Here is a 113292-nt window from a genome sequence, read left to right on the forward strand (position 1 = left end):
AGTTGAATGACTGATACATATAGTTGTTCAGAGTCGACATTTCTCCGAATTTCCCACCTAACAATTCTTGTACCGCACTTGCTGCATTTGCATCCCCATATTCAACCTGTGGTAAATCAATAGCTAAACGATTAACGCGTTGGAACAATAAAGCACCCCCTAATTGTCATAGTAAGCTTATGACAAATTGAGGATGCGTAGACCAGAATCATATTATTTTTTTAGAAATGGCATAATCGATACAATTTTGTCAATACGAATATAAAACGGTGTTTGACAAACATCGAGCACAATATAATCAGGACAGATAGCCGCTAAAACTCCTTGTTGAACGCGATTTCCATCTTGTTGTACAGCCACCATTTGCCCTAAATAGTTTTGAATTGCTTCCAACCAATAAGCATTTGGAAAAGTACTCATTTGAACCAAAAAATCACTCCTTTGTATGCATACTGTACAATATGCTTTCAAGGAGTGATGCGTTCATTGATTATTTAGCTTTCGATTCTATCGTAATTGTGATTGGTCCGTCATTAATAAGTGAGACATCCATCATAGCTCCGAAAACCCCTGTTTCAACATGTAAACCATGTGCTTTTAATTGTTCATTAAAAGCATTCCATAAAGGTTCAGCCTGCTCTGGTCTAGCTGCTTCTACAAAGCTCGGTCGCTTCCCTTTACGTGTATCAGCATATAAAGTAAATTGTGAAACGGATAAGATGTCGCCCCCCATTTCCAGTATAGAGCGATTCATCTTTCCTTCATCATCTTCCCAAATTCGCAAATCCGCAATCTTCTTTGCCACATAAGCGACATCCTCTTCTGTATCGCTATGTGTAATGCCAACTAACAGCACATAGCCTTTATCAATGGCACCAGTTTTTTTTCCGTCAACTGTTACTGAAGCCTGTTTTGAACGTTGTAATATTACTCGCATAACATAACCTCTATCTATTAATTAATTACACGTTGTACCGAATAAATATCCGGTAGCTGCTTAATTTTCTCAACTACTCTATGAAGTCCTGAAATATTTGAAATTGCAATTGTTAAATGAATCGTTGCAATCTTTTCACGATCAGCTCTACCTGTAACTGCTAAAATATTCGTTTTTGCTTCACTTACTGCGTGCATCACATCATTTAAAATACCAGGACGATCAAAAGCGGAAATCTCGATATCTACTGGATAATCTTTACGTATTTGTGTGCCGTCATTTTCCCACTCCACTTCAATAAGACGCTCTAAATTTCCATCTTCCTGAATGTTTGGACAGTCGGCTCGGTGTACCGATACACCTCTACCTTTTGTTATAAACCCGACAATATCATCACCTGGAACCGGCGTACAGCAGCGTGAGAGGCGAATCAGTAAATTGTCAATGCCTTTAACAATAACACCTGATTCAGTACGTTTTTTAGGTGTAGGATTGTTCATGCTTTTAACGATTTTTTCAAGCGCCTCTTCCTGTTCACGCTCTTTTCGCATCTTTTCAGCTAAACGATTGACGATTTGCTGTGCCGTAATGCCACCGACACCAACAGCTGCATATAAATCCTCTTCATGTGTATAGTTGAATTTATCAATAACGCGTTTAATATTTTCAGGTGTCAGTACTTCCTTCATATCAAACTCTTGTGCTTTTATTTCTTTATCTACAAGCTCTTTACCTTTAATAACACTTTCTTCACGAACATGCTTTTTGAAGAACTGTTTAATTTTATTTTTCGCTTGTGAACTTTGTGCAATTTTAATCCAGTCACGGCTTGGCCCAAATGATTGTTTTGATGTTAAAACTTCAACAATATCCCCTGTTTTTAATGGGGTATCAAGCGGTACCATTTTGCCGTTTACTTTTGCACCGATTGTTTTATTTCCAACTTCTGAATGCACACGATACGCAAAATCGATTGGGACAGATCCCGCTGGAAGTTCGATAACATCCCCCAATGGCGAGAATACGTAAACCATGTCTGAAAATAAATCAAATTTTAATGATTCCATAAATTCCGCTGCATTTGAAGATTCATTCTGGAATTCCAAGATTTCACGGAACCATGTTAACTTTTGGTCAATATTTTCCGTACTACGCTCGACTGTTTTGCCTTCTTTGTATGCCCAATGTGCCGCGATACCGAATTCAGCAATTTTATGCATTTCTTTCGTACGAATCTGCACTTCCAGCGGGTCACCATATGGACCAATAACCGTTGTATGCAAAGATTGATATAAGTTTTGCTTTGGCATCGCAATATAATCTTTAAAACGGCCAGGCATCGGCTTCCATAATGTATGGATAATTCCAATAACTGCATAACAGTCTTTAATACTATCGACCAAAATTCTTACAGCCAACAAATCGTAAATTTCATTGAATTGCTTTTTTTGAAGAACCATTTTCCGATAGATGCTATATAAATGTTTGGGACGACCATAAACATCCGCCTCAATTTCAACTTCCTGAAGCTGAGAATTGATCTCGTCCATTACATTATCTAAATAGGCTTCGCGCTCATCACGCTTTTTCTTCATTAAACTAACAATTCGATAATATTGCTGTGGATTTAAATAGCGTAATGCCGTATCCTCCAGTTCCCACTTCACTTTCGAAATTCCTAAACGGTGCGCTAACGGGGCAAAAATCTCCAGTGTTTCCTGTGAAATGCGACGCTGTTTTTCAGCCGGCAAATGTTTCAATGTCCGCATATTGTGTAAACGGTCTGCCAGTTTGATTAAAATGACACGTATGTCCTGAGCCATAGCGACGAACATTTTACGATGGTTTTCTGCCTGTTGCTCTTCTTTTGACATATATTTAATTTTTCCAAGCTTCGTTACACCATCTACAAGCTTGGCAACTTCTTCACTAAATTCATTCACTAAATCTTCACGTGTTACGTCCGTATCTTCTACGACATCATGTAAAAATCCAGCGGAAACTGTTTCAGGATCCATTTGCAGTTCTGCCAAAATACCTGCTACTTGTACTGGGTGAATAATATATGGTTCTCCAGAGCTCCGGAACTGCTCCTTATGTGCTTCTTTCGCTACCTCATATGCTTTTACAACAAAGGCAACATGTTCTTCATTCATATAAGATTTGACGAGCTCGAAAACATCTTCGGGCGCCAATATTTGTTCTTTCGCCATCAATTAGTCCACCTGTTCTTTTAATTTTCGCAATAAGTATAACTTCAATTGTATAAAAGATAGCTACTAAATGTAAAGACACGCGTTCATTTAGTTTATAGAAAGTCGAAATTTGTAGAATTATTGTGACAGTGGCTAGTAATAATTTCAAAAAAAAACTATCTCACATAAACATGCGAGATAGTTGGATGATAAATTAATATTGAATTAAAGTTTTAATCGGAACAGTGCCGATTTTGTTACGTCCTTTTAATTCTGTAAGCTCTATAATGAATGCAGCGCCTACTACCTCGCCGCCTAACTGCTCAATTAAGCGTACTGTTGCTTCCACTGTACCGCCTGTTGCAAGTAAATCATCACAGATTAAAACTTTTTGACCTGGCTTTACAGCATCATTATGCATTGTTAAAGTATCTGTTCCGTATTCTAAACCATAATCTGCAGAAATTACTTCACGTGGTAATTTCCCTGGTTTACGTACTGGTGCAAAACCGATTTCTAGTGCATATGCAACCGGACAACCGATAATAAATCCGCGCGCTTCTGGACCTACAATAATTTCTGCGCCAACTTCTTTTGCATATTTAACAATTTCATCTGTCGCATATTTATATGCAGGACCATTATCCATGATTGTTGTAATATCTTTAAAGCTGATGCCTTCTTTCGGCCAATTTTCAACTGTTGTTACGTATTGTTTTAAATCCATTCTTCCTATGTCCTCCTCAAGAACTCAATCGTTCATTAAACCATTGTTTAAGCTCGCTGTATGTAGCATATACCAGCTTCTGCTCAAGCTCGATCTGTTGTGTACGCATTTTATATGACGGGGCTTCTGACAATGCTTGTTTTGGTACATTTTCATTTACTGTCGTCAGACCATTCTCTATTGTAACAAATCCTAGCTCAAAAAACACTGTTGTCATAAATTTAATTACTTCCATATTTAGGCCAATATGTTGCGACAATTTCTCAATATGTTCATTTAAGTTAAATGCAGGACGTTTTTTTAAAAAACCATAGTACCATTTGAAATGATCCCGTGTTGGCATTCCGTTCATATAAGCCGATTGATCCGTATGGAAATGTGCATAAATACGCTCAATCTGTACTTTGTGCAACAATTTTTCCAACAGCGAAAAATTCCCAGGTAAATCAAGCAAAACAATATTTTTACGAAGCGTTAAAGGATTTACCTCGTCTGTTAAGTGTATAATCTCTTTTGGAATCGCTTGTTCAAAATGATCCTTTGTCTGTTTAGTAAATGCAATAAAATCGGTTTTTTCAATATTAACTTTTGCTACCCAATTGCTTGTTTGACTTTTTCCGCGGTAATCATATAGTTGCCACTCATCTATACGTACATCCTGAACCATAAATTGCGGCTTTTTATTTCCTTGCCATTCATTAATTTGTAAATCCCCTACTAGAGATAAAGCGATGCCATAAGAAATTTCTTCATGTAAATAGCCTTTATTAAAACCAATTGCATCTAATGAATGGTAAGCATCCTCCAATTCCATCTTCAAATGGTTTTCAGCTGAACCAATTTTTCTAAGTGACTTTGCCTTCACATTTTGAATAGCAAAAATCGGTTTCGGAAATTCCGTTCCAAAAGGCGCTAATTGACGGATTTCCTGAATTGCATCAACTGTAATTTCACTTAAATCAATCGGAACATCAATTTGCAGTCTTTGTACAAGTTGTTCCTCCGATAAACACGCTTTTGCCTGCTCATTTAACCTTGTACGCAAAGCTTCGACATGTTCAATTGGTAATGTCATGCCTGCTGCCATCGGATGTCCCCCGAAATGAGGCAAAATATCACGATTTTTTGCCAGTTCATTGTATAAATGGAATCCTTCGATACTGCGGGCTGAACCTTTTGCAATTCCTTTTTCATGATTATTGGAAAGAACAATTGTCGGACGATAATATTTTTCCACTAATCGGGAGGCTACGATTCCAACAACCCCCGGGTTCCAGCCTTCCCCAGCAACTACTAAAACTAGCGATTGTTTTAAGTCATCATTATTCTCAATCATTGAAATAGCTTCATTGGCAATTTCCTCAACTATTTTTTTCCGTTCGGTGTTTTTGTCATTTAACTGCTTTGCAAGGTCATTGGCTTGGAGCTGATCTTCACTCATTAAAAAATGTACACCCGGCTCGGCACTTCCTAACCGACCGATCGCATTTAACCTCGGGCCAAAATAGAACCCAACTGTTTCTTCATTAATCTCTCTTTGATTGGCACCTGAGGCATCGCAAATCGCTTTCACCCATGGGTTTGCGGACTGTTGCAATGCTTGTAGACCTCGCTGTACCAAATAGCGGTTTTCTCCAACAAGAGGAACTAAATCGGCAATCGTCCCAATTGCGACATATTCAAATAAATGGTCGGGTAACTCGCCATATAAAGCATGCGCTAACTTAAAAGCCACTCCCACTCCTGCAAGCTCTCCAAACGGATAATGTCCTTGTGGTATACGTGGATGAATAATGACATTTGCGTCCGGCAATACATCTCCCGGCTCATGGTGGTCCGTAATGATAACGTCCATCCCTAGCTCCCGTGCCAACTTAACTTGTTCGATACCACTAATACCATTATCGACAGTAATAATTAAATTTACGCCATCTTCATGTGCTTTTCGGAAAAGTTCTTCATTTGGACCATATCCATGGATAAAACGATCAGGAATAACAAAGCTCACGTCTGCTCCTATATCAAGTAGAGCATTTAATAAAACGGTTGTACTTGTAATTCCGTCCGCGTCATAATCACCATATACTAAAATCTTTTCCCCATTCTCTAATGCTTCTTCAATGCGGGTAATAGCCTCTTCCATCCCCGCCATTAAATAAGGATCATGGTACTGACTTTCATCAATTTTTAGTAAGGAGGCGGCTTGCTCTGGATTTTCACAGCCTCTTGCAATTAAAATTTTTGCTGCGATTGATGAAATATTTAATTGTGCACTTAGTTGTTTTATAAGTTGTTCATCTTGTACTTCTATTTCCCAAACTTTTTGCGACTGTATCATGTAAATTTCACTTCCTCATGCAGTACATTATACCGAAAAATATGATTGTTTCCTAAAGGTAATTTAGGAAAACACCTTTCTACTATAGGATTTAGTAGAAATAAATTCAAGATTATTTGCTTATACGCTCTAAATCCGGCAAATTAAAAAATGCTCTCTAAAAAGTCGATTACTTTTTTAGATAGCATTTTTAGGAAACACCCCGTTATTTAGTCCCATCTTTGTTTGTCTCATAATCATCTGGAATTTCCTCCACTGCTAATCTGTGTGCTTCGTTCTTACGCAGCTCGGCCTTTAATCGTAAAATCTCGGAATCTTTTTCATTTAGCAATACCCGTGTATTTTCCAATTCCCTTTTTACTATTTTTGTTTCACGTTTACTGTTCAACATACGAAATGTTGAGAAGCAAAAACTAATAATGAATCCGATTAACACTGAGCCTAAAATGACCAAAATTAAAGGCCAGCTTGCTTCTCCAAAAACATAGTTTACTGGGACACTCTCTACATTTACAGTTGCAAAAACAGCGACAATAATAGCAAAGATTAGACCAATAACAAATGTCCATTGTATTTTCATGAAATGCCCCCTTCGAATGTTTATTCATTATTGGTTATTCCTTTTTTCTTTTTTACCTAAACAAAAAGCATGCAATTTGTTTACCAACAAAATGCATGCTTTTATCACTATTATACTTGAGGCTCGTCTGAACCCCATTGTTTTTTCTCTTTTTTCACTACAGATGTACCTTTTTTGTCCATTTCGCGGCATTTCAGTGAATACCACACTTGTGCAGCGATACAGATTGAAGAATAGATACCTGTAACTAAACCGATTAATAACGCAATCGAGAAGTTTTGAATTGATGGTGCACCTAGGAAAATAAGTGCCACTACAACAACAATAACTGTTAATACAGTATTGACAGAACGTCCCATCGTTTGACGAAGAGACTTGTTGACAATCAGTGCCAGCTCTTCTTTTGACGTAATTTTTTCGTGACGGTCAATATTCTCACGAATACGGTCAAATGTTACTATCGTATCGTTTATTGAATAACCAACAATTGTTAATACAGCTGCGATAAATGTAATATCTACTTCCAAACGTAGCATACTGAAAATCACAACAATAAAGAATACATCATGCAGTAATGAAACTATGGCACCAAGACCCATACGCCATTCAAAGCGAATCGCTACATAAATGATAATTCCTAATGCAGCCAATGCTAATGCATACATGGCATTTTTTGCCAGTTCTTTTCCGACTGTAGCTGATACCGTACTTAAGCTCGGCTCAAGTCCGTACTTCTCAATTATTTGCGCTTTAAAATCAAGTACTTCTTGTTGAGAGAAGTCATCTTTATAACGCATTACGGCAATTTTCTGGTCATCTCCTGAAATTACTACATCTTTGTTTTCATAGCCTATTTCATCTAAATAATCTACAACTTCTTCCTGCGTTAACACTGTATCAGAACGAACTTCAACACGTGTACCACTTGAGAAGTCAATCCCTAAATTCAGCTTAAATACACCAAGTACAACTATACCGACAACTAAAATAAGTGTCGAAATAGCATAAAACTTTTTACGATTTCCAACGAAATCAAGTCTATCGAATTTCGTTGTTAAATCCAATGAAGTAATCTCTTCATCAAGTGAATGTTGTTTTGATCTGCTAATTCCAAACCATGCTGGGTTATTAAAGTAACCGCTATTTACAAGCAGTCCCTGCAATATACGAGAACCCCATACAGCTGTAATAAAGGATAATAAAATTGAAATAATTAACGTTGTTGCAAAACCTTTAACTGAACTTGTACCGTAGTAGAATAATACAACTGCAGCAAGTAAAGTTGTCAATTGTGCATCGATAATCGCTGATAAAGATTGTTTAGAACCAATTTTGAATGCATCTTTTACAGAATGACCTACTCGTAATTCTTCTCGAATACGCTCTGCTGTTAAAATGTTTGCATCTACAGCCATACCGATACCTAATACAATCGCGGCAATGCCCGGTAATGTTAATACGGCATTAATACCATTAAAGACGATTAACACTAAATATGTGAATACCGATAATGTAATAATTGAGATAAAACCTGGTAAACGGTAGTATAGCAGCATGAACAGGAAGATTAACAGTACGCCGACAACCCCTGCAAACACTGTATCATTTAAAGCATCTTCACCGAACTGTGCCCCAACCGATGTCGAATAAATTTCCGTTAACTTAACAGGTAAAGAACCAGCATTTAATATAGACGCAAAGTTTTTCGTTTCGTCTACAGTGAATTTACCTGAAATCATAACATCTGTTGTATTTAAAACTTGAGAAACAGTTGCTGCAGAAACGAATTTTTGTTCATTAGATGGCTTTTTACTTTCTTCGGCGTAAGAGTCTACACCTTCTTCAAAGTCCAACCAAACAACTAATAAGTTATTCGGCGCCATGCCCATGACTTGTTGCGTCACTTCCGCAAATTTTGCCGCGTCTTTCAATGTTAAAGTTACGATTGGCTGGTTCTGTTGGTCAAATGACGGTTTAGCGCCACCTTCCTTTAAATCTGTACCATCCAATAAAATATTGTCGTTTACATCACGGAATGTTAAATTCGCTGTACTAGACAGTAATTCACGTGCAGATGCCTGATCTGCTAGACCTGCAAGCTGTACACGAATTCGGTCTTCTCCTTCAATTTGAATGCTTGGCTCACTAACCCCAAATTCATTAATACGATTGTTTAATGCTGATGTTGTATCTGCCAATACACTTTGTGTAATCTTTTGTCCATCCACAAGAGATTCCACTTTATACAGTACTTCAAATCCACCTTGAAGGTCCAAACCAAGCTTTACGTCGTTTAAAACCTTCTCTACCGTTGTGCCCATTCCTGTAAATAGCAATGCTACGACAAGAATAAACGTAATGATACGGTTTGCTAATTTCATTAAAAAATCCTCCTCAATATCACAAGAAAAGCACTGTGATGTAAAACGTAAAAATAACTACAAAAATCTATGTATCTATATCACAAATTTTTTATTGCTTTTTAAAAATAACATCGATACTTTAAAAAGCGCAACACTCTCATTATGAAACAGCTTGTGGAAACTGTCAAATTATTACTAGATAATTTACTTTATTATTCTCTATGTTTTACCCCTATTCCTTAAGCGGATGGAATAATCCATGAATCTCTTCTTCCGAGAGCTTTAACTTTAATTCATTACGTTTAAAATCGCTCATTTGCACATAGTTTAGTACTTCTGAAGCAGTAGTGCCAAAAATGCCAGACGTTAACTCATGTAATCGTAAGTTCTGCACATCTTGTTTGCGCCAAACTTTGTCGACACAATATTTCCATAAATCCTGTTCTGTTAGAGCATCATATCCATAGTAATGGAATTCCTCAATTTTGTTCGTTAATATAAGTTGAACTTTTTCATAAAGACTGGAAAATGGAATTTGCATTTCGATCACTCCTATACTTAGGTTTTAACTGCGATTAGTATTGCATACTTTATTGTATCTGAATGAAATTAAAATGAGAAGGGAGAATATTGAAGTTATTTGGGCTCATTTTTAAAAGGAACATTATTTTTAATGTTTGTCATATTCATATCTAAATGTCTTGGGTTTATTTACAGAATGCAGTTTATGCGTATTGCGGGAGAAGAGGCAGTAGGGCTATATATGACTGCTTATCCAACGTTTATTTTTTTCATTTCTCTTATTCAATTAGGTATTCCCATTGCAATTTCTAAGCTAATTGCGGAATACTTCGCAAAACGAAAAGTTGAACATGTCTCGACGATTATGAAAACAGCTATTAAAATTTCTGCTATTTCCATTATTTTATTTAGTCCGTTCGTTTATTTTATTATCCCGTATATTGCGAAAGTGCTTTTACATAATGAAAATTTGATTTTCACACTTTATATTAGCCTTTTCACAATTCCAATCGTTGTATTTTCAAGCTTAATAAAAGCATATTTGCAAGGTTTAGCTAAAATTGCGCCGACTGCATGGGCACAGCTACTTGAACAGCTCGTACGTATCGGTCTTATTGTTGTGTTGCTGCCATACTTTATTTATGAATCACCTGCAGTAACTGCAGCTGCAGCTATGGGTATAACAGCAATAGGTGAGATTTTTTCTTTAATATTTTTGGCATACTTCTATAAAAGGTCCAGCAAAACATTTAAAAAAGGCAACAGTAGCGGATCGTTCGCAAAACCAATTTTTAATATTGCACTTCCATCAGCAGGCAGTAAATTATTCGGAACATTTACATGGTTTTTAGAGCCAATTATTTTCCTGAAAGCTCTAACTGTTTCGGGCTTAGCTGCAGGTGCTGCTACAACACTTTATGGGATTATTTCGGGCGTTCATATACCGTTGCTTCTTTTCCCTGCATTTATTCCAGCAGCACTGGCTATTGTCCTTATCCCTGCAGTAAGTAGTGCGATGGCCAGCAGCAATTACACTTTGGTGAATAAACGAGTGACCCATTCATTACGGCTATCTTCATTAATTGGCTGTTTAGCGGCATCAGTATTCTTTTTGCATGGGGACGAACTCACGATGTTACTTTTTCATTTAGAAGAAAACCGCGGATATATGAAAATATTAGCGCCAATTTTTTACTTTTACTATATCCAAAGTCCACTCCATTCAATTTTACAAGCAATTGATGAAGCTCAGGCTGCCATGATGAATTCTATCTATGGTGGTATTGGAAAACTTTTCATTCTTTTTTTCCTGGCATCACAGCCATCCATTCAGGAAAAAGGGGCAATTATCGCCATTGGTTTTGGTGTATTAATCACATCATTCCTGCATATTGCATCCATTAAGCAACAGAAGAAAATCAATGTTGGCTTTAGATTCTTTTTCCTGCCATACTGCATTTTCATCATTACTTGCATTGTTCTGCCATTGTTCACGAAAGGTATACCGATAATTGCAAGTTGTTTCGTTACTATTGGCTTCGTAATATTGTTACTATTCATCACAAAACAAATCCGAATTAATGATTTCCAGTACATCCGATCAATTTTTTCTCGCTCGTAATTGGACAAACCACTTTTCATTTTCATACGTACAGTAAAAAATATCCCTTATATTAGGATAACCATTGACTAATAATTCATTTACTAGCCAATCTTCATCTTTTCCTAATATTTTTAAATGTCGTTTATCAACATAACCATCAAGTATTAATGGCAAAATAAATTTACCTTGCTCTTTTTTATAAACTGATAATTTACCGGACTGTTCCAAAAATGCAAAGGACACTTCTTGTACAGAGCAGACTCCCTGCTCGCGAAGCTGCTGGAGTAGATCATCCAAGTTATAACGCTGTTTTTTCATTTCCGACTCGCAAATCCAGCCATCTCTAATGACCATGGTAGGATCACCTTCTATAAAGTCACGTAATCGTTTATTTTTTAATATAGACCAAGAGTTTAAATACTGAATTAAAAACAATAAAATAATCGGCAATATGGCTTTTGAAAACTCTCTATGTATGTCATCTAGTGCAAGTGCAGCAACTTCAGCCATCAATACAAAAATCGCCAAATCAACAATGCTTAGCTCACCAACTTCACGTTTGCCCATAAGTCGAAATACTACAAGTAAAATAATATACAAAAGAACTGTACGTATAATAATAATCATATAATCATTCAATTCGCTCACCTCTTTCTTACATTTTAGCTTGTACAAAAATGTAGGAAAGATACAAAAAGCTTGCGGGAATTTAATATTTCCGCAAGCTTTTTCATTCGTTTAAACTGATTCTACACGACCAATTGCTTGGCGCTCAAATTTCATACGTGTATTCCCGTCAACTAACAAGTAAACAACTGTATCTTCAATTGCATCAACTTCTCCGTGTAAACCACCTACAGTGACAACTCTATCACCACGTTTTAAGCTATTTTGCATTGCCGTTGTTGCCTTTTGACGTTTTTGTGCTGGACGAATTAAAATGAACCACATCGCAACGAACATTACGATAATTGGTAAAAATTGTACTAAACCTTCCATTCTCATATACCCCCTTTCTATTTCTCACTTTCATAGTATAGTACAGAACCGCTAGTTTTTGCGTAAAAAAACTCAAATCTTTTATAAAAAAACTCATTTACATGAATGGATTTTATATTAATTTAGAAGTTTTTAGCATTTGGTTTATTATAGCCATATTTTTCGAAGAATTCCTCTTTAAAATCACCTAGTCGATCTTCACGAATCGCTTGGCGTACATCTTCCATTAATTTAATTAAGAAGCGTAAATTATGGTACGACGTTAAACGTAAGCCAAATGTTTCTTCCGTACGTAATAAATGGCGTACATATGCACGCGTATAGTTTTTACACGTGTAGCAATCGCAATTTTCATCAATTGGTGTAAAGTCTTTTGCATATTTTGCATTTTTGATGACCATACGCCCTTCAGAAGTCATAAGTGTACCGTTACGTGCAATACGTGTTGGCAGTACACAGTCAAACATATCGATTCCGCGCATTGCCCCATCAATTAGAGAGTCTGGTGAACCAACCCCCATTAAATAGCGTGGTTTGTTAGCCGGCATCATCGGTGCAGTAAAGTCTAATACTTTATTCATAATATCTTTTGGCTCACCAACAGATAAACCACCGATTGCATAACCTGGGAAATCAAGCTCTACTAATGCTTCAGCAGATTTACGGCGCAGCTCTTCATATTCCCCACCTTGAATAATACCAAATAGCCCTTGCTCGTCTGGACGTGCATGTGCTTCTTTACAGCGCTTAGCCCAACGTGTTGTACGATCAACTGATGCTTCCATATACTCGTATGTCGCCGGGAAAGGTGGGCACTCGTCAAATGCCATCATAATATCTGAACCTAGGTCATTTTGGATTTCCATTGCCTTTTCCGGAGATAAAAACAGCTTGTCTCCATTTAAGTGGTTACGGAAATATACGCCTTCTTCTTCAATTTTACGGAACTTTGATAAAGAGAATACTTGGAAGCCACCTGAATCTGTTAAAATAGGACGGTCCCAGTTCATGAATTTGTGTAAGCCACCCGCTTCTTTTACAATATCATTTCCTGGACGAAGCCATAAATGGTACGTATTAGATAGAATGATTCCTGCATTCATTTCTTTTAATTCTTCAGGACTCATCGCTTTCACGGTAGCTTGTGTACCAACAGGCATAAATGTTGGTGTTTCAAAAGAACCATGTGGTGTATGCACAATCCCTAAACGGGCACCCGTTTGGGCACAAGTTTTAATTAATTCGTATCGAATTGGTAATTGTTTTGTTGTTTCTGTCATATTTAAAAATCCTCTCGTTTCTAAAGTAAGAACACTACTTCGAATGAAAACACCTACCACTGTTGTAGTAGGTGCACACAAATAATAATTGTATCGATATGTTACCTGAATTGCAAATTACTTCACTGGACGAATGAACATTGCATCCCCAAAGCTAAAGAATCGGTACTTTTCTTCAACTGCTTTTTCGTAGGCATTCATAATTGTTTCTTTCGTAGCAAGTGCACTGACTAGCATGACTAATGTTGACTTCGGTAAATGGAAATTAGTAATAAGTCCGTCAATTGCTTTATATTCATAGCCTGGATAAATGAAAATATTTGTCCACCCTTGTGATGCGACAATTTTCCCTTCATTTTTTGATGCAACTGTTTCGAGGGTACGAGTAGAAGTAGTCCCTACCGAAATGACTTTCCCTCCTGCTTGTTTCACACGCTCAATTGCAGTAGCAGCTTGTTCCGATACACTATAAAATTCTGAATGCATATCATGGTCTTCAATAGAATCGACACTTACAGGACGGAATGTACCTAGTCCCACATGTAATGTAATGAACACGATTTCTACGCCTTTTACTTTAATTGCTTCAAGTAAAGGCTCGGTAAAATGTAATCCGGCTGTCGGTGCTGCTGCAGATCCACGCTCTTTTGCAAAAACCGTCTGATAACGGTCCTGGTCATCTAATTTTTCACGAATATATGGTGGTAAAGGCATTTCACCTAGTTTATCCAGGATTTCATAAAAAATTCCATCATACGTAAATTTAAATGTACGTCCGCCATGTTCCAATTCACCTGTACATGTGGCAGTCAACAGTCCATCGCCAAATGTAACCGTCGTCCCGACCTTTACACGCTTTGCAGGTTTAACTAGCGTTTCCCATTCATCTTCATTTGTTTGCTTTAATAGTAATAGCTCTATATTGGCCCCTGTGTCTGCTTTAGTCCCCATTAACCGAGCTGGTAGCACTCGTGTATCATTCAATACGAGGCAATCCCCTGCCTGTAATTCATTTAAAATATGAGCAAATGTATGATGCTCTACTTCCAAAGAGTTTGGGTTAACGACCATTAAGCGACTTGCTGTACGGTCCAATAATGGTGTTTGGGCAATTAATTCTTCTGGTAAATGAAAATCAAAATCTTCTACTTTCACGTTCATTACTTCCTTCTATTCTTTTTGTGCCGGTGGATAACCGAAATGGTCGTAGCATAAATTTGTCGCTATCCGACCACGTGGTGTACGTTGAATAAAGCCAATTTGCAATAAAAACGGCTCATACACATCCTCAATTGTAATTCTTTCTTCTCCGATGGATGCTGCTAGCGCATCTAACCCTACTGGACCACCACCGAAACGTTCAATCATAGACTGCATCAGTTTATGATCGATATGGTCAAGCCCTCTTGGATCAACTTGTAGCAGCTCTAATGCTTGCTTCGCCAAATTGTGCGAAACAACGCCATCCGCTAATACTTGTGCATAATCGCGAACTCTTTTTAATAAACGATTTGCTATACGCGGGGTTCCACGGGCACGTCTTGCAATTTCATAGGCTGCTTGTTCATTTAATGCAACCCCAAACAATTCGCCCGATCGAATGACAATTTCCGCTAGCGACTGTTCATCATAATATTCCAGTCTCGCCAAAACACCAAAACGATCACGAAGCGGTGCAGATAGAGCTCCTGCCCGTGTCGTCGCACCTACAAGTGTAAATGGTGGCAACTCTAATCGAATTGAACGTGCTTCAGGACCTTTTCCGACAACAATATCCAAACAGAAATCCTCCATTGCAGAATAAAGTACTTCCTCAATCGCACGTGGCAAACGATGAATTTCATCAATAAAAAGCACGTCTCCAGCTTCCAAAGAACTTAAAATTGCTGCTAAATCCCCTGGTCGCTCAATCGCCGGGCCACTTGTCATCTTTACGTTTACATTCATTTCATTTGCGATGACGACGGCTAATGTTGTCTTCCCTAAACCTGGTGGACCATAAAGGAGAACATGGTCAAGACTTTCCTGACGTAGCTTAGCGGCTTCGATAAATATTTTAAGGTTTTCCTTCACTTTATCTTGACCTATGTATTGCACTAAACGCTGCGGTCTTAAAGAAAGCTCAAATTGCTCTTCAGCATCTGTTGCTTCACCTGAAAGTACACGGTCTGACATGTTTTCTCACTCCTTTTTATTTCAATTTCAACAATAACTTTAACGCCTGCTTAATATAGGCATCTGTCGTCATTAAATTCTCATCTTCGCTTAACTGTGGTTTAATCTTATCCAATTCCTTTTCGGAATAACCTAATGCCATAAGAGCAAGCATTGCCTCTTGTAGCTCGTGTTCATTTGGATTTACACCAAATAACGGCAGCTCATTTTCTGCGCTCGGTAATTCGACTGAATCAAGCAGCATATCGAGCTTTCCCTTTAAATCCAAAATCATTTGGCGTGCTGTTTTTTTACCTACTCCCGGGAAGCGGATTAAAAATGCTTCGTCCTCCATTTCAATTGCCTGTATAACTGAAGTGGGGTTCCCACTTGCTAAAATCGCAAGTGCACCTTTCGGACCGATGCCTGATACTTGAATCAGTTTTTTAAATAATTCACGCTGCTCCAAACTATTGAAGCCATATAGATTTTGAGCGTCTTCCCGTACCTGCAGGGACACAAATATTTGCTGTTCGCTTGCAGAAGTACGGAATGCATATGGATTGGGTGTAAAGATCATCCAGCCAATGCCCTGCTGTTCTAATACTATATATTCTGGTGTAACTCGGGTTACTTGTCCTTTTAAATAATCATACATCGTTCATCCCTCACATTTCTTGCTTTATTATAGCACACGAAAGAGGTAAGTTACCGAACGTATGTTGCTTCCATTCGAGATAAACATCGTTTGCACACATTAGCATGAATTAATGCCGATACGATTTTAAGTTTCGTTAAATTTTACATTTTAAAAACGTAAAGAAAAGACTGTCCTCTAAGACAGCCTTAAGTTTATCATATTATTTAACATGTATCACCGAATTATATACTCTCAATTAGTTTTGCAAAATTTCAATTTGTTCTGCTAAAGTATCTTTATGTTTAAGCCATTCATACACAATAGATTGAATGAATGGATAGCAGGCAATTTTTTGTCGGTCGCTTAACTTCAGATAAAATAAACATTCCCTCAAAATTTCATTAGGGTAATTTAAATAATGAAGCTTCGGCTGAACAATCTGTAAATAAGGATGATCATTCATTGCCTGCTGTAGTTCATATTTAGTTTGAGGCATTACCCGATGAAGCCATAAAATAATTTCATCTGATGCTTCTCCTAAAGAAGCTAAATCAAAATCAATAAGCTTTACTTCTTCACCACGTAACATCACATTATGATGAACGACATCCCCATGTAGAATTGTTTTATTTTCAGACGGTACAGTCCTTTGCGCCATTAAATTTAACGCATAGGAAGCATGCTTAACTAAATCATCATAATTATTTTTTAATAACCGTCTTAGTTCTCTTTCATTCGTAATAAAGCGTTCGAAGCGCCTCATCCACTTCTCCGGCAATCGGTACAATGAAAGCATGCCTGTTTCGTCCCAATTAATTTGTTCTTTTGTTTCATGTAACTTTTGGAGCGCATGAATAGCAAAATGTTGGTGTTCAAAACGCTTATAATCCACACTTTTCCCATCAAACCACCGCTGTTTTATTATATGTGGCTCTTCATTTTCTTCAATGGAAATATGATATGGGAATTGTATTTTTTCAAGCTCATGATGAATCATTTTCACTTTTTGTGCAATAAATCCATCTTCATAATACTTCATAAAATAAGACCCTTTTTGTGTATCCCACTTCCAGCAATTTTCTTTTATGACTATTGACATGACTTCGGCGGTTGTGGCATCGGTTGCATTTGAGGCATCATACTTGCTGGATAAGGCATCATTTGTGGGTGACAGCAAGGGTTTTGTTGATGCATCATATAATCAATTTCGTTATAGTAATGGTTTACTAATTGCTCCTTATCCGGGCAATGTTTTCTTTTTACTGAAGACTCTTCTTGATAAACTGGCTGCATCTGCATATGCATTGGATGTTCCATATGCATATATGGTTGCATTTGCGGATGCATATACATTGTTGATTCCATTGGCATGCGATGACACGATGGGCACACCGGCATTTGATGCATTGGCATTTCCATTGGCATTCGATGACATGACGGGCATACCGGCATTTGATGCATTGGCATTTGATGCATCGGCATTTCCATTGGCATTCGATGACACGATGGACACACTGGCATTTGAGGCATTGGCATTGGCATCGGATGTATAAACTGTGGTTGTTGTTCGATAAAGATTGGTTGCTGTGGTTGTGGCTGTGGTTGCGGCTGTGGCTGCGGCTGTGGCTGTGGCATTACCGGTGGCATATAGACGGGTTGCGGTTGTTGTGGTATAAAATTATTTTCAAAAGTTGGTTGTACATGAACATTTGTTTGCCAATTCGGCATTGGCATTGGCATTGGCTGAGGAGTAGGCTGCAAGTAAATGTCCCCTTGCCAAAGTGGCTTTTGTGGTTGGGGCATTGGTGCTGGTGTTGGCATTGGTGCCGGTGCCGGCATTTGAACAGGTTGCTCTTTCACAGGCTTAGGTTGCTCCTTCACAGGTTTTGGTTGTTCCTTTACAACTTGTTTCACTTCTTTTTTATGCACTGAATCCGGTAAATATATTTCCATCCCTGGAACAATATAATCAGGGTTAGCTAAATGTGCATTTAATCTCTTTAAATCTTCAAAGCCAATCGCATATTGCTTCGCGATTTTCCACAAAGTATCTCCTTTTTGAACAATATGAACGCGCACATCTTTCCTCCTTTTCTCGTAATAGCATATGCATAAATTGTGCTATTGCCACAATGTTCACAGTAAGTACACTATAATTATGATAAGATATAATGTAACTGGTATGCTAATTGAGGTGGAATTGATGAAAAAATTATTAGGCGAAGAACGCCGTCTCGAATTGCTTGCATTATTAAAGAATGCAGCACAACCGCTAACAGGCACGGATTTAGCAAAGCATACAAATGTTTCGAGACAAGTCATTGTAAATGATATGAATTTATTAAAAGCACGTAATGAACCTATTGTCGCTACAAGCCAAGGTTATATTTATATGCATAATGTTCAACAAATGCGTATACAACGCAAAATTGTCTGCATGCATAATGCTGAGGAAGCGAAAGAAGAGCTATTCATTTTGGTCGATTGTGGGGTTATGGTCGAAAGCGTTATTGTCGAGCATCCGGTATATGGCGAAATTACAGCTTCTATTATGGTATCTAACCGCTTAGAAGTTGAGCATTTTGTAAAACGCGTCCACGAAACTAATGCCCTTTATCTTTCTACATTAACGGACGGTACACACTTACACGTCATTAGCTCGACTTCTGAAGAAAGCTTGAATCTGGCCGAAGAGAAATTACGTCAGCGCGGGTTTTTGATTGAAAACTAAGATAAAACAGCTTATTCAAAAGACACCCTGTCACATGAATAAGCTGTTTTTCTTATGAATAGTTCTGCTGCACGCCACTCCCGATGAATGTCTTCCGGCGATACACGCTAAGTGCAATCCCGATGACAAATGAGTTTAGTAGGAGAGATGTAAAACCGTAACTTACAAACGGAAGCGATAATCCGATAATTGGCAACCAGCCAAGAATCATAGCCACAGAATATCCAAACTGCATGCAATAAAATGATACTGCTCCAATTACAAGCAATTTGCCATATGAACGGGCTAATTGTTTTGCTTTCCAAAGTATACGAATTGCGATGGCGAATAATACCGTTATGACAGCAATTCCTGCAATATAACCAAATTCCTGGATAAGCTGTACTAAAGCAAAATCTGTATGCCCTTCCGGAATATATCGAATCGTCTCTGCCCCAAACCACCCAGCTTCATTTAATGCATTTTTTATTGCCAGATAAACATAGCCTTCCTGTGTAGCATAGCTTTCTGGATTGCTGGATTAAGTACGCGGGAAATTCTAATATATTTATAAATCTTCTAATATAATTTTATTTTTTCTAATAAAATCCCGATTTTCTAATAAAGTGTCCCTTTGTGCTAAAATGCAATGACTTTTATCTAATATCTCCGTTGGATTTGCTAATATCCAACTGTCATCTTCTAATATCCCTCAGCATTGTTCTAATAAAATGACGCGCATGCATTATACCTTTAAATTAAGCATAAAAAAAGTGCCCTCCTATTCATCCGAGTGCACTTTTTCATTTTATAAAAATCTTTTTCGTTGCTCTGCTGATGGCAACATGCATTCCTGTTTTTTCCCGAACCATTTGTAGCGGTTTTTTGCAACGAACCGATAGACAATATCCCGCAGTGGTTTTGGCACTACAATGAAAATATAGCACAGCTTCCAGAGACCAGTTAGATTTCGTGCAATTTTAAGCGCTGCTGTTGATTCAGTATAGTGATTATCCCCTTCAATCAATACAATGCTGTCCGTTTTTTCGGAGACACCGAACTTTTTCAACATTTCCATCCCGCTATCACTTTGAAGCGAGGTAAACTTAAACAATGCTTTCGGATCACGCTTTATAATAAATTGAACACTCGCATCACAGAAGTTGCATTCTCCATCAAATAGTATAAGACGTCTCAAGATTTCCACCTCATTCTGGTGTTACATAAGTAAAGTATGTACCGAGCGACTTCACTGTGCAGCCAAGAGCGATAAGCTCCTCCACAGCACCTTTCATCATCGGCTCCTCTTCATCAGCTAGTATATCAATAATAAAGAAATAATTCCCGAGCCCTGTTTTTAGTGGTCGTGATTCTATTTTACTCAAATTTATTTTACGCCATGCAAATACAGATAATACTTGATGAAGCGCACCGGACACATCTGTCGGTAATGTAAGCATAAATGTTGTTTTCGGCTGTGATTGCAACGGTACTAAGCCATGCTTTATATTTTGCTTCGATAATACAAAAAAGCGCGTATGATTAAAATGGAAATCATGAATATTATGTTCTGCAATATGTAGGTTATATTTTTCAGCTGCTGAAAGGTTGGCAACGGCTGCAATACAGCGATCTTCTGTTTGCGAAACAAGCTCGGCGGCGGCTGCAGTTGAAGCATATGGTGTTTGCTTCACACTACCATGCGTATAAAATAAAAATTTATGACATTGTGCCAATGCATGTGGATGTGAATATATTTCTTCAAGCACATCTAAATTTTCAGCGAACTTTTTATTTACCAATAAATGCTGTTGAATTTTTGACATTACTTCAGCTGTTACAAATAGCTCTGCTTCATGATATAAATAGTCAATTGTTAACGGGACTGAACCTTCCAATGCATTTTCGACAGGGACAACCGCTAGCTCGACTTTCCCCTCCGATACAGCTTCAATACATTCCGGAATCGATTTATACGGAATATGCCAATCCTGCGGGTATAATCCCTTTGCTGCTAAATATGTAAAAGATGCTTCAGGACCTAGATAGGCAATTCGCTTTTCCCATTTATTTTCTGACATAATGTACACCTCAATATCATTCTAAATTTTCTGTTAAATACAATTAAAAGAAAGGACTGTCCATTTGCCCTAGCAGATTGGACAGCCCTAATTATTCGGTTATGCCTTGGTGCAATTGCGTAAATACAAGAGGTTAAAATGCACCCGAGCTAATAACTTCAGCCGATTCGATAAATTCAAGATGATTTAAGCTGCGAATGAGTTCATCCAATTCATTCGACATACTTGTAACGTCCAATGACAGCGTAACATTTGCACGCCCTTGAATCGGAATCGTTTGGTGAATCGTCAGCACATTGCAATGTGCATCCGATACTGTTTCGAGTAATTTGGCAAGTGTACCTTTACGATCTTGCAGTTGAATGAACACCGTTAAAATACGTTCTTGCACAATCGAATGGAAAGGAAAAACAGCATCACGATATTTATAAAAGGCGCTTCGAGATAAATCAACCTCTTTTACCGCATCCCAAATGGAAGTAACAGAGCCTTTTTGCAATAATTGTTTTGCTTCTAACGTTTTTTGCATCGCATCTGTCAATACGTCCTCACGCACTAAATAATATCGCTGATTAGCTACGTTTTTCATCGTCATCCCCCACTTAATTAATCGACAAAGTCAAATTCGAATTCCATTAAACGTACTGTGTCGCCATTTTGAGCACCACGTTTACGTAATTGCTCATCGACACCCATCGCACGTAGTTGGCGGGCAAAGCGTCGAATACCGTCTTCACGACTGAAGTCAGTCATTTTGAACAAACGTTCAATAGTGTAACCTGAAAGTACATATGCACCATCATCATCACGTGTAATTTCGAAGTCGCTACCTTGGCTTTCATGTTTGTACATTACTACCGCATCCGTCTCTTCTTCCAATACATCATGCAATAAGAATTCTGGTGTTACTTCTATAAGATCGGCAATTTCAAATAGTAATGGCTTTAAGCCTTGACGAGAAACTGCTGAAATTGGGAAGATTTTTACGTCTTCGCCTACTTTCTTTTTAAACTCTTCCAAGTTTTCTTCCGCATTTGGCATGTCCATTTTATTGGCAACGATAATTTGCGGACGTTCAAGTAAACGTAAATTATATTGTTCTAGCTCGTTGTTAATCGTTACATAATCGTCATATGGCTCTCGGCCTTCCATCCCAGACATATCGATTACGTGTACAATTACACGTGTACGCTCGATATGACGCAAAAATTGCATTCCTAAGCCAACGCCTTGGTGCGCGCCTTCAATTAAACCTGGTAAATCGGCCATTGCAAATGAACGACCGTCATCTGTTTCTACCATTCCTAAGTTCGGTACAATTGTTGTAAAATGGTAAGCACCAATTTTAGGTTTTGCTGAAGAAACGACAGATAATAATGTAGATTTTCCTACAGAAGGAAAACCAACTAAACCAACATCAGCCAATACTTTTAATTCTAGAATAACTTCTAATTCCTGACCTGGTTCACCTTTTTCGGCTAATTCTGGTGCTGGATTTGATGGTGTAGCAAAACGGCAGTTACCACGTCCGCCACGCCCTGCTTTAGCGATAACAGCCTGTTGACCATGTTCAACTAAATCGGCAATTACAACTTTAGTTTCGGCATTCATCACTACTGTTCCTGGTGGCACTTTAACGATTAAATCTTCTGCACGACGACCGTGCATCCCTTTACTCATCCCATGCTCTCCACGTTCAGCTTTGAAATGGCGTTTGTAGCGGAAGTCCATTAACGTACGTAAACCTTCTTCCACTTCAAAAACAACGTTACCACCACGGGCACCATCGCCACCTGCTGGACCACCATTCGGTACATATTTTTCACGGCGGAATGCAACCATTCCATCTCCACCGTCTCCACCTTTAACGTAAATCTTTACGTGATCGACAAACATTTCTTTCACTCCTCATGCATGTGAAGTACATATCTCCAACTTGTATTAGTTTGTTCATATGTGTCCACACCAAAAATATTCTGTTCTATTGAAAATAGCGACTGTTCCCATTTTCCCGTTAAATGAAATGAAATATTCCACTTATTTTCTTTTGCTTCGATACTTAACTGCAATTTGTGCTCTTCATATGGATCAAGCGTGTCATAAACATGAATAATTGTATTTTCCAAGTATTGAGTAATAGCTTCATCGTACTTGCTTTCAACTGGTGCACTTACATCGCTATCCATTTGAAGCTGTATAGCTGGGAAACGCCATTGTACTGTATGAAGCCATTCCATCGTATTAGGTAATTGAAGTCGATTGATGTTCGAAAGCATCTTACAATGCTCTGACTGTTCAAAAATCACTTTTTTTGCATCGTCCACTCGACCTAAATCTAAATTCATTTGAATCAAATGAAGATGATTTAAAAAGTCATGATTTGCATAGCGTAACGCTTCAGTTACAGTTAATTTTGAATCAGTCATTTTTCCACTCTCCGTTTTACAGTATCGTTACTAGTATAACAAGTTTCACATCTATTTTCCTTCTATTCATCTGTTCTCAAAAGAATGACATAATCGATACTTAAGAAAATTTCAACCATTCATATCAATTATACCTCGGCATAATTGCAACCAGTTCAGCTAGTTGACTACAGTGGATCACTGAGCCGTTTTTCTCCCGAACCGTGACATCCGCTAAAAAAAGTGAAAAAGTGAAAAAAAGGACTGCAATAAATGCAGTCCTTTCATTGCAAGAATTATGCTTCTTGAGCTGTAGGGTATACAGATACTTTTTTCTTGTCGCGACCATAACGTTCAAATTTAACAACGCCGTCAACTTTTGCGAATAATGTATCGTCACCACCGCGGCCTACGTTTGTACCTGGGTAAATTTTTGTACCGCGTTGACGGTAAAGAATTGAACCACCAGTAACAAATTGACCATCAGCGCGTTTAGCACCAAGGCGTTTTGACTCAGAGTCACGTCCGTTTTTAGTAGAACCTACACCTTTTTTAGATGCGAAGAATTGAAGATCTAAAGTTAATAATAACATACTGTTCCACCTCCTAGATCATTTTATATTTCAATTCGATATATTCTGAATAGCTGGCAGTCATTGTATAAAACTGCGTTACCATTGTGTTCAGAATAACCTGTAATTTTGCGTCTGTTTCATCATTCAGTTCAGCTTGAGGAATCGTTACTTTTAAGTAACCACCCTCCGGACCTTGCTCGATTGCTGGTGTAATACCAGTAATTTGTGGAATAGCATTTACTGCACCAAAGGCAACAGCAGATGCACCTGCACAAACTAAATCTCGACCATAGACATCCGATAAAGCATGTCCTGAAATTTCAAATCCATACGATTTACGATTTTCATCACTATAAATAGTTACTGTAATCATATCCATCACCTACTCTTAAGCGTTGATTGATTCAACTACTAATTTTGTATATGGTTGACGGTGACCTTGTTTACGACGGTAGTTTTTCTTCGCTTTAAGTTTGAAAACAACAATTTTCTTTTGTTTACCTTCTTTAACGGCTTTAGCTGTCACAGTTGCGCCAGCTACCATTGGAGCTCCAACTTTTACAGTTTCGCCACCTACGAATAAAACTTTATCAAAAGTTACAACCTCATCAGCTTCAACACCTAGTTTTTCAACATAGATTTCTTGGCCTACTTCAACTTTGATTTGTTTACCACCAGTTTCAATAATTGCGTACATTAAAATGCACCTCCTCTTAGACTCAGACTCGCCCGGAATTGCAGGTGACCAATAAAGGCACTTAAACCTGTTCAGCGCGGTTGCAGTAGCACGGGTGCTACAAACAATAACATTAAAATACTACCACATCAAAAATATCAAGTCAACCTATTCATTACTATTTTTTCAAATGCAGAACGGTATTTCCGAAATTTCCAATCGCCTATTACTTTGGTCCATAAAAAGAGACCAATGATTGTTAATGACAATGATTGCGGCAATAAATATAATAGTACGATAATTATTACTGTAAGTAAATAAAAAGAGGCCGTTAAATAAAATTCGAAAATTTTAGAAAACGGCCGCCATTTTAATAAGCTATAGCATAATATCCTACCACCATCAAGAGGCCAAATCGGAATGAGGTTAATAGCTAGAATAAATAATTGAACTTCTATTAACCTCGCACTAAGCATAGGAGGCAAAAAAGCACTGATAAAAATTCCAATACAAGTTGCAATCGGTCCCCCTAAAGCAATAATAATGAGCTGATTGTAGGATAATTGCATTTCATCCTTAATCTTCATTTCACCGCCATACGGAACGATTTTACATTGAGTAATGTGCGCTCCAACTATTTTTGCTGCGATGAAATGACCCAATTCATGAAATAATAACGATACAATAATGACACTGTAAATCGCAATATCTCCATACAAAATAATAGATAAGAGCAGTAACAAAAATAATGGATGTATCGTAATTTTCATTTAGATGGACTGTTCCTTTAGCCAGCGAATCGTTTCTTCCATATTCAAAACCTGCCCGTTGCGCTCAATTTGCACATACAGTTTTCCGGCTTTTTTAGTTGCAACAACCATCCCTTTCGTTACAGTTGTATAAGGTAATACATAAAAATCATCGACAAAGCCAAATGTAACTGTGTCCCCTGTATCATATACAATCGAAATTGCTTTTCCATTATATTTTGTATGCCCAGTAAAAACAATTAGGCCATCAAACAAAGCATTTAATACAAAAGGTTCATCATAAGCGAGTAAAAAGCCATCGTTAAAGCGATCAATCGTCTGGAAAAGTTGTAATTGATTGATTGATATATCTGCACTTACAGGGATCTGTGATTCATCCTTGGACAGTATATTCACAACTGCCTTTCTCATCATGACTAAGTCATCCGAGCTATATACAATGGAATGAATAACACGTTTTGTAGATATATCCCCATAATAATTACAGGCATAAATAATCACAAAGACGACGCTCGCGATGAGCCATTGCCATTTTTTCAAGCTCACCATCCAATCTTTTTGAACTATTATATGTCATGAAAGACATTTCAATTCAAGAAAGCCGTTAATAGAAAAAGCTGCATGGACGGCCGAAACATTCCATACAGCTCACACTTTATTTAAATAATGATTTCAACTTGGCAAATACACCTTTTGGCTGGTCGTCTTCCAAACTCATTAACGGTACAGAGTCCCCTAAAATACGACGGGCTATATTGCGATAGCCTAAAGATGCTTTATTATTCGGATTCATTACAATTGGTTCACCTTTGTTCGAAGAGCTAATTACATCTTCACTATCGACAATAATCCCCAATAAATCAATGGAAAGATGCGTTGTAACTTCCGTAATATCCATCGCATCTCCGTTGGCCATTAAGCTTTTTCGAATACGGTTAATAATAAGTTTGGGTGGTTCAATAGGCTCTTGCTCAAGCAAACCGATAATACGATCTGCATCGCGCACTGCTGAAATTTCAGGTGTTGTCACGACGATAGCGCGATCTGCCCCAGCAACAGCATTACGGTAGCCTTGCTCAATACCAGCAGGACAATCGATTAACACATAATCAAACTCTCGCTTTAGCTCATCTACTACGATCTTCATTTGTTCCGGGTTTATCGCATTTTTATCTGTATTTTGAGCAGCAGGCAATAAATACAAACGTTCATCTACTCGCTTATCTTTAACTAACGCTTGATGCATTTTACAACGGCCCTCGATAACATCCACTAAATCATAAATAATACGATTTTCCAACCCTAAAATCACATCCAGATTACGTAAACCTATATCCGTATCCACTAAACAAACTTTCTTGCCTTGAAGTGCCAATGCAGTTCCTAGGTTTGCCGTCGTAGTCGTTTTCCCTACGCCACCTTTTCCTGAAGTTATAACGATTGCTTCTCCCACATTAGCGGCCCCTTCCTTATGTAAGGTAGCATCTTGAGTAATTGCATCATCAATATTCTTAGAGAATAATAATTCGTCTTCACTCATTTAGCTTCCTCCTTTATATGTTGATAAATTCGGTCGTATATTTCTTAACTCTTGGATTCTATCATAAGCAATTATGTCATTTTCTCCAAGATATGCAAATATTTGATGGGTATGATCTAATATAAATTGCGATTCGTTTGTCATGACCTCAACATGATTGCCGATTAATACGTGTGTCGGTTCAAAATGCGAGGCATACACAATCGCTTCCTCATTCCCATTTACACCAGCGTGCACTATTCCTTTTAACTTACCCGCAATATGTACATTACCGCCTGCTTCAATCCGCCCATTCGGGTTTACATCGCCCAGGACAAGAAGATCTCCCGTTACGCGTAGTGTTTGTCCAGACCGAACAATTCCTACGTATGTTTCAAAGCGATTTGTTTCAAGCTGTTTAAAGCTTTCTTCTATCGTAATGACATCACTTTGAATTTTTTTCACACATAACTTTTGATGTTCCTCAACAACTTTTGTAAGCTGCGCTTTTTGTTCTGGTGTACAGTAACGTTTCCCTAAGTGTAGTTGTACATCTATTTTACCATCCAGATGTCCTTCTGTAACTTTTTTCTCAAGTTCTTCTACTAATTCAGAATAAGAACATTGATCATCCAAACGAAGGACCAATCCATCTTTAGTTCCTTTAATATGGATAAGTTGTTTTTTCATAGCTTTTCAAGTCACCTCGCGCTACATAATGGTGAAAAGAAACAACCGAAACTAATGTTCGAGTTGTCTCTTCATCACTTGTTTTACAATGCTTATTGTGCACGTTGAAATACGCGAGCGCTAATACAATATTTAAACGCCCAAGCAAGCATTATTAAAAATAATAGATTCCCTATTGTTGTAGGAACTAATCGATTAACTATAAATGGCTGCACTGCCATTGTTGTAAACTGTAGAATATAGAAAAATTCATATATTACAAATTCAAAAATAACCATTAATAATAAAGCCAAAAACATCGAAAATACTAAATGGGGATGAATCCGCTTTACACACCATGCTGCAATATAGCAAACAGCTGGATACAACACCATGTACAATCCTATAATATTAATATAAAACACATCAAAACATAGTCCAAAAATAAGACCATAAATCATGGCTTTTTTACGACTATAATAAATGGCTAAAAAGATTAAGTATAAAATTAAAAACCGAGGAATTAAATAGTAAGTATCATCACCTAGCTGTAAAGGTGAAAACATAGCTAATCCAGATTCAAATAAAAACAGCAAAATACCTACAAACACTATTAAAAACCGAGCGAGCATTATTCCTCCCCCTCAACTTCCACAATCGGTTCATTCGTTAAATCTTCATTTGTGCCAGACCCATCTGAACCGTCAATCGAAATCGTTTTACGTTTGGCAATAATAACATGATCGAGTATTGAAAAATCTGCTGCCGGTTTTACATAGGCCATTTTTGTTAAGCCAAAGTCATCTGTCGTCACTTCTGTAATTTCTCCAATCAAAATACCTTTTGGAAAAATCCCGCCAAGACCAGAAGACAATACTTTACCGCCTACATCAAGTTCAACATTGGAATCAATTCGTTTTAATAGTAATTCGTTACGCTCATCGTCATACCCTTCTATTAAACCATGAATTTCTTTATTGTCTTCATCTACTACAATAGCAGATACACGATAATTTTCATTATTTGTATAAAGGAGCTCCACTTCTGATGTATATGGTGTAGCAATTACAATTTTACCTATTAGCCCACGAGAAGTCCTAACAGCCATATTTTTTTCAACACCGTGTGCTGTACCCTTATTTAATATAATTTTCTCTTCCCACTGATCAGGGTTTCTCGCAATGACCGTCGCCTGAATCGGATCGAAATCACGCAAACTTTCCTCGATTGACGCGAGTTCACGCAATGAAGAATTTTCGGCTTTTAAAGTACTTACTTCTGCCTGCAATACGGCAAAATCCTCAAGGCGCATTTTTAGCCGCTGATTTTCTTCATACGTATTTAACAGCGAATCAATATTGCTAAAAATACTTGTTATGTAATTAGTCGGCTTTGCGACAATCGATTGTGCAAAGCCAACTGTATCTTTAATAATTTGCTCGGGTAATGTTGCGTTATGACGATCACGTAGAGAGAACCCAATCAATGCCACAAGGAAAATAACACTTACTAATAATATTATTAATTTTTTATTTGAGAAATGTGGCACTGCGAGTCCTCCTTATTTCACTTGTTGCGAACGAATTAAATCAATATTATCCAACGCTTTACCTGTTCCAATCGCTACACAGTCGAGTGGGTTTTCAGCTATGAATACAGGCATTTTTGTTTCATCACTAATTACTTTATCAAGATTACGTAATAATGCGCCACCGCCTGTTAGTACGATTCCGCGTTCCATAACATCTGCAGATAACTCAGGTGGTGTTTGCTCTAAAGTTTTCTTCACACCATCTAAAATTACAACGATTGCTTCATGTAAAGATTTTGAAATTTCACTTGAAGTTATTTCAATTGTTTTTGGAAGACCAGTCAATAAATCGCGACCTCGAATTTCCATCGTTTCATCAGGACCTTCAGAAAGTGCTGTACCAATTTCCATCTTAATGCTTTCAGCTGTTCGTTCACCAATAGTTAAATTATATGTCTTACGGATGTAGGCAATAATCGAATGATCCATTGCGTCACCACCAACACGTACAGATTCGCTAGTTACAATACCACCTAGAGAAATGACTGCTACTTCTGTTGTACCACCACCGATATCCACTACCATAGAACCTGTTGGCTCCCAAACCGGTAAGTTAGCACCAATTGCAGCTGCAAACGGTTCTTCTATAGTAAATGCCTCTTTTGCGCCAGCTTGACGGCTTGCATCAATAACAGCACGTTGTTCAACAGATGTAATACCATAAGGAACACAAATCATAACATTTGGCTTTTTCCAATTAGAGCCTGATGCTTTCATTGCTTCTCTTAAATAATATTGAATCATTGCTGTTGTAATTTCAAAATCAGCAATAACACCATCTTTCATTGGGCGAATTGCCACGATAGAACCTGGTGTACGTCCGATCATATTTTTTGCATCATTACCAACGGCAACAATGTCACCTGTTTTTGTATTCTTCGCTACTACTGAAGGTTCTCGTAATACGATACCTTTTCCTTTTACAAATACTAATGTATTAGCTGTGCCAAGATCAATCCCGACATCTTTATTCCCTAATCCAAACAAATTAAGTACTCCCTTTCCTATAAAACAATTTCTATTTTATGATGTTACTAAAATCATACGCTCTATTATAACGAATTTCATCAAATAATTATAGTGTCACATGCTCTCAATCTCGACTTTTGTCGAATGTTTTTTTCTACAACACTACTTTACTATTGTATTTCTATTTTCGCTTTGAAACAAATAAAATTAATATGTAAGATTTAACAAAATCACCACATACACATGACGAATATAACAAATAAAAGTTGCATATGCGAAATATGTCGACGAATCATTAATTTATATAACAATTGTTATTGTAATGTAACAATTCTTCTATGTCACTATCCATATTAAAAAGACAAACGTGCACTTACGTTTGTCTTTCCTGTCAAAAATACCCTTTTTCTTTCATACTTATGAACTGATGATCACCAATTATGATATGATCAAGCAAATCAACGCCAACAATTTTACTCGCTTCATATAGCCGTGTTGTGACATCGACATCCTCTGGGCTAGGTGTAGGTATCCCACTAGGGTGATTATGCGCACAGATAATCGATGCTGCAGAACGTTTTACAGCTTCACGGAAAATCTCCCTCGGGTGAACAATGCTCGCATTTAGACTTCCAACAAAAATTGTTTGTTTATGGAGCACTTGATTTTTGACATTTAAAAACAGGCATACAAAATGTTCCTGTTGCAATGACGTCATATCTTGCATTAAAAATGTAGCAGCATCTTCAGGCGAGCGTATTGTAAAACGTTCTTCTAAGTCTTTCGTTGCAAGCCTTCTACCAAGTTCAATCGCGGCTAATAATAATACCGCTTTTGCTTCCCCAATTCCTTTAATATCCGTAATTTCCTCAAGAGTTGCATGTTTAAGATTATGCAATTTCTCAAAGTTTATCAATACCCGGTTAGCGACGGTCAGTACCGACTCTTTTTTCGTACCTGTCCCCAGTAGAATTGCAATAAGCTCTTGGTTCGATAGACTTTTTGCACCTTGACGTATAAGACGCTCACGCGGACGGTCTACCTCTAGCACATCATGGATTTTTAAATTCAACAATGGCGTTCCAGTCATTGACATCACTCCTAAAAGGTTAGTTTTAGTAGTTGCAATGTAAGCATTTTTTGAACTAACGATGCAATCGGCAAGCCGACGACATTGTTATAATCTCCCTCTATGCGATCCACGAGCATGGCGCCACTCGTTTGAATCCCATATCCCCCTGCTTTGTCAAATGGATCTCCTGTCTGAACATATGCTTCTATCATTTGTGGAGAGACCTGTTTAAAAACAACTGCAGTCCTTTCAACAAATGTATGCTCTGTTCCATCTGCTAAAATAATTGCTACTGCAGTCATCACTTCATGACGATTGCCCACCAGCTGCGTTAGATGCTGAATCGCTTCTTCTTTTGAAGTAGGTTTGTGTAATATTTGATCGTTAAACACGACAATAGTGTCTGCTCCAATAATGCACTTATTCGGGCATTTTTTTGCGACATCACGTGTTTTTAAAAGCGCTACTTCTGTTACATATTGCTGGACTGTATTTGCTTTGACACTCGTTTCCACTACATCGCTTGTGACAATAGTAAAGGGAATATTTATCATTTGGAGCAATTCTTTTCTTCGTGGTGATGAAGAAGCTAAAATAAGTTGTTCGTTCGTAGTAAAATTCATTTCCAATCCTCCTATTATCTATAGTAACCGACAATAGGAAATTTGAACATTGTACTACCGTGGATGCTTTTCATTAAAATAGACTATTTCTAGCATATTTCTATATTAAAATGTCACTTTCAGGCAATCTAGGCGCTCATAATAATTTAAAAACATATGCAACCGAATAATATTAGGGTTTGTAGAAAGCTTCGAAACTTCCGACGCCAACCCAATCCAATCCTTTGGCACAAGTTGTTCATCAATTGTATCAGCCTGCTGACTTGTAAACATTTTTGTATCCTTCAAGGTAATTGGCAGCTGAAGTTCAGCATTATTAGGACAACTGCTTGCAATTGTTATACTTTTATAAAATCCACTTGGTATTAACGCTAATGCAGCATCGACCTTCGTTGTATCAAGGCGTGACCAAACAAAATACTGCTCGTCCACTTTCACTACAGCCGCCTTATTTAAAGTAGGATAAGTCGCTAAAAATTGAGCTGCGCTATCAAAATTTGAGAAAACACCATGTTGTAATGCAAAATATTGCTGCTTCACTTGCTGTTGTTCCTCTGTTGTTTGCACTGTTGGAATGGTTTCTGCAACTTCTTTTTCTGTTGTTGGTAATTGTAAAATAAAAACAAATACTAGGACGCCAGCAAGCCCTGTAAGACTTCCAATGAACATTGCTTGGAAAATGGCATTATTCTTTAAAGCTTTCATATTTGCTACAGCTCCATCTCTTTTTAATCAACCATAGCAAAATAGACATAAAAAAGGGCGAGACTGCTGTCGTCGCCCTTTAAAAATGTTTCGCTAATATTCTTCTTTATTTGCAATCTACCTCAAAGAAATTCCATCAAATCATAATTTATTTGCATTTTCATATAATATTTTTAAACTCTTGTCGAATCTCGCTCAATAAATATAATGAACCAGTTACAATTCTGACTGTATCAGCTTTCACCGGCTCCGATAATAACGTTAATGCGTCGTTAATTATATATTTATTCTCTGCCTGGCTCAGTTCGTAAATAACTGATGCTTTCATTGCACGTTCATTTTGAATATCAGCAAAGTAAAAAGCATCCCCGACTTCCTCTAATAGTTTTAATATCGATTGGACATCTTTATCCGCAAGCAATCCGACAACGAATTCAATCCGCTTCCTAGGAAAGTGCTCTTTTATTGTCGAGACTAATGATTGAATGCTTGCCGGGTTATGTGCACCATCAAAATAAATATTTGGCAAGACTTGTTCAAAACGACCTGCAAGAACAGCATTTTTTATTCCAAGCTGAATTTTACTCTCATCAAGCTCCAACTGGAATTTTTTCGCCACTTCCATAAAGGCAGTAATGGCCAAAGACATATTGTGACCTTGATGTGCTCCTAAAAGCTGACGCTGTAAATTTCCGAATTTCACTTCGTACACCGTATTTTCGTAAAGTTCGGAGCCGTTTGTTTTTGTAACGGTAAAATGTTGCCCATAACAATATAACGCTACGTTTTTTGCTTTGGCTTCCTGTACAAAAACATCCTTTACATTACCAATCATATCCCCTATTACAGCAGGGCGGTTTTCTTTGAATATCCCTGCTTTATGACGTGCGATACTCGTCAATGTATCCCCTAAAAATTTTGTATGTTCCAATGCAATACTCGGAACAACCGAAACAATAGGTATGACTACGTTCGTGCTGTCTTCTCTTCCGCCCATACCCGCCTCGATTAATACTAAATCAGGCTTTTGATCAGCAAAATAGAGAAAAGCCACAACCGTTAATAATTCAAAGTCCGTTAATTTCCCACTCAGCCCCGCCTCAGCCAATTGCTGAAACATCCGATCCATTTGATCCGTTGTAATAGGCTTCCCATCGATTTGTAATTGATCATGGACATCTACAACACATGGTGACATAAACTTGCCTACCGACAGCCCGTGAGCTCTTGACACTGCTTCTAAAAACGACAATGTAGAACCTTTCCCATTTGTACCAGCAAAATGAACGACATTCAATTGACTTTCAGGATGTCCCAATATATTTAGCGCTGATTCAATTGCTGCTAACCCAGGCTTAATTGTTTGCTCACTTTCCACTTGCCACCGCTCTTTATAGAGATTCAATAACGGAATCATGAAATCCATCCTTTCTTAAGAAAGAGACTTCGTACATCAGCTATGAAATATAAAGAACCCGTAATGACGAGCATTTCGTCCTCCGCCAGTATTGCTTTTTCTGTTTCAATCAACTGTTGCCAATCAGGATGCATAAACTTTTTTGCATGGTTACTTTGTTCGAAAAGCTGATTAGCTGTTGCCGCGCGCGGTAAATTAATCTGAGTGAAATGCATTTCAGTTGCTACTTTATCCATTAATTCAATACTGACAGCATGGTCTTTATCCTGTAATGCTGCATATACAAACTTCACTTTATGATGTGGGGCTATCTCTTTTATTGTTTCGATTAATGCAGCGGTACCTTCAGAATTATGTGCACCGTCTAATATGATATTGCCTAATACCCTTTCAAATCGGCCTTCCCATTTTGCTTTTTGAAGTGCTTGTTTTACTTTTAGTCCATCAACAGCTGGCATGAATAATTTTACTGCAGTAATTGCCAGTGCCGCATTCGCTATTTGATGCTCACCGACCATAGCCATTTCAATATCCCTGATACTTACATCTGATACATAGTCAAAGTTTGAGCTTTTTGCATGCTCAATATAGAATTGCTCATTTATCAAATAAAGAGGTGCATGTAATTGAATCGCCGCTTCTTTAATCACCGATAATGCTTCTTTATTTTTTACTCCTACAACTACAGGTTTCATTGCTTTTATAATCCCGGCTTTTTCTGCTGCAATTTGCCCATAACTTTCACCAAGCATTTCTGTATGCTCTAATGAAATCGTTGTTATGACACTTACTTCCGGTATGACGACATTGGTCGAGTCCAAACGTCCTCCGATCCCCGTTTCTAGCAGTACCACATCCACCTGTTGTTCCGCAAAATATTGCAAGGCAAGCAGTGTCATAAATTCAAAAAAGCTCGGGAACTTTCCGTCTAACTTTTCCTTCACTACTTCACATAGTCGGTTGGCGATATGTAAGAAATCTTCATCTGATATTTGGTGCTTATTAATAGTTACACGTTCATTTGCTCGTTCTAAATGAGGAGAGATAAAGGCACCTACCGTTAAACCGTGCGCCATTAATATTTCGCGTGTCGCGTTTAAAGTAGAACCTTTTCCATTCGAACCTGCAAAGTGAATAAATTTGTTCTTTTTCTCTGGATTCCCAAGCGCATTTAAAATTATTCGGGCTGACTGCAGCGGTTCCCCTTTGTATTGACTTGCTTTTAATTGAAAAATAAAATTAGTACATTGCTCCATCGTTTGAAACATTTTAAACTCTCTCCCTAATAAGGCTAATATATAATCAGTTCTATTATAACGAAATAAAAAGAAAGAGGCACCGAATTCCGGTACCCCTTCCGTTTAAACTACATATTTTTTAATTCTGCAATACGTTTTTCAACCGTTGCATATTTTGCTTCGTAGTCGGCTAATTTCTCACGTTCGGTTGCTACTAACGCTTCTGGCGCTTTTGATACAAAACGTTCATTAGATAATTTGCCTGAAACTAATTTCACTTCTTTTGCCCATTTTTCAAGCTCTTTTTCAAGACGTGCAATTTCTTCATCAATATTGATTAAACCTGCAAGTGGCATGAAGATTTCTGCACCCGATACAACTGCCGACATTGCTTGTGCTGGTGCTTCAAGCTCTGTACCAATTGTTAATCCATCAGGGTTACAGAATTTTTCGATGTAACCTTTGTTCGCTTCAAGAACAGCTGCAATGCTATCGTCTTTCGCTGAAATTGTCATAGCTACTTTTTTGCTCATCGGTGTATTTACCTCTGCACGGATGTTACGTACTGAACGGATAATATCCATTAACAATTGCATGTCGCCTGCTTCAGCCGTAAAGTTGAATGCAGGGTTTACAGTCGGCCATGCCGCTACTGTAATTGACTCACCTTCATGTGGCAAGTGTTGCCAAATTTCTTCTGTTACGAATGGCATGAATGGGTGCAGTAAACGCATCGTATTGTCTAAAACGTACGCAAGTACTGAACGCGTTGTTAATTTCGCTGCTTCATCTTCACCGTATAATGGTAATTTCGCCATTTCGATATACCATGAACAGAAATCATCCCAAATGAAGTTGTAAAGCTCTCGTCCTACTTCACCGAACTCATATTTATCAGATAATGTTGTTACACGGTCGATTGTTTCATTTAAACGAGAAAGAATCCATTTATCCGCTGTAGAAAGGTCACCTGTTAAATCAATTTGCTCATATGTTAGGCCTTCCATGTTCATTAACGCAAAACGTGAAGCATTCCAGATTTTATTTACAAAGTTCCATGTAGATTCTACTTTTTCTGTAGAGTAACGTAAGTCCTGCCCCGGAGAAGAACCTGTTGCCAAGAAGTAACGTAGTGAGTCCGCGCCATATTGGCCGATTACATCCATTGGGTCAACGCCATTACCGAGTGATTTAGACATTTTGCGACCTTCTGCATCACGTACTAAACCGTGGATTAAAACGTCTTTGAATGGACGTTTACCTGTAAATTCTTTTCCTTGGAAAATCATTCGGCTTACCCAGAAGAAGATAATGTCATAGCCAGTCACTAATGTATTTGTTGGATAGTAGCGTTTGTATAATTCCGCTTCTTCATTCGGCCAATCCATTGTAGAAAATGGCCATAAAGCGCTTGAGAACCAAGTATCCAATACGTCTTCATCCTGCGTCCAGTTTTCTTTGTCGGCTGGAGCTTCTTTACCAACATAGATTTCGCCTGTTTCATTATTGTACCAAGCTGGAATTTGGTGACCCCACCATAATTGACGGGAAATACACCAGTCATGGATATTTTCCATCCAGCGGTTGTATGTGTTTTCGAAACGGTTTGGTACGAAGTTTACTTTTTCATTTTCATCCTCTTGCATTTTTAGTGCTTCTTCTGCAAGTGGTGCCATTTTTACGAACCACTGTTTTGAAAGGTACGGCTCTACTACTGCATTTGTACGCTCAGAGTGTCCTACTTGGTGTGTATGCGGTTCAATTTCAATTAATACGCCTGCCTCTTGTAAATCGGCTACAATCTGCTTACGGCACTCGAAACGATCCATGCCAGCATATTTACCGGCTAAATCATTCATTGTACCATCTTCGTTCATTACTAAAATACGTTCTAAATTATGGCGATTTCCTACTTCAAAATCGTTCGGGTCATGTGCTGGTGTCATTTTTACAACACCTGTCCCGAATTCCATATCTACGTAATCATCCGCAACAATTGGAATTTCGCGGCCAACGATTGGAAGGATAACCGTTTTCCCAACTAAGTGTGAATAACGTTCATCGTTTGGATGTACAGCTACACCAGAGTCACCTAACATCGTTTCTGGACGTGTTGTTGCAACACGTAATTTCCCAGAGCCATCTGCCAATGGGTATTCCATATGGTAAAATGCGCCTTCTACTTCTTTATGAATTACTTCGATGTCAGAAAGTGCAGTTTTTGCAGCTGGATCCCAGTTAATAATACGTTCACCACGGTAAATATAACCTTTTTCATACAGCTTTACGAATACTTCTTTAACAGCCTCAGATAAGCCTTCATCTAATGTGAAGCGCTCTTTTGAGTAGTCTAAGCCTAAACCAAGTTTCGCCCATTGCTCACGAATATGAGACGCGTATTCTTCCTTCCATTCCCATGTTTTTTTCAGGAATTTTTCGCGTCCCAAATCGTATCGAGAAATGCCTTCTCCGCGTAGTTTTTCTTCTACTTTTGCCTGTGTCGCAATACCCGCATGGTCCATACCCGGCAACCAAAGCGCGTCATATCCTTGCATACGTTTCATACGGATTAAAATATCCTGTAATGTTGTATCCCAAGCATGACCAAGGTGTAGTTTCCCTGTTACGTTTGGGGGTGGGATAACGATAGAGTACGGCTCTTTATCGCTCGTTGGATCTGCTTCAAAAAATTTACCATTTAACCACCATTCATAGCGGCCGGCTTCTGTTGACTTTGGATCATACTTTGTTGGCATTGTAATTTCCGTCATGATGAATCTCTCCTTTTCAAATACAAGTTGAATAAAAATAAAAAACTCCCTTCGCCTTAAAAAGGACGAGGGAGTTAATTCGCGGTACCACCTTTAATTCCGAAGGGTTTAGTCAAGCGCTCGCAAACAATGCGGCGTTACTATGCCCAATCGGCACTTCATTCGATAACGGTGTCTAACCGGAACTCAGCTACTGCTATTTCACTAAGTCAGCTCCTAGGCTACCTTCTGTAAGTATGATGTAGAAACTTCTCAGCTACTGTTTCCTCTCTTCACATCATGTTCATACATACTCTTCCTATTCAACGCTTCAAATATATAGTTAAAATAATTCTAAGCTGTTTTTTATGAAATTTCAAGTATCTTATTTATTATGGGAAAACACTTTTTTTAATTTCTAAACATATACTATGCAAAAGGAGTTTGGAAATTGCGAAAAAATTATAACCCTTTCTTATTACCTCCATGGTTACGAAAATTCCGATTTTACATGAGATATTGCATTCTACCGCTGACAATTTTCCAGGCAATACGTACAATACTCATTCCGACAACAGGCGATATCATATTATTAGCCATATTGATTTTATTTTGCTACTTATTATTGACAGATTTTATTTAAGACTGGCTTTTTTAAACAAAATAGGCTAGGACAGAAGTAGAAATTTCATTGGATAAAAGAAAAGCCCTTTATTAAGAAACAAATATTTTAAAAATTGATTGGAATGGAGGGCGACTCCTGCGGGAATAGCACGACGCCTGAGACTACAGGCTCAGGCCGTGCCCGCGGAAAGCGTCCCAGAATGGAAATCAATTTTTATGCCAGCAAAAAAATTCCATTATTCTCAGGGAGAATAATGGAATTTTTGGATTATATCCAATCTCTTTTATTATTTTTTCAATTGAATTTGGACACGACTGTATGCATCTGCTAACTGTTCCAAGAAATCGATCTCTTCTGCCGGAAGCTGCTGTGCTTGTCGCTGCACTTCCTCATGGAACAAAATATGGCTTTGAACCTCTTCTGCTTCTTGATCTGTAGTAGACATATGCTGAATTGGCTCGACAGTTTCTTTAATTTCTTGAATTGCTTCCACTTCCTTCTCCGCCTTTACTTCCTTAACCTCATCGATTTTCTCAACTTCCCCCATCGCTTGTACTTTTCTTTCCACATCACAATTAACTTTCCAGCTACATAAACAGTACCCACTATTTGGTTCGATTTTTATTTCATTTATTTGCAGCGAAACCTTTTCAATTTGATCATTTGGGAAATCAACAGAAAAAGGCAATGCATATTCAAAATAGCCGTAATCCTTTTCTATATCGATATGCTCAATATATATGCCTTCCTCTATTTCCTCCTCTCTCGCTTTATGGTCAAATTGTATATTTCCTTTTACTACATAAATCCCTCTTAGCACGACAGAATCCTCATTAATCTCTTCATGCCATTTCGGTTCAACTACTATTTTGGAATTTTGTTGAATATTCCCTAATTGCTTTGGAAATGTAAACATTTCGTTCATTTCCCACTGTTGCATAAAAATCCCCTCCCTACGCTTACATTATGCATAGAAAGGGGATTTATGAGTTTATTAAGGTAAGATTATCTTGCTAATTTAGCAAATACATTATTGAATGCTTGAACCGTTTTAGCAATATGTTCCTCTGTATGCGCTGTTGATATAAACAATCCTTCAAATTGGGAAGGTGGTAAGAAAATACCTTCTTCCGCCATTAATTTAAAGTATTCCGCAAACAATTCTAGATCGGAGCTTTTGGCAGTTTCAAAATTAATTACATCTTCATTTGTAAAGAAGAACCCAATCATTGAACCCGCACGATTTACGGAATGTGGAATATTATATTTCGTTGCTGCTGAGCGGAAACCTTCTTCTAATTGATCACCTAGCTTACGGAAATATTCATATGATTCTTTATTTAAACGAGATAGTGTTTCATAGCCAGCAGTCATGGCAAGTGGATTTCCTGATAATGTTCCCGCTTGATAAATCGGACCTGCCGGAGCGATTTGCTCCATTATCTCACGTTTACCACCAAAGGCACCTACTGGTAAACCACCACCGATAACTTTACCCAAACATGTAAGGTCAGGCGTTATGCCATAGAACTCTTGAGCACAACCGTAATCGACACGGAAGCCTGTCATGACTTCATCAAAAATCAATATTGTCCCATTTTCTTCAGTAAGCTTACGCAAGCCTTCCAAGAAACCTGGTTGAGGCGGTACAACACCCATATTCCCTGCAACCGGCTCTAAAATTACAGCTGCCAATTCTGAACCGAATTTTTCAAATACTAATTTTGCTGATTCTAAATCATTGTATGCCACTGTTAATGTATTTTTCGCTATATCTGCCGGTACACCGGGAGAATCTGGTAAACCAAGCGTTGCTACACCTGAACCTGCTTTTATTAAAAGAGAATCGCCGTGACCGTGGTAAGAACCTTCAAATTTCAATATTTTATCACGCCCTGTAAAACCGCGAGCCAAACGTAATGCCGACATCGTTGCTTCAGTACCTGAAGAAACGAAACGGATCATTTCCACAGAAGGTAGACGGTCCATTACAAGCTTTGCCAATTTGTTTTCAGAAAGCGTTGGGGCACCAAACGATGCACCTTTAGCTGCTTGTGCCTGAATGGCAGTTACTACATCCGAATGAGCATGTCCTAAAATTAACGGACCCCACGATAAGACATAATCAATATATTCATTGCCATCGATATCTTTAATTACGGCACCACTTCCCGATTCCATAAAAATCGGGTCCAAGTTCACTGATTTGAACGCACGTACAGGTGAGTTTACCCCACCTGGCATTAAGTCAACAGCTTCCGTAAATGCTGCTTTTGATTTTTCATAACTAGTCATATTATTTTTCCTCCAGCCAACGACAAACGTCTTTTGCGTGATAAGTAATAATTAAGTCAGAACCTGCACGCTTCATACCTAATAATGTTTCAAGTACTACAGCCTTTTCATCTATCCAGCCATTTTGTGCAGCTGCTTTTACCATTGAATATTCTCCTGAAACATTATACGCAACTACAGGTATAGGGAAGCTATTTTTCACATCACGAATAATATCCATATATGCCAGTGCGGGTTTAACGATCAGAAAATCCGCGCCTTCTTCTACATCTGAAGTTGCTTCACGAATTGCTTCCATTCGATTTGAAGGATCCATTTGATACGTTTTACGGTCACCAAATTGAGGTGCGCCTTCAGCTGCTTCACGGAATGGACCGTAATAGCTTGATGCATATTTCACGGCATAAGACATTATCGGAATATGCTGGAATCCTGCTGCATCTAATCCTGCACGAATTGCCACAACAAAGCCGTCCATCATATTCGAAGGGGCAATAATGTCAGCACCCGCTTTTGCTTGTGAAACAGCAGTACGAGCCAACACATCAAGTGATGGATCATTCAATACCTGCTCTCCTTCAATCACACCGCAATGACCATGGTCAGTAAATTCACATAAACAAGTATCTGCTACTACTAATAAATTAGGGTGACGATCTTTAATTAATCGAGTCGCTTTTTGAACAATTCCATGGTCATGGTAAGCTCCAGTACCAACAGCATCCTTCTCAGCCGGAATACCGAATAGAAGGACAGCTTGAATGCCTAAATCAACAATTTCATCTACTTCGGCATTTAAATTATCCAATGATAATTGAAATACACCAGGCATAGAGCTAACAGGATTTTTAATATTTTCGCCTTCAATAATAAATAATGGATAAATTAAATCTTCTTTTTGTAAGTATGTTTCTTTTACAAGGGCACGCATCGCTGCACTTTGGCGTAAGCGACGGTGACGCTGGAAATAAAGTTCTGTCATTTTGTCTGTTCCTCCAGGATGAGCTGCTCAATAACAGCCTGCATCGTATAGATTTTTGGTTGTACAATTGGTTTTACCCCATATTTAGCAAGGGCGGATGTTGTTACATGACCAATTGAGCCAAATTTAACATATTGCCAGTCCACATTCGGAACGATATGCTCAGCATAAATGTCAACTGCAGATGGACTGGCAAAAATAACAATTGGTTCTTCGTGTTCAAGTATGCATTGCTCAAGCTCCTGTAAATAAGTTGTACAAGGACGTGTTTCGTAAACTGTCCATTCGTCTGCCCCTGTACCGTCATGAATTGTACTTTTCGCCATTGAACCACGTATAAATAATGCACGTTCTGTTGGCTCCATGACAAATTCCTTAACGAATACATCAGCACTGTAAATAGTCGGCATAAAGTGAATAGGATAGCCGTGCTGTTGTAAAAGTGCAGCTGTTTTCTCTCCGACAGCTGCGACTTTTATAGACGACGGAACCTTCATTCTATTACGCTCACACTTATTTATAAAGCTTGCCACTGCATTCTGACTCGTAAAAATTAACCATTGATAAGAATCGAAATTATCCGCAAACATTTTATCTTCATCCGAAACTATTTCAGCCGTTTCGATTAATGGATAATTATATACTTCCCCACCGTGCTGCTCAATTAATTGCTGCACTGAACGTACAACCGCTGAACCTGTAATAATTATTGTTTTTCCTGAAAGAGCATTACTCGGCATCAAGCTCAGCCTTTACTTTTTGAATTAAATCAAAGGCGCCTTGCTCTGTTAATTTTGCGGCAACTGCTTTGCCTAATTCATCAGCATTTGTTCCTGATAATGTCTCTTTATATGTCACAGAAGCATCCGGTGCAGCGACTAAACCTGTTAAAGTAAGTGTTTCTCCATCCGCTATTGCATAGCCAGCAATCGGAACTTGGCAACCGCCATCCATCGCCGCTAAAAATGAACGCTCAGCATGTGCTGTATTCCAAGTTGTTTTATCTGTTAGTTTCGCTAATTGTTCAAGAAGCTCTTTATCATCAGCACGACACTCAATCCCTAAAGATCCCTGTGCAACAGCCGGTAGACAAATATCTGTATCTAAATATTCAGTTACGACATCATTGCTCCAGCCAAGACGTTTTAAACCAGCTGCAGCCAAAATAATCGCATCAAAGCCTTCTGTTTTTAATTTGTTTAAGCGCGTGTCAACATTTCCACGAATCCATTTAATTTCAAGGTCCGGACGCACCTGTAATAACTGGGCGCTTCGTCGTAATGAGCTCGTCCCAACTACTGCTCCTTTTGGTAAATCTGCAAATTTCACATGACCATTTGATATAAAGGCATCACGCGCATCTTCACGTGGCGGGATACACCCAATAACAAGACCTTCCGTTAATACTGCCGGCATATCCTTCATCGAGTGCACCGCAAAATCGATTTCCTTATCAAATAAAGCTTGTTCAATTTCCTTTACAAAAAGACCTTTACCCCCAACTTTAGAAAGCTGAACATCTAAAATTCGGTCTCCCTTTGTAACAATCTCCTTTATCTCAAAATCAAAAGGAACGCCTGCAGCCTTTAATTCATTAATAAACCATTTTGTCTGTGTTAATGCTAATTTACTTCTACGAGATCCTACAATAATTTTTCTCAATATACTCCGACCTTTCTGTTAAACCCATAGATGGAAATTTGATAATTTGCTGCCCAGAAAGAAATTTATGACGACGAGCAAAAATAAACCAACATGCACTTGTGCATATGTCGTCCCAACTAACCTACCTCTTTGATGCAGCAAGAAAATAATTAAGTAAATAACGGATACTATGAAAGAACCTAAAATTTTAACATCAAAAATAGAAACATTCTCTAATGTTAAAAATGCCCATTCCAACCCTAAAATTAAACTTATAAGCAGCAATGGGATTCCGATTATTGTCGATAGATTAATCCATTTAACCATTTGTTGCAAACTTGGCAATCTTGCCCACAAATTATTTAACTTTTTCCGCTTTAAGATTCGATATAAAATTAGATATAGTAGCGAAAAGACAAACGCAACAGAAAAAGCAGCGTAAGACATAATCGCAAAGCTAATATGGATCAATAACATTTCCGAAACTAAAGAATCTCCCACAATTTGAGCATTTGATTGAGGTGCAAATAAATGGATTGTCATGAATATAAAACTCAACACATTTATAAAAAATACCGGTAAGTCGACACGCGCAATACAATGCAGCACAATCGACAGCGTAGTTAAAAGCCACGCATAAAAGAATACACCCTCATACAAAGACAAAATGGGGAATCGCTTCGTTTCGAAAATAAACAATACTAAAAATAATATTTGCAATATCCATACAATCGAAACAAACCAAAAAGCAACGCGTCTGAGTTTTACATTTTTATAAAGATAATCTGTAAAATACAGTACGATACAGAGCGCATAGAGAATAATCATAAGCTCATATAATCTTGTCATTACTAGTTCTGTCATATGCACCCTTCTCCTATTTAAAACTGAAACACCTTACGAAAAAAGCGCTTTCGGTATCTATGATTTTACCATATAGATACGAAAACGCTTATTGTTTTATTTGTTAAGGCTCAATGTCTAATGGCTATTGTTCAATTAATAAGATAAACCCGGACTTAAGTTTGCTTCTTTAACTTTTTCATTGGATTTTGATTTAACTGCGTGTAGCTGCTGTACTTCTTGCTGCACTTCATCTTCAATTCCAAAAATTTGCTGGAATAGTGCAAGCTGGGCTTCTGCATCTTTCTCATTAGCAAGCTCCTTTGCCTGAAGAATAGGCGTTTTCAGCAACTGATTAATAATTGACTTCGTATGCTTATTAATAATTTTCCGCTCACGTTCCGTCAAGTTTGGCATTTTATTTTCAATGCTCATCATAGTTTCTTCTTGAATGGATGACGCTTTTTTACGCAAGGCAGAAATAACCGGAACAACACCCAGTGTATTAAACCAATCTTTAAATTGAATGATTTCATCATGAATCATAGTCATAATTTCATTTGCCGCACGCTCACGCTCCGCCAAGTTCGCTTGTACAATTCCTTGTAAGTCATCAATATCATATAGAAAAATATTCGGAACATCGCCAATACGCGGATCTAAATCTCGTGGCACTGCAATATCGACCATAAATAATGGGTCACCCTTACGGAATTTTGCAACGTCCTTCATTAAATCATAATCAATGACATAATCTGTTGCTCCAGTAGAACTGATTAAAATATCTGCTTCTAGAAGCGTACATTGTAATTCATTCATCGCTTTTGCTTTACCATCGAATTTTGATGCTAAATTTTGAGCTTTTTCAAATGTCCGATTAATAACCGTAACTTTCCCTACACCGTTGCCATAAAGATTTTGAATTGCCAGTTCGCCCATCTTACCGGCACCTAATATTGCAACATGTTTATTTTGTAAAGAACCGAAAATTTTCTTAGCAAGTTCTACCGCTGCATATGAAACAGATACTGCATTTTCACCAATCGCTGTTTCATTATGGGCGCGTTTTGCAAATGTAACCGCTTGTTTAAATAACTGATTGTAAACGGTTCCAGTAGTACCTATTTCTTGACCCTGTAAAAAACTTTTCTTAACTTGTCCTAAAATTTGTGTTTCTCCCAACACCATTGAATCAATGCCCGCCGTTACACGGAATAGGTGATTTAACGATTTATCCTCTTCATAAATGAATAAATGATCTTCGAATTGATCCATTGGGATGTTAAACCAGTTAGCCAAAAATTGTTTAATATAATAGCGGCCAGTGTGCAATTGATCAACAACCGCATAAATTTCCGTACGGTTACAAGTAGAGATAATTACGTTTTCTAATATGCTTTTTTGCTTTTGTAGCGCTTCCATAGCATTCGGAAGATCCGATTCGATAAACGATAACTTTTCACGAATTTCTACTGGCGCTGTTTTATAATTCAAGCCTACTACTAATGTATGCATGAACCTCTACACCTCACACGTTCTAATTCATAGATTATATTGTAACATAAAGTTAGCATGACTCACGTTTAGTTTGTGAACATGCTATGAAAGTATTTGCAAAATATGATAAGTCAAATCCTCTTTTCCGATTTTTTGCGGTAAGAGTTGAAAAATTTTTTTACTACGATGATATATACCCTAAATTCAAAAATTTAAATTAGAATTATTCTAATGTAAGTTTAACAAAGTTCGACAATGATTTCAATGATACAAACTAAAAAAGAAGCTCACTTTTGTAATGAGCTTCTTTTTTGTCACATATTATGAATTTTTGTTGCAATTACATTCCCTGATTCATCAAGAGCTTGGAATTCAACTTCTACGTATAAATCAAATTCAGGGAATTCGTACAATTGCGGTCGATGCATAAAGCGAGATGAACCACGTTCAGGTAAATCATAACGCACATCTCCACTTGGCGAAATAAATACGACACGCACCGCTTTTACATTTTCACAGCCTGTATTTACATCAGCAAGAATTGTCACACGTTCTTCTATTCTTACATCTGTACGATTAAAGATTGTGTCCCCTACTAAACAACTATTGTTCATAGTAGGCATTTTACATAAAATCGTAGTAATAATCGACTGTAACGAACCATGTAAATTTTCTATTGTTGAGATATTTTGATACGTACCTTTTGTTTCAGATGAAATATCTTTCAGTAATTTTTCATTCACAGTTGTATACGAACCAACCGAAACAGTATGAATTGCAATGCCTTTCTCTTTTGCCATTCGGATGACCTCATCTAAACCATTACTGTTCGAATAGCCATCTGTAACTAATACAATCGCTTTATTTGTATATTGATTTGTAGTGAAATTATTCACTGCCGTTTTTAATGCTGCTACAATATTCGTCGAACGATTTTCATTTTTATAGCTCAATAAACTATCGATACTTGAAACGATTGCTGCAGTATCTGTTGCTTCATGGTTTGAACGATTGCTGAATCGATACACATGACTCGGCTTAGCTCCAATTTGCTTCACTGTCTGCTTCACTTTATCTGCCGTATAGTTTTTCGCATCTCGTACTTTCATCGAACCTGAATGATCGACAACAAACATCACTTCAGATTCAATGGCACAAAGATTATTTTCAAAGCGGGGATTTGAAAATACAGATTGTGTAACTGTTGTATTTTTTAATCCTTGGAAAATTTTATCATAACGTGGATCCAAGTCAATTAAGCGTGCTTTCACCTGAGAATTGCCATATAGGATATCATCAAAGTATACAACTGCAGAGCCACGGCTACCCGTGTTATTATTGTAGTCCTTTGTATTCGTATCAAATGATACAACACGTGTTTTTCCATTGAACGTTACTTCTACCGTCCCTTTGTAATCAGTAATAATAACACCGCTTGGCGCCACTAAATTAACAATTACTTTCGTATACCGATCCATACCTTCCGGACGCTGCTGCAATTCTTTTCCTGCTTGTAAGACCGCAATTTTTGATACAGCACCTTCCAGCTTCCCGATTAAATCCGCATAATCTTTACGCAGTAAATTTTTATCAATTTGTCCTAAACGATCATACATTGCTTTTATTACTTCAACTGATTCTTCATGTGCCAATGTAATTTGATCTGCAATCGGCAAAAACTTGCCTGTTAAATAAATAATTACAGCATGTAACATAGAATTGAAAGGAACCGTATCTTCTTCACTCATGACGCCCTGAAGATCATATGTTGCTCGCCCTTCATTGTTTACTGTGTACATTACTTTAGCACTTCCTAAACCGCCCCATGAAGATTCATCTTTTGGACCTTCAATCATATAGTCTAAAATTTGCTCAAATAACCAAACAGAAATAATTTGACCCTCTAATTTCAAGTCGGCATTTCCGTATTGAATGTCCTTTGAAGTGACTTGACCTTGTGTTAATTTACCATCCGAAGTAGTATACGATTCCCATTTAGATCCCGTCATAACTTTCATATCTTCATCATAATTGGAAATTGTAATAATTCCATTTGTTGTAAACGGCACAGTAGTAGTCTCAACTACACCTTGTGGTAAAGCCGGTAATGGTCTCACTCCTGGATCAACAGTCCCGCCATTCCATTCTGTCTGTTCTGGATCAAATACTTCATACGTAATACGAAGTTCTGCTTTTGGTACATATCGCATTGCCACTTCGATCACTTGATTTTTATATGTGTGATATTTCTCCGTTGGGTTGACCATTTCAAAGCGAATCGTATCGACTACTGACTTTGTTAGTGCAGGTGCCGTCACGTATACGTTAAGTTGTGGTCCGTCTGTATATACTACTGTCGATTGCCCACTTGTACTCGCATTCGTTTCCGATACTTTCGCCCCCGCTACAGAAGTAACTTTAAAGGCAAGAGATTCATCATATGATATGTCATTGCCATAACTATCACGTAAATTAATTGTAACTAAAGAGGAATCGAGGCCATTGGCAGTTAGTTCTTCCTTTGCTACTTTAATGTCTTTTACAGCTTTGTATATATCTGGTCTAGTTGTTTTATCATCCGGGTTTTTCCCTGGCTTGGTCGGAATTGCAACCGTTCCATCTTTACTTTCAACAAAGTTTGTTGGTAATGTTATTTTATTATTGTCCTTACCAGTAGGAGCACTTGATAATCCTTCAATCGCCATTTTCCCTTGTTGATTAATGCGATACATAAATACAGCCATATCACCACGGTTAATATTGCGGGTCGGCTTATAGTCCTCAAATGTTCGCTTGCCTGATGTACCCGTAGTGATTTCATTCATATATAAATATTGAACTGCTTGTACTTCCGATAAATCCAAACCATTCACCGCCGCATATAAGCGAGCAAAATGACCTCTGGAAATATTTGCATTACGCTTTGCTGGATTGTCCGCTCCATATAGCGGTATATTTAAATCCTTGTAATATTCATACAACATATCCTTATTATTCGTATTAAAGTGATAGTTACTATCTAACTTCGCCAAAAATTGAAGCATTTGCCATTCCATAACTAGAGTGCCTGATTGGAATTTGTTCCCGCCATATAATTGCATATAATCTTTGTCTACTGCCCATTTAGCTGCTTTATATTTCGAATTAGATTTGGCAATATCCGAAATTTGCTTATTTGCTGCTTCCACCTCTATTGGACCAAAGGGAAAAGCTAAAGAGAGAACTAGAAGACAAGATAGCAGCATTGCCATTAGTTTCTTCATTTTATTCATTTTTGCAACTCCTTAGTTAAAAAACAGAATATTGTCACGGTAGTTTTCTTTTAAATCCGTTTCTAAATAGCGTAAAAATCGTTCAATAATCGCTGAAGATTGTGCGCGTGTTAACGTACCTTTGGGATTGAAATAACCGTCGCTGCCGGACATTAATCCTAACTGTGTCGCTACATAAATTGCATCCCGTGCATAATCGGTAATTCTATAATCATCTTTATAGTCTGTTGTATAGCCTGGATCTGGTGCTTTTCCTTCTAAACCTAGGGCACGGACTAAAATTGTCGCTGCCTGCTGACGTGTTAAAAAGCCGTCAGGGTCAAAAGTATTCGGATTGGTTCCTTTAATAACACCCTTGTTTACTGCTGCACCTAAATAATTGTAGTCTTTCGCTGTACGCTTTACATCTTTAAAAATTGTTGGTTGTGAAGAAGTACGGCGATTGTTATTTTCTTCTAATACACGCAGGTCTATTGCTTTACCAATTGCAACGGCAAAGTCAAAACGTTGCACTGGTGTATTCGGAGAAAAGAAATTTGATTGGTCATCCAAAATGCCAAGTGAATATAATTTCTCAATTTGCTCACGAGCCCAGTTTGTTGATAAGTCACGGAACTTTGGAATTTTCAGCATTTCGAGCTTTGGCATATAGTCAATATTACTAGCAACTTTTCCTCTGCCTGCCGGTAAATCGTATTCATATTCAGATAATGAATCTGCCGAACTTACTGTTTTATAGTTTCCATTGAAACTGGATAAAGTAGCGTCACTTTGATTGAATTCCAAAGTACGTGATTTAGCAGTTGAAACTTTATTTTTCACTGTCCCAATTGATCCATCTTCATAAACAATTTCAAAATCGGTAATTTGGGTTTCAGTTGCACCCCAGAAGTTTTCGTAACCTTCATTTCGACTGTTTGCCTCTACTGTAATTATTTTCGTCACTGCATCTCTTCCCCGACCTGTCGATTCGGTATACGTTTTACGGGCAATCGCTTCTCCAGAATAATAATCCGATGCCGGACGCTTGTCTGTAATGGTACTTTTAGAGAGCTGGTAATCCGCCAATGTAAATGTGCGGTCTCCAATTGTAATTTTTTCTGTAAATTTTGTTACGCTACCAGTCGCTGAACTTTGACCAACTTGATCATAGTTTGTTACATCATATGTATACGTAAAGTTTCTAGTTAATTTTTCTCCACTTGGTCCTGTTAACGTAAATTTATATGTTTCGGTTAACTTACCTTGACGCTCTGTCTTGTTTACTGAAACGTTTTTATTAGTTCCCGTAAATTTAATCGGTTTCCCCGTTAAAAAGAAATATTCTTCGTATTCATACTCATTTTTAACTCCACCTGTTATATCAATTGACTGCGCTGAACTAGTCGATGGGTGGATAAGTAGTACTATAATTAAAAACGAACATGCCGCTACGAAGTTTAAACTAAGCTTTTTCCCCACTAAAATGTCCCTCATTTCCTCATATTTTCCTTTAAAGTTGTATTGGCATGTGAGAAATCCCCTCACATGCCATTAAACTTTTAGTTTACTAGTAGTACATATACATCGGATGTGGAACGTGCAATTGCAGTTACATGACTCCCTTTATAAATCTCCTCAATATCAACCACTTTTCCATCTTTAACTATCATTGCTTTTGATAAGTCTAATGTAAGTGAACCGTATCGGAAGTTCCAGTGTCCATCGTTCCCCCACTGGCTGCTATTATTTAATGAAATCTTTTTCGTGTTGAAATTCACAGAGCTTACTCGTCCTGTCAAAGTTAGCGTAGCCAACCTTTCGTTTGGAACAAAGTGAATTCCTTGAATATGTCCATCATTTACATAGAAGTATCCGTAATACGGATTTGGCGAATTTGTATAATTATCGTATAAATCTAAATCCAATTCAGGAATTACTTTAAATTGCTTTGTACCGTCCAGTTCAGAAGCAATTGTAGAATTACTGTATCCAAATTGGGAAATACGGTTATCCGAATTCCAGAAATGATTGTCAAAACGCTGCAAGTCAGATAAGTCGACTTCGTATGCATCTAAATCTGCTACATCAATTCGGCCAAAGTAAAGTTGGTATTTTGATAAATTCGGTGCTAAAAACGCATCATTTGTTATATTCACAACATGTGCATAGTCATTTTTTGCACCGCCATCCGTTAATACAAAGGCTGTTGTAGAAATTGGTTTCTGTGCTAAATCCAATGCAATTAATCCTTCAGGTTCTACTAATCGTCCGTTACGTATTAAAATTGAACCGTTATGGTAATTTAATTTCTGTGAATTTTTTAGCTCCAGCATATTTACACCAATATTTACACTTTTAATTGGTTGATAGAATGTACGTTCATTTTTAGCTAATACAATAATTTTATCGATAACCTCTTTATTGAATTGGGCTTTTGTCACAAAATAAATATCGCTGTTGCTGTAGTTTTTTAATTGATTTTTTGATATTTTTTTGTTTCCTGCATAAATGGTTGTATTATTTGTAAAGTTGAATGTAGCCTTTGTTTTTATGCTTCCAGTTCCGAATCGCCAATCCAATAAAGTATGGGCATTTTTTACATTTAGCGTATTTTTATTGGTATTAACCGCATTTAAATTCGCTTTATATAAATCTGCAACCGTATTGGCTGTGCTCATAATATTAATCTCGGCAATGCGTGATGTATTGGCTGTAGCAAATTTCAAACGTACACGGTCCCCTACGTAAAGGTTACTAATATCTACAAAAGATTTTCCCTTAAACACTTCTGTATTATTAGTAACGGTATATGTTTTCGTGGATGACCCATCTACCTTTACTCGCATTTGTAAACCGTTTGGATCAATTTGTGTTACAACACCTGAAATTTGTTTACTGTTTTCAACAATCGAACCGTCGCCGTCATTTGTAGAACCGCGTAATTCAGAAATCTTACCTGATTTTAGTTTAATAGTGACACTCATACCTGCTTTAAAACCATCTATATTTGTCAGCGTATTATTAATATAGAATTTCCCTGTGTTTGAAAAGTTAAATGTTGCTGTTTTTCCAGAACTATTTTTCAAAGTAACACTTTTTAATGTACGCGTTACCGTTCCGTTCTTATCTTCAGTTTCATCATAATTCGCTTTCATAAAGGTATATGTAGTAGATGCTTCAGCTTGTTGACCTATCGGTAGAATTGCTAAAGCAAGTGTAATTGCTGTCAGCAGTGTTACTATTTTTTTAAGCAATTATTTCGCCTCCTCATTCATTACTTCTCATTATTTTTATTTCAAAATGGCTTTATGTAACCTTATTTCTTAAAATTCATAATTAAAACTCTTTATCTTATTTATAAAGTCTAGAGCTCAATGTTTGTACAAATTTACAAATAATGTTACATCACCTAATTTAGTTTACCAAATTACCCAGGCAATAGCATCGAAAGTCTTTATAAATTATATAGAGACATCAATTGTATGACCTAGTGTTGGGTGGGACACATCCATTACTTCAATTAATTGTTCTATGCTTTGTTCTTGAAATTCCATTGATTGTTTTGTAACAGCTAATGAAACAGTTTGCATTAAATCCGCTTGTTTCATCGATATTGCTAAAGCTGCGATATCCATATGTAGCACCTCCTACAATTTTTATCGACAAAACAACATTAATATCAAGTAATTATTATAATTTTGATGAAGACTGAACTGTTATTACTGCAGTAGATTAAAAGAGAGATATTTCCAGTAATTTGTTTTTTAAAACCTAAAAAAAGAACAACTTCGAATTTAATCGAGGTTGTTCTTTTTATTTTTACATACGCGATTCAATTTCAGCCCATGCCTCTTCGAAGCCAAGACCTTTTTCTGAAGAAAACACAATTAATGGATCTTGTTTATCCATTTGCAATGTTTCCCGCACATGCTTTTTATGCTTATCCCATTTACCTTTTGGGATTTTGTCAGCTTTTGTCGCTACTACAATAACCGGAATATTATAATGCTTTAAGAAATCATACATCATACAGTCATCATTAGTGGGATTGTGACGAATATCAATAATCAATACAACGGCCCTTAATTGCTCACGTCCCATGAAATATTGTTCAATCATTCTTCCCCAAGCTGCGCGTTCTGATTTTGAAACTTTTGCATAGCCGTATCCTGGAACGTCAACATAATAAAGTTGCTCTTCAATTTTATAGAAATTCAACTGTTGCGTTTTACCAGGTTTTGACGAAATACGTGCCATTGCTTTACGGCCAATCATACGGTTGATAAACGAAGATTTGCCGACATTTGAACGACCCGCTAAAGCGAATTCAGGTAGCCCGTCTTCCGGGAACTGTTCTGGTCGGACAAAACTGCCGATCATTTCTACGTTATGGACTTTCATTACTTATTAAAACCTCCATCTAGTGCGAGCGCAAGAACTTCTTCCGCTTGTGAAACTAGTTTAAATGTGAGTTGCTCACGAATTGTTTCTGGAATATCATCAATATCACGCTCATTGTCTTTCGGGATAATAATCGTCGTTAATCCTGCACGGTGAGCACTTAATGATTTTTCCTTTAGACCACCGATTGGTAATACACGACCTCGTAAAGTTACTTCCCCTGTCATTCCAATTTCGCGTTTAATTGCTTTTCCAGTAATTGCTGACACGATGGCAGTTGTCATCGTTATACCAGCTGAAGGACCATCCTTAGGCACTGCGCCTTCTGGAACATGGACGTGAATATCATGTTGATCAAAATAATCTGAATCAAGTCCTAAATCACCTGTTAATGTACGGACAAATGATAGTGCAATTTGTGCGGATTCCTTCATTACATCTCCAAGCTTCCCTGTTAAGATTAGTTTCCCTTTACCAGGTGTTAATGAAACTTCAATTTGTAAAGTATCGCCGCCAACAGTCGTATAAGCAAGACCTGTTGCAACACCTACTTGATTTTCAAGCTCTGCTTGTCCGTAACGGAATCGATGTTTGCCAAGCATATCCACTAATACTTTTGAGCTAACAGTCACTTTTTTCTTTTCACCTGAAACAATGATTTTTGCAGCTTTACGACAAACAGTTGCTACTTGTCGCTCTAGTCCACGAACTCCAGCTTCACGTGTATAATAACGAATCAAATCTGTAATTGCTTCGTCTTTTATGAGTAGTTGTGCTTTCTTTAAACCATGTTCCTTCATTTGTTTCGGAATTAAATGGTTTTTCGTAATTTCAATTTTCTCATACTCCGTATATCCGGCAATATTGATAATTTCCATACGATCAAGAAGTGGTGCAGGTATTGTACTTAAATCATTTGCTGTTGCAATGAACAGTACATCCTGCAAATTATATGGCTCTTCAATGAAGTGATCGCTAAACGTATTGTTTTGCTCAGGATCCAAAACTTCCAACATTGCAGCAGAAGGATCACCACGGAAATCGTTTGACATTTTATCAATTTCGTCAAGTAAGAATACAGGGTTTGTTGTACCTGCTTTTTTCATTCCTTGAATAATACGACCAGGCATTGCACCTACATACGTACGACGGTGACCACGAATTTCCGATTCATCACGTACACCACCAAGTGAAACTCGGACAAACTTACGGTCCAAGCTCTCCGCAATGGAACGTGCCAAACTTGTTTTACCAACACCTGGAGGTCCTGCTAAACAAAGAATTGGACCGCGTAATGAATTCATCAACTGACGGACTGATAAATACTCCAAAACACGCTCTTTCACTTTTTCTAAACCGTCGTGATCACGATTTAATACCTCTTCAGCGTGGGCAATATCGATACGGTCTTCCGTTTTCTCCGTCCAAGGTATCGATACAAGCCATTCAAGATAGTTACGAATAACGCCACTTTCTGCACTTGCAGCAGGCAATTTTTCATAACGATCAAGCTCTTTTAACGCCACTTTTAATGTAGAATCTGGCATGCCTGAGCTATCAATTTTTTTGCGAAGCTCTGCAACTTCACCTGTTTTTCCTTCACGATCACCAAGCTCTGTTTGAATTGCTTTCATTTGCTCACGTAAATAATATTCTTTTTGCGTGCGCTCCATCGCTTGCTTCACTTTTGTACTGATTTTTTTCTCGAGATTTAAAATCTCCTGCTCATCATGTAGACGAATCATTAAGTGGTCTAAACGTTTCTTAATGTTAGTGATGTCTAATACTTCCTGCTTCTCATTAATTTTAAATGGTAAATGAGAGGCAATTACATCCGCCAATCGACCTGGTTCTTCAATATCGAGAACAGATTCGATTGTTTCAGTCGTAATTTTATTTGATGATTTTGCATATTTTTCGAAATAAGATAGTACCGTACGCATTAAAGCTTCCGTTTCAGAATCTTTAAATTGCTCGTCTTCAAATATCTCCAAATCCGCAATTGTAAATTTTTCAGCATCTTTGTAACTTACCATCTCCGCACGGTTTAAACCTTCAACCAAGATGCGTAATGTGCCGTTTGGAAGCTTTAGCATTTGCTTAACCTTCGCTAAAGTACCCATTTTATAAAGATCTGATTTTACAGGTGAATCAACACGTAAATCTTTTTGAGTAACTAAAAAGATCGTACTGTCTCCAAGCATCGCATGTTCAAGTGCAGCAATAGAACGCTCTCTACCAACATCAATATGTAAAACCATTGTTGGGTAGACAAGAAGTCCTCTTAACGGTAAAACTGGCATATTAGATAATTTTTTTGTCACGCGGGTATTCACCTCCATCCAAATCTTAAAAACAACCCGCATTATAAGTATGTGTCAGCTATTCATAAAATTTTCATCCAACCAATATGTATATCCTTTTTGTAAGAAAAAGCTGACTTTGGACTTGCTTAAGAAGTCTAAGTCAGCTACATAATTGGAACATTCAGCAAAAATTATGCTGAGGTTTTTTCGTTATCATCTTTTTTCAATACTGAACCATCATCCAAAATTAATTTTGGCTCTGCTTTATCGCGAATTGTCTCTGCTGTGATGATACATTTTTTAATGTCTTCACGTGAAGGCAATTCAAACATAACGTCCAACATTGTTACTTCAATAATAGAACGAAGTCCACGAGCACCAGTTTTACGTTCGATCGCTAATTTTGCAATTTCAACAAGTGCCTCATCTTCAAACTCCAACTCAACATTATCCAGTTCTAACATTTTTTGATATTGTTTTGCCAAAGCATTTTTAGGCTCTGTTAAAATTTGAACTAATGCATCAACATTTAACTGCTCTAACGTTGCCAATACTGGTAAACGACCAATAAATTCTGGAATTAGTCCAAATTTCAATAAGTCTTCCGGAATTAATTGAGACATAATAGAAGCATCTTCTTCAACAACGTTATTCATAGTTGAAGCAAATCCTATTACTTTCTCACCTTGACGACGTTTAATAATCGTTTCGATTCCGTCAAATGCACCACCAACGATAAATAAAATGTTTGATGTATCAATTTGTAAAAACTCTTGGTGTGGATGCTTACGTCCACCTTGTGGAGGAACGCTAGCCACAGTACCTTCTAGAATTTTAAGTAGTGCCTGTTGTACACCTTCACCTGATACATCGCGAGTAATTGATGGATTTTCAGATTTACGAGCCACTTTATCAATCTCGTCAATATAAATAATCCCTTTTTCGGCACGTTCAATATCGTAATCCGCAGCTTGGATTAATTTTAAAAGAATATTTTCAACATCCTCACCAACATAACCCGCTTCAGTTAAGCTAGTTGCATCGGCAATGGCAAATGGTACATTTAAAATACGTGCCAATGTTTGAGCTAGTAATGTTTTACCGCTACCAGTTGGACCGATTAAAACAATATTTGATTTCGATAATTCAACATCGTCAATTTTCGAATTTGAATTAATACGTTTATAGTGATTATAAACAGCAACTGCTAAAGCTTTTTTTGCCCGTTCTTGTCCGATAACATATTCGCCTAATATATTCAAAATATCTTTAGGCTTCGGAATATCTTTGAACTCAATTTCCTCTTCGATTCCTAGTTCTTCCACTACGATCTCTGAGCAGAGCTCGATACATTCGTCACAAATATATACTCCTGGTCCTGCAACCAGTTTACGAACTTGTTCTTGTGGCTTACCACAAAAAGAGCATTTTAAATTGCCTTTTTCATCATTAAATTTAAACAATTTGGTTCACCCCTATTCAAGCAACAATCTTACAAGATTCTAGTTGTTTTATCAAATAAATTGATTGCATATTGTTACTGGCTTGATTTATGTCTTATGATTTTCGCGTTAGCGCATCAACATTCATTGGATTTTATTGTAGCTTTTTCTCAACAAATATTCAAATACCCTAACCATTATATGTATGTATTCAAATCACAAATAATTTATTTAAGTGATAAAACAAGGCACGGAAAAAAACCGCACCTTGTCAAAATTTTGATTTAATTTATTCATTACTAGTTATCTCATATATGAAAGACGGTAGCCCAGTGATTAAACTAATAATAATCGACAATGTTAATAGTTAGCCATGGTTATTATACAAAGTACGATTCAATAAATTATTTCAGTCAAATAAATTAGTTAGTAATTTTAGCGTTTTCTACAAGGAATTCAACTGTTTTTTGTGTACGGATGTCGTTCTCAAGAACTTTTGTTCCGCCTAAAGCAGTTAAGATTTGGTCATTTGACATACCAAATTGTGCAGCCATTTTTTCAAGCTCAACATTGATGTCTTCTTCTGTTACTTCAATATTTTCTGCTTGACCAATTGCTTCTAACACTAATGTTACACGTACACGGTTTGCAGCTTCTTCAGCCATTTGAGTGCGTAATGCTTCTTCGTCTTGACCAGAGAATTGGTAGTATAAATCTAAGTTCATACCTTGCATTTGTAAGCGTTGACCGAACTCTTGTACCATACGGTCTACTTCTGTGTTGATCATACCTTGTGGAATTTCAACTTCTGCATTAGCAGCTGCTTTTTCTACAAGTTCATCACGTAATGATGCTTCAGAATCAGCTTCTTTGTTAGCTAAAGTAGTTTCTTTTAATTTTGTACGTAAAGCTTCTACTGTTTCAACTTCTGGGTCCATTTCTTTTGCGAACTCATCTGTTAAGTCAGGTAATACTTTAGTTTTTACTTCTTTAACTGTTACTACGAATTTCGCTTCTTTACCAGCTAATTCAGCAGCATGGTACTCTTCAGGGAAAGTAACTACAACATCTTTAGTTTCGCCAGTTTTAGCGCCTACTAATTGCTCTTCGAAACCTGGAATGAATGAACCAGAACCGATTTCTAATGAGTAGTCCTCACCTTTACCGCCTTCGAATGCTTCTTCACCTACGAAACCTTCGAAATCGATAACAGCAGTATCACCTTCAACGATTGCTTCATTTTCTTTAATTTCTAATTCAGCTTTTTTAGCTAATTGAGCGTCGATTAAAGATTGAACTTCTTCGTCAGTTACTTCTGTAGTTTGTTTAGTTACTTCTAAACCTTTGTATTCGCCTAATTTTGGTTCTGGTTTCACAGTTACTGTAGCAGTGTAAGTGAAGTCAGCACCTTTAGCGAAGTTTTCTGTACCAGCGATTTCTGGGTAATCAACAGGTTCAATACCAGCTTCATCTAAAGCGACTGGGTATGAAGAATTGATAACGATTTCTAAAGCATCTTGGTAAAGAGCTTCTACACCGTACATTTTTTCGAATACATTACGAGGCATTTTCCCTTTACGGAAACCAGGTACGTTAATTTGTTTTACAACCTTTTTGAAAGCTTGGTCTAAAGCTTTATCTACTTCTGCAGCTTCTACAGTAACAGTTAATAAACCTTCGTTACCTTCTTGTTTTTCCCATTTTACTGACATATATATTACCTCCAAAGTTAACATTCGTTTGAATAAACAAACTGTCATATATATTGTTTGACAACCATTTTAGTATAACATAGATGAACAATGTTTCAACTTTTTTCACTACTCTTGTAAATCTGATATTTTTTCTATCTTCTGTAAAAAATCAACTATTTCACTGTTTATTTTCACTATTTCCCCAAACATGGATTTAACAAATTCAATATAACTTAACGCGATATCTTCACTTCTGAAAATTGCCCATTCAAATGGATAAAGGACAATTGCATGCTTTGCCATTAAATGTTGAGCAAACTCTAATGTAGAGGGCTCTTGTACAAGTTTTTCCGATATAATGGTCGCAATTTCCTCATATTGGGGCATTTTGGTTGGTAACGGTAATTGAGCTGGATTGACTTGCTTTGTCATGTCAAATTTAGCTATATTCAAGTCCAAGTTGACTTCCTGCTCTACTAATAATATAAGCAGCAAACTTTGAATAAATGGGTGCACATCTTCTGTCTCAATAACGGCTTTAATTTCTTTTACATATGGGCGGATATTTTTTTCAGGTAGTTCATTAATTATCATTAGCTGTTCTTGTACAGATAACTTTAGAAGTTCACTTGCGATAATTTCAAAATCCCCATCATCATCGTTTACAGGTGATGATTGCAACTGTGATCCCTGATTTTCGGCAATATGCGCATTTAAGTTTTTTAGTCGTTCAAACTTTTCGATTTCATGCTCAGGTATTAATTCTTCATCAAATAATGACTCTATAATTTTTTCCACTTGTTTAAATTGACGTAATTGCATGCAAATCGTTAAGTAAAGTTCCATCACTTCAAAATACATACTTGGGCCAATTGCCAATAATTCTTCACATATTTGTTTTGCCCGCTCGAAATTTTTCACTTCATACAAAGAATAGGCAAAAATACTAAGTGATATTTCATCTCCTTCTCCTAATAGCAAGGCTTGCTCAAACATTTCGTTTGCTTCATTATAATGTAATGTCTCAGCTAATTTTTTTGCTTCATTAAATAGCCTGTCCACTGTGCCCGGAAATAAAATAACTTTCCTTTTATTTTTATTCTCTTTATTTTCATTCATCATAATCACTCCATCGACGACATAGGTACACCTTCGCATCCTTGTCAATTGCACTTATTTTAACTCCGTTGCCATATTCCAAAAATATGTTCACAAAATTTATACTTATATTAATTTACAATACTTAAAAAAGTTATATACTAAGTACTAGTATTTTTGGAATTTTTGCTAATATAAAAACTTCTAATTCAATATTCCCATTATTCTTAGTAAATAATCGTAGTAAAATACATCTACTATTCATAAAAGGAGTGTCTATTATGGTGGTACTTTCGGAAAATGTACTACTACAGTTTAAAAATCGGTTCGAAAAATCAATGGAAAAGCTGCCGATTAGTGTAGTAAGTCTAAGTACAGCAATTGTAAACGATATAGAATACCCAGTAAAATTTGATTTCATAACGGAAACGATTGTAAATTATAAAGGACAAATCGTGACGACAAATATAATTGAAATCGAAGGAACAATTCCGGGAACAATTAAAATCGGTTCCATCACGATTTTGCCTCAACATATACATCTTACATGTGAATATGAAATTTTAACAATTACAAATAATGAACTAAAAACATTAGTAACAAATGATAAGCCATTGTTATTATATAGTGATTGGCTATTAGATGCGATTGAAAATGAGATTTTAGTATTGGAAGTAAAAGCCGATAATGATCAATTGGTCGACTGGCCTGTGGGAATTAAAAACGCGTATTTTTTATAAAATAATTAAGTACATAGCATTCACCATCTTCCTTAAATAGAAAGATGGTGAATTTTTTAATCTTTTAAGCTGATAATACGTTCTATTTGCATTGAAAATTCAGTGCTGTATACTAAGCGCTATGCACATTTTTAATGAATGAAAGTGGGATATATTTATGAAATTCGGATTTATCGGCCTTGGAAACATGGCCAACGCGATTATTAATGGAATGATTACAAGTCGACAATTTAATGCTACAGATGTATATGGGATTAATCGTAGCATCGAAAAAACAGAGGCACTCATCAGTCAATATGGGATTCAAACTGCAGATTCAATAGAGCAACTAATGTCACAAGTAGATGTCGTTATTATTGCAGTAAAACCTCAAATGTTTGATCAATTAATTCCATCAATTCAACAGCATTTAAAGAGCAATCATATTGTTATTTCGATTGCTGCCGGAAAATCACTTGACTATCTACATCGTGAGCTTGGGGCACAGACGCCTATTTTCCGTGTCATGCCTAATATAAATTCAACTATTGGCGCATCTACAAGCTGTTTTTCAACAATTGTAGGTAATGATGAACAAAAAGACATTGTTGAAAAGCTGTTTGCTACAGTAGGAACTATTGACGAGCTTCCTGAAGAATTATTTTCTATATTTACAACGATTGGTTGCGCCTCCCCCGCCTTTACTTATCTGTACATTGATTCGTTGGCACGTGCTGCTGTTCGCGAAGGCATGCCTAAAGATATGGCGCTTAAAATTGCGGCAAGTTCTGTAATGGGTAGTGCGAAAATGGTATTACAGTCCGACTCACATCCTTGGGCATTAATCGACCAAGTTTGTTCACCTGGTGGAACGACGATACAAGGTGTCACATCCCTACAAGTTAACCATTTCGAAAGTACAATCTACGATGCAGTTGATGCCGTTACAAACCGTGATACTCTTCTGCAAAAGCAAACATCAAAATAGGCTGTTACCTAGTGAAATCAAATTTCACTAGGTTTTTTCATCTTGCTTTACTTTTTTATCATAGTATAATTACCTTTATTTAGTGAAACATTCAAAAAGAGGTGTATCATGACTTTAATCTTGCGAGTTTTGGCTATTATCCTATTCAGTTCTTTTTTCACCTCTTCTAGTGAAGCAATGACTGGTGAAAAAGGGCATGCACTTCAATTCCATTATGAAATAATCGAGCAAAACGATAAAATAATTTGGAACATACAATATGAAGATCGGTTTTTGCAGATTAAAGAAAGCGAAAAATCGGCTGAATTATTGTTACAGTTCAGAAGCTTAATCGATCAGGCTACGAGCAACGTTCTTCCATTGACAATTTATAGTTGCTTTATAATCTTCACTCTCGTATTCGCAGTACTCTTTACATTTACTAAGCCAAAACGCTTAAAACATCCACTCTTTTGGAGCAGCGTCATCATCTCTTGTATATTCCTGATCAAAAGTTATTCCTATTATGAAGTCCTTCAACATACCGAAGCTAATCTACGCTATTATTACCTATTGCTTGAAGTTATTAATTCCCCCTATTAACATGTAAAACAACTATGTTTTGCATGTTTTTATAATTATCTCTAAAACTTGTAAAAAAATACGAGAACATAATTGCTAAGTCACGTACTATTCTATATAATCAATCTTGTTTCAAAATGAAACACAATTAAATTATAGATTGGGAGCGTGACAAGAAATTGGGTAAAGCATTGATTATTGGAGCTGGCGGAGTAGCTAGCGTTGTCGTACATAAATGTGTACAAAACTCAGAAGTATTCGAAGAGATTATGATCGCAAGTCGAACAAAGTCTAAATGTGATGCTTTAAAAGAAAAATTAGATGGTGGGAAAACGATTATCCATACAGCACAGGTGGATGCGGACAACACTGAGGAACTAATTGACCTAATCAATGGATTTAATCCAGATGTGGTGATTAATGTCGCTTTACCATATCAAGACTTAACTATTATGGATGCATGTTTAGCAACAAAGACTCATTATGTAGATACAGCAAACTACGAGCCTTTAGATACTGCTAAATTCGAATATAAATGGCAATGGGCGTATAAAGAGCGTTTTGAAGAAGCAGGCATTACTGCGCTTCTAGGTTCAGGTTTTGACCCAGGTGTAACAGGCGTATTCACAGCGCATGCACAAAAGCATCATTTCGATGAAATTCATTACATCGATATCGTTGATGCTAACGGTGGAGACCACGGACTTCCATTCGCAACAAACTTCAACCCGGAAATCAACATTCGTGAAATTACTGCGAACGGTCGTTTCTGGAAAGATGGCGAGTGGGTTGAAACAGAGCCTTTAGAATATAAAACAGTTTATAACTTACCGGAAATCGGGGAAAAAGATTGCTACCTTCTATACCATGAAGAATTAGAATCTTTAGCGAAAAACATTAAAGGTTTAAAACAAATCCGCTTCTGGATGACATTTGGCGAAAAATACTTAACACATTTAAACGTTCTAGAAAATGTAGGTATGACTTCTATTGAGCCAATCGAATTCCAAGGACAAATGATTCAGCCAATCCAGTTTTTAAAAGCTGTTTTACCAGACCCAGCTACATTAGGTCCTCTTACAAAAGGTAAAACAAACATCGGCTGTATCGTTCGAGGTATTAAAGACGGTAAAGAGAAAACTTACTATGTATACAATGTATGTGATCACCAAGAATGCTACAGAGAAGTTGGTTCACAAGCGATTTCATACACAACTGGTGTACCAGCAATGATCGGTGCAATGCTTGTAATAAACGGCGAATGGCAAAAACCAGGTGTTTGGAATGTAGAAGACTTCAATCCAGATCCATTCATGGACGCTTTAAACAAATGGGGCTTACCATGGCACGAAACTGAAAATCCTGAATTAATCGACTTAGAATTCACTTCTAACGGAGTAACAAAATAATGGCTGATGTAAAAATGAAGAAGCCTATTATGGAGGAAGCTTTAGCGGAAGAAACGGGCATCGATTGGTCACAGGCACCGTCTCCGGCATTCGTAGTTGACGAGCGATTACTTGAGCGCAATTTAAAACTGTTAAAATCCGTACAAGATCGTACGAATTGCGATATTTTACTTGCACTTAAAGGGTTTTCAATGTGGTCAACATTTCCAATGGCGCGCAATTATTTAGCAGGCATTACGTCTTCTTCATTATTCGAAGCACGTCTTGGCTATGAAGAATTCGGTAAGGAAGTACACGCTTACGCCCCTGCTTATGCAGAACATGAAATTGATGAATATTTAACATATGTCGACCATATTGTATTTAACTCTTTTGATCAGTTAAACAAATATAAAGACAAAGTGTTAAATCACGAGAAAAATATTTCAATCGGCTTACGTGTAAACCCGGGCTATTCAGAGGTGGAAACACCACTATATGATCCATGCTATATTAATTCACGTTTAGGTATCCCGTTCGAATCATTTAAGCCAGATGAGCTTGACGGTGTAGAAGGTATTCATTTCCACGCTATGTGCGAACAAGGTGCAGAAGTACTGGAACGTATTTTAGTTCATTTTGAAGAAAAATACGGAAAGTACTTACATCAGATGAAATGGATTAACTTCGGTGGCGGACATCATATTACGAAACCTGGTTATAACGTAGAACTATTAGTGTCATTAATCAATCGTATTCAAGAAACATATGACGTGAAAGTAATTTTAGAGCCAGGCGAAGCAATTGCACTGAATACAGGTTATTTAGTAGCAACAGTACTTGATATCGTTCATAACGGTATGGAGCTGGCAATTGTAGACTCTTCTGCCACTTGTCATATGCCGGATACACTTGAAATGCCATACCGTGCACACATTATCGGTTCTGGTCAGCCAAGTGAAAAGGCATATACGTACCGTTTAGGTGGGATGACGTGCTTAGCCGGCGATATTATTGGGGATTACTCTTTCGATGAGCCACTTCAGGCAGGCGACAAAATCGTCTTTACTGACATGGCCCATTATACAATGGTAAAAACGCATATGTTCAACGGTGTGAACTTGCCGAGTATTTGCACGTACAATGATGAACAAGGAATTAAAGTCATTCGTTCATTCCAGTTTGAAGATTATAAAGGTCGTTTATCATAAGAAAAAGCAGAAACGTTTTATCACGTTTCTGCTTTTCTTTATTCAAGTGGGAAGTAAATAGGACGACTAAACGCCGGCTGCCATATACCTTGCTCGTTTTTTACCATTCTCACTTCTGCTGGTAATCCATTTTCCCCTGTAAAAACAACCCAGCCTTCCGTTTCTGAACGTACTTCAAAAGTAGCCTGTTCTAATCCATTAAAGCCACTTACAACCATTATACGGTTTAATTCTGGTGTAAATAGCTGTTGACGCACAGCTTTTGTTTTTTCATAATACTGCTTTACTTCAAGTGTATCTTTACTTTCAACATTTGTAAAAAGTGCTTCATATGTTTCATAATCTTGCTCAATTTCACTTAACAAAAACATTTTAGTAATTGTAACCGGTGAAATCGCCCGCAAACGTTCCAATTCATAATCCGTTTTGAATGCCTCATACACAGCTTGTTCTTCAGGTGTCAATGTAAGCGCCAATTCATCTGAAGCTTGAATAGCGGTCACCTTGCCCACTAGTTGAGCATTCTTAATTTTTAATAATCGCTGATGGTCGTCATTACTGTAAACAAGTAGTTCATCTTTAGCGGTATCTATCGTTTCATTGGCAAAAGGTGTATATTTTATTCCCCATTCATAAAAATAATACGGGTTTTTAAGGGGATCTTTCTTTTCTCCCTCCCCTATTTTCTCTCCAAGACCTCGAACAGTTAATATCGTACCATTTACCCGGATTTGCCCCTCATCCATTGTCACCGTATCATTCGCTAAACCGAGCACTGTCGATACAACAATCCCATTAGGCGAGTAATAGGCTACATAATCCCCATATGTAATCGTTGCATCTTCATCAATTACCATCGGGAAGCCATGTAGCATCCATTGTTCCCCAAGTAAATACGCTTTTTGGGGTTCAATCACCTCTAACTCATTAACAACATCAATAATCGGCAATAGTGGGGTTCCTTCATTTGCTGTTTGGACACTTTTTGACGGGGAGAACTGTGCCAATACTATCATTCCAATCAAACAGCACATCGCAACAGAAACTGATAGTACTTGCCAATTGCGTTTTTTTGGCTTTCGCTTCGTCTGTAACAATCGCTGCTTGAGCTCAGTTGTATAGGGTGCATCCTGCTGCAATTCCCGCTTCAACTGATTTTTAAATTCCTTCATAAAATAGCGCCTCCAATTCCTGATCATTTTTTAAAAGTTCTCTCGCCCGGCGAATTCTTGTACGAACGGTATTTTGTGAAACCATTAGTAAATCAGCTATTTCTGATACCTCAAATTCCTCATAGTAAAATAAAATAATGACCTCACGATAATGGACAGGCAAGGCGAAAATATGTTGTTTTAATGTTGTAAAAGCTTCTATCTCTAAATACGCGTGTTCACTTGAAGGCACATTTTTACGCATTGGTATTAATTTTGTTAGAAGTGCTTTTCTCTTTTGTTTGCGTAGCTCATCATGACAACAATTAATCGCTATACGAGTTAAATAGGTTTTCAGTGAAGCTTCACTACGGAAAATTTCTTTATGTAACAGAAACTTCATTAAGACGTCCTGTGTGATTTCCTCTGCAAGTTGACGATCCTTTACGTATAAATAGCTAAAATGATATAAATATTCTCCATATTGTTCTACAATTTCCTCCACCGATCACTCACCTCTTTTCAATTCTACAACTTAGACGTTTGCTTTTTAAAAAATTGTTCAAAATCTTCCATAATAATTTCTTCAAGGCTAATTATGATACAAAAAAAGAGCACGGTTTCAACTTTAACGTTGTACCGCGCTCAATTTTTATGTGCCGCAATAGCTGACAAATGGTGGTTCTTCATCTGTTGGCGGCTGTGTATATTTTGAAAGCTGTTCATTTGTATCATAGGGATTTGATAAGACTTGCAGCATTTCGGCAAACATAGAAGGCTCGCCTGCAACAAATTCTTCTATAGCTTGTTCTACTAAATGATTTCTTGGAATTACGGCAGGATTAACCGATTTCATTACCTGTAAAGTTTCTTCTTTTGTCATGTCCTGTTGCTCAATACGCTCGAACCAAGCTTTTTCCCATTGTTTGAACTGTTCTGATTGGAATAGTTTATTGTTTGGTCGTTCTCCCTCTGCCAATGAACGAAACGTATTCGTATAATCCGCATCATTGTATTCCATTAGCTGAAGCAAATCGTTAATAAGCTGTTCATCCTGATCACCCGGATAGAGAAGTCCGAGCTTTTCACGCATTTCACTATAATAATGTGCTTCATAAACAGAAGGGAATTTCCCTAATATACCTTGCGCTAAACGAACTGCCTCATCTTCATCCTCATGAATTATTGGCAATAAACTTTCTGCAAAGCGTGTTAAATTCCATGAAGCAATTGCCGGTTGGTTACCATATGCATAACGTCCTTGAGTATCAATTGAACTAAACACAGTAGAGGTGTTATACGTATCCATAAAAGCACATGGACCATAATCTATTGTTTCACCGCTTATTGTCATGTTATCCGTGTTCATTACACCGTGAATAAAGCCAACACTTTGCCATTTTGCAATAAGTGCCGCTTGCTTTTCTAATACCGTTTCCAATAATGCAATATAAGGATTATCTGCTTTACGAATCTCAGGATAGTGCCGGTCTATCGCATAATCCGCTAATGCTTTTACGTCAGACCTTTCTCCAAATTGAGCTGCATATTGAAAAGTACCGACGCGCAAATGACTAGCCGCTATACGGGTTAACACAGCACCATCAAGTGCCTTTTCACGATAAATAACATCCCCTGTAGCAGCAATCGCTAAGCTACGTGTTGTAGGAATTGAAAGTGCATGCATTGCTTCGCTGATAATAAATTCTCTCAACATTGGACCTAATGCCGCTCTTCCGTCTCCCCCTCGTGAATACGGTGTGCGCCCTGAACCCTTTAATTGAATATCATAGCGTTCCCCATCTTTTGTAATATGCTCTCCAATTAATAGTGCTCGTCCATCTCCTAACATATTGAAATGACCAAATTGATGTCCCGCATATGCTTGGGCAATTTGCGCTGCACCTGAAGGCATTTCATGTCCGGCTAAAATTGCCGCCCCTTGCTCTTTTAATTCATTTGCATCTAAATCCAGTCTATCTGCTAGCGTACGATTAAAAATGACAATCGCTGGTGCAGTAACTTTATTTGCCGCTATTTCGGTATAAAACATTTGTGGCAAATCCATATAACTATTATCAAAACGAAAACCAAAATTGTCTTCTTTTTCTGTCATTGTTTTTCGCCTCATTTCTTTTAGTTGATGCGTTTATTATAAACCTTTTAAGATTAGTTAACCAAAATCCAGTCTTTTAAAACGAAAAATGTAACCTAGCCTCACTTTAGTTAACCAAAAATAAATTTCAGTTGACACAACTCGTTTTACATTTTATATTTACGTTAACCGAAAAAATATTCCAGTTAACAAAGGGGTTAGAAAATGGAAACCGTTCACAAAACACAAACCTTTAAAACAGTAGATTTAATTTACAGTGCTTTGTTTGCAACATTAATTATGATTGGTGCAAACATAACATCATTTGCACCCTTCTTAACAGTTGGTGGTGTACCAATTACATTACAAACCTTTTTTGCTATTTTAGCAGGATTGGTTCTAGGATCTAAAAAAGGAGCCATTGCTTGTACTGTATACATGGCTATTGGGCTTGCTGGTGCACCGGTCTTTTCAAAATTCACAGGTGGCTTCTCAGCAATTTTGCTACCGACATTCGGTTTTATTGTTACATTTATCGTTAGTGCCTATATTGCCGGTAAAATCGCTGAAACATACAAAACTAGACTTGCCTATATTATTGCGGCGCTTATAGCGATGGCTATAAATTATATACTAGGGACAACTTGGATGTATTTTGCTTATACATTATGGGCTGCAGCGCCAGAAGGATTTTCCTATAAACTGGCTTGGTTTTGGATGATTCCACCGATGCCAAAAGATATTATTCTAGCTATTTTTGCAGGATTCTTTGCCTTTCGTATTCAAAAAGTTTTAAAGATTCTTCCGATTAAACAATCGTAAACAGTTGGAAATATGGAGAGAAATTACTATTTGCTGGACACATTTATCTTTTTTTATACAATATTTTGGCGCCATCATTATACCGAAATCTATTTATTTGATATAATTTATCATATTGATAAAGGAGGAATTCCGTATGGCAAATCATTATCAAAATATCGTTGTGGCAGTAGATGGCTCTGAGTTAGGCGAACTCGCTTTTCAAAAATCAATTGATGTAGCAAAACGTAATATTGGCTCGACTTTACATATCATCCACGTAATCGATACAAGCTTTTCCGCATCTTTTGATATGCTTTATGATAATATGGTTGAATTAGTCCGTAAGCACGGTGAAGTGTTATTGGACCGCTATGAATTAGAAGCAAAAGAAGCTGGCATTGTAAATGTTAATAAGATTTTAACTAAAGGTACTCCGAAAAATGTTTTATCCAAAAAGCTTTCAGAACATGCGCCTGCAGATATTATTATTTGTGGTGCAACAGGCTTAAATGCAATGGAGCAAATGTTCATGGGCTCCAGTACTGAAGCAATCGTCCGACATGCAACTTGTGACGTATTAATTGTACGTACACCCATCAAATAGAGAAAAAGGTTATGAGGCTATTAATGTCCTCATAACCTTTTTAAATTACGCACGATGCGAACTTACTTTTAAAAGCTCCTCTTACGGTTTTTGAACATACGCAAAAAGTTAGATCATTAAAATTTCACGGATGTCTTGCTCTGTTAATTTACTGTTAGACTGGTCATCTCCATCCAAAATATCGGAAATGAGCAGTTTCTTTTTTTGCTGAAGTTCACTCATCTTTTCCTCAATCGTCCCATTTGTAATAAGTTTGATTACTTGTACAACTTCCTTTTGTCCCATTCGATGCGCACGGTCAGCTGCTTGTTCCTCCACTGCCGGGTTCCACCATAGGTCATATAAAATTACGGTATCTGCTCCAGTTAAATTCAATCCCGTCCCCCCTGCTTTTAACGAAATCAAAAACAAATCTCGCTCTCCATTATTAAAGGCATTGCATAGTGCAACACGCTCCTCTGATGGAGTTTGACCATCCAAATAAAAATATGATTCTCCACGTTTAGAAAGCTCAGTTGCAATCATTTTGAGCATTTGCGTAAACTGGGAAAATATTAGTACACGGCGTCCTGATGCTTTCGATTGCTCCAACAGGTGAAACAACTGCTCAAATTTTGCAGAACTTCCTTTATAGCCTTCGACAAATAGGGCCGGGTGACAACAAATTTGCCGTAGTCGGGTTATGCCAGCCAAAATTCGAATACGATTTTTATGAAACGTCTCTTTGTCTAAATGCTTCATTGTATCCACCCGTAACTTGGCCAAATACGCTGCATATAACGCTTTTTGCTCTGGGAAAAGTTCTGTTTTTTCGATAATCTCCTCTTTTTGAGGTAGCTCGTCCAGCACCTGTTCTTTCATACGGCGCAACAAAAATGGACGGACTCTGCGTGCAATATCTTTTCGCTGCATATGTCGGAATTCCTCTAGCTCCCGGAATAGCTGAGGAAAAACAACGCGATAGATGGACCATAATTCGGACAAGGAATTTTCAATTGGTGTACCCGTTAAAGCAAAACGGTTGGTCGCGTTAATTTTTTTGACAGTACGTGCTGTTTGGGTAACCGGATTTTTAAATGCCTGTGCCTCATCAAAAAATACAGTATGGAAATGTTGTCGTTCATAAAATGATATATCACGTCGCAATAACGGATATGTCGTAATCACAACATCTTGTTCTTCCATTGTTCGCAGCAGTGCCCTTCTCTCTGACACATCCCCATCCACAACAATTGCTTCAACTTCTGGAGCAAATTGCATGAACTCATATAGCCAATTATAAGAAAGTGATGATGGACAAACGATTAATACAGGTTGTTTATTCGCACGGACTATTTCTAATTCGGACAAGATAAACGCAATACTTTGAATCGTTTTGCCAAGTCCCATATCATCTGCCAGTACACCGCCAAATCCATAATTGGAAAGTAATTTTAACCAATTGTAACCATGCTTTTGATAATCTCTAAGAATAGATTGTAGACTTGCCGGAACTTCGAATGTTAGTGATGCTGGATTTAACAATTGTCCTGTAAATTCTTTAAACGATTGTTCCGCTTCAAAAATTGTACTCTCTTCAAATTGCTCCAAAAACGGCAAGCTATCTAAAATCGGCATGTTAAACGTTAATTCGTATTCATCATCTTGTGCTGGAATCGCTCTTAAAAAGCGCTGAATTTCTTCTATTTCCCGCGTTTCCAATGACAGCAATGCTCCATCTTTCAGTCGGTAATATTTTTGCTTCACTTTAATAGCCGCTAATATTTCTTTAATCTGGTTATTTGAAACCCCATCCATTTCAAATTTAAATTCAAGCCAATTTGTCCGTTCCTTTTGTACATTTACTCGAATTTTAGGGAAGTTATTTTCTTTTGCAATACGTAATTTAACAGAATTTGTTGCATAAATTTGAGCAAGCTTTGTTAATTTCGGAAGTTGATGGAATAAAAAATTATATTCGAGCTCCTCATTTTGCATATAGTAACCGCCATCTGTTTTCGTAAAGCCACTTTCATCCATTAACGCTAAAATAGTCGACTCCTTTTCAATATCTCGAATAATTAGCACTTCATCCGATATGTCATATTCACTTAATGGTTGAATAACAAACTGCCCATATTGAAACTCCAAACCTGCTAGAAAGCGATTTTTTACACGGTCTAAATAAACATTGACGACTAATGGTGTTTGCATTTGCTGTAATGAAAGCTCTCTATCCATTGTCACAGTACCTATTTTTTTCAGTTTCGGAATAATCTTTTCTAAAAAGTAGTCCCAATGTGATTGCTCAATCGTTAGCGTGGATTGTTGCTGGAGCATTTTCTTTAATTCCAGAAGTTGCATCACACTTTCATCGCTGATTTGTGTCATTTCTCCGTTAAAGAGCACTAATCGATAACCAGGCAGTAGGACCGTCCGTTCAATTCCTTCTATATTAAGCTCATAATGCTCCCCTTTTGCCTGAATATTAAAACGCAGCGCTGTAGGACGTGTTAAAATCTTCACTTTACTGTAGCTTTCATTTTGATAAAACAGTGATACATCTTCTATATTCAAGAGTAGTGGTACAAGGAGATGCCATGATGATGGCGGAATGATTAGTAGATGCTCCTGAAAATGAATTTGCTTATATTGCAATGTCTCTCTATATAGTGCATCATCTTCTACTATTTTAATAAGGAGTTGTAATATAGCATCGTGCTGTACTTCGAAGCAGAATTCCTCAAAATTATATACCGTGCTTTCTGAAATGCGGTAAGTTTTTTTATTTTTTATATGCGTTAAAAATTCACGAATAGATAAAATGTGCTCCCCATTCACTTGGAGATTTATCGCAAAAAGCGTCTCTTCTACGGAAAGTTGAACGGGGGTCAATAAAAAATGTACGTCCATTATTTCACGCTTTTCAAAGTGACGTTGCTGACGACTTGTTTGCACTGTCTGCTCTTTGAAAATTGAAAGAAAGCTATTTTTTAAATCTACGTTCTCCTCAAGCGGAATAGTTAGCGAAGAAGGTGATGTTTTTTTATTGCGGTTTAAAATAGCAATCAGTACTGCCGCCACATGTTGGCAGCTTTTACTGAAGTCCCCTAACGTCGGGCAGCTACAAGAGGTTTTAACTTTACCTGTACTTTCTTTTTCAACACGGACAACGAATTGTTCTGTACTTTTCACAACGGCTTCCCCAAATGTATCCGTATATTGCAGGAAATTCACTTTTCCTGTTTGATAAAAAGTATGCCCTTTTTTAAAAGAAACGGTCCCGCATAGATCTTTTATCTGTTTTTCCGAAAGTTTAATATCCATGCCGATCCCCCTTTTTCTTTTTAGTTCATTTTCTCATGTAGTACATTGAATTACTAGTTCGAAGCAATTCACAGAAAATTAATTCCAGTTTTTCAGTTATTGCATTTCTAAACTGGAAGCGATTTGTGAAGCGCTCGATTGGCAACCTGGGGATTGATTCGCTGGAGGATTGAAAAGAAGAATAAACTAAAAAAGGGGGCTAACTGGATAGCCCCTTTTTACTTAAGTGAAATTTGATTTTATTTTTTCTAAATGACGGACAGTTGGCGTTAAATTTGCAAAGAAGTATGCTTCACGCAGTTTGCGAGAAGGTACGCTACCGGCTACATAGCCCGCTGCACCATTATGAATCATATTTGCCTGCACTGCAGCTAATGTATCATGGACTGCCTGTAAACGCGTATTTACTACATCTTTTAGTGTTAAATTGTTTGCTAATTGAGTTAACTCCGCTTCAATTCTTTCATGATGGCTACGTAGTTCAGTTGCCTGTACTTTCAAAAAGTCATTACAGCCATTTTGCTTTGCTTTTACCTTTTCAATGCCATCAGCTGCTGCAGCTATAACACCGGCACCAAGCGGAACTTGGTAGTAAATGAATGTCGGGCGTATAATATCGCAAAATGCTTTTGCATCCTCCGATATAACAAAATCATTTGGAATTAGTACATTCTCAAATTTACAAGTATATGTTGCACTTCCATTTACCCCGATAAACCCAAGTCGTTCGGTCATTTCCAAACCTGATGCATCTGTTGAAACGAGCACCATCACTTCCCGAGTATCAATTGTAGCAATCGCACCAAAATAATGGCGCTTCCCTAAATTTGATACAGCTGGTAGTGTTCCGTTAATAATATAGCCTTCTTCTGTCTTTTCGGCAGTTAAATGAAGCTTCTCCAGACCTGAATAGTATTTCATTGCATTTGATAAACCTGTTGCCCCTAACTTACGGCCATTTTCTAATTGGGGCAACACTTCATTTTTCAAATAGGCATTATCACTATTTCGTAAGTAAGTTAATGCGGCTAAATGGCACCAAACACAAAACGCTGTTGTCATACATACCTTTGCCGTTTCACGGACAACTGTCGCTTCATCTACTAATAAACTTGATTGATCTTTATTTGCCGATTGAAAAAATCCACCCTCGCCTAACGCTAAAATATAGCTTTCTGCATAATGTGCCTGCTCATCGACTTTCTTTACTAAAGGTTTTAGTTTGTCCTCGATGATTTGCGCTAATAATTGTTTGTTCAATGCCATTCTCTCCGCATCCTTTCCTTTTAGTCCGATAGTTCCGTTAGCGATGTAATCGGTGTTTGTACTGCTTCGCGTGCACGTTTTACAGCTGCTTCGTCTGGTGCATCATAGAAGCATAAGCACTTTGTCATATCTTCACATACATACGTACGAGAGAATTTTACATCAGGTACTTCTTCATACTTTACAGAGTTTTTCTTTTTGCGTTCCAAATATTTTTCCATCGTGATTTCAGCAGGGATTTCCCACTCAACTAAATAATTTACTTGCTCTCCACCAGCTTTTACTTCATCTAATTCTTTACCGATTAAACGAACTTCTTTAATTAAGTCGATCGAAACACCTTGTGATTGTAAAGCTTCTTTTACTGCTTCTTCTTCAGTTGCTTCAATAATGAAATAGCCACGTGAAAAATCCTTCGCTACTTGTACTTCGATAACCCCTACATCTTTTGTCGCGTGCACTTTATCTACCAATGCCGAAAATGCCTCTTTTGAAGATACTTCATTAATTGTTGATTCCACTAAATATAAACTCATTTAAATTCCTCCTAGTAGTTAATGTTAAATTTCTTTATATTCAAATAGGCGATTAAATTAGAGCGCACTATGAATATCAATTATCAATTGCACCTATTCATCATTAGGTACAGCATGTTGAAAGTTTCAAGCTCCTTTGAAAGTTAAAAAAATTAACTCGCTTTGCATAAAATTAATGTTTATACTAAGTACGAAGGAGGCATAAGCATGAAAACTCGTTATGATTTACCTTGTAACATTGCACAAACATTAAATATTCTCGGGGATAGATGGACACTTCTAATCATCCACGAACTTCTAATAGGTGAAACAAATTTCAATGATATTAAGCTCAAGCTTCCCGGACTTTCGGCAAACGTTCTTTCGAATCGTTTAAAGGAATTAGAAGAAGCCCATATAGTCCAGAGCGAGCTTTATGTTGCTCACCCACCTCGCTATCGCTATACATTAACCGAAAAAGGCACTGCCCTTGAGCATGTATTTAATGCGATGATTATTTGGGGAGCCGAGCATCTTGAAACTTGTTATAAAGAAATTGTCGATCCTGATGAAAACCGGGTTGAAATTGGTTATTACTCTACTAAAACGGGTGATCGAATCGACAATATTCAAATACGACCTTTAAAAACTGTCTAAAAATTTTTAGGCAGTTTTATTTTGCGCTGCCCCAAATGCGATTGACCCAACTTTCAAAATAATGAATGCCTTTATCTAACGCTAATCCAAGAACCCCAATGACAACGATACAAGCCATTACTAAATCAAGACTTAAAGAATTTCTTGCATCAATGATTAAAAACCCTAACCCTGATTGCGCACCGACCATTTCACCCGCTACAAGGAAGATCCACGCAGAACCTAACGCCATATGCAAACCATTTGCAATCATCGGGAATGATGCCGGTAATACTATTTTCCGTAATGTTTCAAACGGGCTCATTTCAAAATTGGAGGCAATACGTAAATATGTTCTGTCGACTTTTTTGACAGCTGATACGGTCGATAAAAGGACCGGGAAAAAAGCAGCTATAAAAATTATGACAATCGCGGGCATATTGCCAATGCCAAACCATAATACGATAAAAGGGGACCATGCAATTGGAGAAACCGGACGCAATACTTGAACAATTGGGTCCACTACTTTCCATACGAGCATCGATCTACCTAGTAGAAGCCCTAAAATGATGGCCACAATTACTGCTGCTAAATAACCCGTGAAAAATCGAAATAAACTAATTTGAATATGAGCAAACAAAGAACCATCCGAAATGATTGCTAATAATGCTTCCCCCACTTTTAAAGGTGGAGGGAAGAGTGCTGACTGATGGCCACCGATGAAGATTGCAAATTGCCAGAAGACAAGAAGCAGTATAAAGCCAATCGCAATCGGTGACAGTTTTTTCACTATGGCCATAATATCCCTCCATTCCTCTATTAATTTACAAAGCTATCATCAACAAAGTCTTCGTAGGATGGTGGATTATCAGATAATCCCATTTCCATTAATGCATCACGTAAAATAGCATAGCTTTCTTGTTCAATACTTAAATTGTCATATGAAATCCAATCAAGAGAAATATCCAAAACATTTTGATCCACTGTTAAATATTGCCCGACTACTTCATGCATATGTTCGTCTTTTCCTTGTGCAAGCTCTCCACCTGCTACATAGTCGTTAACAAATTTGTCGGCCAATTCTTTATTGTCGTCAATAAATTTACCTCTCAATACTAAGCCACAATCGATGGAATCTTTCCATATTTCTTCTGACTGATACAATACTTTGCCATTTTCAAGTGCTACAGAAATCGCTCCAAATGGTTCAGCTACAACATAGCCGGCAATTCGCCCTTCTGCTAAAGCTGCAGGCATTTCTGCTGGCGGTAGTTCGATTACATCAACCTCATCATAGGCGATACCATGTTTTTTCAGCATTTCATACAGCAAAATATTATGTGTGGAAAATCTGCTTGGAATGGCAAAAGATTTCCCGACGAGTTCTTCAACAGAATTAATATTATTGCCAGCAATTAAAACATTGCCATCACGATGACCTAGTGCCACTGCTTTTAAATCGATGCCTTTTTCCTTTGCATTCATGGCTAATTGAATCAATACGGATGCCCCATCGATTGCTCCCGTATTAAGTGCATCCATTAGTTCTGGCCAAGAACCAAACTTTACTAGCTCTAAATTATAATCCTCATAGTTCTCATCATTCTGCATATATAAAGGCACCGCATGTGTAATCGGTAAATACCCAATTTTTATTGTTGGTTTTTCACCATCGACTGCAGAATTATTTCCGCATGCAGCTAAAAATGTAACAAATAACATTGTCATTATTAAAAATATCTTTTTCATCCACTAACCCCCCTTAAATATTAAATTCTATCGTTGTTTCATGAGTAAATTGAAATTCATTAAAAATTAGTTCCCTATAATGCTGAAAGTCTGCATCGGCACGATTTCGTTCCTTTGGCAATCTCAATACAATTTCCTTATGAATCTCCCCAGGATTTGGCTTCATAATTAATATGCGGTCTGCCAAATAAATGGCTTCATCAATATCATGTGTTACTAAAACAATTGTCATCTTTTCTCGACGCTGAATTTGCATTAATTCATCCTGTAAATAGTATCGTGTAAATGTATCGAGCGCACCGAATGGTTCATCCATTAAAATGACCTCTGGCTGCATCGCCAGGGCACGTGCAATAGCAACTCGTTGCTGCATCCCACCAGATAATTCACTTGGGAGAGCATTGGCCCGATCCTCTAATCCAACCATTCGTAAATAATGTAGAGTTCTTTCAGATATTTCCTGCTTTGATAAACTTATATTTTCAATGCCTAACTCTACATTTTTTCGGACAGAGCGCCATGGCAGTAACCCATAGTTTTGCATCAGCATAATGCATCGCTTACTCGGTTTCCTGACAGACACTTCATCGAGCAAGATTTGGCCATTGTTTACCGCTTCAAAGCCACCTATACAATTAAGCAATGTACTTTTTCCACAGCCGCTTTTTCCTAAAATTGCGATAACTTCACCTTTTTTTATATCGAAAGAAATATCCTGCAGTACTGTCGGACCCTGTTCACTATAAGACTTACTTACATTCCTAATATCAATCATTACTGAAGACAATTACCTTTCACCCCAATGCCGATTATTCAACTCGGTTTTATATTATATGAGTTATATTATTATACTTACTTAAATAAAACAACCTTATTTTTCAATTTATTTTTATTTTCTAAAAAATTGTCGGTTATTTTATGAATATAATATAAAATGGAACAATATATAGTTATCTACATAGTGATGGTAGTTCATTTAAAAAGTGAGGTTGAAACAAAATGAAAAAAGTGAAGTTAGTTCCCCATGATCTTCGTTATGCGAAGGAAATACATCGTTTATCTCAGGCACCCGAAGTAAAAAATGCACTTGGTTTACCTACTCAATCCATAGAAGATACGGAAAATTTTATTATTAATAATTTAATAGAAGAATCTGAAGGAAAGACGGTTTCTCGTGTAATTCTTAATGAGGAAGAAAAATTAGTTGGTATTACGACACTAATGTTTATTGATCAACATAAAAAACTTTGTCACATCGGTAGCTGGATTGGTTTTGAGTTTTGGGGGCTTGGCTATAATTTGCCGTCGAAAATTGAAATTTTAAAAATTGCATTTGAGCAGCTGAAATTGGATGTTGTGTTTGCAGGTGCCCGTACTGTTAATATCCGTTCACAAAAAGCACAGGAAAAATTACCGTTCATCTCCTTAAATGTTGAACAGCAATTTCCAGAAGAACATTTACTATTGGAAGAGAGACAAAAACAGCCTTGTGTTTTAAATGCAATTTTAAAAGAAGACTACTTAAATTATTTATACATTACACAAAAAGGTCAGGAAATTTAGAGGTATCTCTAATTTTCCTGACCTTTTTCTGCTATATATTTTTTTGCCACATTCATGCCTCCAAGTGTGACAAGTGGAGACCCCCCACCTGGATGTACTGTCCCTCCAACAAAATATAAATTTTTCAGCTTTGCATGCCGATTACTCGGTCTAAAAAATGCAGATTTTACTGAATTGGATGCAGCTCCATACAATGCCCCTCGAAATGCATAAAATTCCTTCTCTAAATACTCGGGTGTTATTACTTTTTCCTCCACAATAGCATCTTCGATATCAAGACCAAGGTCCTTTAACTGTATGATTATTTGTTGGCGATATTTCTGCGAATCAATTTGTAAAGTTCCATTTTGGGTTGGAGGGGCATTAACTAAAATCAGCAAATTATCTCCACTTGGTGAAATGGAAGGATCGGTATAGGAAGAATTACAAATATAAATTGTGGGATCTTCAACATAGTGATCTGAAAAGAGTGCGTCAAACTCCAATTCATAGTTTTCAGGAAAATAGACATTATGATGATGCAACCCTTCAATCCGTTTATTAAGCCCAAGCAATAAGACAAATGCTGAACTGGATGGCTGAATATCTTTTTTAACTTCATCAAGCTCAAATAAATCACTTAATCGATCTGAATTCATAAAGACAGCATCGACTGTATGTGTATTTCCATACTGATCGATAATACTGTGAATTTGAGTCTTTCCATATTTAACTTTTGTCACTTCACACCCTACATGAAATTTCACACCTAGCTGCTTAGCACGGGTTGTAAATGCTTGCGCAATCTTTGATGTTCCACCTTCAACGTAATCGACACCATCAACCAATTCCAAATAAGCAATCATTGCAAATGTTGCAGGCATTATGTATGGCGATGAACCAATATATGTCGCATAGCGTAAAAAACATTGAACGATAAACGGATGCTGAAAATACTTTCTTATAAATTGGTCCAAAGTTTCAAAAGGCCGTACTTTTACTAGCGCCGATAGTAATGATGGTTTCATATAGTCTCGCCAGCTCGTAAATGTTGTTTGCAAAAAATGACGCTGTGCCAAAAAGTAGATTCTTGAAATTTCCGTAATAAAAGCAGGATAATTTTTCGCGTCACTTAAAGAAATCTTTTTAATTTGCTCAATCATATATTGCTGGTCGTTGGAAAAATATAATACTTCTCCTTTCGAACTTACATTCTTCATATGAACTCGTAAAGGGATAAAATTTAAATAATCATCCGGATCTACGCCAGTTTGTGCTAATACCTGCTGAAAGACAGGGCGCATTGTAATCGTATTTGGTCCAAAATCAAAATGATGCGTACCGAGATCTATTGAGCGCATTTTTCCGCCCAATTCTTTATTTTTTTCAAATACTGTAACATCCATGCCTGCATTCGCAAGTGTTATAGCTGCGGATAGCCCCCCTAGACCGCCGCCAATTACCGCTACTTTCTTCATCCGTATTCACGTCCCTTCCAAACATACGATCGTTTCGTTTGATACAAATAAATTGAATTACACAAAATAATTAGCATTGCCAATGAAGAGAGTGGCATGAACAATGCGTAATATAAGGGTGTCTTGCTTTTGAAGTCGGAAACCATTCTTTGAATAACAATCAAAATATACGGTATAGCATACAGCCAATTAGAAAAAACAATACTATTAATAAGAAGCACTAGCGGAAACACATAAGTCACACTATAAAAAAGGACAAACAGCACGGCATTTCTAAAAGAATAATTTAGGCCATTAAATGTATTTTTAGAAAAACCTTGCCACGTTTCAAACGCGCTAGTGTACATCTTACATGAACTGTCTTTACTAAGATTAACTAATAACACCCGCATTCCTGATTTTTTCATCGCCCGCGCTATTTCCACATCTTCCAATAGAGAGTTTTTCACTACAAGATGACCACCCATTTTCTCATAAGCTTCTCGTTCGAAAAATAAAAATGTCCCATTGGCAGCCGTAGCAGCCGGCCATTTCGTATAATTCGCCAGAGCAACAGGCAAATGAAAATTCACAAGAAAATGCATCATCGGAAGTACAAGCCGATCCAGCCAATTAGAATACATAAAATGCGGAAACCCGGTAATTAGACCAATTTTGTTTTCCCTCATAAGTGGAACTACTTTTTCAAAGATGTGTGATGACAAGGTTACGTCTGCATCAATAAACGCTAAATATTTTCCAGTGGCTACTCGCTGTAGCTGATGACAGGCATGCACTTTCCCTACCCAATTAGACGGCAACTCCACTCCCTCTATCACACGAAAGCGCGCATCACCTTCAATTTCCTGATATAGCATTTGTCCAGTTAAGTCGGTTGATTGATCATTATAAATGATGAACTCTAGCTGTGGATATGTAAGTTGCTTTAGCATGGAGATGCACAGTTTTACATTTCGTTGCTCATTACGCATAGGAATAAGAATGGAAATACGATCTAGATTTTCCCCATGCCCTTTTTTAATTCGAGGTAAAAACAAGCCATTCAAAATTGTCCAAATGACAAAAATACTTAACACAATACAGTAAATAAATAGCATCCTAGTCACCTCATCATACTTTTATGAAACTTGTATAATCATTTTGAACAACATCTTTTTTCAGAGCATTTAACTGCTCCGTGACTACCTCTTCAAAATATTGTGTCATCTGTTCTCGACTCCATTTATCTTCATATTGAATTGTTTTTCCGATTTCAATCCACACTTCTGCTTTTCGTTCATTCCGAAATGTATAGTAAAAAGTTATAGGAACGACCGAAATACCTTTCATTTGCTTGGCAATCATTGCTGCACCTTGTTGAAAGTAAAGTGGCCTTTGTTCTAAATGCCATTCCTTTCCTTGAGGAAATATACAAATATTTTTTCCATCCTGTAATAGACTTTTCGTATAGCGGATGGATTCTATAATATGTTTCGGGTTTTGTTGATTAACTGAATACGCACCTATCCATTGAAAAATGGGGAATTTCTTTATTCCCTGCTCATCTACCATGACAAATAGATTTGGAATATATCCCCTTTGTTCCAATTCAAACAAAAGCAGACCATCCCACCAGGAACTGTGATTAGCAATATATAGTGCATTGCTGGGCATAGGGAAATCCGCCTTTATATAAATATGAGCAAAACTTCGCTTCATCAATTTCTGTTGGACGAACCGAAACATTCTCATAGCAACTTTATTCTTTTTAGCTACTCGCATATTGCCCCTCTTTTCGAAGTGAGAATATTAAAAAGAGAAGTGCTGTCACAACTATTGTACTGGCCAAATATATTCCATTCATTAACCCAATTAAAGCAAACATGATAATAATCAGGATATACAAAAGAACGAGTCGATCCTGCCAAACTTTATTCACTTGTGAAACAGAAATGAATGATAGAATTATATGAATGCAAAAAGCGACAATAAACCAGCCAAAAAAGTTCGTCCACGGAATGTCATAGTATATTCCCGGCTCGTGCCATATCCAATATTGTTTTGCTTTATAGGCTACCGGATCTAATATTAAATCCATCGTAAGCGCCAAAACACCACCGAGTAGTGCTCTTAAAATTATATTTTGCACTCCAAACTTCATGATAATAGCATGACCTGTCGCAATAACCATTACCCATGCGAAACCGATTGCAACTGGAACCCCCATAACATTCGGTGCAAAATAATTTGAATACGTATAATCACCAAACAAAAATTGACTAGATGATCCATAGTATTCAATGATGAATGTAGACACAAATATTCCAACAAATATTAAGAAGCCCAATTTAAAGCGGAAATGAATGAGGAAATAAATTCCTCCTAATATTCCGGATGTAATAATAAATATACTATTCGACCATTCCAGCCAACTGGGCAACAAATCAAAGCCAACAAGTACTACTCCGCATATGTACCAAAAAAGAAAAAAGTAAAATATGTAATCTGCAATACGCATTTTATTCACTCCCTTATTAAACTATTATTTCCTTTTTTCCATTATATTCACTTCTCATGTAACCCGTAAACAAATGCGATTTCGTTTCAAATAAAAACCGAAATGGATGTTAGGTTCCATTTCGGTGTATAGATCTTACATTTAATTTGCTGTTGCCTGTTCTGTAAAGCGCGGATGTGCCCATAGTTCACGCCATTTAATAAATGATGTTATGACAATAATTAAACCTAGCGTTAACATGATGATGGATAAAATTCCATTTAAAATATTGTATCCACCAGCCATGCTGTTCCAGTAGACATTTTTCACCATCCAGAATCCTGCTACGTTTACTGTAATATATAAATATACTAATGGAATAAAGCATGTTAATACGTAAATGCGTTTATCTGCAACCTTCAGTACGAAAGTTACACCACATACTAAACCGATCGACGCCATTAATTGGTTGGATACGCCGAATAATGCCCAGACGGATGCAATATCCCCGGAATTCAGTAAGTAGCCCCACATGATACAGGCCAGGGCGCTCGCACCGATTGCACCGGGCAGCCAATCGGTTTTCTTTAATGGCTTATACACATTTCCTAAGAAATCTTGAATTAAGTAACGAGCAGTACGTGTACCTGCATCGATTGCTGTTAATATAAATACCGCTTCAAACATAATCACGAATTGATAGAAATATGCCGTTAAATGACTGAACCATTCCACCCCGGCAAATATTGATGCCATACCGACAGCAAGCGTTACCGCGCCCCCTGTACGTCCTTCTAAATCCATCCCAATTGCTTCAGATAATGCAGGTAAATCCACTACAGACATTCCTAATGTCGCAAATTTTTCAGGTGTTGAGTTAATTGCAAAATAATCTCCAGGATGTAAAACCGTTGCTGCTATTAGAGCCATAACCCCAACGACACATTCTACGAGCATTGCCCCAAAACCTACAACACGAATATCTTCCCAGCGATCTAGCATTTTCGGTGTTGTTCCTGAACCGACAAAAGCATGGAAACCGGAAATCGCACCACAGGCAATTGTAATTGAAACGAAAGGCCAAACAGGACCCGCAACGATTGGTCCTCCGCCACCTAAAAAGTCAGGGATAATTGCTGGAAACTGAATTGTAGGATTAATAATAAATACCCCGATAATCAAGGCAATAAATACACCTATCTTCATAAAGCTACTTAAATAATCACGTGGCGCTAATAAGAACCATATTGGTAAGGCTGCCGCAAAGAATGCATAAATTGGTAATAAAATTGATAGTGTTTCACGATCTAATGTTAATACCTCACCGAGCCAAGTTCCTTGAATCGATGGACCGTAGAAGACAGCCGCTACGAGCAAGACGACCCCTAAAATAGTAGAGAGCTTCAAGTTACCCGTGAACTTATTAATTAACCCCATCAGCATAGCAATAGGAATTGTCGCTGCAACAGCAAATGTTCCCCAAGGATTTTCTGCTAATGCACCTAAAATTACCATTGATAACCCTGCCATTGTAATGGTGATTATGAAAAGCATTGCAAGACCTGTACAAAAGCCCGCCACTGGTCCTAACTCTTCACGCATAACTTCAGACAATGATTTTCCGCCTTTTGTCATCGATGCAAATAGTACGACTGCGTCATGGACTGCTCCTCCAATAACGGCACCGATTAATAGCCAAAGATAACCTGGCAAATAACCGAATTGTGCAGCTAAAATTGGTCCTACTAATGGACCTGCAGCTGCAATAGCCGCAAAATGATGCCCGAATGCTACCCATTTATTTGTCGGTACATAGTCTTGTCCGTCATTTTTTTCATGAGCAGGTGTTGGCTTGTCTTCATTAATTTTTAATACTTTTTTTGTAAAGAAAATACCATAAAATCGATAAGCTATTACTAAAATACAAATAGCCCCTATAACTAGTGTAATTGCATTCACTTCTCTTTTCCTCCTAAATTCTATTTTTGTTGTAATATAACAATATCAAAAAAATCCTCTGTTGTACTACAAAAATTAAAAATTAACAGAAAATTTTGTGTAATAGTTATTTTAACGTACAAAGTTACAAAATTGAATACATTTTCCATTTAATAAAAAGATATTAAATATTTTTTTAAATAGAAGAAGAATTAATTTTTTTTTTTTTGGCTGTTATAATTCGATGATAAATTCTTATCTAACATGGCACTGTAACCAGGCACTCTAAGGGTTCACACCATGTTCAATTAAGATATATAATAAAAATCAATCATTTACTTGTAATATATTTGAAATATAATTAATGTTTAATAAATGTAAGGGTGGGAATTAAACTAGTAAGCTTAGCAATAGGCTTAAAAAATATTCTAGGAGGATGTTAGAAATGGCTAATAACAATCGTAACCAGAACAACAATGGGAAAATGACAGTTCAAGAAGCCGGTCGTAAAGGCGGAGAAGCTACATCCAATAACCACAACCAAGAATTTTATCAAGAAATCGGCCGTAAAGGCGGAGAAGCAAGTAATGGAAACAACAATGGCAATAACAATGGCGGCAAAATGAGCCGTGAAGAAGCTGGCCGCAAAGGCGGAGAGGCTAGCCGTAGAAATAACAGCAACAATAATAACAATTAAGACAATCAACATGAATGAAATCAAATAAAAATGAACAGTAAAATACGCGTATTTAATAAAAAGATGCTTGCCGTTGTATAAAACACGGCAGGCATCTTTTTTATGCATAAATAAGCACCATAACAAGCTTCAAGACTATTTTTCACTTCAAAGAAATAGCATATTACATAAAATTGTAAACAAACAATTTGAAATTATTCAAAAAAAATTATATATTACTTTATGTTCATTTATAAAAACAAATATTTTAATATAACTTATTTAATATAGAGAGGGAAATGACAATATTCATGCAACAATATACAAATCAATATCTTAAAGAAATTATTCATTCTGCTATTCTAGCTACCGGCATGAATATTGAACTAAAGCAAGATTATACAGGTGTAAATATGAGTTATAACTTCATTACGCATATCGTTAGTTTCGATGCTAATCGTTTAGTAGAAGCTGCCGCAGAATTCTCTAATATTATACCTTTAGAAATATATATAAATGCATTAACACTCCACGAGTTGGGACATGCTATTGACAGACCGGCATTACAGGCTTCCCTGCCAAGAACAATTGATTTTTTTGAAATGAGAAATGAAAATTCTTTAAATGAAATCTATAATACACCTAGCCTTTTAAGTATGATTATTGAAGAACATATAATGAATATTGCCTTCGAAGAGACAGCATGGGTTAATGCAAAAATCCTTAATAATAAGTTACAATTAGTAAATACCGATACGTTTGAAAAAATAAAAAATCACAGTTTGTCCTCATACTTGAATAATTACAGAGAAGATTTAGCCCTATTTAAGAAAATTCAAGATGAAGCAGAACTTCTACCGGCATAATAATTTAGAAAATTTAAAAGAGCCTGGACAAAACGAAAAACATCCATTTTTCCAATGTATAAATGGATGTTTTTCTGCTTCTGCCAAAATTGATTTCCGTTCCGGGGACGCTTTCCGGGGGCACGGCCTGAGCCTGTAGTCTCAGGCGTCGTGCTGTTCCCCCAGGAGTCGCCCCTTCACTCCAATCAATTCATATAGTATCAGTTTCTTAATAAGGATATTTCCCCTATACAAACAAATTACTACTTATGTCCCAGGCTCTTTTTTCGTTGCATTTAGATTTCAATAACAATAGGTAAAATCATTGGTTTTCTCATTTTCAATGTAAATATATATTGATCTACAGCTTTCTTAATCGCTTTTTTCATAGCAAAAGGATTAGATTCCTTAAAGTTCATTACTGCCGCTTTTGAAATCTCATTTATATCATTTATTAATGCCTCGGATTCTTTTGCGTAAACAAAACCTCGTGAAATACTATCTGGTCCCGAAATAATCGAACCATCATATTGACTGATGGTTACAACAATTACGAGCATGCCTTCCTCTGATAGCTGCTTGCGATCGCGTAGTACAATCTCCCCCACTTCATCGCTGCCAACACCATCTACATACGTATCTCCTGCAGTAATGGCACGAGTTTGCCTAGCTTCAGCATTTTTAATATCGACAATTTCTCCATTTTTAAGAATAAAGGTATTGTTGTAATTAACACCAACTGCTTCTGCAAGTAATCGGTGGATATGAAGCATGCGATATTCTCCATGAATAGGGATAAAATACTTCGGTTTCATAAGTGTCAGCATCATTTTTAAATCTTCCTGATAGCCATGACCAGATACATGCATTCCGGTTACACTGGAATTTCCATATACAACTTTTGCACCAAGCTGAAATAAATTATCAACAATTTTAGAAACGTCCTTTTCATTTCCCGGTATTGGCGAAGCAGCAAAAATCACCGTATCTCCCTGTACAACTTTCACATCACGATTTCGACCCGTTGAAAGACGGGATAATGCTGCTAGTGGCTCTCCTTGGCTACCTGTACATAATACAACTATCCTCTCTGGAGGAAGTTCTCTCATATCCCGTGGTTCAACTAACATCCAGCCTGGGATATCTAAATAACCAAGTCGCATTGCTACAGAAGTAACGTTTACCATACTCCGACCAAGCAGTACAAGTTTTCGGTTCGTCTTTTTTGCTGCTTCTACAATCTGTTGAATTCTATTTACATTGGAAGCAAATGTAGAAATAAATACTTTGCCTGTCGCTCTTTGAAATTCTTCTTCTAAATGGCTGGCAATAATTTGTTCAGAAGGGGTAAACCCTGGTCGCTCAGCATTTGTACTTTCGGATATTAGCGCTAACACCCCTTCTGTACCGATTGCTGCCATCTTATGAATATCCGAAACTTGATCGTTTACGGGAGTAAAATCAAATTTAAAATCTCCAGTATGGACTATTTTCCCTTCTGGAGTATCAAATACAATACCTAAACAATCAGGAATACTATGGCTTGTTTTAAAGAATGTTACAGACAAATGTTCAAAATCAATACGAGATTCAGCATTAATCTCATTTAAAACAGTATCGCGTAAAAGTTTATGTTCCTTTAATTTTAATTCGATTAATCCAAGAGTAAATCGTGAAGCATAAATAGGCATATTTAACTTCTTTAGCATAAAGGGAATGCCGCCAATATGATCTTCATGCCCGTGCGTCACAACTAAAGCTTTTATTTTATGTCTATTTTCCTCTAAATAACTTAAATCGGGAATAATCAAATCAACTCCCAATAAACTTTGGTCTGCAAATTTTGCACCACAGTCAATAATTACTAGCTCTTCTCCATATTCAATGACATACATATTTTTTCCGATTTCATTTATACCACCTAAAGCGAAAATGGAAAGTTTATTATCGGTATTTAGCAACTTTTATTCCTCCTGTTCGCATCATAAAAAATAGTATTGCCTATACGGTATGAACTATACGAGAACAGAGATTGAAGTCATGAAATATTTTGCGTCATTTCGTTCATACTAACTAAGAAAGGATTGATAATGATGCTAACAGAAAAACAACTTGCGAAATTAAAAAAACAGCTGATCGAACAAAAATCAGAATTAATCGGTGATGAAAATGAAAATGAACTACTTGCCCGCGCAAGCTTACGTGATTCAACAGATGAATTATCAACAGTAGATAATCATCCGGCAGATTTAGCAACTGAGTTATACGATCGCGAAAAGGATATGGCGCTAAAAGTCCATAGTGATGATCTATTGGTACAGGTAAATGCTGCTTTTGAAAGAATGGAGCATGGTACATATGGAGTTTGTGCAACATGCCATGCAGAAATTCCTTATGATCGCCTTCGCGCAATACCGTATACAACATTTTGCATTGATCATAGTGAAGCAAAATCAGTACCAACCGATCGTCCAATCGAAGAAGAACTGCTTCATCCTGCTGTAGACAATTCATTTTCAGATAGAGAAGATCATGATGAACTGCAAGATAATGAAGATTCGTTCCAAATCGTTGCTCAATACGGAAATTCGGATACACCTGCCGATTTCGAAGGAGATTATGACCATTACAATGATTTATATAAGGATAAAGATGGTGAGGAAATGTATTCGGCATTGGAATTCTTGCATGTCTCCAAAGAAGATCAGCTAAATGGGCAAATTTCGCAAAAGTACGCGGATGAAGCAAGCAAATATGACTATTTGGATTAACAAGTAATACTTAGTTATGGAGAAAGGCTGTGTTAAAAGTCAAATTGACGATTAACACAGCCTTAATCTTTAGACAAAAATATAAAAATATTATAAATGTGTAGTCATTTTATATAACTGGTCTGCGGTACTTGCTACGTCCCTAGTTTCATGTCCAATATTACTAATGACGCCACTTAAGTCCATAATATCAGATGATACTTGTTTAATTTGCCTTTCATTTTGATCAATCGCTTTCAAAATCTGATGAAATTTTGTTTGAGTATTAACCGAAACATCCAATCCTGAATCGACCCTTAATTGTACACCTTCAATCATATTAACCGCCGTTGTTGTTAGAGATGTGGATGTTTGGATTAAATCGGTTATATTTTCCACTGAATTTTTAGATTGCTCCGCTAATTTGCGAACCTCCTGAGCCACAACCGCAAACCCTTTCCCATGTTCTCCAGCCCTAGCTGCTTCAATCGAGGCATTTAATGCAAGCAAATTTGTCTGATCTGCAATATTTCTTACTAACGATACAATATTAATAATTTGCTCTGAGGATACTTTTAATTGGCCGATTAATCGACTCATTTCCATAGTACTATTTTTAATCTCCAGCATCTCTTTCTCAAGTTGAGTTACATTTTCTTTTCCAACCATTGCGTCTTCATGAATGTGTAGCACAATCTCTACATTTGACTCGATTGTCTGACTAATTTGCGATGTATGATTGTTAACTTGTTCAATTGATTTGTTTGTTTCTTCCGTTAAATCTGCAAGGTTTTGAATAATCGAAGAAAGATTGCCCTTTAATTCCTGCTTTACAATATTATATTGTTCACTTCGAAGTTTAATATTTTCCTTTTCATATTCTTCTAAAACTATTTGCATTTCTAAATTGATTAGCTTGGAAACATTTAAATTTATCTGTTCCCTTAGAGCAAGATCTTTTATATCTTTGCAAATCAATGTAATCATTACTTCCTGCAATTTTTGAAATGTCCCCATATACCATTTCGGGTCTAAGCCGATTTTAAAATGCATACTTGCCAGTTTTCTTTTAGCTTCAATTGTCTCATCATTAAATATCCCATCGAACATTGAAACAATATAGACATCTAGCAATTTCTTTAAGCGTTCGATTTTTGTCCGTTCCTCTATAATTTCCCTCAAGGATGATATCGCCAGGACACTTTCATAGAATACATCAGTTATAGTAGAAACGCCTTCTGCTATATAAGGCTGGTATGACTTGATTTGCCATAAATTCTCTTCCTGAATACCTATCAATTTCATTTGCTGCTCTAATTCAGGTCTACTCGTAAATTTCATAATCGGCTCAAAATTTTGCAAATGCGCTAGTTGATCGGCTTTACCGTTGTCCGATTTTTGCTTCCACCAATTCCCCATTATATCCACCTCTTTTTTGTATAATCTTTGTATAACATTAAAGTGTTATTATTGTCAATTGATTTAATAAAAGCACCAAAACTATACAAAGGTTGTATAAAGTTTTTAAGTTTATAGTATAATAATATTTATATCAGTATTTTATGGAATAGTTTAGATTTTAATAATTAATTAAGAAAGGAGGATACATAATGGTTTCACATTCTTCGAGTTGGCAGTATAACATAACGCAAGTTTCTGAAATTACACAGCTATCTAAACAAGTTATACGAAAATGGGAAGAGCGTTACCAATTAGTGCAGCCAAAACGTTTGGAGAACGGGCACCGTGTCTATTCTGAAGACGACCTTCAGCAAATTTTAAAAGTGCGCAACCTTTCATTGCAAGGCTATTCCATTAAACAGGCGGTATTAATAATTCGTCAGCAACAGCTAAATAGTGATACTTTGCCCGTTAATACGGAAGAAGAAATGAATGACTATACAAAATACTTATTGCATTATGGACAGACGTGCAATGAGTTGGAATTAAATCGAATTCTCCAGCAAGCTACACATATATTAGGCTTGGAAAAATTTCTGTCCATTGTTGTTATCCCATTTCTAAAAGAGGTCGGTAATCGATGGGAGAACCAAGAGTGGACAGAGCATCAGGAATCGGTTTCCACAATGGTTATACGGGATTATTTAGTACAAATAAGAAGAAATTATTATTGCCATGAGGATGCACCACTTCTAATGTGTGCATGCTTGCCTGGAGAATACCATGAAGTGCCTCTTCATATTTTAATGCTACAGGCAATGATAAATGGTTGGCGCTCCTTTCTTGTCGGAAGCTCTCCTGCAATGGGTACAATAGAATCTCTAGTGACACAATTACAACCGAAAGTCGTTCTCCTCTCTGCAATTACTACAATACCGTTTGAGCTTCATCCGGATGTTTTACAGAGGTTAGATGAATTTGCAGCAAATCATCCTTCAATCCGGTTCTATATAGGCGGAGCAGGTTCACTTGAGTATTTAAAAAGTAATACGACTATTTCGATAGCGGTCGCTACGAATATCGAAGAAATACTGAAGGGAGAAAAATAAACTTTATTACAAATAAAAAAATACAGCCTGTTATTTTTGCAATAACAGGCTGTACATATTTTAAGGTTATTAAATTCTTACTCTTTCGGACTTAAATCTTCAATTGAATCAATGTCTACATAAGAAGGTACAACGAATCCATTTTGTGTACCCTCCAAGTTTTCACCTAAATCAACAATCTCATCTTTATGTTTCTCATAGAATGCATTGTGAGTTGATGGTAACCATGGTGCTACAGTAACATCCCCTTCACCTGTTGCAATTGCTTGGAACATAATTGCAGGATCAACGGGTGTAACTTCAACATTATAACCTAATCCTTCAAGGACAAGTTTGACTACACTACTTGATGCAAATTCAGAATCCCAAGGAGTTGAAATGACTTTAACCTTCTCACCATCAGCCTGGGCGATATCTTTTGTCCATTCATTTACTTTTTCTTCGTTGTTCTCAATCCAAAGAGCTGCAGCTGCATCAAAATCACCACTATTTTGTGCATCATACATCACTTGTTCCATATCTTCCGGCTCCCAATAGAAGCGATCCATTACTGTATACACATCTGGTAAGTCTTCTTCCAACCCTTTTCTTGCAAGTGTTTGAATATTTTCTGATCCACCTAAAACACCTTTAGGATCTTCAAGGATTTTTAAATCATAAGCCGAGAATTTCCAGTGCGGTGTCCAGCCTGTCACAATGACTGGCTCTTCATTACGAATTGCCTGTTCTAAAGTTCCAAGCATTCCTGCAGTTGAACTTTCCTGCAATGTCCATCCTTCCAGATTTTCATATTCATCTAATACATCTTGTGATAGACCTGTCAATCCAGCGCCGGGTTCAACTCCGACTATCGTATAGTCTACTTGTTCACTAAGGTTATTGTTATCTCCGTTTTCACTACTGCTACCGCTAGTATCATCTCCGCACGCAGCCAAAAGAAGTGCTGAAGAAACCCCTAAAGTCATCCCAAAGGTTTTAAATTTTTTCATCTTAAATATCAACTCCAAAAATATAATTTCGTCTGCTCCTTCAAAAGCAACAACCCAATTTTAACAAGAGGTTGTTACTAATGTCAAACGAGTACTCTATACAGACTTATTTTTTTGGCAGCGCGCTGTTATCTATATGAATAAGCAGTATATTGAACAAAAAAGAAGCATCTCCATGATTGATTTGCTCAGTCATGGAGATGCTTCTTTAAATAACTATTATTGTTTAATGAATTGTTGCGTCCAAATATTACCGTCCTTCACATACCCAACACCGATATGTGTAAAGTTTGCATTTAAAATATTTGCACGGTGACCTTCAGAATTCATCCAAGCTGTAACAACTTCCTGTGCTGTACGTTGACCTTTGGCGATATTCTCACCAGCTGCCTTATAGCTAATGCCTAGTGCTTTCAAACGATCAAATGGACTACCGTAAGTTGGGCTTGTATGAGAGAAATAATTTTTATCTTTCATATCTTGTGATTTTTCACGGGCTGCAGCCATTAATGGGGCATGTGTTTTAAATGGTTGTAAACCTGCTTTAACTCGCTCTGCATTTGTTAATTCTACAACCGCTGCTTCAATAGCATCAATGTCCGATGAATTAGATGCTACTGTGTTTGTTGGTTGTTTTGCAGGTGACTGAGTCGACGTTTGTGTTGTTTCAGTTGCTTTTGGTTGTTCTGGTGCTACTTCCTTCACTGGCGCTTTTGGCTGTTCTGATGTTGCTTCCTTCGCTGGTGCTTTTGGTTGTTCTGGTGTTGCTTCCCTCACTGGTGCTTTTGGTTGTTCTGGTGTTGCTTCCTTCACTGGTGCTTTTAGTTGTTTAGCTGGCACCTCTTCAACAGTACCTTTTTCATTTTTATTGGAAACAGACTTTTTAACTTTTTTAATTTTAATAGAAATTTTTCCATCTTTAAAATTATCATTTTTAATTTCAATAAAGTTAGACACCGAGCTCCCATTAATAAAATATTTATTAGATGCTATCTTTTTATATTCAAAATTTTGAGTAGATTTATATTGTGGTGTCACCTCTCCTCCAGTTGTTGATGCTGCGTTAGCTGCTGGAGCTTGAGTAGCTAAAAGTGCAAATGCACAAAATGTGATAAAGCTTTTTTTCATTTTGTACGCCTCCTTTCGTACCCCTATCGTAAAATACTTTTTATTAAAATTTTTCACCTATAATTTGGTACGATACCCATTGCGAATTATGAATGCTATTAAAATGGTATTTTGTGAAATAAAAGTTGACCAATAGTTACCACTAACTCCGAAAATTTCATTCAATATGGTGTTGACAAAATCCTAATTCTCCGTTTCTATACACCCATAAACAAAAAAGCAGAAGTTTCTCTTTGGGTGAGGAACTTCTGCTTTTAAAATTTTTAGTTAGTTTTTAATCCATATTTACCAAAACCATCTGTACCTTCACCAATATAATGAATTTTACTATTTTCATCTAACACATCGACTGCTTTTTTCGACGATTCAAATACCACTTTCACGTTTTCTGGAAACGCAGCAAATTTCCAGTTACCATCTGCACTTGGATCAATTGTTTTTTCAGCTAAAATATAGTCGATGATTGCTTGACGGTTTTCATCTGGATAAACTTCAACTGCAGTCGCGTTTCGTACACCTGGGAATGTTCCATTTGCACGATAGTTATTCGTCGCTACAATGAACTCCTGTGATAAATCGATCGGCTTTCCATCATATTGTAAATTTACAATGCGGGAAGCCTTTTCATTTACTATATTTCCACTAGCATCATATTTGGCTGGTTGTGTCACATCAATTTCATAAGTGACTCCATCAATGACATCATAGTTATATGATCTGTAGTCAGAATTAATTAGTTGTTGTTCATCTTCTTTATTTATATCGATTTGGTGGAATTGACCAGCAGACATTTCAAGCCATTCTTTCACATCCGCACCTGTTACTTTTAACATAGCTAATGTATTGTCATATAAATATAGGTCTGCAACATTCTTAATTGCCAACTCACCTTTTGGTACGAATGTGTAGTACTCTGGATCACTTCTCGTTCCTGCTTTAAATGGCGCACCTGCTGATAATACTGGTAGACTTTCAAATGGTGTTCCTTTAATTTTATCCTTTACATAAATCGCTTGGGCATTTGTCACGATTTGAATGGAAGGATCATCCTGCACTTGTGAGAAATAACTATGAATATTTGCTGTCGTTGTTCCTACTGCCTGACGCACATAATCAATTGTACCTTCATGGGCTTCTTTTACGCTTTCCACAACTGTACTGCTTACATTTTCATTATCTTTTGCAATTTCACGCACGGCACCTGTTCCTGAAATCACATCCCAAGAATCAGCTTTTTTCTCAAGCTCTAAATCGATTACTCCTAGATGGCTACCAAATTTACCTGCCATTACGATAGGTACACCGTTCATTGTTCCATTATCAATATCCACATTCGTTAAAGTGCTATCTACTTTTCCAGGGAATACTTCATGGGCATGTCCTGTTATGACCGCATCTACATCGCTGATTTTTGTTAATAGATAGGATACATCTTCCTCGCCGATTTCATGTGTTGCATCACCCATACCTGAGTGCGACAGTACAACTACTACATCCGCGCCAGCTTTCTTCATCTGTGGAACGATTATTTTTACCGCTTCTACAGAATCATCTACTGTTACTTTTCCTTCTAAATTTGCTTTATCCCATTTTAAAATTTGTGGAGGCACAATGCCTGTTACACCAATTTTAATCATCGTACTATTTCCTGTTGAATCAATTACTTCTTTTTCAATCATGACATACGGCTCATACTTTAATTCTTTTGTCAAAGCATTGCGTACATTCGCATTGACATACGGGAATGGTGCATCATCTGTTACTTCATCAATAAATTCCAAGCCGTAATTAAATTCATGATTGCCATAAGTCGCAGCATCATAATCCAACGCAATCATTGATGCAATAGAAGGATGGACTTCTCCTTCTTTTAATTTTTTCACGGATTGAATGTAAGAGCCAAGAGGCGTTCCTTGAATGGCATCTCCATTATCAAATAATACTGTATTCGGGTTTTCCTCACGAGCTTTTTCGATGAGCAACGCAGTTTTTGCCAAGCCTAAACTATTCGTTGGCGCATCTTTGTAATAATCATAATTCATAATATTAGTATGAATATCCGTCGTACCTAAAATGCGCAATGCCACGGTCGTATTTGCTTCAACTGGGTTATATTCCGCCAAAAACCGCTGCAGAATCTTTTGCATTTGGACTTTCGTGACAAACTCATTCGGTTTGATCGTCCCGTCTTCATAGCCTGTTAATAAGCCTAACTCTACTGCCTTTGCCATCTCTTGACGATTCCCAGATCCAATTTTATTCGCATCTTTAAATTGATTTAATACATTTTCGGAATATTGTTTTTCATCCGGTATACCCCTAGCTGCAATAAGGAAGGCATGTGTGCGTGTCAATTTTTCATTTGGTGCAAACTGCGTCGGTGTTTTACCTTTAATTAACTTTAGTTCCACAGCCTTTTCAATATATGGCTTCAGTGAATCGGGTACGTCCTTGAATTGAACGGATTGTCCAGAACCTACTTCTACCCCTAATGCATCAATGACTGCCTTCACAAAATCTCCACGTGTCATTTCTTCATTGTTGGAAGTAGATGCCGCTGATACTCCAGCCATTCCACTAGTTAAAAGTGTTAATGTAAGGGCAGAAGCAGAAAGTTTTTTCCACATTTATTTCACTCCTATTATCTAAATTGTTCAACAAGTCCATCATACTAAATTGCCAGAATAGTAGAAAAGAGCAAATTGATACATTACTATATCGAGGTAAGTAGTACTTTTTGAGAGTTAAAAAAATGCCACAAGTTATTCACTTCAAGAAACGGGTACAATTTACTCAATAAATTAATTAAATTACTTGCACGTCGCAAATTCCGCGGTGCTCCTGGTAGGCAAAATGGTTTGTAGGGCCAAATCCATGACCAATATTCAGTGGGTAACGAATCGCTAATTGAACAAACTTTTTTGCTTCAATGATCGCTGTTTTTAATGGTTTCCCTTTCGCAATTTCTGCGGTAATTGCTGCTGAAAATGTACATCCTGTTCCATGTGTATGAATTGTTTTCAGTCTTTCTGTTTTCATTTTAAAAGGCTTTTCCCCTCGAATAAACACCGTATCAATCGCATGCTTACCCGCTAAATGACCACCTTTTATCACTACACATTGCATACCTAAATTTAATAAATATTCCCCTGCAAATTTAATTTCCTCTTCGGTTTTGATCGTAAGCCCGGTCAATACTTCTGCTTCGGGTATATTCGGTGTACAAACCGTTGCAACCGGAAGTAGTTTTTCCTTTAAAGCTATTGTTGCTTGCTCTTTCAATAAGCTAGCCCCGCCTTTTGCAATCATTACTGGATCTAAAATAAGTGGTATTTCTTTAGATTCCAATACCGAGACAATTGTTTCTACGATTTCTGCATTAAACAGCATACCTGTTTTAACAGCTTTTAAATCAAAATCATCGAGTACTGCATTTAATTGATCCTTTACAAAATCAGCAGTAGCAGGATAGATTCCATGCACCCCTTTTGTGTTTTGAGCCGTTAAAGCTGTAATCACTGATGTGCCGAAAACTCGAAGCTCTTGAAAGGTTTTTAAATCAGCTTGAATGCCAGCCCCGCCCCCACTATCGGATCCTGCTATAGTACATGCAATCATTTTTACCACTCCTAATAAAAATATTATTAAGTGTCACTGCAAAAGAAAGACCCCACGTAAAATACGCGGGGTCTTAGTAAGTACATATGTATAATTGTACTTTGCTCCCTACGTCCGTATTAACGGTCAGGTTCTAAGGGTCAGGTTTTAACCTTCTCAACACAAATGTGTCCCCCTGCAAATGCATTTAATTACGTCGAGTGTATCAGAATAAAATTTACATGGCAAGTAAATGGTAAAATTTTAGATTCATAATATACTTTCTAATGCAAAGTACGATTGTAAATTGCCACATCACTTATAAAAACTCAGATGAGCTATATACCATTTCATCTGAGTTTTTATTTAATCCTATTTTATTTCTTAACGACATTAAAGTTTGAACCGATAAGTTGCCAGTTTTGGGGGAAAGGTAAACCAAGTTTCCAATAACCGACACCCCGTAAATTCAGTCTTTTTACTAAATTAAATTTTGCCTGGATGGAACGTGCATCTTCAAACCATACAATATGTGAACGTCCTTGCTCATCATAATAGTTAAAGTACGGTGCCTGTGCCGTATAGTCATATTGAATGGCAGCATTATAACGTTTGGCTATTTCAATTGCACGCTGTGGACTTAATGCTTCTGCATATTCCCCCCCTTGCACAAAAGGTAACGTCCAATCATACCCATACAAATTTTGCCCAAGTAAAATTTTATTTGCCGGAATTTCCGTTAAAGCATATTGAACTACTTGTTCAACTTGAGGGAGCGGGGAGACAGCCAGAGGTGGTCCTGCAGAATACCCCCACTCATATGTCATTAGCATAACAAAATCTACTATTTCCCCATGAGCTCTATAATCATGACCTACCGTCCATTCCCCTGGCTGATTCGCACTCGATTTTGGTGCCAGTGCCGTGGAAACTGTATAACCTTCAGCATGCATACGCTCTACCGCACTTCTCAAGAAATTATTATAGGCTTCCCTTTGATCACCTGGTATTCTCTCAAAATCAAAATGGATATCCGACACATTCCCAATTCTTTTTGCTTCTGCAATAATATTGTCAAAAAGTAAGTTTTGTACTGCTTTACTTTGAAAAATGTCACGTGCTAGCTCACTACTGAACTGATAATCTTCTAGATTCGTTATCGCCATTGCAATACTTGCATTATTTTCTGCCGCCAAACTAGGTAATGGTGCAATTACTGGCGCCTTTAATGAACCATCCCGTCCAGCTTCATAGCTGAATAGGGCTAAATACGTTAAATAGGGACTCGTTTCACGCACTTGATTTACTAGTAGTTCACTTACTTCATCGCCTCTTGGTTCAACATAAGCGAAAATTTCAGCAGATGTTTTCGCAGCGGGAGGAATATATAAACGCGTTCCAATCATTAATAATGCATTTGGCGATAAACCATTTACTTGTGCAAGTGTCAAATAATTCACATTAAAACGTTGTCCTATTGACCATAAGCTATCCCCCGGTTGAACAATATAATATTGACCATTTACTGGAATCACAAGCGCTTGCCCTACAACTAAGCGATTAGGCTCGGGAATTTGATTGGCATCCACAATATTCTGTATCGTCGTTCCATAAGCTTGCGCAATTCCCCATAGCGATTCTCCTGGCTGTACAACATGAATTTGAATTGTCGGTCCTCCTTTTTCTATATACTAATTTATGAACTTAATGCTCTATTAATGCGAGAGAAAAAGTCATAAATGAATAAGAGTACTTTTTGAAATAATTTTTATACAAAACTAATTAAGATATGCGCATCCTAGCAAACTTTTTCATACTATAAATGTGAGGTGAAAAAATGCCAAGAGTAAAATATCGAGACGCAGATGTCGATTTGATGGCAAGAATGATGCGAGCTGAGGCTGAAGGTGAAGGAAAACAGGGGATGTTATATGTTGGGAATGTCATTGTCAATCGTGCAGTGGCTTCTTGCTTAGACTTTAATGATGTAAGGACAATTGAACAAGTCATTTATCAAGTACAAGGAAATAACTATTCATTTGAAGCTGTTCAAAAAGGGAATATGTTTTATCAGCGAGCACGACCTACTGAACAAAGATTGGCGCGACAAGCTTTAGATTATTGGAGAGAACATCCTGCAAAATATGCCCTGTGGTATTTTAATCCGTCTGGTGAATGTCCTCCGACATGGTATGGGCAACCATTTACAGGGCAATTTAAACAACATTGCTTCTATGAACCTGTAGCCGGAACATGTGAAAGTGTATATATAGGATAGATTTTCCTATCGCTAAATCATTAGAGAGCCTTTTAAAATAAATAAGGCTCTTTTTTTATTTTGAAAAGAAAGTGATAATTATACTTATTTTTTGTTGGACTGCTGGTTTTTATCGTGATTTGTTTTGTTATTTTTATTTTTGAGTTTAGCATCAAATTCTTCTGCAAATTCAGCTACATTATCTTCTGGATTTCGATCATGACTTGTCTTATTATGATGCAATTCTTTATAAGTAGCATAAGGGTTATGTGTTCTTTCGTTCAACGTCTTTTTGTTGTTTTTGCTCATATTCATCCACCTCCTACTGATTTAATGTGCTCAGTATTGGGGGTTTTATGCCTTTTCCATCTTCATTTACTTCCTTACTTTTTGTGATAAAAAAATTATCTAATGCCATATTAAGAAGGAATCCAATTGAAAGGAGAATACGAAATGGGCCGAGACGACAGCACAAGTAAAGGAACTAATAAGAGGTCGTTACCTCAAACACCTAAGAATGAAAAAATTGCTCCAAACAAAATGAGAGAAGAAATCGCAAATGAATTAAATGAACTACATCGCCTTGTAGAAAAGGGTAAAAGTAACGCTGCAAAGAAATTTTAAGTAATAAGTAAAAGGGCCTTCACAACAGAATATTACTGTTGGTGAAGGCCTGATTTACTTCTTAACAAAGGTTAAAACTGTTTAGCTTTCGCATTAATTCTCAATATTTGGTTTTGCAGAGTAACCTCTGTTTGACCATTAACCTGAGATTTCTGATGCTTATTTCTTGTCCAGTTCTGGTGGATTTTTTGAGATTTTGGATCTAATGCACCCTTTTTGCTCATTCGTTCCGCCTCCCTATGTTTAAAGTGAAATCCAATTTAGTATGGTACGAATTACTTCATTTATTCTTAAAGTAAAGTACTTTTTGGATTCATTTACTGGCAATTTTTTTGACGGATGGATTACTCGTCAGGATCAATACTAACAGTGAAAACAGTCCCGAAGACGGAAAGGATGAGGAACAGTGGCTAAAAAAAGTTCAGGCACACCTAGCTGGAAGCAAAATCACCCGATTAGTTTACTATCCAACTCAGTTGAAAGAACAGAGCGAGCAGTAAAACAGGCAATGTCTCACCCGGAAGAATTTGCAGTAGAACATGCATTCAATTCATTGGAACGTACCGAAAACGCACTCTCTAATGCAGAACAAAAACAGGAACATATGGATATTGTTGAGCAAAATAAAGCCAAACTGGATGAACTAAAGCAAAACATCCTAGAAATTGATGAAAACTTAAATTCATAAAAGTATCCCCCGTTGCATGTTCGTAACGGGGGAGTTCATTTACATATAAAGTGCACTTAAAAAAATCCCCAATGCCTCTTCATATATTTCATCAAACTGGCTAATTGGCAAAGGATTCGTTCCAAGACCTAATTCAACGGTGAAACCTGGGCGACGCCAATCTTGAATAAACCAGTCTTTATAACCGGCATAGCTTTCAATTGTTTGCACCGGCTTATACCCACTAACTCTGGCAAACTCATTAACAAGCTGTTCTGTTTCAGGAGGCTCCAACCCCATGAACCCCCAAAAAATAACTTGGCCTTGTGTATGAAAAGCCAATACACGAGCAAAGTCCCGTTCAACCGTTAGCTCCGCCATTGCAATGGACTCCGGCTCAGATAGCGGACTTTCCCCACCATAATCTCGCGGACCCGGTGTTTTCGGATTTCTTTCTCTTTCCAGTTCCCATTCAGCAGGAAACTGGTCGTTCAGGTCGACCCCATTAATATTTGCTTTCCAATCGGAAAAATCTGTACTGCCCTTATTCCACTCAATTAAATTATTCCGGATGGTTTCATTTTCCGGTGGTCCGTTCAGCACTAAATCCACTCCGTCTGGATTTACCATAGGAACAATATTTAAACTCGTTTGATTATACAATGGCAATGTATAAAGCCCTCGTATTGAACCATTATTCGTAAGCGACAATAGGTAATCATTAAGAAACGTCATGACAATCGCTGTTGTAATCCATTCATTGGCATGGAAGGAAGCATTATAATGAACACGTTTCTGCCCTTTTCCAATCGTGAGTCCCGGTATTTCTTTATTTAATACAGAATTTCCAATCGACTCATTTACTAGGAATGGATAGATTGCCTGCAATGTACGAATATCCTGTACCATCATGCTGTAATCATAATTTTGTTTCCCATTTACAACTCGCCATGTTATACGAACAGGTAATAGTAATTGGGTACCGACTTGAAGTGCATATGGACTGATACCTGAATTGAGAAGGAAAATCGCATCCATCGGCAAATTTATTCTTTGTGCAATCGACCAAACCGTATCTCCACGTTGAACCGTGTATGGACTTGTTACATAGCCTGGAATTTGGACAGGTTGGTTCGGGATTAGCTCCTGTGCATTCAAATTACGATTTGAATCAATAATTACCTGATAAGGAAGATTAAAAACTTGGCTATAATACCAAAAGGAATCACCCGGCCTAACAAAAATCTCCACTAAGCTCCTCCCTCAATAAAATGATCAATAGAAAAGTATATGAATGTGGGGATTGATTATTAACACGGTTCGAGAAAACTGATTTATTATCTTCAATCACTTTCTGTATTCCCTAATTTTCCCCTATATAGCTGAAATTGAGAGCAGCATTATGTTATAGTAGAATCTACTAAATTTTTATTGTATGGAGGTTCATCATGGAGACGAAAAGAATATCGCTGCATCGTGCACTATCTGAGTTAAAAATGCTTGGTGAACGGATCCAATCGGCTACGTACCGCGTAGTGCTGGCTCGAGCAAACCGAAAAAGCAACGAAAAAATTGAAGGCATGTCAATTGATGAATACAAAAAAGAAATGCAAGGTTCGTATGACAAAGTCACAAGCCTTATTCAATACCGCAATAAACTAAAAGCACTCGTTGTCGAATCAAATGCTAAAACAATCGTTAAAATTGGAGCAAATGAAATGACAGTGGCTGAAGCAATTGAACGCAAACAATCAATTGCATATGAGAAGGATTTACTGAATCATCTACGCCGCCAATATTTTGAAGCAATCGATGAAGTAACAGCTGCGAATGAGGCCCTTCCTGAAAAGCTTGAAAATTACCTGATTAATATTTTAGGCAGCAAGGAAAAGCAATCATCCTCAGACGAAGTGAAGCTTCACACCGATACTTTTATGAAGCGCAATGAATACGAACTGATCGACCCGATGCAAGTAAAGAAAACCATTGACGAGCTTGCAGCGAAAATCGAGGAATTTGAGTCAGAAGTAGACGCTGTATTATCAGAATCAAATGCCACAACATTTATTGAGATCTAACTAATAATTTGCATAGCGTAGCGAAAACAGTAAACGGATCGGCGCTCGTGCTTTGACTGTGTGCGAGTTGAAACAACCAAACAGTCACTCAACCTACAATTAATATTTGAACCTTAATAGAAAAGTTCAAAGCTTAAAGGTCAAAGCTGAAATATCAAATGTCAAAGCTCTTAACTTTTAAAGCTCAATGTTCAAATGATAAAGCTCATCCAAATCCTGGGTCATGGTTTAGGTATGCCGATTCATGACCGTCTGTGGCTCCACCAGGCAGCTATTGTTGTGCAAAATAAAATGCCGAATTCGCTTTCTTGGCGAATTCGGTTTTTGTTTTACTTACCCTTTTACCGGTGCGTGCGCAGTTTTCCGTCGAAATAATTATGGAGAACAAAAAAAGAAGCAGTCATTTGCAACTGCCTCCCTCAAAATTTAATAGAACAATCTCATTTTCATCGTACCAGTACTTTTCTGCTCTATCTATGTATGATAAAAAATCTTCGTAGCGTCCTTTCCAATTTCCAGGTACAAAATCCTCGTAGGAAGCTGGTTCTGAATAAAGGGAGTACAGTTCTCTTTTATCGAAATTTATATATAACGAAGGCATAAAACTATAAAAAGTGTCCTCTTTCGTTTCAGTAAGTAAATTTAACTTAAGTCTTTCTCTTAATTCTTTTGTTGAAACAGCATACTTTGCAATTCTTGGCGCAAATTCTGCATATGAATCCTCATCTAATATATCTATGCCTTTCCTTTCATCATCTTCTTCGATAAAAGGACCAGTATATGCAATTCCCATTTCTTTAAATTTCTTTTTATATGCCTCTTCTAGTTTTTTTCTATCTAAAAACCAAATATCTTTTGTGGAAACATACCATTTGAAATGATTATTAATTAATACACCTACAATAATATTCTCAAGTGCTTTAGGTACTAATAACATATGTTTCAACTCCGTTTTATTATTTTCTTACTCTACGTTTTCGAACTGTAATCATTACTTAGAAATTACTAAAATTCCCTCGATTAATATATTATCATCAAACTTATTCATCCTTATTACCTTAAGAAAGAAACTACTAATTCACATCAATTACTTGTATTCCTTTAACCTGAGCACAGGTATTAATCTCTTTGATTAAATTGTTTCTATAAACTGATATTGCTCCGTGTATTTCTCTTTCACCATCTGCATCTATATATTCTGGAAATAAAATAAAATTTGTTTAATCCATTTTTTTTATTATATATTCATTTCCTTCAAATTCTCCACATCTGATATGATATGAAGTTATAAAAGACATTATATCTTCATATAATTCCTGTGTATTAATTTCTGCCTGCAAAAATCCTTCTATAACATTCATAATAATCTCGCCTTTCTATTTTATTGGATAAGCTGATAACCTGCCTCCATCTTCTGATAATACAACTTTAAATCTGTTACTTCATCTGCATATGTCAGCTAACTTACATGAGATTCTAATACAAAAGGGAAAAGAAAACTCGACTAAGTACGAGCACCTGATTAAGGTTTTTCATCCCCAAAAAAATTAATTTCTTTTTGTCTTACTAAGTTAAACTAAAGTAAACAACCTTGAAAGGCGTAAAACCATTATTGAACAATAATTAACAATTAAAATATGCCTTTAAGAAATCAAAAAACGATGACCAAGCTTCTTTTAACTCTCCTTTTAAAAGCAGTTCATCGCCACCCTCAAAGTTAACTATATAAACTTTATCTGTTACAGTATCCACCACTAATACAGCATTTGCTGACATTCCACTTAAAACAAGATATTGCTGCGGAAAACCATGTTCTTTTCGAGAAATTAGTGTGTATGATTCAATATTATTTTCTTCATCTGCTATATCTAGTAATTCAAAGGGTACATGTTCTTCCCAAAAAGGTCCTGCATATTGTATATAAAATTCTTGGAAAGTATCTGATGCGTCTACACCTAGCCTTATTAAAGCCTCCTGTACCAGATTGCTATCTTCACGTTTATATATTTCTTCTCCTAGAATTTCATCTAGTCTCTCGGGCAAAATACTCATATTATTTTCCTCCTAAAGCTTCTTCTCCTCATATTTTCCAATAATTAATAGAATCTACTTTTTGAAATGCCCCTCTAGTTGTCTCATCCATTGGATAAAATGGATTTAACTTTCCTTTATAAGGATGTAGTGGAGCTCTTTTAGCATTAATTGCTCATTAGCTAATTGAAGGTTTTTTTCATAGCACTAATAACCACTATAGATAAAAGCAATTGTCGCTTCATAAAGTAAATCAAGTGCTTGTGGTTAATTCTACTCCTGAATATTACTTAATTGGTCCCATAAATTCAGTAATATTAAGAATATGTTCCTTCAGTTTTACTTTTTTTAGATTCTCTACTTTTTCTGCTCCACCTAAACCTAATAGAGGTGTATAGCCGAAGCACTCATCATAATCCAACTCACCATATTGTTTAAGGGCTTCGGGATAAGGTTGCCAAGACAAATCTTCATCTTTAAATTCCAAGTCATTAATATTTTGAAAGAAAAATTCAAATGTAAACATAATTGTCTTTACCACACCATACCTGTAATTAAGTAATCTAACATATCCATCTGACCAAATAACCAGATCACCCATACCTGTAGCAAATAACACAAATGAATCCTTGTATCTTTGACTACTCTCCCCCAAAATCTCTTTAAATTCCTCTGGATTTACACTTTTAAAATACCCTTGCATAAATGTACCAAATCCATAATTACTCCATAAATCTATAATTTCATTTGGTACCAGTTTAGTATATTTTACAATCATTTCACTCGGAACTTTTTTATACGATTTAAAATCTATTAAATATTTTTCCATTTAAACTCCTCAAACTAATGAATTTTTACTCCATGGAAACAAACAAATGCTTTAAGTGCACCTTGAAAATGGGAATTTTCCCATATTTAAATTTCAAGAATATGAGTTAACTATATCTTTCTCTAATTTTAAAAATTCTTCAAACCTTTTTACCATATCTGCTATTGTAGTTGGGACTTCTTGAGGCATATAATTTATGAAACCCAACATATCTTCTGGGTAATGATGATTTTCATAAAACTCGGCTATTTTATTTAATAATTCATTATCTTCTTTACACTCTTCTTTTATTTTAGATAAACAAACAAATCGAAGTTTTCTATTCTCAGCTATTAAAAATGCGCTATTTTCGTCTAATTGTGGGAAATAAATGTCCTTTATCTCCAACATTACTTTGTTTAAATCTTCAATAGGTATTCCCCATGCAAACTCATTTTCATCACCATTTTCCATCGACTCTACCGCATAGTCAGAAATAGCCTTTTTACTGAAGTAATTTTCATTGATTCCTACAAAAATAGGTTTCCAATCATATTTAATATTTCTATTTTTAAAATCTGTTAAGTTCATATTTCTCACAACCTACTTTTTTGTAATTTGATTGGCTTACCAGTTATTTCTCCATTTTCTATGAACCTCCTGTGGGTCACATTACCGTTTAATCTATGTTGATACCATTGCGCCGTTGAGACCAAAAGTACCTAAAGGCTGCTGATCATTTTGGTAAAGAGCAGAGAATGTGTACGATTGGCAAGTGCAATCGTTAATGGATGTTGGCTAGCGAATGATTGCAACTGTATTTCTTTTAGTCTTACTCAGTTAAACAAAAGTAAAAAACCTTGAAAGGCGTAAAACCATTCAAGGTATGTTTTATTATTGTTCTTTAATCAGCTAGTAATTGGATCTTTTCTTTCCATACTAGTAACAGCTCTATAAGTTGCTCCGTTTCTATTGTATTTTTATAAGGTTCTTCAACCCGAAAATTATTTTCCACGATACTAATATCTTTTTTTATAAATATGCTTGTAGCATTTAATTCTATTTCAAAGTCTTCATATACACCTTCTAAAACATTCTTTATATATTTTATATACTCATCTATTTGTTCTTCCGATGCAATATTTTCAATAATATCCGAGAAAAGGCTTATTTCTTCTGGTAAAACTATTCGTAAATCACCAAATGGATCTTCTTTAAATTCATATACATATCTCATATACCTTAGTCATCACCTTCTGTTATTTTTTATACAGTGGATATGCCGTAGCTATTGAACCATCTTTATTCAAATACATTTCTATTTTAATGCCCGTGGAAGTAACACCTTTATTTCCTCTAATGTCATCATACTTTTCCAGTATAGTTTAATTCAATATTCAATAGTTTCTCCAGTATCAAAATTTAAGGCTTCCTCATCAAAGTCTTTAAAATCCTTATAGAATGCTTGGTCATAGATCAAAAGGGAAATATCACCAACAAATATTAGGATTTTATCCGTAAAGGTTCTTTTATTATTCTTTTTCAATTAGTATAGTATTACAAACAACTTCTACATTTAAAGGCGGCATAAAAATATTACATTTTAATATATCTTCTCCATCAATCTGTATATCTGAAATCTCAACTTCCTGAATAAAATAAGGAATTTGAGTTTTTGTTAACTCTTTTAAGGGTTTCAATCTATCTTCAACACTTGTTATAAATGAGAATCTCGAACATCCAATAAAAAGTAAGGTTACATTAAAATCTGTATCTTCAAATACAATTCTAAGTTCATCTCCAAAAAAACTGGACTCCATTTGCAGTACTCTTGCATCCCAATAATGCAGTTCTTCAATTTCATTTAGTATTTTCTGTGCATTCAAGTTACTCCACCTCACTTTTTATATGGAATATGAGATTCCGGGCTTTTTCTACCACAACATTTAGGTTTACATCAAGCGGATTCACGAACAAATGTTCAGCTTCTATTACTTCTATACGAGTTTTACCGGTCCGTTAATTGATTTATAAGTATCCACTGAATTAACTTCATTGTTTTTTACCAATTATCAATTCCTTCTTGGAATATGTCTAATACATAATCATCAAATGTATTATATCTAGGGTGTAAATCTATCCCCCCCCTTTCCCAACTAAATACTCTATCATCATATATATCTGCACAATACATACATCTAGCAAATTCTCCCGAATCCTCTAAAACAATTAAGTTCATACCCAACCCTAATTTTCTCCATCTCTCGGTTGCATCAACTACAGATGCCCCTAAATTACCCTGAACGCCTTCAAGCTCAACTCCACATATTCCTCCCGAACCATATTTTTTTATAAAATTGTGATAACTTCCAGGAAATTTAACTCTAAGTTTTTCTTCAGCATTATTAATATATTCTTCTGATACTTCTCCAAAAAAATCATCTTCTTCACCATAATTATCAATCATCTTAATAATTCTTTCATCCATAAATTAAACTCACTCCTATTATGAACTAGCACGCATTTTTCAATAGTTACTTCTAAAGTTATTATACATTTTTTCAAGTTCTGGATTATTTCTAAAACTTCACCCATTTTCAACAAAACCTTGTAACGTCGAATCGTATTTATCGTGAGTTAACTCCGCAATTTCAACCATTCCACCAGGTTCTTTTTTTTGGTACACTCAGAAGTAGTCATAGGTGTTACAAGCCAGGAATACCTCTACTATCTGAATAAAGAATGTTTTATTCGTCACTGGGTAGCCCTACAAAAAAGAAACCTTGAAAAGCATTAGCCAATCAAGGGTCGAGCTCAGGAATATACCCTCAAATTTTGACTCTTAAATTTCGCGATGTAATAAATGTATATCAGAATCTACCTGTATCCTATCATCAATCTTTACCATGCTTGAATTTGACGGTGACTTTCCACTTTACTGGGCAGACCCACAAAAAAGAAACCTTGAAAGGCTAAGGCCAATTAAGGTTTACAAGTCTATTCTTCACATATTTGATTAATTTCTTTGGGAACAGATTCAAAAATTAAAACTTCTGGCTTTGGATAAGACCTCTTTATTAAATAGTCTTCAAGTGTCATCATACTTTTCCAATATAGTTTTAGCCAATATTCAATAGTTTCTCCAGTATCAAAATTTAAAGCTTCCTCATCAAAGTCTTTCAAATCCTCATAGAATGCTTGGTCATAGATTGAAAGGGAAATATCACCATCAAATACTAAGATTTTATCCGTAAATATAGGAAAGCCAAAAGATTTGGAAAAACGATTGGTTATATCAACACCTATTGCTTCTTTAAAGTTAAGCCAGGCAGGAGCATTAGAGGGTTTTAATAGTTCTGTTATCTCAAATTTTACTCTACCACCATTACTATATCTATTATTAGACTTAGTAGAATATTTAATGCCACCATTCATGACTTCTTCCAGCGAAACATGATGTTCATGATTTTCAGGTAAATATGCATGATACAACATATTACTCAAGTATTTCACCTACTTAATAGTTATTTTCTTGGAACATATGGGAAATATGAGCTTCTGGTTGGATCAACAAGATTTTCAAATACCCGATGACTCCCTGTCGGTGTATCAGGTGTACTGATATTTCCGTCAAATTCTTTATAATACTTAGTTATTTTGTTTGGATTTGGATTGTTAGGATTTGGCCAGTTTGAATAAGCTTTATCAGGATTACTCATTGTTTCTTGCCTTAACTTGGCTCAAACATATGTTTTTCAGAATGTGGGTTAACAAAGTCTTTAGAATTGCTACCACCACCTGGTTTGGTAGGAACTGGAGCATCACCCTTCATTACCAACAACCTCATCAATATCACTCTTCTTAACAACCTCACCCACGTTACTATCTACAATTTTATCAATCGCTTTCGGGATTTTCAAAACTTTTCCTATTGGGATGAAGGATGCTAACGCAATACCTTTATCAAGACCCGAAGCATTTTTATCAGCGAGCGTGTTCACATCGTCCAATATTAAGAAATCCAATAAACCTTTTCAGATTTTGGTAGCGCCACTTCCGACATCTCCTAGGAAATTAAGAAAACCATTCTCCTCTTCTTTCACATCATCTACTGTTGTGGCTGTAGCGGAAAGCTCTTTTGCGACTTTTTTATTTTGTTGCTTCATAAATGAAAAGAAATTTGTTGACACCACCGCACCGCTGAGCCCGAAAGTACCTAAAGGCTGCTGACCATTTTGATAAAGACCTGGGAGTGTGTATGGATTCGCTCCACCGATTCCTCCAGGATTAAATAGTGGATTCATATTAATCACTTGATCCAACGATTGCGTACGATAGGCCAGTGCAATCATTAACGGATTCTGACTAGCGAATGACTGCCATTGTTCTGCCGGGAAGTTAACATCGGTATGAATATTGAAAACATAAAAAAGCACTCGTCGCCTAATATAGACAATCAAGTGCTCATAGTTAACTCTAACCATATTTCCTGTACATTACTGCACTGGACCCATAAATTCAGTAATAATACGAATATGTTCCTTCAATTTGACTTTTTTTAGATTCTCTACTTTTTCTGCTCCACCTAAACCTAGCAAAGGTGTATAGCCAAAGCAGTCATCATACTCTGGTTCATTATATTTTTCTATTGCTTCTGGATAAGGAAGCCAATCTAAAGCCTTCTGTCTAAAAGCCTCTTCCTCTAAAAATCTTAGAAACAAGGAGTATTTTGAAGCTACAACTTTTGTTTTACCTTTTCGGTAGTTTATTGTTACAATATAGGATTCTTGATTTTCATCCTTTTCAAAAAGTATTAGATCACCCATGGATGTACTGAAAATAGGTACTGTCCCTTTACTTCTTAAATAAGACTCATTTACTAAAGAGCTAAATTCATCAGGGTTAATTATTTTTAAGTATCCATTCATAATTGTACCATACCCATATAATTTCCATACTTCAATTAAAGCTTCTGGGAGCATATTCTTATATTTATTAATTGTATATTCCTCAACTTCACTTACTTTTTTAAAATCTTTAAATAAGCTCAAATTACACCCTCCTCTGATATGGCAGCATAGCAATTAAATAGACAGGGCTAGCTCCAATAACTAAAGGTTTTAATCATACTTACTCCTCTAACCCTGAATAAGGATTACCAATGTTTCCATCTAATTCATTTATTGTTTCCTCTATTACTTCCTTAACATTAATACTTAGACTTGTACTATCTATTTCCTTTAATGTTTGAAAACTATTTGAGAGTCCAAGATATGCAATTATTGACGTTACATTATCCATTAACTCATAAGAATTTGGGTCTAATATTTCTTGAACTATCGAATCTACCTTATCTTTAATTTTTTCATCCAAATATTTATAGGTATGCCATTGTCTTTCTGCTAATTGATATATAGCTTCAGACAAATCAATCTTACTTATATCCCCATTATTTTCGTAATAATCAATAACCTGTTCAAAATACATTTTTAGTATTTCCTCAGATAAATAATCGGGTAACTCCTCAAATTTAGAAAAATCCATTCTTAATTCTCCTACTCAATTGGAATATGTGTTAAATTATTCGGCTTTTTATAAAGGTTACCATCCTGTCCTAGAAGTTTTTTCCCTATTTTTATTTGGGCAGTCCACATATTCCCTGAATTACTATCAGGGTACAGTTGTTTTGCATTTAAATCTGGTGAATGCCATTTTACTTCTATCTTTTGCCCGTCTATTTCAAAATTATATTTATATCCTTCAGTTATAGTTTCACTCGGTTTAAATGTATTAGGTATGTCGTTTGGTATTATTGACTTCAAATCATCAACTGGAATTTTCCCATTTTTCACAAAATTACTTGTATCCACAAGAGCATTACCTTTACCAACTACCTCATCTACATCACTCTTCTTAACAACCTCGTCCACGTTACTATCTACAATCTTATCAATTGCTTTCGGGATTTTCAAAACTTTCCCTATTGGGATGAAGGATGCTAACGCAATACCTTTATCAAGACCCGAAGCATTTTGATCAGCCAGCGTGTTCACATCGTCCAATAGTAAGAAATCCAACAAACCTTTTCCGATTTTCTTAGCGCCATTTCCCTCACCTTCAAGGAAACCAATAAAACCATTTTCCTCTTCTTTCACATCATCCACGGTTGGGGCTGGGCAAGAAAGCTCTTTTGTGACTTCTTTTTCTTGTTTCTTCATAAATGATACAAAATTCGTTGATACCATCCCACGCTCAGACCGAAAGTAATTAAAGGCTGTTGTCTGTTTTGTAAGGTGTACGGATTCGCTCCTCCGATGCCTCCTGGATTAAATAGGGGATTCATATCCAGCGGTTGCGTACAGTAGGCCAGGGCATTGCGTCTTCTTCACTATTTTATTTTGGATAGGTTATTTTATATCTTTGGGCCTTGGTGTAGACTTTTCTATCTTTTTCTTGACCTTTTTAGGACCTTTTTTGACGACGAATTCAAATTTCAGATTATTTTTTAACCACAAACTTCTTTAAATAAAAAAAAGCCTTGAGAGGCATATTGCCAGTCAAGGTCTAAATCATAACTACTTTATCAAAGTACAAAACAATATTATGAATGAACTATAGACAGAAAGTCTTGAAGGATTTTCCTTACTGGTGCACTGGCACCTGGTAATAGGTCATTTATACGTTGCAGAATTTCAGGGCTACCTAATATCATTCTTTTACTTTCTTGGCTTGTATAACTCCTTAATGTATCTATACAAGTCGCAAATAATTCTTCATCATCAGTATTCAGCAAGGACATTAAAATATTAAGTTCATGCTCATTACACTGATTATCCAAACAATATGCTATTTTTCTCTGCCATTCTATTGATTTACTAAGTACTTGATTGGATAATTCATCCCAATCACTTAAACTAAATTCTAAAAGTATCTCGCCTGCTATAGTACAACCGTCATCATACCAAGAATCTACCGTTGTATCTGCAGATAAAAGATTATCTAATTCCTTGTACATATTTGGTACCTCCACATAAATTTGAATTAAAAACCTAATGGACGATATTTATATGCTTTCTATATAAACATCGGAATTAGTTTTTTGTCCCTTCTCTAATGCTTTCATTAACATATCTATTAAGTCCTCACCCTCACTTGTTATAAAATAATTAGATAAGTTTGTTATATCCTTACTAATGTTATCACCCCAAGGCGGACTTTTAGATAAGTTATCAATGTCCCATATTACTTGTGATGGGCTAAAATCCTGTAATTTCTTTTTAATTGCTTCTAATTCATTTATAGCGCTATCAATATTCTTATTCTCAAGTTTCCCATTATAGAGTTCATTTAATAAGAAAGGATATTCAGTTCCCCATCCATTTTGTTCTAAATGATAACTTATTGTAGAGAAAAAAGAGTGTAAGAAATCACCATGCCCGATTTGATACCAGTAATATTTCACTTTAAATCCCACAGCCATTCTTCTCACCTCAATCAATTTGTTTTAAATCTTTTATCTACTTAGTTAGTATGATAACCATTATGAATTTTTGATTCAAATATTGTGTAAAAAAAATATAAAAACCTTGAAAGACAGTAAGCCCGTAATCAAATAACGCATATAAATAACCTGGCACCGCCGGTACGATAAAGTTATCATTCAAAGGAGGTGCCATTCTTACCTCCAGTCAATAGCTTTTTAGAAAATATTTTAGG

114 protein-coding genes, 1 pseudogene, 1 riboswitch and 2 other annotated features (1 of these 118 cut by a window edge) are annotated in these 113292 nt (G+C 36.8%); of the genes and pseudogenes, 19 read left to right on the top strand and 96 right to left on the bottom strand.

From position 1 onward, the window contains the following. From SNE38_RS08765 to SNE38_RS08805, 9 genes are all read right to left on the bottom strand, one after another. On the bottom strand, positions 1–148 hold the 5' end (the start) of the coding sequence (locus SNE38_RS08765; RefSeq protein ID WP_191702694.1) for a manganese catalase family protein. It extends 746 nt beyond the left edge of the window; the window shows 148 of its 894 coding nt (coding positions 1–148); its start codon is at positions 146–148; the stop codon falls past the left edge of the window. A gap of 65 nt (positions 149–213) precedes the next feature. Next, positions 214–420, bottom strand: a complete 207-nt coding sequence (locus SNE38_RS08770) for a YuzF family protein (RefSeq protein WP_225223674.1) — start codon at positions 418–420, stop codon at positions 214–216. A gap of 70 nt (positions 421–490) precedes the next feature. Beyond that, positions 491–937, bottom strand: a complete 447-nt coding sequence (dtd, locus tag SNE38_RS08775; protein ID WP_191702695.1) for a D-aminoacyl-tRNA deacylase — start codon at positions 935–937, stop codon at positions 491–493. 17 nt (positions 938–954) lie between these two features. Then, positions 955–3150 carry a RelA/SpoT family protein gene (locus SNE38_RS08780; RefSeq protein WP_191702696.1) on the bottom strand — a complete coding sequence of 732 codons (2196 nt, stop codon included), beginning with the start codon at positions 3148–3150 and terminating at the stop codon, positions 955–957. A 196-nt stretch (positions 3151–3346) separates the two neighbouring features. Then, the gene (locus SNE38_RS08785) at positions 3347–3859 is read right to left on the bottom strand and encodes an adenine phosphoribosyltransferase (RefSeq protein WP_191702697.1); all 513 of its coding nucleotides are present in this window, start codon (positions 3857–3859) and stop codon (positions 3347–3349) included. 16 nt (positions 3860–3875) lie between these two features. Continuing rightward, entirely contained in the window at positions 3876–6197 is a 2322-nt protein-coding gene (gene recJ, locus SNE38_RS08790; RefSeq protein WP_191702698.1) for a single-stranded-DNA-specific exonuclease RecJ, read from the bottom strand. A 205-nt stretch (positions 6198–6402) separates the two neighbouring features. After that, complete coding sequence (locus SNE38_RS08795) at positions 6403–6777, bottom strand: LapA family protein (protein ID WP_191702699.1); 375 nt, start codon at positions 6775–6777, stop codon at positions 6403–6405. Positions 6778–6887: 110 nt separating this feature from the next. Beyond that, a complete protein-coding gene (secDF, locus tag SNE38_RS08800) occupies positions 6888–9158 on the bottom strand; it encodes a protein translocase subunit SecDF (protein ID WP_191702700.1) in 2271 nt (756 codons plus the stop codon). Positions 9159–9372: 214 nt separating this feature from the next. Beyond that, entirely contained in the window at positions 9373–9681 is a 309-nt protein-coding gene (locus SNE38_RS08805; protein WP_191702701.1) for a post-transcriptional regulator, read from the bottom strand. Between the two features lie 99 nt (positions 9682–9780). Here SNE38_RS08805 and SNE38_RS08810 point away from each other — a divergent pair, with 99 nt between their 5' ends. After that, a complete protein-coding gene (locus SNE38_RS08810; RefSeq protein WP_191702702.1) occupies positions 9781–11283 on the top strand; it encodes a putative polysaccharide biosynthesis protein in 1503 nt (500 codons plus the stop codon). Here SNE38_RS08810 and SNE38_RS08815 read toward each other — a convergent pair. The 8 genes from SNE38_RS08815 to SNE38_RS08850 all read right to left on the bottom strand — a co-directional run bounded on the left by SNE38_RS08815 (position 11263) and on the right by SNE38_RS08850 (position 18417). Next, the gene (locus SNE38_RS08815; RefSeq protein WP_191702703.1) at positions 11263–11904 is read right to left on the bottom strand and encodes a DUF421 domain-containing protein; all 642 of its coding nucleotides are present in this window, start codon (positions 11902–11904) and stop codon (positions 11263–11265) included. The genes SNE38_RS08810 and SNE38_RS08815 overlap by 21 nt on opposite strands. Positions 11905–12003: 99 nt before the next feature. Beyond that, on the bottom strand, positions 12004–12264 hold the full coding sequence (gene yajC / locus SNE38_RS08820) for a preprotein translocase subunit YajC (protein ID WP_191702704.1): 261 nt from the start codon (positions 12262–12264) through the stop codon (positions 12004–12006). Positions 12265–12386: 122 nt separating this feature from the next. Beyond that, positions 12387–13544: a tRNA guanosine(34) transglycosylase Tgt gene (gene tgt / locus SNE38_RS08825; protein WP_191702705.1), complete on the bottom strand. Its 1158-nt coding sequence runs from the start codon at positions 13542–13544 to the stop codon at positions 12387–12389. A gap of 117 nt (positions 13545–13661) precedes the next feature. Beyond that, on the bottom strand, positions 13662–14699 hold the full coding sequence (gene queA, locus SNE38_RS08830; protein WP_191702920.1) for a tRNA preQ1(34) S-adenosylmethionine ribosyltransferase-isomerase QueA: 1038 nt from the start codon (positions 14697–14699) through the stop codon (positions 13662–13664). A gap of 15 nt (positions 14700–14714) precedes the next feature. Then, on the bottom strand, positions 14715–15719 hold the full coding sequence (gene ruvB, locus SNE38_RS08835; RefSeq protein WP_191702706.1) for a Holliday junction branch migration DNA helicase RuvB: 1005 nt from the start codon (positions 15717–15719) through the stop codon (positions 14715–14717). Positions 15720–15735: 16 nt separating this feature from the next. After that, positions 15736–16356 (bottom strand): Holliday junction branch migration protein RuvA, encoded by a 621-nt coding sequence (gene ruvA / locus SNE38_RS08840; protein WP_191702707.1) that lies wholly within the window; start codon positions 16354–16356, stop codon positions 15736–15738. A 238-nt stretch (positions 16357–16594) separates the two neighbouring features. Beyond that, entirely contained in the window at positions 16595–17437 is an 843-nt protein-coding gene (locus tag SNE38_RS08845) for a phosphotransferase (RefSeq protein ID WP_336046351.1), read from the bottom strand. Then, positions 17428–18417 (bottom strand): LysM peptidoglycan-binding domain-containing protein, encoded by a 990-nt coding sequence (locus SNE38_RS08850; RefSeq protein ID WP_336046352.1) that lies wholly within the window; start codon positions 18415–18417, stop codon positions 17428–17430. The genes SNE38_RS08845 and SNE38_RS08850 overlap by 10 nt, the downstream gene beginning before the upstream one ends. 124 nt (positions 18418–18541) lie before the next feature. Here SNE38_RS08850 and SNE38_RS08855 point away from each other — a divergent pair, with 124 nt between their 5' ends. After that, on the top strand, positions 18542–19069 hold the full coding sequence (locus tag SNE38_RS08855; RefSeq protein WP_336046353.1) for a transcription repressor NadR: 528 nt from the start codon (positions 18542–18544) through the stop codon (positions 19067–19069). A gap of 52 nt (positions 19070–19121) precedes the next feature. On the opposite strand, the pseudogene SNE38_RS08860 reads toward SNE38_RS08855, so the two are convergent. The 38 genes and pseudogenes from SNE38_RS08860 to SNE38_RS09050 form a co-directional block, all read right to left on the bottom strand. Next, positions 19122–19571, bottom strand: a pseudogene (locus SNE38_RS08860) (FtsW/RodA/SpoVE family cell cycle protein); the annotation flags it as partial. Between the two features lie 285 nt (positions 19572–19856). After that, on the bottom strand, positions 19857–20246 hold the full coding sequence (locus SNE38_RS08865) for a thiol-disulfide oxidoreductase DCC family protein (RefSeq protein ID WP_191702711.1): 390 nt from the start codon (positions 20244–20246) through the stop codon (positions 19857–19859). A 10-nt stretch (positions 20247–20256) separates the two neighbouring features. Beyond that, a complete protein-coding gene (pheA, locus tag SNE38_RS08870; RefSeq protein WP_191702712.1) occupies positions 20257–21129 on the bottom strand; it encodes a prephenate dehydratase in 873 nt (290 codons plus the stop codon). 133 nt (positions 21130–21262) lie between these two features. Then, on the bottom strand, positions 21263–21718 hold the full coding sequence (locus SNE38_RS08875) for an ACT domain-containing protein (RefSeq protein WP_191702713.1): 456 nt from the start codon (positions 21716–21718) through the stop codon (positions 21263–21265). A gap of 17 nt (positions 21719–21735) precedes the next feature. After that, entirely contained in the window at positions 21736–23025 is a 1290-nt protein-coding gene (obgE, locus tag SNE38_RS08880; RefSeq protein WP_336046354.1) for a GTPase ObgE, read from the bottom strand. 5 nt (positions 23026–23030) lie between these two features. Next, positions 23031–23555: a Spo0B domain-containing protein gene (locus tag SNE38_RS08885; RefSeq protein WP_191702715.1), complete on the bottom strand. Its 525-nt coding sequence runs from the start codon at positions 23553–23555 to the stop codon at positions 23031–23033. Between the two features lie 275 nt (positions 23556–23830). Next, a complete protein-coding gene (rpmA, locus tag SNE38_RS08890; protein WP_008405208.1) occupies positions 23831–24127 on the bottom strand; it encodes a 50S ribosomal protein L27 in 297 nt (98 codons plus the stop codon). Positions 24128–24140: 13 nt separating this feature from the next. After that, the gene (locus SNE38_RS08895) at positions 24141–24482 is read right to left on the bottom strand and encodes a ribosomal-processing cysteine protease Prp (RefSeq protein ID WP_191702716.1); all 342 of its coding nucleotides are present in this window, start codon (positions 24480–24482) and stop codon (positions 24141–24143) included. Between the two features lie 15 nt (positions 24483–24497). Then, positions 24498–24806 carry a 50S ribosomal protein L21 gene (gene rplU, locus SNE38_RS08900; protein WP_191702717.1) on the bottom strand — a complete coding sequence of 103 codons (309 nt, stop codon included), beginning with the start codon at positions 24804–24806 and terminating at the stop codon, positions 24498–24500. A 14-nt stretch (positions 24807–24820) separates the two neighbouring features. Further along, positions 24821–24898, bottom strand: a sequence feature (ribosomal protein L21 leader region). 45 nt (positions 24899–24943) lie between these two features. Next, positions 24944–25555 (bottom strand): site-2 protease family protein, encoded by a 612-nt coding sequence (locus SNE38_RS08905; protein ID WP_191702718.1) that lies wholly within the window; start codon positions 25553–25555, stop codon positions 24944–24946. Continuing rightward, the gene (locus tag SNE38_RS08910; RefSeq protein ID WP_191702719.1) at positions 25556–26095 is read right to left on the bottom strand and encodes a hypothetical protein; all 540 of its coding nucleotides are present in this window, start codon (positions 26093–26095) and stop codon (positions 25556–25558) included. 115 nt (positions 26096–26210) lie between these two features. Further along, positions 26211–27008: a septum site-determining protein MinD gene (gene minD / locus SNE38_RS08915; protein WP_191702921.1), complete on the bottom strand. Its 798-nt coding sequence runs from the start codon at positions 27006–27008 to the stop codon at positions 26211–26213. A gap of 87 nt (positions 27009–27095) precedes the next feature. Next, on the bottom strand, positions 27096–27764 hold the full coding sequence (locus SNE38_RS08920; RefSeq protein ID WP_191702720.1) for a septum site-determining protein MinC: 669 nt from the start codon (positions 27762–27764) through the stop codon (positions 27096–27098). A 92-nt stretch (positions 27765–27856) separates the two neighbouring features. Continuing rightward, entirely contained in the window at positions 27857–28375 is a 519-nt protein-coding gene (mreD, locus tag SNE38_RS08925) for a rod shape-determining protein MreD (RefSeq protein WP_191702721.1), read from the bottom strand. After that, positions 28375–29292: a rod shape-determining protein MreC gene (gene mreC / locus SNE38_RS08930; RefSeq protein WP_191702722.1), complete on the bottom strand. Its 918-nt coding sequence runs from the start codon at positions 29290–29292 to the stop codon at positions 28375–28377. Before mreC ends, mreD begins: the two co-directional genes overlap by 1 nt. A gap of 12 nt (positions 29293–29304) precedes the next feature. Further along, positions 29305–30321 (bottom strand): rod shape-determining protein, encoded by a 1017-nt coding sequence (locus SNE38_RS08935; RefSeq protein WP_191702723.1) that lies wholly within the window; start codon positions 30319–30321, stop codon positions 29305–29307. Positions 30322–30694: 373 nt separating this feature from the next. Then, positions 30695–31393, bottom strand: a complete 699-nt coding sequence (gene radC / locus SNE38_RS08940) for a RadC family protein (RefSeq protein WP_318247665.1) — start codon at positions 31391–31393, stop codon at positions 30695–30697. Between the two features lie 11 nt (positions 31394–31404). Next, positions 31405–31998, bottom strand: coding sequence for a Maf family protein (locus SNE38_RS08945; RefSeq protein WP_191702724.1), 594 nt, complete (start codon positions 31996–31998; stop codon positions 31405–31407). A gap of 105 nt (positions 31999–32103) precedes the next feature. Beyond that, positions 32104–32703 carry a translation initiation factor 2 gene (locus SNE38_RS08950; protein WP_191702725.1) on the bottom strand — a complete coding sequence of 200 codons (600 nt, stop codon included), beginning with the start codon at positions 32701–32703 and terminating at the stop codon, positions 32104–32106. A 160-nt stretch (positions 32704–32863) separates the two neighbouring features. Beyond that, on the bottom strand, positions 32864–34120 hold the full coding sequence (locus SNE38_RS08955) for a bifunctional folylpolyglutamate synthase/dihydrofolate synthase (protein WP_336046355.1): 1257 nt from the start codon (positions 34118–34120) through the stop codon (positions 32864–32866). Then, on the bottom strand, positions 34117–35388 hold the full coding sequence (locus tag SNE38_RS08960) for a bifunctional folylpolyglutamate synthase/dihydrofolate synthase (RefSeq protein ID WP_191702727.1): 1272 nt from the start codon (positions 35386–35388) through the stop codon (positions 34117–34119). Before SNE38_RS08960 ends, SNE38_RS08955 begins: the two co-directional genes overlap by 4 nt. 98 nt (positions 35389–35486) lie before the next feature. After that, entirely contained in the window at positions 35487–38129 is a 2643-nt protein-coding gene (locus SNE38_RS08965; RefSeq protein WP_336046356.1) for a valine--tRNA ligase, read from the bottom strand. A 58-nt stretch (positions 38130–38187) separates the two neighbouring features. Next, positions 38188–38444, bottom strand: a binding site (T-box leader). A 575-nt stretch (positions 38445–39019) separates the two neighbouring features. Continuing rightward, on the bottom strand, positions 39020–39673 hold the full coding sequence (locus SNE38_RS08975; protein WP_336046357.1) for an alanine racemase: 654 nt from the start codon (positions 39671–39673) through the stop codon (positions 39020–39022). A gap of 65 nt (positions 39674–39738) precedes the next feature. Continuing rightward, entirely contained in the window at positions 39739–41028 is a 1290-nt protein-coding gene (gene hemL, locus SNE38_RS08980; RefSeq protein ID WP_336046358.1) for a glutamate-1-semialdehyde 2,1-aminomutase, read from the bottom strand. Position 41029: 1 nt separating this feature from the next. Beyond that, on the bottom strand, positions 41030–42010 hold the full coding sequence (gene hemB, locus SNE38_RS08985) for a porphobilinogen synthase (protein WP_191702731.1): 981 nt from the start codon (positions 42008–42010) through the stop codon (positions 41030–41032). Continuing rightward, positions 42007–42750: a uroporphyrinogen-III synthase gene (locus SNE38_RS08990; protein ID WP_191702732.1), complete on the bottom strand. Its 744-nt coding sequence runs from the start codon at positions 42748–42750 to the stop codon at positions 42007–42009. The genes hemB and SNE38_RS08990 overlap by 4 nt, the downstream gene beginning before the upstream one ends. Further along, entirely contained in the window at positions 42740–43672 is a 933-nt protein-coding gene (gene hemC, locus SNE38_RS08995) for a hydroxymethylbilane synthase (protein ID WP_336046359.1), read from the bottom strand. The genes SNE38_RS08990 and hemC overlap by 11 nt, the downstream gene beginning before the upstream one ends. A gap of 18 nt (positions 43673–43690) precedes the next feature. Further along, entirely contained in the window at positions 43691–44518 is an 828-nt protein-coding gene (ccsA, locus tag SNE38_RS09000) for a cytochrome c biogenesis protein CcsA (RefSeq protein WP_191702734.1), read from the bottom strand. Between the two features lie 135 nt (positions 44519–44653). Next, positions 44654–46012 carry a glutamyl-tRNA reductase gene (gene hemA / locus SNE38_RS09005; RefSeq protein WP_191702735.1) on the bottom strand — a complete coding sequence of 453 codons (1359 nt, stop codon included), beginning with the start codon at positions 46010–46012 and terminating at the stop codon, positions 44654–44656. Between the two features lie 296 nt (positions 46013–46308). Beyond that, positions 46309–49266 (bottom strand): VWA domain-containing protein, encoded by a 2958-nt coding sequence (locus SNE38_RS09010; RefSeq protein WP_336046360.1) that lies wholly within the window; start codon positions 49264–49266, stop codon positions 46309–46311. Positions 49267–49278: 12 nt separating this feature from the next. Next, the gene (locus tag SNE38_RS09015) at positions 49279–50727 is read right to left on the bottom strand and encodes an S-layer homology domain-containing protein (protein WP_191702737.1); all 1449 of its coding nucleotides are present in this window, start codon (positions 50725–50727) and stop codon (positions 49279–49281) included. An 80-nt stretch (positions 50728–50807) separates the two neighbouring features. Continuing rightward, on the bottom strand, positions 50808–52502 hold the full coding sequence (locus SNE38_RS09020) for a phosphate ABC transporter ATPase (protein WP_191702738.1): 1695 nt from the start codon (positions 52500–52502) through the stop codon (positions 50808–50810). A gap of 207 nt (positions 52503–52709) precedes the next feature. Further along, positions 52710–52883 carry a YjfB family protein gene (locus SNE38_RS09025; RefSeq protein ID WP_191702739.1) on the bottom strand — a complete coding sequence of 58 codons (174 nt, stop codon included), beginning with the start codon at positions 52881–52883 and terminating at the stop codon, positions 52710–52712. Between the two features lie 184 nt (positions 52884–53067). Beyond that, on the bottom strand, positions 53068–53649 hold the full coding sequence (gene yihA / locus SNE38_RS09030) for a ribosome biogenesis GTP-binding protein YihA/YsxC (protein WP_191702740.1): 582 nt from the start codon (positions 53647–53649) through the stop codon (positions 53068–53070). Then, the gene (gene lon / locus SNE38_RS09035) at positions 53649–55991 is read right to left on the bottom strand and encodes an endopeptidase La (RefSeq protein WP_191702741.1); all 2343 of its coding nucleotides are present in this window, start codon (positions 55989–55991) and stop codon (positions 53649–53651) included. Before lon ends, yihA begins: the two co-directional genes overlap by 1 nt. 155 nt (positions 55992–56146) lie before the next feature. Next, positions 56147–57418: an ATP-dependent protease ATP-binding subunit ClpX gene (clpX, locus tag SNE38_RS09040; RefSeq protein WP_191702742.1), complete on the bottom strand. Its 1272-nt coding sequence runs from the start codon at positions 57416–57418 to the stop codon at positions 56147–56149. A 401-nt stretch (positions 57419–57819) separates the two neighbouring features. Beyond that, a complete protein-coding gene (gene tig, locus SNE38_RS09045) occupies positions 57820–59109 on the bottom strand; it encodes a trigger factor (RefSeq protein WP_191702743.1) in 1290 nt (429 codons plus the stop codon). Positions 59110–59217: 108 nt separating this feature from the next. Continuing rightward, the gene (locus SNE38_RS09050) at positions 59218–60210 is read right to left on the bottom strand and encodes a DUF3196 domain-containing protein (protein WP_336046361.1); all 993 of its coding nucleotides are present in this window, start codon (positions 60208–60210) and stop codon (positions 59218–59220) included. Positions 60211–60470: 260 nt separating this feature from the next. Between SNE38_RS09050 and SNE38_RS09055 the strand changes: the two genes are divergently transcribed. From SNE38_RS09055 to nspC, 5 genes are all read left to right on the top strand, one after another. Next, positions 60471–60929 (top strand): hypothetical protein, encoded by a 459-nt coding sequence (locus SNE38_RS09055; protein WP_191702745.1) that lies wholly within the window; start codon positions 60471–60473, stop codon positions 60927–60929. A 157-nt stretch (positions 60930–61086) separates the two neighbouring features. Further along, positions 61087–61896 carry a pyrroline-5-carboxylate reductase gene (gene proC, locus SNE38_RS09060; protein WP_336046362.1) on the top strand — a complete coding sequence of 270 codons (810 nt, stop codon included), beginning with the start codon at positions 61087–61089 and terminating at the stop codon, positions 61894–61896. A 108-nt stretch (positions 61897–62004) separates the two neighbouring features. Beyond that, a complete protein-coding gene (locus tag SNE38_RS09065) occupies positions 62005–62478 on the top strand; it encodes a hypothetical protein (RefSeq protein WP_191702747.1) in 474 nt (157 codons plus the stop codon). Positions 62479–62636: 158 nt separating this feature from the next. Further along, the gene (locus tag SNE38_RS09070) at positions 62637–63866 is read left to right on the top strand and encodes a saccharopine dehydrogenase family protein (RefSeq protein ID WP_336046363.1); all 1230 of its coding nucleotides are present in this window, start codon (positions 62637–62639) and stop codon (positions 63864–63866) included. Beyond that, a complete protein-coding gene (nspC, locus tag SNE38_RS09075) occupies positions 63866–65056 on the top strand; it encodes a carboxynorspermidine decarboxylase (RefSeq protein WP_336046364.1) in 1191 nt (396 codons plus the stop codon). The genes SNE38_RS09070 and nspC overlap by 1 nt, the downstream gene beginning before the upstream one ends. A gap of 38 nt (positions 65057–65094) precedes the next feature. Here the strand turns inward: nspC and SNE38_RS09080 are convergent, their stop codons facing one another. The 3 genes from SNE38_RS09080 to SNE38_RS09090 all read right to left on the bottom strand — a co-directional run bounded on the left by SNE38_RS09080 (position 65095) and on the right by SNE38_RS09090 (position 68323). Beyond that, positions 65095–66228: a hypothetical protein gene (locus tag SNE38_RS09080; protein ID WP_336046365.1), complete on the bottom strand. Its 1134-nt coding sequence runs from the start codon at positions 66226–66228 to the stop codon at positions 65095–65097. Continuing rightward, the gene (locus SNE38_RS09085) at positions 66215–66712 is read right to left on the bottom strand and encodes an RNA polymerase sigma factor (protein WP_336046366.1); all 498 of its coding nucleotides are present in this window, start codon (positions 66710–66712) and stop codon (positions 66215–66217) included. Before SNE38_RS09085 ends, SNE38_RS09080 begins: the two co-directional genes overlap by 14 nt. Positions 66713–66859: 147 nt before the next feature. Further along, positions 66860–68323, bottom strand: coding sequence for a protein adenylyltransferase SelO (locus tag SNE38_RS09090; RefSeq protein ID WP_336046367.1), 1464 nt, complete (start codon positions 68321–68323; stop codon positions 66860–66862). Positions 68324–68527: 204 nt separating this feature from the next. Between SNE38_RS09090 and SNE38_RS09095 the strand changes: the two genes are divergently transcribed. Then, positions 68528–69124, top strand: a complete 597-nt coding sequence (locus SNE38_RS09095; RefSeq protein WP_191702753.1) for a biotin transporter BioY — start codon at positions 68528–68530, stop codon at positions 69122–69124. Between the two features lie 136 nt (positions 69125–69260). Further along, complete coding sequence (locus tag SNE38_RS09100; protein WP_191700390.1) at positions 69261–69710, top strand: universal stress protein; 450 nt, start codon at positions 69261–69263, stop codon at positions 69708–69710. A gap of 108 nt (positions 69711–69818) precedes the next feature. Here the strand turns inward: SNE38_RS09100 and SNE38_RS09105 are convergent, their stop codons facing one another. The 3 genes from SNE38_RS09105 to SNE38_RS09115 form a co-directional block, all read right to left on the bottom strand. Continuing rightward, positions 69819–73016 carry a DEAD/DEAH box helicase gene (locus SNE38_RS09105; RefSeq protein WP_336046368.1) on the bottom strand — a complete coding sequence of 1066 codons (3198 nt, stop codon included), beginning with the start codon at positions 73014–73016 and terminating at the stop codon, positions 69819–69821. 222 nt (positions 73017–73238) lie between these two features. Beyond that, positions 73239–74282: an acyl-CoA dehydrogenase family protein gene (locus tag SNE38_RS09110; RefSeq protein ID WP_191702755.1), complete on the bottom strand. Its 1044-nt coding sequence runs from the start codon at positions 74280–74282 to the stop codon at positions 73239–73241. Positions 74283–74302: 20 nt separating this feature from the next. After that, positions 74303–74818, bottom strand: a complete 516-nt coding sequence (locus tag SNE38_RS09115) for a DUF4242 domain-containing protein (RefSeq protein ID WP_191702756.1) — start codon at positions 74816–74818, stop codon at positions 74303–74305. 207 nt (positions 74819–75025) lie between these two features. Here SNE38_RS09115 and SNE38_RS09120 point away from each other — a divergent pair, with 207 nt between their 5' ends. Beyond that, positions 75026–75454 carry a winged helix-turn-helix transcriptional regulator gene (locus SNE38_RS09120; protein WP_191702757.1) on the top strand — a complete coding sequence of 143 codons (429 nt, stop codon included), beginning with the start codon at positions 75026–75028 and terminating at the stop codon, positions 75452–75454. Positions 75455–75470: 16 nt separating this feature from the next. Here the strand turns inward: SNE38_RS09120 and SNE38_RS09125 are convergent, their stop codons facing one another. From SNE38_RS09125 to SNE38_RS09135, 3 genes are read right to left on the bottom strand one after another with little or no spacing between them, the layout of a single operon-like run. Next, on the bottom strand, positions 75471–76232 hold the full coding sequence (locus tag SNE38_RS09125; protein ID WP_336046369.1) for an ABC transporter permease: 762 nt from the start codon (positions 76230–76232) through the stop codon (positions 75471–75473). 20 nt (positions 76233–76252) lie between these two features. Beyond that, on the bottom strand, positions 76253–77182 hold the full coding sequence (locus SNE38_RS09130; protein ID WP_336046370.1) for an ABC transporter substrate-binding protein: 930 nt from the start codon (positions 77180–77182) through the stop codon (positions 76253–76255). Positions 77183–77195: 13 nt separating this feature from the next. Beyond that, positions 77196–77957: an ABC transporter ATP-binding protein gene (locus tag SNE38_RS09135; RefSeq protein WP_336046371.1), complete on the bottom strand. Its 762-nt coding sequence runs from the start codon at positions 77955–77957 to the stop codon at positions 77196–77198. Between the two features lie 224 nt (positions 77958–78181). Here SNE38_RS09135 and SNE38_RS09140 point away from each other — a divergent pair, with 224 nt between their 5' ends. Beyond that, positions 78182–78745 carry a GNAT family N-acetyltransferase gene (locus SNE38_RS09140; RefSeq protein ID WP_191702761.1) on the top strand — a complete coding sequence of 188 codons (564 nt, stop codon included), beginning with the start codon at positions 78182–78184 and terminating at the stop codon, positions 78743–78745. A gap of 8 nt (positions 78746–78753) precedes the next feature. Here SNE38_RS09140 and SNE38_RS09145 read toward each other — a convergent pair whose 3' ends face one another. From SNE38_RS09145 to SNE38_RS09165, 5 genes are all read right to left on the bottom strand, one after another. Further along, on the bottom strand, positions 78754–80202 hold the full coding sequence (locus SNE38_RS09145; RefSeq protein WP_191702762.1) for a phytoene desaturase family protein: 1449 nt from the start codon (positions 80200–80202) through the stop codon (positions 78754–78756). Continuing rightward, positions 80199–81299 (bottom strand): glycosyltransferase, encoded by a 1101-nt coding sequence (locus SNE38_RS09150; protein ID WP_336046372.1) that lies wholly within the window; start codon positions 81297–81299, stop codon positions 80199–80201. The genes SNE38_RS09145 and SNE38_RS09150 overlap by 4 nt, the downstream gene beginning before the upstream one ends. Before the next feature lie 13 nt (positions 81300–81312). Then, a complete protein-coding gene (locus SNE38_RS09155) occupies positions 81313–81900 on the bottom strand; it encodes a lysophospholipid acyltransferase family protein (RefSeq protein WP_336046373.1) in 588 nt (195 codons plus the stop codon). A gap of 49 nt (positions 81901–81949) precedes the next feature. Next, positions 81950–82699, bottom strand: a complete 750-nt coding sequence (locus SNE38_RS09160; protein WP_191702765.1) for a carotenoid biosynthesis protein — start codon at positions 82697–82699, stop codon at positions 81950–81952. A gap of 141 nt (positions 82700–82840) precedes the next feature. Further along, entirely contained in the window at positions 82841–84637 is a 1797-nt protein-coding gene (locus tag SNE38_RS09165) for a carbon starvation CstA family protein (RefSeq protein WP_191702766.1), read from the bottom strand. 424 nt (positions 84638–85061) lie between these two features. Here SNE38_RS09165 and SNE38_RS09170 point away from each other — a divergent pair, with 424 nt between their 5' ends. Both SNE38_RS09170 and SNE38_RS09175 read left to right on the top strand, forming a co-directional pair. Then, complete coding sequence (locus SNE38_RS09170; protein WP_191702767.1) at positions 85062–85313, top strand: KGG domain-containing protein; 252 nt, start codon at positions 85062–85064, stop codon at positions 85311–85313. 290 nt (positions 85314–85603) lie between these two features. Further along, positions 85604–86158 (top strand): integrase, encoded by a 555-nt coding sequence (locus tag SNE38_RS09175; protein WP_191702768.1) that lies wholly within the window; start codon positions 85604–85606, stop codon positions 86156–86158. Positions 86159–86433: 275 nt separating this feature from the next. Here the strand turns inward: SNE38_RS09175 and SNE38_RS09180 are convergent, their stop codons facing one another. Next, on the bottom strand, positions 86434–88098 hold the full coding sequence (locus SNE38_RS09180; protein ID WP_191702769.1) for a ribonuclease J: 1665 nt from the start codon (positions 88096–88098) through the stop codon (positions 86434–86436). Positions 88099–88227: 129 nt separating this feature from the next. Here SNE38_RS09180 and SNE38_RS09185 point away from each other — a divergent pair, with 129 nt between their 5' ends. Next, on the top strand, positions 88228–88908 hold the full coding sequence (locus SNE38_RS09185; protein ID WP_336046374.1) for a TraR/DksA C4-type zinc finger protein: 681 nt from the start codon (positions 88228–88230) through the stop codon (positions 88906–88908). 90 nt (positions 88909–88998) lie between these two features. Here SNE38_RS09185 and SNE38_RS09190 read toward each other — a convergent pair whose 3' ends face one another. Continuing rightward, positions 88999–90306 carry a globin-coupled sensor protein gene (locus SNE38_RS09190; protein WP_336046375.1) on the bottom strand — a complete coding sequence of 436 codons (1308 nt, stop codon included), beginning with the start codon at positions 90304–90306 and terminating at the stop codon, positions 88999–89001. Positions 90307–90497: 191 nt separating this feature from the next. On the opposite strand from SNE38_RS09190, the gene SNE38_RS09195 reads away from it, so the two are divergent. Beyond that, a complete protein-coding gene (locus SNE38_RS09195; RefSeq protein WP_191702771.1) occupies positions 90498–91397 on the top strand; it encodes a MerR family transcriptional regulator in 900 nt (299 codons plus the stop codon). A 77-nt stretch (positions 91398–91474) separates the two neighbouring features. On the opposite strand, the gene SNE38_RS09200 is transcribed toward SNE38_RS09195, so the two are convergent. The 5 genes from SNE38_RS09200 to SNE38_RS09220 form a co-directional block, all read right to left on the bottom strand. Beyond that, positions 91475–92386 carry a glycine betaine ABC transporter substrate-binding protein gene (locus tag SNE38_RS09200; protein WP_191702772.1) on the bottom strand — a complete coding sequence of 304 codons (912 nt, stop codon included), beginning with the start codon at positions 92384–92386 and terminating at the stop codon, positions 91475–91477. A gap of 219 nt (positions 92387–92605) precedes the next feature. Further along, positions 92606–93514, bottom strand: coding sequence for a CAP domain-containing protein (locus SNE38_RS09205; RefSeq protein WP_336046376.1), 909 nt, complete (start codon positions 93512–93514; stop codon positions 92606–92608). A gap of 263 nt (positions 93515–93777) precedes the next feature. Next, complete coding sequence (locus SNE38_RS09210) at positions 93778–96141, bottom strand: bifunctional 2',3'-cyclic-nucleotide 2'-phosphodiesterase/3'-nucleotidase (RefSeq protein ID WP_336046377.1); 2364 nt, start codon at positions 96139–96141, stop codon at positions 93778–93780. A 178-nt stretch (positions 96142–96319) separates the two neighbouring features. After that, positions 96320–97132 carry a bifunctional hydroxymethylpyrimidine kinase/phosphomethylpyrimidine kinase gene (gene thiD / locus SNE38_RS09215; RefSeq protein ID WP_336046378.1) on the bottom strand — a complete coding sequence of 271 codons (813 nt, stop codon included), beginning with the start codon at positions 97130–97132 and terminating at the stop codon, positions 96320–96322. Positions 97133–97220: 88 nt separating this feature from the next. Further along, positions 97221–97319: riboswitch (TPP riboswitch) on the bottom strand. A 169-nt stretch (positions 97320–97488) separates the two neighbouring features. Next, positions 97489–98778, bottom strand: coding sequence for a LysM peptidoglycan-binding domain-containing protein (locus SNE38_RS09220; RefSeq protein ID WP_191702924.1), 1290 nt, complete (start codon positions 98776–98778; stop codon positions 97489–97491). A gap of 170 nt (positions 98779–98948) precedes the next feature. Between SNE38_RS09220 and SNE38_RS09225 the strand changes: the two genes are divergently transcribed. After that, positions 98949–99389 (top strand): cell wall hydrolase, encoded by a 441-nt coding sequence (locus tag SNE38_RS09225; RefSeq protein WP_191702775.1) that lies wholly within the window; start codon positions 98949–98951, stop codon positions 99387–99389. Between the two features lie 84 nt (positions 99390–99473). Here SNE38_RS09225 and SNE38_RS09230 read toward each other — a convergent pair whose 3' ends face one another. Next, complete coding sequence (locus SNE38_RS09230; RefSeq protein WP_191702776.1) at positions 99474–99677, bottom strand: hypothetical protein; 204 nt, start codon at positions 99675–99677, stop codon at positions 99474–99476. 126 nt (positions 99678–99803) lie between these two features. On the opposite strand from SNE38_RS09230, the gene SNE38_RS09235 reads away from it, so the two are divergent. Then, the gene (locus tag SNE38_RS09235; RefSeq protein ID WP_191702927.1) at positions 99804–99992 is read left to right on the top strand and encodes a hypothetical protein; all 189 of its coding nucleotides are present in this window, start codon (positions 99804–99806) and stop codon (positions 99990–99992) included. 71 nt (positions 99993–100063) lie between these two features. On the opposite strand, the gene SNE38_RS09240 is transcribed toward SNE38_RS09235, so the two are convergent. Next, positions 100064–100216 carry a YpzG family protein gene (locus SNE38_RS09240; RefSeq protein WP_191700418.1) on the bottom strand — a complete coding sequence of 51 codons (153 nt, stop codon included), beginning with the start codon at positions 100214–100216 and terminating at the stop codon, positions 100064–100066. Between the two features lie 182 nt (positions 100217–100398). Between SNE38_RS09240 and SNE38_RS09245 the strand changes: the two genes are divergently transcribed. Continuing rightward, positions 100399–100680, top strand: coding sequence for a hypothetical protein (locus SNE38_RS09245; protein ID WP_191702777.1), 282 nt, complete (start codon positions 100399–100401; stop codon positions 100678–100680). A 39-nt stretch (positions 100681–100719) separates the two neighbouring features. Here SNE38_RS09245 and SNE38_RS09250 read toward each other — a convergent pair whose 3' ends face one another. Beyond that, the gene (locus tag SNE38_RS09250) at positions 100720–101910 is read right to left on the bottom strand and encodes a M14 family zinc carboxypeptidase (protein ID WP_191702778.1); all 1191 of its coding nucleotides are present in this window, start codon (positions 101908–101910) and stop codon (positions 100720–100722) included. Positions 101911–102107: 197 nt separating this feature from the next. Here SNE38_RS09250 and SNE38_RS09255 point away from each other — a divergent pair, with 197 nt between their 5' ends. Further along, positions 102108–102737 carry a hypothetical protein gene (locus SNE38_RS09255; RefSeq protein WP_014823221.1) on the top strand — a complete coding sequence of 210 codons (630 nt, stop codon included), beginning with the start codon at positions 102108–102110 and terminating at the stop codon, positions 102735–102737. A gap of 400 nt (positions 102738–103137) precedes the next feature. Here the strand turns inward: SNE38_RS09255 and SNE38_RS09260 are convergent, their stop codons facing one another. The 17 genes from SNE38_RS09260 to SNE38_RS09340 form a co-directional block, all read right to left on the bottom strand. Then, positions 103138–103674 carry a hypothetical protein gene (locus SNE38_RS09260; protein WP_336046379.1) on the bottom strand — a complete coding sequence of 179 codons (537 nt, stop codon included), beginning with the start codon at positions 103672–103674 and terminating at the stop codon, positions 103138–103140. Positions 103675–103957: 283 nt separating this feature from the next. After that, complete coding sequence (locus SNE38_RS09265) at positions 103958–104098, bottom strand: hypothetical protein (protein WP_225223666.1); 141 nt, start codon at positions 104096–104098, stop codon at positions 103958–103960. Positions 104099–104360: 262 nt separating this feature from the next. Next, positions 104361–104789, bottom strand: coding sequence for an SMI1/KNR4 family protein (locus SNE38_RS09270; protein ID WP_191702780.1), 429 nt, complete (start codon positions 104787–104789; stop codon positions 104361–104363). Positions 104790–105054: 265 nt separating this feature from the next. Then, a complete protein-coding gene (locus tag SNE38_RS09275) occupies positions 105055–105597 on the bottom strand; it encodes a T6SS immunity protein Tdi1 domain-containing protein (protein WP_191702781.1) in 543 nt (180 codons plus the stop codon). 93 nt (positions 105598–105690) lie between these two features. Next, complete coding sequence (locus SNE38_RS09280; protein ID WP_336046380.1) at positions 105691–106167, bottom strand: DUF2247 family protein; 477 nt, start codon at positions 106165–106167, stop codon at positions 105691–105693. A gap of 313 nt (positions 106168–106480) precedes the next feature. Continuing rightward, on the bottom strand, positions 106481–106813 hold the full coding sequence (locus tag SNE38_RS09285; RefSeq protein ID WP_336046381.1) for a tRNA-Val4: 333 nt from the start codon (positions 106811–106813) through the stop codon (positions 106481–106483). Between the two features lie 295 nt (positions 106814–107108). Further along, on the bottom strand, positions 107109–107462 hold the full coding sequence (locus tag SNE38_RS09290) for a hypothetical protein (RefSeq protein ID WP_191702784.1): 354 nt from the start codon (positions 107460–107462) through the stop codon (positions 107109–107111). Positions 107463–107638: 176 nt separating this feature from the next. Further along, positions 107639–108064 (bottom strand): SMI1/KNR4 family protein, encoded by a 426-nt coding sequence (locus tag SNE38_RS09295; RefSeq protein WP_191702785.1) that lies wholly within the window; start codon positions 108062–108064, stop codon positions 107639–107641. Between the two features lie 509 nt (positions 108065–108573). After that, a complete protein-coding gene (locus SNE38_RS09300; protein WP_191702786.1) occupies positions 108574–109080 on the bottom strand; it encodes a DNA polymerase III in 507 nt (168 codons plus the stop codon). Between the two features lie 20 nt (positions 109081–109100). Continuing rightward, positions 109101–109295, bottom strand: coding sequence for a hypothetical protein (locus SNE38_RS09305; RefSeq protein ID WP_191702787.1), 195 nt, complete (start codon positions 109293–109295; stop codon positions 109101–109103). A 102-nt stretch (positions 109296–109397) separates the two neighbouring features. Then, positions 109398–109586 carry a hypothetical protein gene (locus tag SNE38_RS09310; protein ID WP_191702928.1) on the bottom strand — a complete coding sequence of 63 codons (189 nt, stop codon included), beginning with the start codon at positions 109584–109586 and terminating at the stop codon, positions 109398–109400. Between the two features lie 24 nt (positions 109587–109610). Further along, complete coding sequence (locus SNE38_RS09315) at positions 109611–110060, bottom strand: hypothetical protein (protein WP_336046382.1); 450 nt, start codon at positions 110058–110060, stop codon at positions 109611–109613. A gap of 12 nt (positions 110061–110072) precedes the next feature. Then, complete coding sequence (locus SNE38_RS09320; RefSeq protein WP_191702789.1) at positions 110073–110627, bottom strand: T6SS immunity protein Tdi1 domain-containing protein; 555 nt, start codon at positions 110625–110627, stop codon at positions 110073–110075. 79 nt (positions 110628–110706) lie between these two features. Then, on the bottom strand, positions 110707–111120 hold the full coding sequence (locus tag SNE38_RS09325) for a hypothetical protein (protein ID WP_336046383.1): 414 nt from the start codon (positions 111118–111120) through the stop codon (positions 110707–110709). A gap of 11 nt (positions 111121–111131) precedes the next feature. Then, positions 111132–111794, bottom strand: coding sequence for a hypothetical protein (locus tag SNE38_RS09330; RefSeq protein WP_336046384.1), 663 nt, complete (start codon positions 111792–111794; stop codon positions 111132–111134). 383 nt (positions 111795–112177) lie between these two features. Beyond that, positions 112178–112591 carry a hypothetical protein gene (locus SNE38_RS09335; protein WP_336046385.1) on the bottom strand — a complete coding sequence of 138 codons (414 nt, stop codon included), beginning with the start codon at positions 112589–112591 and terminating at the stop codon, positions 112178–112180. A 48-nt stretch (positions 112592–112639) separates the two neighbouring features. Further along, the gene (locus tag SNE38_RS09340) at positions 112640–113056 is read right to left on the bottom strand and encodes an immunity 70 family protein (RefSeq protein ID WP_336046386.1); all 417 of its coding nucleotides are present in this window, start codon (positions 113054–113056) and stop codon (positions 112640–112642) included. Between the last annotated feature and the right edge of the window lie 236 nt (positions 113057–113292).

Origin of the sequence: Solibacillus ferritrahens (assembly GCF_037027585.1) — a bacterium.
Classification (GTDB): domain Bacteria; phylum Bacillota; class Bacilli; order Bacillales_A; family Planococcaceae; genus Solibacillus; species Solibacillus ferritrahens.

Bases quoted from the DNA above. Each gene is read 5' to 3' on its own strand.
- SNE38_RS08770 (WP_225223674.1), bottom strand. From the start codon at position 420: ATGAGTACTTTTCCAAATGCTTATTGGTTGGAAGCAATTCAAAACTAT.
- dtd (WP_191702695.1), bottom strand. From the start codon at position 937: ATGCGAGTAATATTACAACGTTCAAAACAGGCTTCAGTAACAGTTGAC.
- SNE38_RS08780 (WP_191702696.1), bottom strand. From the start codon at position 3,150: ATGGCGAAAGAACAAATATTGGCGCCCGAAGATGTTTTCGAGCTCGTC.
- SNE38_RS08785 (WP_191702697.1), bottom strand. From the start codon at position 3,859: ATGGATTTAAAACAATACGTAACAACAGTTGAAAATTGGCCGAAAGAA.
- recJ (WP_191702698.1), bottom strand. From the start codon at position 6,197: ATGATACAGTCGCAAAAAGTTTGGGAAATAGAAGTACAAGATGAACAA.
- SNE38_RS08795 (WP_191702699.1), bottom strand. From the start codon at position 6,777: ATGAAAATACAATGGACATTTGTTATTGGTCTAATCTTTGCTATTATT.
- secDF (WP_191702700.1), bottom strand. From the start codon at position 9,158: ATGAAATTAGCAAACCGTATCATTACGTTTATTCTTGTCGTAGCATTG.
- SNE38_RS08805 (WP_191702701.1), bottom strand. From the start codon at position 9,681: ATGCAAATTCCATTTTCCAGTCTTTATGAAAAAGTTCAACTTATATTA.
- yajC (WP_191702704.1), bottom strand. From the start codon at position 12,264: ATGGAAGGTTTAGTACAATTTTTACCAATTATCGTAATGTTCGTTGCG.
- tgt (WP_191702705.1), bottom strand. From the start codon at position 13,544: ATGACAGAAACAACAAAACAATTACCAATTCGATACGAATTAATTAAA.
- ruvB (WP_191702706.1), bottom strand. From the start codon at position 15,719: ATGTCAGACCGTGTACTTTCAGGTGAAGCAACAGATGCTGAAGAGCAA.
- ruvA (WP_191702707.1), bottom strand. From the start codon at position 16,356: ATGTATGATTATTTAAAAGGACAAGTAACCCGAGTTACACCAGAATAT.
- SNE38_RS08845 (WP_336046351.1), bottom strand. From the start codon at position 17,437: ATGTCAATAGTCATAAAAGAAAATTGCTGGAAGTGGGATACACAAAAA.
- SNE38_RS08855 (WP_336046353.1), top strand. From the start codon at position 18,542: ATGAAAAAATTATTAGGCGAAGAACGCCGTCTCGAATTGCTTGCATTA.
- pheA (WP_191702712.1), bottom strand. From the start codon at position 21,129: ATGTCAGAAAATAAATGGGAAAAGCGAATTGCCTATCTAGGTCCTGAA.
- SNE38_RS08875 (WP_191702713.1), bottom strand. From the start codon at position 21,718: ATGAAAAACGTAGCTAATCAGCGATATTATTTAGTGCGTGAGGACGTA.
- obgE (WP_336046354.1), bottom strand. From the start codon at position 23,025: ATGTTTGTCGATCACGTAAAGATTTACGTTAAAGGTGGAGACGGTGGA.
- SNE38_RS08885 (WP_191702715.1), bottom strand. From the start codon at position 23,555: ATGACTGATTCAAAATTAACTGTAACTGAAGCGTTACGCTATGCAAAT.
- rpmA (WP_008405208.1), bottom strand. From the start codon at position 24,127: ATGTTATTATTAACTTTAGATCTTCAATTCTTCGCATCTAAAAAAGGT.
- SNE38_RS08895 (WP_191702716.1), bottom strand. From the start codon at position 24,482: ATGATTACAGTAACTATTTATAGTGATGAAAATCGTAAATCGTATGGA.
- rplU (WP_191702717.1), bottom strand. From the start codon at position 24,806: ATGTACGCAATTATTGAAACTGGTGGTAAACAAATCAAAGTTGAAGTA.
- SNE38_RS08905 (WP_191702718.1), bottom strand. From the start codon at position 25,555: ATGAAAATTACGATACATCCATTATTTTTGTTACTGCTCTTATCTATT.
- SNE38_RS08920 (WP_191702720.1), bottom strand. From the start codon at position 27,764: ATGAAAAAACAACTTATCCATATTAAAGGAACTAAAGATGGATTGGTC.
- mreD (WP_191702721.1), bottom strand. From the start codon at position 28,375: ATGCTCGCTCGGTTTTTAATAGTGTTTGTAGGTATTTTGCTGTTTTTA.
- radC (WP_318247665.1), bottom strand. From the start codon at position 31,393: ATGACTGGAACGCCATTGTTGAATTTAAAAATCCATGATGTGCTAGAG.
- SNE38_RS08945 (WP_191702724.1), bottom strand. From the start codon at position 31,998: ATGAATTTTACTACGAACGAACAACTTATTTTAGCTTCTTCATCACCA.
- SNE38_RS08950 (WP_191702725.1), bottom strand. From the start codon at position 32,703: ATGAAAGCTTTAAAGAATAATGCCATTTTCCAAGCAATGTTCATTGGA.
- SNE38_RS08955 (WP_336046355.1), bottom strand. From the start codon at position 34,120: ATGATTCCGTTATTGAATCTCTATAAAGAGCGGTGGCAAGTGGAAAGT.
- SNE38_RS08960 (WP_191702727.1), bottom strand. From the start codon at position 35,388: ATGTTTCAAACGATGGAGCAATGTACTAATTTTATTTTTCAATTAAAA.
- SNE38_RS08965 (WP_336046356.1), bottom strand. From the start codon at position 38,129: ATGACGGAAATTACAATGCCAACAAAGTATGATCCAAAGTCAACAGAA.
- SNE38_RS08975 (WP_336046357.1), bottom strand. From the start codon at position 39,673: ATGCAACAGTGGGAAATGAACGAAATGTTTACATTTCCAAAGCAATTA.
- hemL (WP_336046358.1), bottom strand. From the start codon at position 41,028: ATGACTAGTTATGAAAAATCAAAAGCAGCATTTACGGAAGCTGTTGAC.
- hemB (WP_191702731.1), bottom strand. From the start codon at position 42,010: ATGACAGAACTTTATTTCCAGCGTCACCGTCGCTTACGCCAAAGTGCA.
- SNE38_RS08990 (WP_191702732.1), bottom strand. From the start codon at position 42,750: ATGCCGAGTAATGCTCTTTCAGGAAAAACAATAATTATTACAGGTTCA.
- ccsA (WP_191702734.1), bottom strand. From the start codon at position 44,518: ATGACAGAACTAGTAATGACAAGATTATATGAGCTTATGATTATTCTC.
- hemA (WP_191702735.1), bottom strand. From the start codon at position 46,012: ATGCATACATTAGTAGTAGGCTTGAATTATAAAACAGCGCCAGTAGAA.
- SNE38_RS09010 (WP_336046360.1), bottom strand. From the start codon at position 49,266: ATGAATAAAATGAAGAAACTAATGGCAATGCTGCTATCTTGTCTTCTA.
- SNE38_RS09025 (WP_191702739.1), bottom strand. From the start codon at position 52,883: ATGGATATCGCAGCTTTAGCAATATCGATGAAACAAGCGGATTTAATG.
- yihA (WP_191702740.1), bottom strand. From the start codon at position 53,649: ATGAAAGTCCATAACGTAGAAATGATCGGCAGTTTTGTCCGACCAGAA.
- lon (WP_191702741.1), bottom strand. From the start codon at position 55,991: ATGGAGGTGAATACCCGCGTGACAAAAAAATTATCTAATATGCCAGTT.
- tig (WP_191702743.1), bottom strand. From the start codon at position 59,109: ATGTCAGTAAAATGGGAAAAACAAGAAGGTAACGAAGGTTTATTAACT.
- SNE38_RS09050 (WP_336046361.1), bottom strand. From the start codon at position 60,210: ATGAATGAAAATAAAGAGAATAAAAATAAAAGGAAAGTTATTTTATTT.
- SNE38_RS09055 (WP_191702745.1), top strand. From the start codon at position 60,471: ATGGTGGTACTTTCGGAAAATGTACTACTACAGTTTAAAAATCGGTTC.
- proC (WP_336046362.1), top strand. From the start codon at position 61,087: ATGAAATTCGGATTTATCGGCCTTGGAAACATGGCCAACGCGATTATT.
- SNE38_RS09065 (WP_191702747.1), top strand. From the start codon at position 62,005: ATGACTTTAATCTTGCGAGTTTTGGCTATTATCCTATTCAGTTCTTTT.
- nspC (WP_336046364.1), top strand. From the start codon at position 63,866: ATGGCTGATGTAAAAATGAAGAAGCCTATTATGGAGGAAGCTTTAGCG.
- SNE38_RS09080 (WP_336046365.1), bottom strand. From the start codon at position 66,228: ATGAAGGAATTTAAAAATCAGTTGAAGCGGGAATTGCAGCAGGATGCA.
- SNE38_RS09090 (WP_336046367.1), bottom strand. From the start codon at position 68,323: ATGACAGAAAAAGAAGACAATTTTGGTTTTCGTTTTGATAATAGTTAT.
- SNE38_RS09095 (WP_191702753.1), top strand. From the start codon at position 68,528: ATGGAAACCGTTCACAAAACACAAACCTTTAAAACAGTAGATTTAATT.
- SNE38_RS09100 (WP_191700390.1), top strand. From the start codon at position 69,261: ATGGCAAATCATTATCAAAATATCGTTGTGGCAGTAGATGGCTCTGAG.
- SNE38_RS09105 (WP_336046368.1), bottom strand. From the start codon at position 73,016: ATGGATATTAAACTTTCGGAAAAACAGATAAAAGATCTATGCGGGACC.
- SNE38_RS09110 (WP_191702755.1), bottom strand. From the start codon at position 74,282: ATGGCATTGAACAAACAATTATTAGCGCAAATCATCGAGGACAAACTA.
- SNE38_RS09115 (WP_191702756.1), bottom strand. From the start codon at position 74,818: ATGAGTTTATATTTAGTGGAATCAACAATTAATGAAGTATCTTCAAAA.
- SNE38_RS09120 (WP_191702757.1), top strand. From the start codon at position 75,026: ATGAAAACTCGTTATGATTTACCTTGTAACATTGCACAAACATTAAAT.
- SNE38_RS09125 (WP_336046369.1), bottom strand. From the start codon at position 76,232: ATGGCCATAGTGAAAAAACTGTCACCGATTGCGATTGGCTTTATACTG.
- SNE38_RS09130 (WP_336046370.1), bottom strand. From the start codon at position 77,182: ATGAAAAAGATATTTTTAATAATGACAATGTTATTTGTTACATTTTTA.
- SNE38_RS09135 (WP_336046371.1), bottom strand. From the start codon at position 77,957: ATGATTGATATTAGGAATGTAAGTAAGTCTTATAGTGAACAGGGTCCG.
- SNE38_RS09140 (WP_191702761.1), top strand. From the start codon at position 78,182: ATGAAAAAAGTGAAGTTAGTTCCCCATGATCTTCGTTATGCGAAGGAA.
- SNE38_RS09145 (WP_191702762.1), bottom strand. From the start codon at position 80,202: ATGAAGAAAGTAGCGGTAATTGGCGGCGGTCTAGGGGGGCTATCCGCA.
- SNE38_RS09150 (WP_336046372.1), bottom strand. From the start codon at position 81,299: ATGCTATTTATTTACTGTATTGTGTTAAGTATTTTTGTCATTTGGACA.
- SNE38_RS09155 (WP_336046373.1), bottom strand. From the start codon at position 81,900: ATGAAGCGAAGTTTTGCTCATATTTATATAAAGGCGGATTTCCCTATG.
- SNE38_RS09160 (WP_191702765.1), bottom strand. From the start codon at position 82,699: ATGCGTATTGCAGATTACATATTTTACTTTTTTCTTTTTTGGTACATA.
- SNE38_RS09170 (WP_191702767.1), top strand. From the start codon at position 85,062: ATGGCTAATAACAATCGTAACCAGAACAACAATGGGAAAATGACAGTT.
- SNE38_RS09175 (WP_191702768.1), top strand. From the start codon at position 85,604: ATGCAACAATATACAAATCAATATCTTAAAGAAATTATTCATTCTGCT.
- SNE38_RS09185 (WP_336046374.1), top strand. From the start codon at position 88,228: ATGATGCTAACAGAAAAACAACTTGCGAAATTAAAAAAACAGCTGATC.
- SNE38_RS09190 (WP_336046375.1), bottom strand. From the start codon at position 90,306: ATGGGGAATTGGTGGAAGCAAAAATCGGACAACGGTAAAGCCGATCAA.
- SNE38_RS09195 (WP_191702771.1), top strand. From the start codon at position 90,498: ATGGTTTCACATTCTTCGAGTTGGCAGTATAACATAACGCAAGTTTCT.
- SNE38_RS09200 (WP_191702772.1), bottom strand. From the start codon at position 92,386: ATGAAAAAATTTAAAACCTTTGGGATGACTTTAGGGGTTTCTTCAGCA.
- SNE38_RS09205 (WP_336046376.1), bottom strand. From the start codon at position 93,514: ATGAAAAAAAGCTTTATCACATTTTGTGCATTTGCACTTTTAGCTACT.
- SNE38_RS09210 (WP_336046377.1), bottom strand. From the start codon at position 96,141: ATGTGGAAAAAACTTTCTGCTTCTGCCCTTACATTAACACTTTTAACT.
- thiD (WP_336046378.1), bottom strand. From the start codon at position 97,132: ATGATTGCATGTACTATAGCAGGATCCGATAGTGGGGGCGGGGCTGGC.
- SNE38_RS09225 (WP_191702775.1), top strand. From the start codon at position 98,949: ATGCCAAGAGTAAAATATCGAGACGCAGATGTCGATTTGATGGCAAGA.
- SNE38_RS09230 (WP_191702776.1), bottom strand. From the start codon at position 99,677: ATGAGCAAAAACAACAAAAAGACGTTGAACGAAAGAACACATAACCCT.
- SNE38_RS09240 (WP_191700418.1), bottom strand. From the start codon at position 100,216: ATGAGCAAAAAGGGTGCATTAGATCCAAAATCTCAAAAAATCCACCAG.
- SNE38_RS09255 (WP_014823221.1), top strand. From the start codon at position 102,108: ATGGAGACGAAAAGAATATCGCTGCATCGTGCACTATCTGAGTTAAAA.
- SNE38_RS09260 (WP_336046379.1), bottom strand. From the start codon at position 103,674: ATGTTATTAGTACCTAAAGCACTTGAGAATATTATTGTAGGTGTATTA.
- SNE38_RS09265 (WP_225223666.1), bottom strand. From the start codon at position 104,098: ATGAATGTTATAGAAGGATTTTTGCAGGCAGAAATTAATACACAGGAA.
- SNE38_RS09270 (WP_191702780.1), bottom strand. From the start codon at position 104,789: ATGAGTATTTTGCCCGAGAGACTAGATGAAATTCTAGGAGAAGAAATA.
- SNE38_RS09275 (WP_191702781.1), bottom strand. From the start codon at position 105,597: ATGGAAAAATATTTAATAGATTTTAAATCGTATAAAAAAGTTCCGAGT.
- SNE38_RS09280 (WP_336046380.1), bottom strand. From the start codon at position 106,167: ATGAACTTAACAGATTTTAAAAATAGAAATATTAAATATGATTGGAAA.
- SNE38_RS09285 (WP_336046381.1), bottom strand. From the start codon at position 106,813: ATGAGATATGTATATGAATTTAAAGAAGATCCATTTGGTGATTTACGA.
- SNE38_RS09295 (WP_191702785.1), bottom strand. From the start codon at position 108,064: ATGGATGAAAGAATTATTAAGATGATTGATAATTATGGTGAAGAAGAT.
- SNE38_RS09305 (WP_191702787.1), bottom strand. From the start codon at position 109,295: ATGAGTAATCCTGATAAAGCTTATTCAAACTGGCCAAATCCTAACAAT.
- SNE38_RS09315 (WP_336046382.1), bottom strand. From the start codon at position 110,060: ATGGTTAGAGTTAACTATGAGCACTTGATTGTCTATATTAGGCGACGA.
- SNE38_RS09325 (WP_336046383.1), bottom strand. From the start codon at position 111,120: ATGGATTTTTCTAAATTTGAGGAGTTACCCGATTATTTATCTGAGGAA.
- SNE38_RS09330 (WP_336046384.1), bottom strand. From the start codon at position 111,794: ATGAAGAAACAAGAAAAAGAAGTCACAAAAGAGCTTTCTTGCCCAGCC.
- SNE38_RS09335 (WP_336046385.1), bottom strand. From the start codon at position 112,591: ATGTACAAGGAATTAGATAATCTTTTATCTGCAGATACAACGGTAGAT.
- SNE38_RS09340 (WP_336046386.1), bottom strand. From the start codon at position 113,056: ATGGCTGTGGGATTTAAAGTGAAATATTACTGGTATCAAATCGGGCAT.